The sequence below is a fragment of the Desulfomicrobium baculatum DSM 4028 genome (assembly GCF_000023225.1).
GTDB classification, from domain to species: domain Bacteria; phylum Desulfobacterota; class Desulfovibrionia; order Desulfovibrionales; family Desulfomicrobiaceae; genus Desulfomicrobium; species Desulfomicrobium baculatum.
In genome coordinates, this window is the sequence record NC_013173.1 from 539,988 (window position 1) to 652,182 (window position 112,195).

111 protein-coding genes and 4 tRNA genes (2 of these 115 only partly in view) are annotated in these 112,195 nt (G+C 59.4%); 61 read left to right on the forward strand and 54 right to left on the reverse strand.

All coding sequences use genetic code 11. The features are described from left to right. The 3 genes in view from DBAC_RS02410 to DBAC_RS02420 are tightly spaced (each overlapping or abutting the next) and all read right to left on the reverse strand, a layout consistent with a single transcriptional unit that may run on beyond the window. Positions 1-17 carry the 5' end (the start) of an MlaD family protein gene (locus DBAC_RS02410; protein WP_012805674.1) on the reverse strand. It extends 997 nt beyond the left edge of the window, so 17 of the gene's 1,014 nt are visible here — the first part of the coding sequence; the start codon lies at positions 15-17; its stop codon lies off the left edge, out of view. Beyond that, positions 17-778 (reverse strand): ABC transporter ATP-binding protein, encoded by a 762-nt coding sequence (locus DBAC_RS02415; protein WP_012805675.1) that lies wholly within the window; start codon positions 776-778, stop codon positions 17-19. Before DBAC_RS02415 ends, DBAC_RS02410 begins: the two co-directional genes overlap by 1 nt. Beyond that, a complete protein-coding gene (locus DBAC_RS02420; protein ID WP_012805676.1) occupies positions 775-1,917 on the reverse strand; it encodes an ABC transporter permease in 1,143 nt (380 codons plus the stop codon). Before DBAC_RS02420 ends, DBAC_RS02415 begins: the two co-directional genes overlap by 4 nt. A gap of 204 nt (positions 1,918-2,121) precedes the next feature. Here DBAC_RS02420 and DBAC_RS02425 point away from each other — a divergent pair, with 204 nt between their 5' ends. The 3 genes from DBAC_RS02425 (at position 2,122) to DBAC_RS17555 (ending at position 5,744) form a co-directional block, all read left to right on the forward strand. Beyond that, on the forward strand, positions 2,122-3,261 hold the full coding sequence (locus tag DBAC_RS02425; RefSeq protein ID WP_012805677.1) for a hypothetical protein: 1,140 nt from the start codon (positions 2,122-2,124) through the stop codon (positions 3,259-3,261). Between the two features lie 86 nt (positions 3,262-3,347). After that, on the forward strand, positions 3,348-3,851 hold the full coding sequence (locus DBAC_RS02430) for a hypothetical protein (protein WP_143890758.1): 504 nt from the start codon (positions 3,348-3,350) through the stop codon (positions 3,849-3,851). 174 nt (positions 3,852-4,025) lie between these two features. Next, positions 4,026-5,744 (forward strand): sensor domain-containing diguanylate cyclase, encoded by a 1,719-nt coding sequence (locus tag DBAC_RS17555; RefSeq protein ID WP_012805679.1) that lies wholly within the window; start codon positions 4,026-4,028, stop codon positions 5,742-5,744. A gap of 52 nt (positions 5,745-5,796) precedes the next feature. On the opposite strand, the gene DBAC_RS02440 is transcribed toward DBAC_RS17555, so the two are convergent. Further along, entirely contained in the window at positions 5,797-6,759 is a 963-nt protein-coding gene (locus DBAC_RS02440; protein ID WP_012805680.1) for a hypothetical protein, read from the reverse strand. Between the two features lie 267 nt (positions 6,760-7,026). Between DBAC_RS02440 and ybgF (DBAC_RS02445) the strand changes: the two genes are divergently transcribed. Genes ybgF (DBAC_RS02445) through DBAC_RS02470 form a run of 6 tightly spaced genes read left to right on the forward strand, consistent with a single transcriptional unit; the run spans position 7,027 to position 12,203 of the window. Next, positions 7,027-8,046 (forward strand): tol-pal system protein YbgF, encoded by a 1,020-nt coding sequence (ybgF, locus tag DBAC_RS02445; RefSeq protein ID WP_043810246.1) that lies wholly within the window; start codon positions 7,027-7,029, stop codon positions 8,044-8,046. Then, positions 8,039-9,142: a DNA-processing protein DprA gene (gene dprA / locus DBAC_RS02450; protein WP_012805682.1), complete on the forward strand. Its 1,104-nt coding sequence runs from the start codon at positions 8,039-8,041 to the stop codon at positions 9,140-9,142. The genes ybgF (DBAC_RS02445) and dprA overlap by 8 nt, the downstream gene beginning before the upstream one ends. Before the next feature lie 22 nt (positions 9,143-9,164). Next, a complete protein-coding gene (locus tag DBAC_RS02455) occupies positions 9,165-9,518 on the forward strand; it encodes a hypothetical protein (RefSeq protein WP_012805683.1) in 354 nt (117 codons plus the stop codon). Next, positions 9,518-10,342 (forward strand): HDOD domain-containing protein, encoded by an 825-nt coding sequence (locus DBAC_RS02460; RefSeq protein ID WP_012805684.1) that lies wholly within the window; start codon positions 9,518-9,520, stop codon positions 10,340-10,342. The genes DBAC_RS02455 and DBAC_RS02460 overlap by 1 nt, the downstream gene beginning before the upstream one ends. 12 nt (positions 10,343-10,354) lie before the next feature. After that, the gene (locus tag DBAC_RS02465; protein ID WP_012805685.1) at positions 10,355-11,293 is read left to right on the forward strand and encodes a GGDEF domain-containing response regulator; all 939 of its coding nucleotides are present in this window, start codon (positions 10,355-10,357) and stop codon (positions 11,291-11,293) included. Then, a complete protein-coding gene (locus DBAC_RS02470) occupies positions 11,265-12,203 on the forward strand; it encodes a tyrosine recombinase XerC (protein WP_012805686.1) in 939 nt (312 codons plus the stop codon). The genes DBAC_RS02465 and DBAC_RS02470 overlap by 29 nt, the downstream gene beginning before the upstream one ends. Positions 12,204-12,253: 50 nt before the next feature. Here the strand turns inward: DBAC_RS02470 and DBAC_RS02475 are convergent, their stop codons facing one another. The 11 genes from DBAC_RS02475 to galE all read right to left on the reverse strand — a co-directional run bounded on the left by DBAC_RS02475 (position 12,254) and on the right by galE (position 21,375). Continuing rightward, on the reverse strand, positions 12,254-12,715 hold the full coding sequence (locus DBAC_RS02475; protein WP_012805687.1) for a C-GCAxxG-C-C family protein: 462 nt from the start codon (positions 12,713-12,715) through the stop codon (positions 12,254-12,256). A 13-nt stretch (positions 12,716-12,728) separates the two neighbouring features. Next, positions 12,729-13,016: a hypothetical protein gene (locus tag DBAC_RS02480; RefSeq protein ID WP_012805688.1), complete on the reverse strand. Its 288-nt coding sequence runs from the start codon at positions 13,014-13,016 to the stop codon at positions 12,729-12,731. A gap of 72 nt (positions 13,017-13,088) precedes the next feature. Next, positions 13,089-13,817, reverse strand: a complete 729-nt coding sequence (locus tag DBAC_RS02485) for a protein phosphatase CheZ (RefSeq protein WP_012805689.1) — start codon at positions 13,815-13,817, stop codon at positions 13,089-13,091. 15 nt (positions 13,818-13,832) lie between these two features. Next, entirely contained in the window at positions 13,833-14,366 is a 534-nt protein-coding gene (locus DBAC_RS02490) for a PilZ domain-containing protein (RefSeq protein WP_012805690.1), read from the reverse strand. Between the two features lie 11 nt (positions 14,367-14,377). Beyond that, a complete protein-coding gene (locus DBAC_RS02495; RefSeq protein WP_012805691.1) occupies positions 14,378-14,812 on the reverse strand; it encodes an NIL domain-containing protein in 435 nt (144 codons plus the stop codon). Between the two features lie 18 nt (positions 14,813-14,830). Beyond that, on the reverse strand, positions 14,831-15,787 hold the full coding sequence (ybgF, locus tag DBAC_RS17560) for a tol-pal system protein YbgF (protein ID WP_012805692.1): 957 nt from the start codon (positions 15,785-15,787) through the stop codon (positions 14,831-14,833). Positions 15,788-15,851: 64 nt separating this feature from the next. Beyond that, entirely contained in the window at positions 15,852-16,070 is a 219-nt protein-coding gene (locus DBAC_RS02505; protein ID WP_012805693.1) for a PLD nuclease N-terminal domain-containing protein, read from the reverse strand. Beyond that, positions 16,060-16,845, reverse strand: a complete 786-nt coding sequence (gene lgt, locus DBAC_RS02510; RefSeq protein ID WP_012805694.1) for a prolipoprotein diacylglyceryl transferase — start codon at positions 16,843-16,845, stop codon at positions 16,060-16,062. The genes DBAC_RS02505 and lgt overlap by 11 nt, the downstream gene beginning before the upstream one ends. Further along, positions 16,826-17,362, reverse strand: coding sequence for a signal peptidase II (gene lspA / locus DBAC_RS02515; protein WP_012805695.1), 537 nt, complete (start codon positions 17,360-17,362; stop codon positions 16,826-16,828). The genes lgt and lspA overlap by 20 nt, the downstream gene beginning before the upstream one ends. Continuing rightward, a complete protein-coding gene (gene ileS / locus DBAC_RS02520) occupies positions 17,355-20,165 on the reverse strand; it encodes an isoleucine--tRNA ligase (RefSeq protein ID WP_012805696.1) in 2,811 nt (936 codons plus the stop codon). Before ileS ends, lspA begins: the two co-directional genes overlap by 8 nt. A gap of 232 nt (positions 20,166-20,397) precedes the next feature. Next, positions 20,398-21,375 (reverse strand): UDP-glucose 4-epimerase GalE, encoded by a 978-nt coding sequence (gene galE / locus DBAC_RS02525; RefSeq protein WP_043811528.1) that lies wholly within the window; start codon positions 21,373-21,375, stop codon positions 20,398-20,400. Positions 21,376-21,519: 144 nt separating this feature from the next. Between galE and DBAC_RS02530 the strand changes: the two genes are divergently transcribed. The 7 genes from DBAC_RS02530 (at position 21,520) to DBAC_RS02560 (ending at position 30,786) form a co-directional block, all read left to right on the forward strand. After that, positions 21,520-24,429: an insulinase family protein gene (locus tag DBAC_RS02530; protein WP_012805698.1), complete on the forward strand. Its 2,910-nt coding sequence runs from the start codon at positions 21,520-21,522 to the stop codon at positions 24,427-24,429. Positions 24,430-24,757: 328 nt separating this feature from the next. Further along, the gene (locus DBAC_RS02535; protein ID WP_012805699.1) at positions 24,758-26,326 is read left to right on the forward strand and encodes a DUF3369 domain-containing protein; all 1,569 of its coding nucleotides are present in this window, start codon (positions 24,758-24,760) and stop codon (positions 26,324-26,326) included. Positions 26,327-26,349: 23 nt separating this feature from the next. Then, positions 26,350-27,876, forward strand: a complete 1,527-nt coding sequence (locus tag DBAC_RS02540; RefSeq protein ID WP_012805700.1) for a response regulator — start codon at positions 26,350-26,352, stop codon at positions 27,874-27,876. Between the two features lie 24 nt (positions 27,877-27,900). Continuing rightward, a complete protein-coding gene (locus DBAC_RS02545; protein ID WP_012805701.1) occupies positions 27,901-29,496 on the forward strand; it encodes a response regulator in 1,596 nt (531 codons plus the stop codon). 37 nt (positions 29,497-29,533) lie between these two features. Next, positions 29,534-29,619 (forward strand) — tRNA-Tyr (locus DBAC_RS02550). 181 nt (positions 29,620-29,800) lie between these two features. Next, entirely contained in the window at positions 29,801-30,580 is a 780-nt protein-coding gene (locus DBAC_RS02555) for a DUF8832 domain-containing protein (protein WP_012805702.1), read from the forward strand. A gap of 23 nt (positions 30,581-30,603) precedes the next feature. Further along, positions 30,604-30,786: a hypothetical protein gene (locus DBAC_RS02560; RefSeq protein WP_143890761.1), complete on the forward strand. Its 183-nt coding sequence runs from the start codon at positions 30,604-30,606 to the stop codon at positions 30,784-30,786. A 118-nt stretch (positions 30,787-30,904) separates the two neighbouring features. Here DBAC_RS02560 and DBAC_RS02565 read toward each other — a convergent pair whose 3' ends face one another. Then, on the reverse strand, positions 30,905-31,759 hold the full coding sequence (locus DBAC_RS02565; protein WP_012805703.1) for a nucleotidyl transferase AbiEii/AbiGii toxin family protein: 855 nt from the start codon (positions 31,757-31,759) through the stop codon (positions 30,905-30,907). Then, on the reverse strand, positions 31,728-32,735 hold the full coding sequence (locus tag DBAC_RS02570) for a type IV toxin-antitoxin system AbiEi family antitoxin (protein ID WP_012805704.1): 1,008 nt from the start codon (positions 32,733-32,735) through the stop codon (positions 31,728-31,730). Before DBAC_RS02570 ends, DBAC_RS02565 begins: the two co-directional genes overlap by 32 nt. 333 nt (positions 32,736-33,068) lie before the next feature. Here DBAC_RS02570 and DBAC_RS02575 point away from each other — a divergent pair. From DBAC_RS02575 to DBAC_RS19195, 4 genes are all read left to right on the forward strand, one after another. Beyond that, positions 33,069-33,144: transfer RNA gene (locus DBAC_RS02575), tRNA-Thr, on the forward strand. Between the two features lie 505 nt (positions 33,145-33,649). Beyond that, positions 33,650-34,468, forward strand: coding sequence for a universal stress protein (locus DBAC_RS02580; protein WP_043810254.1), 819 nt, complete (start codon positions 33,650-33,652; stop codon positions 34,466-34,468). A gap of 444 nt (positions 34,469-34,912) precedes the next feature. Then, positions 34,913-35,341: a hypothetical protein gene (locus tag DBAC_RS02585; protein ID WP_012805706.1), complete on the forward strand. Its 429-nt coding sequence runs from the start codon at positions 34,913-34,915 to the stop codon at positions 35,339-35,341. A gap of 157 nt (positions 35,342-35,498) precedes the next feature. After that, positions 35,499-35,657 (forward strand): hypothetical protein, encoded by a 159-nt coding sequence (locus DBAC_RS19195; RefSeq protein ID WP_012805707.1) that lies wholly within the window; start codon positions 35,499-35,501, stop codon positions 35,655-35,657. Between the two features lie 326 nt (positions 35,658-35,983). Here the strand turns inward: DBAC_RS19195 and DBAC_RS17565 are convergent, their stop codons facing one another. The 5 genes from DBAC_RS17565 to DBAC_RS02610 form a co-directional block, all read right to left on the reverse strand. Continuing rightward, the gene (locus DBAC_RS17565; protein WP_167320909.1) at positions 35,984-38,794 is read right to left on the reverse strand and encodes a hybrid sensor histidine kinase/response regulator; all 2,811 of its coding nucleotides are present in this window, start codon (positions 38,792-38,794) and stop codon (positions 35,984-35,986) included. Beyond that, the gene (locus tag DBAC_RS17570) at positions 38,787-41,507 is read right to left on the reverse strand and encodes a hybrid sensor histidine kinase/response regulator (protein WP_143890765.1); all 2,721 of its coding nucleotides are present in this window, start codon (positions 41,505-41,507) and stop codon (positions 38,787-38,789) included. Before DBAC_RS17570 ends, DBAC_RS17565 begins: the two co-directional genes overlap by 8 nt. A gap of 374 nt (positions 41,508-41,881) precedes the next feature. Continuing rightward, positions 41,882-42,238 (reverse strand): Hpt domain-containing protein, encoded by a 357-nt coding sequence (locus DBAC_RS17575; protein WP_050762025.1) that lies wholly within the window; start codon positions 42,236-42,238, stop codon positions 41,882-41,884. A 440-nt stretch (positions 42,239-42,678) separates the two neighbouring features. Continuing rightward, positions 42,679-43,890: a glycosyltransferase gene (locus DBAC_RS02605; protein WP_012805710.1), complete on the reverse strand. Its 1,212-nt coding sequence runs from the start codon at positions 43,888-43,890 to the stop codon at positions 42,679-42,681. 734 nt (positions 43,891-44,624) lie between these two features. Further along, positions 44,625-44,701 (reverse strand) — tRNA-Arg (locus tag DBAC_RS02610). 188 nt (positions 44,702-44,889) lie between these two features. Between DBAC_RS02610 and DBAC_RS02615 the strand changes: the two genes are divergently transcribed. From DBAC_RS02615 to cmk, 4 genes are all read left to right on the forward strand, one after another. Further along, complete coding sequence (locus DBAC_RS02615; RefSeq protein ID WP_012805712.1) at positions 44,890-46,113, forward strand: bifunctional folylpolyglutamate synthase/dihydrofolate synthase; 1,224 nt, start codon at positions 44,890-44,892, stop codon at positions 46,111-46,113. A gap of 9 nt (positions 46,114-46,122) precedes the next feature. Continuing rightward, positions 46,123-47,529, forward strand: coding sequence for an L-seryl-tRNA(Sec) selenium transferase (selA, locus tag DBAC_RS02620; protein WP_012805713.1), 1,407 nt, complete (start codon positions 46,123-46,125; stop codon positions 47,527-47,529). A 123-nt stretch (positions 47,530-47,652) separates the two neighbouring features. Further along, positions 47,653-48,768 (forward strand): histidinol-phosphate transaminase, encoded by a 1,116-nt coding sequence (gene hisC, locus DBAC_RS02625; RefSeq protein ID WP_012805714.1) that lies wholly within the window; start codon positions 47,653-47,655, stop codon positions 48,766-48,768. Then, on the forward strand, positions 48,746-49,411 hold the full coding sequence (gene cmk / locus DBAC_RS02630; RefSeq protein WP_012805715.1) for a (d)CMP kinase: 666 nt from the start codon (positions 48,746-48,748) through the stop codon (positions 49,409-49,411). The genes hisC and cmk overlap by 23 nt, the downstream gene beginning before the upstream one ends. Positions 49,412-49,626: 215 nt before the next feature. Here the strand turns inward: cmk and mazG are convergent, their stop codons facing one another. Together mazG and DBAC_RS02640 are read right to left on the reverse strand one after the other, a co-directional pair. Then, entirely contained in the window at positions 49,627-50,409 is a 783-nt protein-coding gene (mazG, locus tag DBAC_RS02635) for a nucleoside triphosphate pyrophosphohydrolase (RefSeq protein ID WP_012805716.1), read from the reverse strand. Beyond that, positions 50,396-50,968 (reverse strand): CvpA family protein, encoded by a 573-nt coding sequence (locus DBAC_RS02640; protein ID WP_012805717.1) that lies wholly within the window; start codon positions 50,966-50,968, stop codon positions 50,396-50,398. The genes mazG and DBAC_RS02640 overlap by 14 nt, the downstream gene beginning before the upstream one ends. A 169-nt stretch (positions 50,969-51,137) precedes the next feature. Between DBAC_RS02640 and DBAC_RS02645 the strand changes: the two genes are divergently transcribed. Together DBAC_RS02645 and DBAC_RS02650 are read left to right on the forward strand one after the other, a co-directional pair. After that, positions 51,138-51,485: a hypothetical protein gene (locus DBAC_RS02645; protein ID WP_012805718.1), complete on the forward strand. Its 348-nt coding sequence runs from the start codon at positions 51,138-51,140 to the stop codon at positions 51,483-51,485. 77 nt (positions 51,486-51,562) lie between these two features. Next, complete coding sequence (locus tag DBAC_RS02650; protein WP_012805719.1) at positions 51,563-54,121, forward strand: TIGR03960 family B12-binding radical SAM protein; 2,559 nt, start codon at positions 51,563-51,565, stop codon at positions 54,119-54,121. A gap of 62 nt (positions 54,122-54,183) precedes the next feature. Here DBAC_RS02650 and DBAC_RS02655 read toward each other — a convergent pair whose 3' ends face one another. Next, a complete protein-coding gene (locus DBAC_RS02655) occupies positions 54,184-54,576 on the reverse strand; it encodes a Ros/MucR family transcriptional regulator (RefSeq protein ID WP_012805720.1) in 393 nt (130 codons plus the stop codon). 163 nt (positions 54,577-54,739) lie between these two features. On the opposite strand from DBAC_RS02655, the gene DBAC_RS02660 reads away from it, so the two are divergent. Continuing rightward, positions 54,740-55,222: a hypothetical protein gene (locus DBAC_RS02660; RefSeq protein ID WP_012805721.1), complete on the forward strand. Its 483-nt coding sequence runs from the start codon at positions 54,740-54,742 to the stop codon at positions 55,220-55,222. Between the two features lie 371 nt (positions 55,223-55,593). Here the strand turns inward: DBAC_RS02660 and DBAC_RS02665 are convergent, their stop codons facing one another. From DBAC_RS02665 to DBAC_RS02700, 8 genes are all read right to left on the reverse strand, one after another. Continuing rightward, positions 55,594-56,091, reverse strand: a complete 498-nt coding sequence (locus DBAC_RS02665) for a hypothetical protein (RefSeq protein WP_143890769.1) — start codon at positions 56,089-56,091, stop codon at positions 55,594-55,596. Between the two features lie 29 nt (positions 56,092-56,120). Continuing rightward, on the reverse strand, positions 56,121-56,714 hold the full coding sequence (locus DBAC_RS02670; protein ID WP_043811547.1) for a hypothetical protein: 594 nt from the start codon (positions 56,712-56,714) through the stop codon (positions 56,121-56,123). Then, positions 56,714-57,235: a homoserine kinase gene (gene thrB / locus DBAC_RS02675; protein ID WP_012805724.1), complete on the reverse strand. Its 522-nt coding sequence runs from the start codon at positions 57,233-57,235 to the stop codon at positions 56,714-56,716. Before thrB ends, DBAC_RS02670 begins: the two co-directional genes overlap by 1 nt. 75 nt (positions 57,236-57,310) lie before the next feature. Then, positions 57,311-58,036 carry an ABC transporter ATP-binding protein gene (locus tag DBAC_RS02680; RefSeq protein ID WP_012805725.1) on the reverse strand — a complete coding sequence of 242 codons (726 nt, stop codon included), beginning with the start codon at positions 58,034-58,036 and terminating at the stop codon, positions 57,311-57,313. Further along, entirely contained in the window at positions 58,036-58,803 is a 768-nt protein-coding gene (locus tag DBAC_RS02685) for an ABC transporter ATP-binding protein (RefSeq protein ID WP_012805726.1), read from the reverse strand. The genes DBAC_RS02680 and DBAC_RS02685 overlap by 1 nt, the downstream gene beginning before the upstream one ends. Positions 58,804-58,851: 48 nt before the next feature. Further along, positions 58,852-59,928: a branched-chain amino acid ABC transporter permease gene (locus tag DBAC_RS02690; RefSeq protein WP_012805727.1), complete on the reverse strand. Its 1,077-nt coding sequence runs from the start codon at positions 59,926-59,928 to the stop codon at positions 58,852-58,854. A 61-nt stretch (positions 59,929-59,989) separates the two neighbouring features. Then, complete coding sequence (locus tag DBAC_RS02695) at positions 59,990-60,904, reverse strand: branched-chain amino acid ABC transporter permease (protein ID WP_012805728.1); 915 nt, start codon at positions 60,902-60,904, stop codon at positions 59,990-59,992. A gap of 118 nt (positions 60,905-61,022) precedes the next feature. Then, positions 61,023-62,186, reverse strand: a complete 1,164-nt coding sequence (locus tag DBAC_RS02700) for an ABC transporter substrate-binding protein (protein WP_012805729.1) — start codon at positions 62,184-62,186, stop codon at positions 61,023-61,025. Between the two features lie 434 nt (positions 62,187-62,620). Here DBAC_RS02700 and DBAC_RS02705 point away from each other — a divergent pair, with 434 nt between their 5' ends. Genes DBAC_RS02705 through hemC form a run of 3 tightly spaced genes read left to right on the forward strand, consistent with a single transcriptional unit; the run spans position 62,621 to position 64,452 of the window. Next, positions 62,621-63,244 carry a D-sedoheptulose 7-phosphate isomerase gene (locus tag DBAC_RS02705; RefSeq protein ID WP_012805730.1) on the forward strand — a complete coding sequence of 208 codons (624 nt, stop codon included), beginning with the start codon at positions 62,621-62,623 and terminating at the stop codon, positions 63,242-63,244. Between the two features lie 9 nt (positions 63,245-63,253). After that, positions 63,254-63,496: an FmdB family zinc ribbon protein gene (locus tag DBAC_RS02710; RefSeq protein ID WP_012805731.1), complete on the forward strand. Its 243-nt coding sequence runs from the start codon at positions 63,254-63,256 to the stop codon at positions 63,494-63,496. A 20-nt stretch (positions 63,497-63,516) separates the two neighbouring features. Next, positions 63,517-64,452 (forward strand): hydroxymethylbilane synthase, encoded by a 936-nt coding sequence (gene hemC, locus DBAC_RS02715; RefSeq protein WP_012805732.1) that lies wholly within the window; start codon positions 63,517-63,519, stop codon positions 64,450-64,452. 91 nt (positions 64,453-64,543) lie between these two features. Here the strand turns inward: hemC and cobT are convergent, their stop codons facing one another. Further along, positions 64,544-65,602, reverse strand: a complete 1,059-nt coding sequence (gene cobT / locus DBAC_RS02720; RefSeq protein ID WP_012805733.1) for a nicotinate-nucleotide--dimethylbenzimidazole phosphoribosyltransferase — start codon at positions 65,600-65,602, stop codon at positions 64,544-64,546. A 77-nt stretch (positions 65,603-65,679) separates the two neighbouring features. Here cobT and DBAC_RS02725 point away from each other — a divergent pair, with 77 nt between their 5' ends. The 3 genes from DBAC_RS02725 (at position 65,680) to DBAC_RS02735 (ending at position 66,899) form a co-directional block, all read left to right on the forward strand. Next, the gene (locus DBAC_RS02725) at positions 65,680-66,126 is read left to right on the forward strand and encodes a 2-thiouracil desulfurase family protein (RefSeq protein WP_012805734.1); all 447 of its coding nucleotides are present in this window, start codon (positions 65,680-65,682) and stop codon (positions 66,124-66,126) included. A 95-nt stretch (positions 66,127-66,221) separates the two neighbouring features. Further along, a complete protein-coding gene (locus DBAC_RS02730; protein ID WP_012805735.1) occupies positions 66,222-66,542 on the forward strand; it encodes a PilZ domain-containing protein in 321 nt (106 codons plus the stop codon). 21 nt (positions 66,543-66,563) lie between these two features. Further along, positions 66,564-66,899, forward strand: a complete 336-nt coding sequence (locus tag DBAC_RS02735) for a hypothetical protein (protein WP_012805736.1) — start codon at positions 66,564-66,566, stop codon at positions 66,897-66,899. Here the strand turns inward: DBAC_RS02735 and DBAC_RS02740 are convergent, their stop codons facing one another. From DBAC_RS02740 to DBAC_RS02780, 9 genes are all read right to left on the reverse strand, one after another. Continuing rightward, on the reverse strand, positions 66,900-67,982 hold the full coding sequence (locus DBAC_RS02740) for a hypothetical protein (RefSeq protein ID WP_012805737.1): 1,083 nt from the start codon (positions 67,980-67,982) through the stop codon (positions 66,900-66,902). It lies immediately after the preceding gene. Between the two features lie 6 nt (positions 67,983-67,988). Beyond that, the gene (locus tag DBAC_RS02745; RefSeq protein ID WP_012805738.1) at positions 67,989-69,302 is read right to left on the reverse strand and encodes an ATP-dependent 6-phosphofructokinase; all 1,314 of its coding nucleotides are present in this window, start codon (positions 69,300-69,302) and stop codon (positions 67,989-67,991) included. A 111-nt stretch (positions 69,303-69,413) separates the two neighbouring features. Beyond that, complete coding sequence (locus tag DBAC_RS02750) at positions 69,414-70,328, reverse strand: TIGR01777 family oxidoreductase (RefSeq protein WP_012805739.1); 915 nt, start codon at positions 70,326-70,328, stop codon at positions 69,414-69,416. A gap of 21 nt (positions 70,329-70,349) precedes the next feature. Next, positions 70,350-70,952 carry an iron-sulfur cluster assembly scaffold protein gene (locus tag DBAC_RS02755; protein ID WP_012805740.1) on the reverse strand — a complete coding sequence of 201 codons (603 nt, stop codon included), beginning with the start codon at positions 70,950-70,952 and terminating at the stop codon, positions 70,350-70,352. Position 70,953: 1 nt separating this feature from the next. Next, the gene (locus tag DBAC_RS02760) at positions 70,954-72,138 is read right to left on the reverse strand and encodes a cysteine desulfurase family protein (RefSeq protein WP_012805741.1); all 1,185 of its coding nucleotides are present in this window, start codon (positions 72,136-72,138) and stop codon (positions 70,954-70,956) included. 57 nt (positions 72,139-72,195) lie between these two features. Further along, positions 72,196-72,936, reverse strand: a complete 741-nt coding sequence (locus DBAC_RS02765) for an arginyltransferase (RefSeq protein WP_012805742.1) — start codon at positions 72,934-72,936, stop codon at positions 72,196-72,198. A gap of 81 nt (positions 72,937-73,017) precedes the next feature. Beyond that, positions 73,018-74,688 carry a glutamine--tRNA ligase/YqeY domain fusion protein gene (locus tag DBAC_RS02770; protein ID WP_012805743.1) on the reverse strand — a complete coding sequence of 557 codons (1,671 nt, stop codon included), beginning with the start codon at positions 74,686-74,688 and terminating at the stop codon, positions 73,018-73,020. Positions 74,689-74,713: 25 nt separating this feature from the next. Continuing rightward, positions 74,714-75,286, reverse strand: a complete 573-nt coding sequence (locus DBAC_RS02775; RefSeq protein WP_012805744.1) for an NUDIX hydrolase — start codon at positions 75,284-75,286, stop codon at positions 74,714-74,716. Next, positions 75,283-75,804, reverse strand: a complete 522-nt coding sequence (locus tag DBAC_RS02780; RefSeq protein WP_012805745.1) for a nitroreductase family protein — start codon at positions 75,802-75,804, stop codon at positions 75,283-75,285. Before DBAC_RS02780 ends, DBAC_RS02775 begins: the two co-directional genes overlap by 4 nt. A gap of 139 nt (positions 75,805-75,943) precedes the next feature. Between DBAC_RS02780 and DBAC_RS02785 the strand changes: the two genes are divergently transcribed. From DBAC_RS02785 to DBAC_RS02830, 10 genes are all read left to right on the forward strand, one after another. After that, positions 75,944-76,387: a DMT family transporter gene (locus DBAC_RS02785; RefSeq protein WP_012805746.1), complete on the forward strand. Its 444-nt coding sequence runs from the start codon at positions 75,944-75,946 to the stop codon at positions 76,385-76,387. A 10-nt stretch (positions 76,388-76,397) separates the two neighbouring features. Continuing rightward, entirely contained in the window at positions 76,398-76,742 is a 345-nt protein-coding gene (locus DBAC_RS02790) for a hypothetical protein (protein ID WP_012805747.1), read from the forward strand. Then, on the forward strand, positions 76,721-77,296 hold the full coding sequence (yjjX, locus tag DBAC_RS02795; protein ID WP_143890771.1) for an inosine/xanthosine triphosphatase: 576 nt from the start codon (positions 76,721-76,723) through the stop codon (positions 77,294-77,296). Before DBAC_RS02790 ends, yjjX begins: the two co-directional genes overlap by 22 nt. A gap of 31 nt (positions 77,297-77,327) precedes the next feature. Continuing rightward, a complete protein-coding gene (locus DBAC_RS02800) occupies positions 77,328-77,738 on the forward strand; it encodes a hypothetical protein (RefSeq protein ID WP_012805749.1) in 411 nt (136 codons plus the stop codon). Positions 77,739-77,777: 39 nt separating this feature from the next. Continuing rightward, positions 77,778-78,227 (forward strand): DUF3124 domain-containing protein, encoded by a 450-nt coding sequence (locus tag DBAC_RS02805; RefSeq protein ID WP_012805750.1) that lies wholly within the window; start codon positions 77,778-77,780, stop codon positions 78,225-78,227. An 18-nt stretch (positions 78,228-78,245) separates the two neighbouring features. Then, positions 78,246-78,656: a hypothetical protein gene (locus tag DBAC_RS02810; RefSeq protein ID WP_012805751.1), complete on the forward strand. Its 411-nt coding sequence runs from the start codon at positions 78,246-78,248 to the stop codon at positions 78,654-78,656. A gap of 71 nt (positions 78,657-78,727) precedes the next feature. Further along, positions 78,728-79,234, forward strand: coding sequence for a cold shock domain-containing protein (locus DBAC_RS02815; RefSeq protein WP_012805752.1), 507 nt, complete (start codon positions 78,728-78,730; stop codon positions 79,232-79,234). Between the two features lie 50 nt (positions 79,235-79,284). Continuing rightward, positions 79,285-80,250 carry a glucokinase gene (locus DBAC_RS02820; protein WP_012805753.1) on the forward strand — a complete coding sequence of 322 codons (966 nt, stop codon included), beginning with the start codon at positions 79,285-79,287 and terminating at the stop codon, positions 80,248-80,250. Between the two features lie 128 nt (positions 80,251-80,378). Then, complete coding sequence (locus DBAC_RS02825) at positions 80,379-81,329, forward strand: hypothetical protein (RefSeq protein WP_012805754.1); 951 nt, start codon at positions 80,379-80,381, stop codon at positions 81,327-81,329. Positions 81,330-81,361: 32 nt separating this feature from the next. Continuing rightward, the gene (locus DBAC_RS02830) at positions 81,362-81,613 is read left to right on the forward strand and encodes a hypothetical protein (RefSeq protein ID WP_012805755.1); all 252 of its coding nucleotides are present in this window, start codon (positions 81,362-81,364) and stop codon (positions 81,611-81,613) included. 92 nt (positions 81,614-81,705) lie between these two features. Here the strand turns inward: DBAC_RS02830 and DBAC_RS02835 are convergent, their stop codons facing one another. Genes DBAC_RS02835 through DBAC_RS02845 form a run of 3 tightly spaced genes read right to left on the reverse strand, consistent with a single transcriptional unit; the run spans position 81,706 to position 83,615 of the window. Then, a complete protein-coding gene (locus DBAC_RS02835) occupies positions 81,706-81,990 on the reverse strand; it encodes a helix-turn-helix domain-containing protein (RefSeq protein ID WP_012805756.1) in 285 nt (94 codons plus the stop codon). Beyond that, positions 81,987-82,295 carry a type II toxin-antitoxin system RelE/ParE family toxin gene (locus DBAC_RS02840; protein WP_012805757.1) on the reverse strand — a complete coding sequence of 103 codons (309 nt, stop codon included), beginning with the start codon at positions 82,293-82,295 and terminating at the stop codon, positions 81,987-81,989. The genes DBAC_RS02835 and DBAC_RS02840 overlap by 4 nt, the downstream gene beginning before the upstream one ends. 42 nt (positions 82,296-82,337) lie before the next feature. Then, positions 82,338-83,615: an ATP-binding protein gene (locus DBAC_RS02845; RefSeq protein WP_012805758.1), complete on the reverse strand. Its 1,278-nt coding sequence runs from the start codon at positions 83,613-83,615 to the stop codon at positions 82,338-82,340. Positions 83,616-83,802: 187 nt separating this feature from the next. Here DBAC_RS02845 and DBAC_RS02850 point away from each other — a divergent pair, with 187 nt between their 5' ends. Further along, positions 83,803-84,600, forward strand: coding sequence for a sulfite exporter TauE/SafE family protein (locus DBAC_RS02850; RefSeq protein ID WP_012805759.1), 798 nt, complete (start codon positions 83,803-83,805; stop codon positions 84,598-84,600). Positions 84,601-84,801: 201 nt separating this feature from the next. Here DBAC_RS02850 and DBAC_RS02855 read toward each other — a convergent pair whose 3' ends face one another. From DBAC_RS02855 to DBAC_RS02870, 4 genes are read right to left on the reverse strand one after another with little or no spacing between them, the layout of a single operon-like run. Continuing rightward, positions 84,802-85,536 carry a 3'-5' exonuclease gene (locus tag DBAC_RS02855; protein ID WP_012805760.1) on the reverse strand — a complete coding sequence of 245 codons (735 nt, stop codon included), beginning with the start codon at positions 85,534-85,536 and terminating at the stop codon, positions 84,802-84,804. Between the two features lie 3 nt (positions 85,537-85,539). Further along, positions 85,540-87,453 carry a DUF294 nucleotidyltransferase-like domain-containing protein gene (locus DBAC_RS02860; protein WP_012805761.1) on the reverse strand — a complete coding sequence of 638 codons (1,914 nt, stop codon included), beginning with the start codon at positions 87,451-87,453 and terminating at the stop codon, positions 85,540-85,542. 53 nt (positions 87,454-87,506) lie between these two features. Further along, positions 87,507-89,282 carry a sodium:solute symporter family protein gene (locus tag DBAC_RS02865; RefSeq protein ID WP_012805762.1) on the reverse strand — a complete coding sequence of 592 codons (1,776 nt, stop codon included), beginning with the start codon at positions 89,280-89,282 and terminating at the stop codon, positions 87,507-87,509. A gap of 18 nt (positions 89,283-89,300) precedes the next feature. Beyond that, positions 89,301-89,552 (reverse strand): DUF4212 domain-containing protein, encoded by a 252-nt coding sequence (locus tag DBAC_RS02870; RefSeq protein WP_012805763.1) that lies wholly within the window; start codon positions 89,550-89,552, stop codon positions 89,301-89,303. A gap of 367 nt (positions 89,553-89,919) precedes the next feature. Here DBAC_RS02870 and DBAC_RS02875 point away from each other — a divergent pair, with 367 nt between their 5' ends. The 3 genes from DBAC_RS02875 (at position 89,920) to DBAC_RS02885 (ending at position 92,050) form a co-directional block, all read left to right on the forward strand. Further along, complete coding sequence (locus DBAC_RS02875; protein WP_012805764.1) at positions 89,920-90,429, forward strand: O-acetyl-ADP-ribose deacetylase; 510 nt, start codon at positions 89,920-89,922, stop codon at positions 90,427-90,429. Positions 90,430-90,696: 267 nt separating this feature from the next. Continuing rightward, the gene (locus DBAC_RS02880; protein ID WP_012805765.1) at positions 90,697-91,917 is read left to right on the forward strand and encodes a bifunctional UDP-sugar hydrolase/5'-nucleotidase; all 1,221 of its coding nucleotides are present in this window, start codon (positions 90,697-90,699) and stop codon (positions 91,915-91,917) included. A 57-nt stretch (positions 91,918-91,974) separates the two neighbouring features. Then, positions 91,975-92,050 (forward strand) — tRNA-Ala (locus tag DBAC_RS02885). Between the two features lie 576 nt (positions 92,051-92,626). Here DBAC_RS02885 and hrpB read toward each other — a convergent pair. From hrpB to DBAC_RS02905, 4 genes are read right to left on the reverse strand one after another with little or no spacing between them, the layout of a single operon-like run. Continuing rightward, entirely contained in the window at positions 92,627-95,065 is a 2,439-nt protein-coding gene (gene hrpB, locus DBAC_RS02890; protein WP_043811563.1) for an ATP-dependent helicase HrpB, read from the reverse strand. Between the two features lie 33 nt (positions 95,066-95,098). Continuing rightward, a complete protein-coding gene (locus tag DBAC_RS02895) occupies positions 95,099-95,587 on the reverse strand; it encodes a phosphatidylglycerophosphatase A family protein (protein WP_012805767.1) in 489 nt (162 codons plus the stop codon). Further along, complete coding sequence (locus DBAC_RS02900) at positions 95,577-96,206, reverse strand: Maf family protein (protein WP_012805768.1); 630 nt, start codon at positions 96,204-96,206, stop codon at positions 95,577-95,579. The genes DBAC_RS02895 and DBAC_RS02900 overlap by 11 nt, the downstream gene beginning before the upstream one ends. Further along, positions 96,203-97,564 carry a dihydrolipoyl dehydrogenase family protein gene (locus tag DBAC_RS02905; protein WP_012805769.1) on the reverse strand — a complete coding sequence of 454 codons (1,362 nt, stop codon included), beginning with the start codon at positions 97,562-97,564 and terminating at the stop codon, positions 96,203-96,205. Before DBAC_RS02905 ends, DBAC_RS02900 begins: the two co-directional genes overlap by 4 nt. Positions 97,565-97,799: 235 nt before the next feature. On the opposite strand from DBAC_RS02905, the gene DBAC_RS02910 reads away from it, so the two are divergent. From DBAC_RS02910 to DBAC_RS02975, 14 genes are all read left to right on the forward strand, one after another. Then, positions 97,800-98,576 (forward strand): hypothetical protein, encoded by a 777-nt coding sequence (locus DBAC_RS02910; protein WP_012805770.1) that lies wholly within the window; start codon positions 97,800-97,802, stop codon positions 98,574-98,576. A gap of 445 nt (positions 98,577-99,021) precedes the next feature. Next, on the forward strand, positions 99,022-100,284 hold the full coding sequence (gene tmcD, locus DBAC_RS02915) for an electron transfer complex subunit TmcD (protein ID WP_012805771.1): 1,263 nt from the start codon (positions 99,022-99,024) through the stop codon (positions 100,282-100,284). Between the two features lie 11 nt (positions 100,285-100,295). Continuing rightward, positions 100,296-100,955 (forward strand): TmcC family electron transfer complex membrane anchor subunit, encoded by a 660-nt coding sequence (tmcC, locus tag DBAC_RS02920; RefSeq protein ID WP_012805772.1) that lies wholly within the window; start codon positions 100,296-100,298, stop codon positions 100,953-100,955. A gap of 15 nt (positions 100,956-100,970) precedes the next feature. Beyond that, positions 100,971-102,287 (forward strand): electron transfer complex ferredoxin TmcB, encoded by a 1,317-nt coding sequence (tmcB, locus tag DBAC_RS02925; protein ID WP_012805773.1) that lies wholly within the window; start codon positions 100,971-100,973, stop codon positions 102,285-102,287. A gap of 9 nt (positions 102,288-102,296) precedes the next feature. Next, positions 102,297-102,686, forward strand: coding sequence for an acidic tetraheme cytochrome c3 TmcA (gene tmcA, locus DBAC_RS02930; RefSeq protein ID WP_012805774.1), 390 nt, complete (start codon positions 102,297-102,299; stop codon positions 102,684-102,686). Positions 102,687-103,162: 476 nt separating this feature from the next. After that, positions 103,163-104,689, forward strand: a complete 1,527-nt coding sequence (gene hmcA / locus DBAC_RS02935) for a sulfate respiration complex hexadecaheme cytochrome HmcA (protein WP_050762027.1) — start codon at positions 103,163-103,165, stop codon at positions 104,687-104,689. 34 nt (positions 104,690-104,723) lie between these two features. Next, a complete protein-coding gene (gene hmcB, locus DBAC_RS02940) occupies positions 104,724-105,782 on the forward strand; it encodes a sulfate respiration complex iron-sulfur protein HmcB (RefSeq protein WP_012805776.1) in 1,059 nt (352 codons plus the stop codon). Positions 105,783-105,794: 12 nt separating this feature from the next. After that, complete coding sequence (gene hmcC, locus DBAC_RS02945) at positions 105,795-106,964, forward strand: sulfate respiration complex protein HmcC (protein WP_012805777.1); 1,170 nt, start codon at positions 105,795-105,797, stop codon at positions 106,962-106,964. Between the two features lie 13 nt (positions 106,965-106,977). Next, on the forward strand, positions 106,978-107,127 hold the full coding sequence (hmcD, locus tag DBAC_RS02950) for a sulfate respiration complex protein HmcD (protein ID WP_012805778.1): 150 nt from the start codon (positions 106,978-106,980) through the stop codon (positions 107,125-107,127). A 35-nt stretch (positions 107,128-107,162) separates the two neighbouring features. Next, a complete protein-coding gene (gene hmcE / locus DBAC_RS02955) occupies positions 107,163-107,837 on the forward strand; it encodes a sulfate respiration complex protein HmcE (protein WP_012805779.1) in 675 nt (224 codons plus the stop codon). A 17-nt stretch (positions 107,838-107,854) separates the two neighbouring features. After that, complete coding sequence (hmcF, locus tag DBAC_RS02960) at positions 107,855-109,237, forward strand: sulfate respiration complex iron-sulfur protein HmcF (RefSeq protein ID WP_012805780.1); 1,383 nt, start codon at positions 107,855-107,857, stop codon at positions 109,235-109,237. Positions 109,238-109,303: 66 nt separating this feature from the next. After that, positions 109,304-110,215: a universal stress protein gene (locus tag DBAC_RS02965; protein ID WP_012805781.1), complete on the forward strand. Its 912-nt coding sequence runs from the start codon at positions 109,304-109,306 to the stop codon at positions 110,213-110,215. A gap of 35 nt (positions 110,216-110,250) precedes the next feature. Continuing rightward, positions 110,251-110,604 (forward strand): DVU0259 family response regulator domain-containing protein, encoded by a 354-nt coding sequence (divK, locus tag DBAC_RS02970; RefSeq protein ID WP_012805782.1) that lies wholly within the window; start codon positions 110,251-110,253, stop codon positions 110,602-110,604. 74 nt (positions 110,605-110,678) lie between these two features. Further along, a protein-coding gene (locus tag DBAC_RS02975; protein ID WP_012805783.1) for a hybrid sensor histidine kinase/response regulator crosses the window boundary here: on the forward strand, positions 110,679-112,195 show its 5' portion. Its footprint extends 7 nt past the window's final position; only the first 1,517 of its 1,524 coding nucleotides appear in the window; the start codon lies at positions 110,679-110,681; the stop codon falls past the right edge of the window.

Sequence of the window (112,195 nt, forward strand, 5' to 3'; positions counted from 1 at the left end):
ACACGAGCGGAAGCCATTATTTCTCCATTTCCGGCTGTCTGTTGAAGAATTGGCGCACGAAGGGATGGGTGCTTGCGTTTTTGAGTTCGTGCGGATCGCCATCGGCGATGATGGATTTGCTTTCCTTGTCGAGCATGACGACCCTTTTCGCAATGGTGAAAATGGAGGACAGCTCGTGGGTGACGACGACAAAGGTCGTGCCCAGGGTGCGGTTCAGGCGCAGGATGAGGGCGTCGAGTTCGGCCGAACTGATGGGGTCCAGGCCCGCCGAGGGTTCGTCCAGAAAAAGAATCTCCGGATTGAGCGCCAGCGCCCGTGCGATGGCCGCGCGTTTCTTCATGCCTCCGGAAAGCTCCTCCGGCAGATGGTGCTCGAAACCTTCGAGGCCGACCTGGCGCAGCTTGAGGCTGACCAGTTCGTCCACGGCCGCTCCCTTGAGCTTTGAATATTCCGTGATGGGCAGCGCCACGTTTTCGCCCAGGGTCATGGAAGAGAAGAGCGCTCCGCCCTGGTACATGACGCCGATGCGGGCCAGAATCCGTTTGAAGCTGTCCTCGTTGTCGGGTTCGAGGGGTATTCCGGCGATGGTGATTTTTCCGGCCATGGGCGTGTACAGCCCGACCAGATGCTTGAGCAGGGTGGATTTGCCGCATCCGCTCCCGCCCAGGATGACAAAGATTTCACCGGGGTGGATGTCGAAGTCCAGGTTTTCCATGATGACCAGTTCGCCGAATCCCATGGTCAGGCCGCGCACGGAGATGACTGCTTTTTGGGTCATGGCCGCCAGTACCTCAAGATCACGGCCAGGATCGAATCGACCAGGATGACCAGAAAGATGCCCGTGACCACGGCCGAGGTCGTCGCCTGGCCCACGCTGGCCGCTCCGCCCCGTACCTGATAGCCTTTGAAGCAGCCCACCGTGGCGATGAGCACGGCGAAGATGGCGCTTTTGAAGAGGCCCCAGTTGATGTCGAAGATGCTCAGCGTGTTCATGGTCTGGGCCATGTACGCGTTGACGGTCAGATCCAGCGTGGTCACGCCGATGAGCAGGCCTCCGGCGATGGCGAAGAGGTTGGAATACATGGCCAAGAGCGGCACCACCAGCACGGAGGCGATGATCTTGGGCGCCACCAGGAACATGGCCGGCTTGAAACCCATGGTCACCAGGGCGTCCACTTCCTCGGAGACCTTCATGGTTCCGATTTCGGCGGCGAAGGCAGAGCCCGAGCGTCCGGCCACGAGGATGGCGGTCATGATCGGTCCCAGTTCGCGGACCATGGCCAGCGCCACCAGGGATGCCACGTAGATGTTGGCCCCGAACTGCTGCAACTGCACGGCGGACATGAAGGCCATGATCAGCCCCAGAAGAAAGCTGATCAGGCCGACAATGGGCAAGGCGTCCACGCCGACCCGTTGCATGTAGAGGACCGTGTCGCCCAGGCGCAGCCGGTCCGGATGGCGCAGCAGGGACAAAAGAGTCACGACGACCTCGCCCACGAAGGACACATGGGTTACGGCCTGATTCGTCACATCGAGGGTCTTGATGCCGAAACGCGTCATGAAATCGGGTTTTGCTCTTTTGATGCCGACCGATTGCGGCGGATCGTCCAAACGCAGAAAATCCAGGAGCTCCTGCACGTGACCTGGGGTTCCATGCATCTTAAGATCGCAGCCGTTTTTTTCAGCCATGCGCCGCAGCTGCAGGATCACGAGCGCCCCGCAATCGTCCATGCGCGTGACTCCGCTCAGGTCGGCGCGAATACGCCTGGGAAGGGGTAGCGGCAGCTGCGCCAGGCGATCCATGATCTCCGGAGTCGTGCGCAGGTCTATGATTCCGCGCAGGCTTAAGTCCAGCAACTCCGGGCTGGAGTTTACGGAGAGTGCGGGCGATGGTGTCGTGGAGTGGTCGTTATTCATGAGATATCCGACTCTCTTAGCTCATGGTCCGGTGCCGCGTCTACCGTGCAGGGCGTGTTCAGGCCCCCCGTTGTGACGGAATTCTCGATCTTGAATAGATGACGGGTGTGTGACAAAGGGCTTCACAGGCGGGTGCCGCGGCATTATGGGGTGCCTGTCATGACAATGCCGCTGCGGCGGTGAACATACAACCGGAAGATATACATGTTTATGCGTTTTATTTGCCTGCTTGGTCTGCTTGTCTTCGGAACCGCTGCTGCGGCTCAGGCCACCGATTTGAAATCCATCCCCGATTCTTTGTACCCAGACCTTGAATATCTGTTGACCATCCCCTCCTCGAACTCGGACATCGCGCCCGATCAGCTGGAGAAGATCATTTCCTTTGTCGCCTCCAGCCAGGCGGAGACCAGCATGTCCATGCTGGACCGTGAAAAGGCCTCGGGCGCTTTTTACGCCTTTACCCTGCGCGGAGATCTGTCCCGCGTGGTCGATTATGTCTACAATCCGGAAATTCCGGTTTACGTGACCATGCCCTCATCCGTACGTGATCAGGAGTGGCTGGACCCGGCCACCAGGGACGCCCTCAAGCTGCTGCCCAAAGCTCTCGACCGCGGGGAGACGCTTCTGGTCCGCGGTACGGAGCGGGAGATCATCACCCCCGACGCCAACACGGGTGGATATTATTCCTATAATCAAGACCGCGCCGTGGCGGTTTTTCAAGGCCCGACCGGGCCCGTGCTGGTTTCCGTGGGATGCCAGACCGAGCCTTCGGAGATCGGCCGCAAGGGTTGCGTGGTCGGCGAGGACTCCGACTGGAATTATCTGTATTCCGATGAGACGGGTCTGAACAAGACGGGCCTTGGCTGGGTCGATTCCTACATGTACAATGCCTATTCCATCATTGTCTTCGTGTCGGATTCCTCCACCGGAACCATTCGCGTGGGGTCTTTCAAATGGCTCAACGCGGGCTGGGCCAAGGTCAACATGGTCAAGCAGAGTCATATCATCAACGGGATCAAGCGCTTCACGGCGGATTTCAAGGCCGTGCTCGAATCTTCCCGTCTGCCTGCGGCGCAGGAACTGGCCGCCATGTACCGGGAACTCAAATCAGGCAGCGTCGAGACGCTGCGCCAGATGGTGGCGCCCTATCTGGCCGCCATCGAAAGCTCCGGGACCCTGTCCTCGTCATTCAAGAATTTGCTGGCCTCCGGCCAGTATCTGCAGAACATGAACCAGCAGGAACTGGTCAAGGTTCTGCTGAAGGAATATCTGAAACAGCGCCTTGGCCGGGATAGCCTCATTCAGGTCGCCCTGGCCGGGCAGCATTGGACGCCGCAGCCCTGAGGCGTCCGGCGATTTGATTTGCCCGCCTGCGAGCGGGCCAACAGGAGCCTTATGCCGAGCACCATGGCTTTTTGTGCAGCAGGTTTTTGTCGCGTGAATGCGCATTGGCGACAGACGCGGCCGGCGCGGCCGGCGCCGGGGCTGTCGCGATGAGCCGGACCGCCGAAGACGCCAGGAAGCGAGCCCGCGATATCCGGGATGAGGCTCTGGCCAAGCATGCCGAGCGTGACCGGGCTTCGCTCGTGGCCGTGCGCGACGAACTTGCCGCGCTCAAAACTATGGTCGCCGGGCAGCAGGAACAGCTTGCCCGGCTGACCGGCATGATCGCCGAATTGACCGCCGGCTTTGCGCCAAACGACGTGCAAGGCCGCACCAATCCCTCCACTCCCCGTCCTCTCTCTGCCGGAAAACGGGCAGCCCTGGAGCGCATCCGCGAACTGCGCGAGCAGGATCTCTCTTTTTCCCGGATTTGTGACATCTTTCAGGCCGAGGGGTTCCCGACCCTGTCGGGCCAGGGCCACTGGTCCAAGGGCACCCTGTGGAACCTCTGGAAAAATCACGCCCACCAGCTGGATATGTCCCGCCCGTGACCGGCCGCGGCTGCGTGCCCGGATTCGCCGCGCTTCCCTGGACTGTTTTTTTGGCGTACCGTTCAAGCTGTTTCCGTTTGCCTCGGAATTCAACCGGCTGTCCGCTTTCCGCCGGGATGGATGCGAAGCGGAATCAAGCGCCCCGTTCATCCGTCATGACCAAATGGAGCCGCCATGAGTACGGAATTTCTGTCCGATGAGGGTGATGTCTGTTTTGATCAGACACGTCGTTTCGAAATTTTGCGCGAGATTTTCGACAGTCTGAGCGAACACGTGGCGGTAATTGACCGCGATGGCTGCATTGTCGACACAAACCGCAGCTGGCAACGTTTCGCGGCTGAAAGCGGAACGGCCGACGAGTGTCGCCTGCAGGGCCAGAATTACATAGAGGTCTGTGATTCCGCTCAAGGCTCGGCCGTGGAGGAAGCAAAGCAGGCCGCAGCCGGAATAAGGGCCGTGCTCTCGGGCGAAATTCCGGAGTTCAGCCTGGAATATCCATGTCATACGTCTTCGGGAAAACGCTGGTTTCTGATGACGGTCTCGCCGCTTGTCAGCCACGGCTCCATTGACGGTGCCGTGGTTTCCCATATCCAGATCACGGCTCGCAAACTGGCCGAGGCAGCGCTGGTCCGTTACGAACGCGCCATCGCGTCCTCCTCTTCTCTGGTCAGCATCATCGACAGTGATTTCGTCTATCAGCTCGTCAACGACAGTTATCTCAGGGTGCACAGGAAAGCGCGCGATGAAATCGAAGGGCGCAAGGTTGCCGAGATAGTGGGGCAGGACGTTTTCGACAAGCATGTCGGTCCGAAGCTCACCCGCTGTTTTGCCGGGGAGACCGTGGAGTACGAGGCCTGGTTCGATACGAAATGGGCGGACAGGCGTTGCTACGCGGTGACGTATTATCCCTACCGCGAACGAGACGACAGCATCTCGGGCGCCGTGGTCACGGCCACGGACATCACCGAGGCCAAGCGGATGCAGGATGAGATTGCAAACAGCGCCCGGCGTCTTGCCGAGGCCCAGCGGCTGGCGAAGGTCGGCAGCTTTGAAAAGGACTACCTGCACGGAAAGAAGAGCTGGTCCGACGAATTTTGCCGTATTCTCGGGTATCCTCCGGATGCGGTCGATCCGGATTTCAATCTGTTCATGCATCACATCCATCCCGACGACGAGCCCGCTTTCCGGGAAAATTTTGAAGCGGCCCAGGCCACGGGGCATGAATTCACGACCGAGCTGCGCATCCGCACCGTTCAGGGCGAGGAAAGACACGTCAGCCTGGTTTGCGGTTTTGACCTGCTGGAGGACGGCAGCATGTTCCGCCTGCACGGAGCCATGGCCGACGTGACCGAGCGCCGGCTGGCGGAGCTGCGCCTGGAGCGTCTGGCCAACACCGACGAACTGACCGGCCTGCCCAACCGCAGGCATTTTCTGGAGTGCGTGCGTGCGGAGATGACCCGCTCCAGGCGTTTTGGAAAGAGCCTGTGCGTGGCCATGGTCGACATCGACGATTTCAAAAAGGTTAACGATACCCATGGCCACGGGGTCGGGGATCTGGCCTTGCGGCATGTGGCTCAAACCATCAACGGTTTGCGCAGGGCAGTGGACGTGGTCGGGCGTCTTGGAGGCGAGGAGTTTTGCGTCCTGTTTCCCGAGGCGGGACTCGCAGCTGGAATCACGGCGGCGGAGCGCGTGCGCAAGGCACTGGCCGAAGCGGTTCTCGAGCATGGGGACCTGCGCTTGCGGCTGACGGTCAGCATCGGCCTGGCGGAATACTCGGGGGACGAGAGCCTGGACGGGCTTTTGAGGCGCAGCGACGAGGCTCTTTACGAAGCCAAGCGCACCGGCAAGAACCGGGTCTGTTCCCGGGGAGTGGATTCCGCTCCGGCATGAGCGATGACCGACCCGGCCGTGTGACCGGGTCGGCGCAGGAAAATGCGGCTTATCAGAACAGGCGCAGCAGGTCCGGCATGAAAGTGGGCACTGACCAGCCCGGAACATAGCGGTTTAGGGTTTCCAGGATCGCGACCAGCAGCATGCTCGCATGGACAAGCGAGAGAACGGCCGCTCCGATCATCGAAACCTTGAAGCGCATGGGGTTTTCACTGACGGTGACGAGAAGCGAGAGGAGCATGGCCAGTCCCAGGCAGGCCGCGCTGGCCAGGCCGGCATAAAAGATCTGAGGCAGGTGCAGATTGAAGACCCCTTTGAGGCTCGCATAGAGCCAGACCATCACCGCAAGGACAATGAGGCCGCAGACCAGATGCCATTTGGCCAGAAAGGGCGCGGCAAAACGGTAATAGTCCCGGCCCCAGTCATCGGCGTCCCGGCGCAGCAGCAGATAGCACAGGCCAGCGGCAGCCGCCATGCAGAGCGACAGCGGCAGCCACAGCGCCATCAGCGGCCACAGCGCTGATCCCCAAGGTGGCAGAAAGGCCGGAGAATCGAGGCCGACGCCGCGGAAGAAGAGCAGCCCCAACCCCGCCAGCGCCCAGTAGCCGTATTTGATCGGAATATTGGCCACGCATCCAAGCAGAAAGTGGATGGCCTTTCTTTCCCTGGCGAACTTCCACCCCAGATCGTAGCCGCCCAGGGCCATGCTTCCAAAGAAAGGCAGGGCCAGCGCGGCGATCAGCAGCAGACGGTTGCCTGTCACGAATTCGGATTGCCAGAACGGGTGAGAGAACAGAAGCGCCGCGCAGGCTGCGATCACTAGCCAGAAGAGAACATGGCCGCCCAAGGCCAGCCTGGACATCTGTCTGGCCGCGCGTGCGGGAAACGGTTTTCCGGAAATGAGCCCGATGAGTTCGCTGACCAGGGCAATGGCCGGAGCGCCCCAGAAAAGGGCGGCCAGGAGCAGGGGCAGGGGAAGCAGGGCAAATGCCCACATGGGTACTATGAGCGCCATGGGAACCTCGTGCGCGGTGTGGTTTTGTATGCACATGTCCGGTTGTTTCATCCGGCCAAGGCGCAGGTTGTCAGACAGGTGGGCTTGCCTCCACCAGCCTTTGCAATCAACGCCGGATGGGGGGTATGAGTAAGGACCGACCGGACTGATCGAATGGGGGCTTTCTGCCCCAAAAGAGCGCAAGAGGCAAGGCGGTACCACCCTTGAAAATTGGCGGGTTCTCTCCTATGCCACATGCGTAATGCGGAAGAAAACGGTGACTGTGACATGAGATCAACGCTGGTCTTCGTGACCGGAATGCTTGTCGGCGTTCTGCTTTCCTGGGCAAGCGGTCCTGCGTCCATGTATCTTGCCCGTGGCTGGCCTGCCTTGCGGCTGGTGGAGACGCCCGCCAGGATGGTGCCCAGTCTCACGTCCGTGCAGGACGACAATGTCGCCATGGGGAGGCCTTCCGCGTCAGTCCTGCGCCGGCCGGTTACGCGCAGCGTGCGCATGGCCACGTCCAACGTGATCCTGGTCCGGGAGGCTGCCGTTTCATCGAATGCGACGGGCGCGCACGCATCGGCGCAGATTCCCGCAGGCCTCGGCGCTCCTGTCGTTGCTGCGAACGCGACCATCGGTTCCGCTGCCGAACCGTCCGCCGCGCCCTTGCCTGAATCCGTTCACGCTGCAAAGGCTGGGCTAAAAACAGCCGCGCCAGTGCCGGATATTTCCAAATCAAAGTCGGGCAGTTCCAAATCAGTGCCGGATATTTCTAAATCAGAGTCGGGTAGTTACAAAGCACGGCCGGTCACTTCCAGGCCGGATAGCGCAGTCACGGCAAAGGCACCCGCTGCATCGGCGGATGCCTTGAAAAAAAAGGCCGCGGCGGAAATATCGCCGGAACAGGAGTACGCCCGCGCCCTCAAGAGCTACCAGAATGGCCGCCATGCGCTGGCCCGGGAGCAGTTTGCCGCGTTCATGCGGAATTTTCCCCGCCACAGGCTTTTGCCCAACGCCCTCTACTGGACCGGGGAGACATGGTATGCCGAGGCTCGCTATGACCGCGCCATGAAGTACTTCACGCAGGTCGTACAGGACCATCCTCGCCATGGCAAAAGCGCGGACGCGCTCTTGAAATTGGCCTACTCGGCACTGCGTCAGGGACAGCACGAGCAGGCCGGAGTCTATCTGCAGCAGCTGGAGGTCCGCTACCCCGATTCCCCGGCTTCCCGCCTTGGCCGCCAGGCGCGCGGCAGGATACAGGGGTGCAGCGAATTCATAACGGTGGCGCTGGCCCGTGGATGAATTCAGCGCCAGCCTGGCCTTGCGCCACACCAGCGGTCTTGGGCCACGGACCTGGAAGCGTCTGCTTTCGCATTATGGCGATGCCCTTTCCGCCGTTTCGGATTCCTCTTTCTGGACAGCGCGCGGGTTGGTTTCGGCACGGGTACAGGCCGAATTCGTCCGCGGCGGCTGGCGCGAAAAGGCCGCAGATGAGCAGCGCCGGGCGCAGAGTTTCGGTTTTCCCGCTGTTTTTTTTGGAGACCGCGCCTACCCGGATTTCTTGCGCGAGATCCCTGATCCGCCTCTTTTTCTGTATTATCTTGGCGACCTGACCCTGCTTTCCCGGCCTTGCGTGGCCGTGGTCGGGTCACGGGGCGCGTCGCGCTACGGCGTGGACATGGCGGAGAGCATGTCGGCCTTTTTGAGCGCGTCCGGGATCTGCGTGGTTTCGGGCTTTGCCCAGGGCATCGATCGCGCCGCGCATCAGGGCGCCCTGCGCGGAGTGGGTGGTACCATCGCCGTCTTGGGCACGGGTCTTGACCTTGTTTATCCGGCCTCCAACACCGACCTGTGGAAACAAGTCGCCGCCCATGGGCTCATCGTCAGCGAGTTCGCGCCGGGCACCCGGCCCGATGGAATAAATTTTCCGCATCGCAATCGCATTGTCAGCGGCCTTTCTCTGGGTGTATTGGTTGTCGAAGGGGCGCTCGGCAGCGGCAGCCTGATCACCGCCAATCTGGCTTTGGCTCAGAACCGCGATGTTTTCGCTCTGCCCGGTCCAGCCAACGTGAAAAACTATCAGGGCTGCCACCAGCTCATCCGTCAGGGTGCTTGCCTTGTGCAGAGCGGGGAAGATATTCTGCAAGAATTGCAGCCTCGGCTGGGCGCTCTTTGCGTGCCCGAGGCGCCCGTCCCCGAGTTTCTGCCGCGTGAGCCGGACGATCCGGAACAGCGAGTCGTGCATCGCCTGCTTGCAGCTGGCGAGGCCCTGCATGTCGACACCCTGACCCGCCGGACGGGCTGGGCTGCGAACAAGGTCAGTTCCACGCTCCTTTTCATGGAACTTCAAGGGCTTGTGAGACAGCTTCCGGGCATGTACTATGTCCTTGCAACGTGACTGAAGATCACTGGAGAAGAATATGCAAAAAATACCCCTGCAGCTGGCCCGGCCGGAAATGATTTTGGCCAAGCCCGTGACCCGGGAGAACGGGATGGTGCTCATCGCCGCAGGAACGGTTTTGACCGAGGGGCTTATTTCCAGGTTGGACAACATGGGCGTGGAGCTGCTCGTGGTCGAAGGCGAGAGTCTGGAAATGGGCGGCGGGTGCAACGAGGAAGTGCTCGCCAAAAAGCGCGAAAGACTTGAATATCTTTTCCGGAATTTTGCCGAGGACAGGTACATGCAGCAGGTCAAGCAGCTCGTTTCCGACTATTATGCGCGCCAGTGTGCCCTGGCCGCGGCAGCCCAGGCGGCAAAAGGAGAGGGACAATAATGGAAGACGATCTGCGAACCAAGCAAAAGGGTGCGATTCTGGCGGTCAAGGACCTTCCGACCCTGCCCGGAGTCCTGCAGGAGGTCGCGATTCTGGTCGAGAACCCCAACTCCTCCACGGATCAGATAAGCCGGGCCATTTCCAAAGACCAGGTCCTCTCGGCCAAGGTTCTGAAAATGGTCAATTCGCCCATCTACGGTTTTCCCGGGCGCATCGGCTCCATCCAGCACGCCCTGGTGCTGCTCGGCTTCAACGTCATCAAGGGCATCATCATCTCGACCTCCGTCTTTGAGGTCATGAACGAGAACATGAAGGGCCTGTGGGAGCACAGCCTGGGCTGCGCCCTGGCCAGTTCCGCCATCGCCCGGCAGATCGGCTGCAAGGACCCCGAGGAGTACGCCGTGGCCGGCCTGTTGCACGACATCGGCAAGGTCGTGGCTGCGGTGCAGCTCCCGGAAAAACGCGTGGCCATAGACGCCCTCGTCCAGGAAAAGGACATCTCCTATCGTCAGGCCGAAAGCGAGGTGCTGGGTTTCGCCCACGACCGCATCAATCTGTGGCTGTGCAACTACTGGAATCTGCCTGCCAATCTCAAGGAAGGGCTTTCCTATCATCATCGGCCCATGTCGGCCACGCTCTACCCGAAAGTCGCGCAGGTCGTGCATGTGGGGAATTTCCTGGCGCGCCTGTTCGGCGTGGGCAATGGAGGGGACAATCAGGTCAGCGCCCTCGACGAGGGGGTGCTTGAAGCCCTTGAGATCACCCCGGAAGCGCTTTTCAAGATCATGAGTGGCCTTGAACGCGAATTTGTGGACCTGGCGTAGGACCCCCGCATCATGAAGGAAGGCAAACATTTTTTTCTGGTCACCGCCGATGCCAAGCTCGAAGGCAGCCTGCGCGCCCTGTGGCCCGAGGAGGAGGTCAAGTGGACCTGCTTTGGCAGGGGCACCTCGGCGCTGGAGTTTCTTTTCAGCGAGCCTCCGGACCTCCTGGTCGTGGACGAACAGCTGCCCGATCTGGCCGGGGTGGATCTCGTGCGCCTGATCAAGGGTGAGAACGTCTACCGACAGTTGCCGGTGGTGCTTTGCCTGGCCAGCGAAGATTTGGCCGAACTTCAGGATTTCAGCACCCTCGAAATCGATGATTTTCTGGTCAAGCCGTTTTCACCGTCCATCGCCAAGGGTCGTTTGATCCTGGCCTACCATCGCTCCACCCGCGAGCTCGACGCCAGCCCCCTGACCAAGCTGCCCGGCAATACATCCATAATCCACAGAATCCAGGATCTTATCGATCGGCAGGAGGATTTCGCCCTAGCCTATATCGATCTGGATCATTTCAAGTCGTTCAACGACAAATACGGCTTTTCACGGGGAGACGAGGTTCTGCTCATGACCGCGCGGGTCATAGTCAATTCCATCCGAGGCTTCATGGGCGCGAGTACTTTTGTCGGCCATGTGGGCGGGGATGATTTCGTCTTCATCGTGCCGCCGGAAAAGGCCGAGAGCGCCTGTCAGCAGGTTATCGACAATTTCGACTCCATTGTGCCTCATTTCTACGACCAGGAGGATCGCGCGCGCGGGGCCATCCACTCCCTTGATCGCAGGGGCAAGGAACAGGTTTATCCGCTCATGGCCATCTCCATTGCCGTTGTCTTGAACCACGGCGGTAAGCTCAAGCACTTTGGCGAGGCTTCCCAGATCGCCATGAACCTGAAGAAGGAAGCCAAAAAGAACCCCAAGAGTTGCTATGTCATGGACAAACGGGCACGCGCCTGACCCTGTCGCACTTTTTCTGCTCTATCTGGACGCCCAGCGTGGCTATTCCCCGGCCACTGTGGCCGCCTACGGGACCGATCTTGAAGGCGCGCACCTCTTTCTGGGGCGCAGGAGCAAGGGTTTTGACGCGCCGGGCGAAGTGACCAAGGCGGACATCACCGCGTATCTGGCCGACCTGCACAGGCGCGGGCTGGCCAAATCAAGCGTCTGCCGCAAGCTCTCGGCTTTGCGCGCCTTTTACCGCTTCCTGCGCCAGCGCAAGATGGTCGTGGAAGACCCCTGCGCGGCCCTCGCCAACCCGAAGCTGCCCAAGGTCCATCCCAAGGTATTAAATGTCGATCAGGCCATTCATCTGGTCGAAACCGAAATCACCCTCGACCCTGAAGGTCTGCGCGACCTGGCTTTGCTTGAGGTGCTCTACGGTTCGGGGCTGCGCGTCAGCGAGGCCCTCGGACTTGATTTCGCCCATGTGGATCTGGACCAGAAGCTGGTGCGGGTGCTGGGCAAGGGCCGCAAGGAGCGCCTTGTTCCGCTTACCGGGCCGGCGGCGGAGCGCCTTGCCCGCTATATCGAACAGCGCGGGGCGTTTGCTCCGGCGGCGCGGGAGCAGGCTGTTTTTCTGGGCAAGCGGGGCGGACGGCTGTCGCGCAAGCAGGCGGACCGCATCGTTAAAGAAATGGCCGTGCGCAGCGGAGCGCCCTGCTCCATCAGCCCCCACACCCTGCGCCACAGCTTCGCCTCGCACATGCTCCAGGCTGGCGCGGACTTGCGCAGCGTGCAGGAGCTTCTCGGCCACTCCCGCATCTCCACCACCCAGCGCTACACCCACCTGGATCTGGCGCAGGTCATGCGCGTCTACGACGCCGCCCACCCCCTGGCCGCGAAGAAGGACGAAATCCCCGATTCGTGACGGCTTCTCGCGGATGGAGCGGATGGCGGCCATAGTGCCCCGGAAGAACCTCAGCCTCGGGCCTGCGCGATGATTCTCGCCGCCATCTCCGCCGCCTTTCCGGTGAATCGGGTGCAGCGCAGGACGAAGCCCTGCTTCGTGAACATGGCCTGTCCCTCAGGCGTGCCCAGGTCGCAGCCATCCAGAAGGGTTCGGCAGTCCCGACCGCCGAACTCTTTTTCGAATTCGCCGACAAGACGCCGGGTTGCCTCGTAGGCCGGTTCGACCGAGTCGGTCTTCGAGGTCCGCCCGAGCACAAGGCTTACGGCCAGAATGGCCCCGGTCAGCGCGCCGCACGGCCCGCATGTCCGTGCCTGGCCGCTGCACAGGGCCGTGGCCATTCTGACCGGAATCTCGGACTCGACGCCCTGAAACCTTGCAACGGCCAGGACAACGCTTTCCGCGCAGTAATAGCCCGAGGCGAAGGCCTCCTCGGCGGACGTGCGCACTTCATGAAAAGCTGAGGGTTCCATTTCCTGCTCCGATTTACTGCATCTGCTCAAGTCCGGTCACCGGCACGGTCAGGTCGTTGCTGAGGACCCACAGGGCCAGCATGTGACGCAGGGTCAGGTCGGCCTGGGCGATGGTCTCCCGGTCCGCTTCGCGGTTCGCCATTTCCTGGATGGCGAGCATGTATTCCTTGGCCAGGGTGAACTCGGCGCAGATCTCTCGCACGAAATCCTCGTAGAGGTCGGGTTCCTCCTGGAAGAGCTGGTCAAGGACGCTCATGGTGCGGGTCAGAGAGAAGAGGGTGATGTCGGCAAGTAGAGGCATGATGTATCTCCATGAAAAGAGCCGGTTGCGGAGGGACCCGTAACCGGCTTGCACTGTTGTGGTAAAAGAAAATTACAAACCGAGCTGACTCAAAAGGTCATCCACGTCCGTCTGAGAGCTGGCGTCCTGCGGGCCTTTGAGTTCGGTGGCCCGGGCTTTGGACGCCTGGCGGATTTCCTCTACGGATTGCTCGGGGTTCTGCTCCATGGCTTTAAGGGACAGGCCCGTAGCCATGTAGAGTTCGAAAACCACCTTTTCGATCTGCTGCAGGGCCGCGACAATGCGCTTGATGCGCTGTCCGGTCAGATCCTGAAAGCTCAAAGTGGTCATGATCTCCATCAGGTCCGCGCCCAGGGCTTCGCTGCCGGCCCGCAATTCCTCGATTTCCGGTTTGGCGTTCCCGTTTTCCAGGGAGGCAAGGAGTTGCATGGTGCGGTCATTCATGTCCAGCTGCTTTTCCACCAGACCCATGATGCTCTCAGCGGCTTGTTCCGTGGTCTGCAGGATGGCCCCGAGCTGCGTCGATGCTTCGGAGAACATCTCGTCGGCCACAGGGGCCGTGGCTACTGGCAATTCGGAGGTGCTGTTGGTCGCGGCGGCATTGATTTCCTTGTAGATGGATTTCAGACCCGCCTGCAGGTCGGTGCTGATGGCGCGGTAGAATTCGCCTTCGGTCAGGGCCAAGGTCAGGGCGCGGCTGATTTCTTCCGTCAGGGCAGCCGAGATGACCTCCCGGATGGTGCTTTCGGCCTTGGTCGTGATCCTGTTCAGAAGTTCCTGACTCAGCTGTTCTTTGTGCATGCCTGGTTCCCGGGGTTAGGATGAGGGGGCGAGATGGCGTTCCAGTAATTGTTCGCGTTGCTTGGCCACGACGAACTGAATGATCTTTTCGCGTTCGCAGTCGCGCATATCTTTGAATTCCATGGCCCAGACCCGTTCGCCCAGATGCTCTTCGGACCGGAGGATGATTCCGATGGCACCGGCCAGGCGCTGGGGCTGGTTGCTGAGCGCGATGACCACCTCCACGCCCTGTCCCGGTTCAAATTCGAGATCTGCGGAAAATTTGATCCCCGCGCCGCTGATGTCATGGATGAGCACGGGCACGGGGAAGTCTTCCTGCAGGGTCTGCTGGGTCAGGATCGAGAGGATCGCGTCCAGCTTTTCGTTCATGGCGCGCAGATAAGGCGCCAACCCGTCGGGCAGGGCGGACTGCGCGGCCTCGGAGAGCTGCGGCGAGGCCCCCGTCTGGGTGCAGGCAAAAAGGGAGGTGAACCGGCCTGCGGGCAGGATGCGCAGATATCCTTTCAGGGCCGTGTCGATGCGGGCGTAAGCGCGCTCTGGAACGTTCATTACTCCTCCTTTTACCACGAATTCGGGTCGACCTCCATGATCATGGCCCGAACCGGACATACGGTGACGCACATGTTGCAGGCGGTGCATTTGTCCTGGTCGAAATCAACCAGCCTGGTCTCCACGTTGAGATGCAGGGCCTTGGACGGGCACAGGGCCGTGCACAGACCGCAGTGCATGCACGACTCCTCGTTGCGGGAGATTTCGTGGGCCACCGGCGTGACCTTGATGCCCTGCTCCTGCAGGTAGGTCACGCCCTGGCGGTAGTGCTCCCGGGTGCCCGAAAGCTCCAGGATCATGTGCCCTTCGCGTCGCGGATTGATGTTCGCCTGCAGGATGTTGAAGGTCAGGTCGAAGTGTCTGGCCAGATTGTACATCATCGGCTGTCCCGAGGACTGGGGCGGGAAGCGCAGGCTGACGATGCGGCTGTATTCTTGGGTGGACATGGGTTTCCTTGCGTGCGGCTAGTTGCCGCCCTTCAGATATGCCTGGGCGCGCTTGGCCTCGGCGGACTGGGGGTGTTTCTTGATCAGATCTTCAAGCACCAGCTTGCCGGCCTGGTCCTTTTTCAGCTTGTAGAAGGAGATGCCCTGCTTGAGAAGGGCGGCCGTGTACTTGTTGGACGTTTTGTGCTCCTCGATGACCTTCTGGTAGGTCAGGACCGCGTTGGCGTAGTCCTGCATCTGGAAAAAGCATTCTCCCTGCCAGAAGACGGCATTGGGCACGAGGGGGTCCTTGGGGAAACCCTTGACGAACTCGGCCCAGGTGATCTGAGCCTCTTTGTATTTCATGGCGTAAAAACTCTCCAGGGCCTGCTGGTAGAGTTCCTGTCCCGGAACTTCGGCCTGCGGCGCAGCCTGCGGCTGGGTCTCGGGGGTGCTCACGGCCGGGGGCGCGGGCTGCGACTCGGGCTGGGCAGCGTCGGCGGGAACTTCCGGCATGTCCGGGCTCCGGGGGGGAACGGTTCCCGGAAAGCTGCCTGTCGGCGTCGTCTGGGCCGGGGGCAGCGCCGGCATTTCGTCAAAGACGACGCCAAGCTGGGTGGCCATGAAAAGAGTCTTGCGTTCAAGATCGACGACCCTGCTGTTGAGCGAGTCCACGGTCACGAGCCCGCCTGCGGCCTGCTGCTGCATGTCCTGAGTTCTGCGCAGGTCGTCGATCTGTCCGGTCAGTGCCGCAATCTGGCTGCGCATGGAGTTCACTTCAGCCCAGTTGTTGGCCTGGGCAGGCTGGCTGCGCGCCAATTCGGCTTCCAGCTGGGTGATGCGCTCCTGCTGTTTGATGCGCTCCTGTTCCTGCGAATAGACCTGGCTGCGCAGGCGGTCAAAGTCCGAGGTGGTGACGCAGGCCGGAATTGTGCCCAGCAGGGCCGCCAGGGCTCCGGTGATCAGAATTTTCCTGCCAAGGTGTAAAGAAGACATGCGAACCTCTCTCTCTGGTGCTGTTTTCATCTTGTGCGCCTCAACCGCGGGCGGAAGAGGCCGTTCATTGTTTTTTTATGGCTCGTTTTCTGCCGAAGAGGATATAACCCAGTCCGCCAACGACCGGCAAGACGACTTGGGCCACAATCCACGCCGCCCGCTCCTGATGCGTCGGAAATTCGTTCGTGTACAGGTGCCAGATGGCCCAGAAATTGGGCAGGATGGGTAAAATCAGGAGCGGGATCGCGTAAACGAGTTTGTCAGGGGGAATGTTAAAGAACATTGCGTCTCCTGTGCTGGATGATGAAGAGCCCCAGTGCCACCGCCCCCAGGGCGATGATCTGGGTCACGCTGATGGGTCCGAAATCTCCGCGATAGTCTGCGCGGAAGAGCTCGATGACAAACCGGAGCGTTCCGAAAAGAGTCAGGAAAATGCCCATGAGCTGGCCCGTGCCTTGCGTCTTTGATTTGAGGGCCAGGGTCACGGCAAAACAGATCAGGCCCGCCAGGCTGTGGTAGAGTTGGGTGGGATGCAGCGGCACATGCAGCGGAGCCAGAGACTCAGGGTCAAAGAAGGTGATGGCCCAGGGCAGGTCGCAGACCGCTCCGTAACAGCATCCCGCAGCCAGACAGCCGATGCGGCCCACGGCTTCGCCCAGGCCGATACCCGGAGCCAGGACGTCCATCCACAGCCAGGGGTTCTCTTTCCTGATCCGCAGAAAGGCCAGGGCGAAAAGCGTGGCCATGATGGCGCCGCCGGAAAAGACCAGCCCGCCTTTCCAGAACATCAGGATTTCCTGGGGGTTGTTCCAGAAATAGGTCGGATTGATCAGCACATAAAGAGCGCGCGCGCCGAGGATGGCTCCGAGGATGATGTAGAAGCCGAGATCGGAGACCGTGTCGGGAGAAAGGCCCCTGGCCCGCGCCTCGCGCATGGACCAGGCAATGCCCAGCAGGAACCCCGCCGCGACAAAGAGGCCGTAGGTATGCAGCGTGAAGGGGCCAAGCTTGAGGCCGAACAGGATGAAGGGCGCGATCTCAATTATTGTCGGGAACACAGCGACGCCTCTGCTGGTAAAAAGACACGAGAAGCGAGGCTGCGCCAACGCAGATGCCCATGTCGGCCACGTTGAAGGCCGGCCAGTGCATGTCGCCAATGTAGAAATCCAGGAAGTCGACCACCACCCCGAGTCGCGCCCGGTCCAGCAGGTTGCCCAGGGCGCCGCTGAGGATCAGTCCCAGCCCGTAGACATAGAAGGGCCCGTCGTCGTCCTGGCTTCTGGCCAGGACCCAGATGAGTCCAACGGCCAGGATCGAGACCACGATGAAGAAGGGCCGCTGCCAGTCTATGTCGTGGCGGTTCAGAAAGCCGAAAGCCGCTCCCCGGTTCAGGATGTGCACGATGTCGAAGAAGCCCGGAATGACCGTGAAGCCCTTTTCCCAGACCGGGATGGCCTGCTGGATCCAGAGCTTGCTCAGTTGGTCCAGCACAAAGACCACGGCCGCCACCAGACCGATGGTCCGGTAGCGACGCCCCATGTCGGGTTTGCAGGGAACGCGGCGGATCTTAGGCATGGTATTCCTTGAGCACCTGAGTACAGCGCGGGCAGGCCGTGGGATGCTCGGGGTCCGTGCCCAGGTTTTCGTCGTAGATCCAGCAGCGGGCGCATTTTTCGCCCAGGGCCTTGGCAATGACCACGGCCACGCTCTCGACCTCGCCCCGGATGGCCTCGGCCGGTGCAGGTGCGTCCGTGACCTGCGCCTGGCTGACGATGAACACGTCGCGCAGGTCGGCAGCAACGCCGAAGAGCGCGGCAAAAGCCTCGCCTGTGGCGTGGATGGTCACCTTCGCGTCCAGAGAGTGCCCGAGCGCCTTGGACTGGCGCAGGGGTTCGATGGCCCGGGTCACGTCGCCGCGCACGGCGAAGACCAGGTCCCAGGTGGCCTCTTCCTCTTCGGTCAGGAGCGCGCCTTCGATCTCGGGCACGCGCATGGCGAAGACCGTGCTGCCTGCCGGACGCATAGCCTCTGGCAGATGCTGGAAGATCTCCTCGGCGGTGAAGCTTAAGATCGGGGCCATGTCGCCGACGATCATGAGCAGCATGTGGTAAAGGGCGGTCTGGGCCGAGCGGCGCTTCAGGCTGGTCGCGCCGTTGACGTAGACGCGGTCCTTTATGATGTCGAGATAGTAGGAGCTAAGGTCCGTGGTGCACAGGTTGTGCAGGGTATGGTAGACCTTGTGGAACTCGAAGTTTTCGTAGGCCGCCTGGATGGTCTGATGCTTGGAACGGACCATGTTCAGGGCGTAACGGTCCAGGGGCAGCATGTCGGCCGTGGCAACCAGGTCCGCGGCCGGGTCGAAGTCGCTCAGGTTGCCGAGGATGAAGCGGCAGGTGTTGCGGATCTTGCGGTAGGCGTCGACCAAGCGGCGCAGGATCTCGTCGGAGATGCGTAGGTCTTCCTGATAGTTTTCCGAGGCCACCCACAGACGCAGCACTTCGGCGCCGTGCTTCTCGATGATCTCCTGCGGGGCGACCACGTTGCCGATGGATTTGGACATCTTGCGGCCCTGTCCGTCGAGCACGAAGCCGTGGGTCAGCACGGTCCTGTAGGGCGGCACGCCGCGCGTGCCCATGGAGGCTAAAAGCGAGGAATGGAACCAGCCGCGATGCTGGTCCGTGCCTTCAAGGTACAGGTCCGCCGGGAAGGAGCACTCGGGCCGGCCTTCGACCACGGCGGCGAAGCTGGTGCCGGAGTCGAACCAGACGTCCAGGATGTCGTCCTCTTTTTCCCAGTGCGTGCCGCCGCATTTGGGGCAGGTCAGGCCGCTGGGCACGACGTCCTCAAGCGGAGCCTCGAACCAGTAGTCCGCGCCGGTGGGGTGCGTGGCGAAGCGGTCCACGATGGAGTGGGCCCAGTCGCCGTCGAAATAGGCGTCGCCGCAGTCTTTGCACAAGAGGGCGATGATGGGCACGCCCCACATGCGCTGGCGCGAGATGCACCAGTCGGGGCGGAACTTGATCATGCTGTGGATGCGCTCCTTGCCCCAGGACGGGATCCAGCGCACGTCGTTGTCGATGGCATCCAGCGTCTTGCCGCGCAGATTGTCATGTTCCATGGCGATGAACCACTGGGTCGTGGCCCGGAAGATGACGGGCTTCTTGCAGCGCCAGCAGTGCGGGTAGGAGTGCCTGATCTTTTCGCTGCCCAGAAGGTGGCCGACCTCGGTCAGTTTGGCCATGACCAGGGGGTTGGCTTCAAACACGTTCTTGCCGCCGAAAAATTCGACGCCGGGCAGGAATCTGGCCTCGTCGTCCAGCGGGGAGAGAATCTCAAGTCCGTAGCGCAGGCCGGTCTCGTAGTCCTCGCGGCCGTGGCCGGGAGCGGTGTGCACGCAGCCCGTGCCCGCGTCGAGGGTCACGTAGTCGGCGGTGACCACGGGGGAGGGGCGGTCATAGAAGGGATGGCGGGCGATGAGCCCTTCCAGGGCGCTGCCTGGAACCGTGGCCCGCACGGACCACTCGCCCCAGCCGAAGCGTTCGGCGCATCCGGCCACCAGTTCCTTGGCCAGGATGTAAAAGGCGCCGCCGACCTGGACCAGATCGTATTCGAAGTCCGGGTGCACGGCCACGGCCAGGTTGTCCGGGATGGTCCAGGGCGTGGTCGTCCAGATGACGATGAAGCTGTTGTCGGCGGGAGCCTGGGGGAAGACCTTGGCCAGTTCCTGCGCCTGCAGGGGGAAGCGCACAAAGATGGAGGGCGAGGAGTGGTCGTCGTACTCGACCTCCGCCTCGGCCAGGGCCGTCTCGCAGGAGCCGCACCAATAGATGGGCTTCTTGTTGCGCTGCACCGAGCCGAGCTTGTAGAAATTGGCCAGCTCGCGGGCCGTGGCCGTCTCGTAGTCCGGGGTCATGGTCAGATAGGGCTTGTCCCAAGTCCCGAGCACGCCCAGGCGCTTGAATTCCTCGCGCTGAATGTCCAGGTACTTGAGGGCGTACTCACGGCATTTCTTGCGGATTTCAAGAATGGAGAACATGTTCTTGCCGCCCAGCTCCTGCTCGACTTTGAGCTCGATGGGCAGGCCGTGACAGTCCCAGCCGGGCACGTACTGGGCCTGACGGCCGGTCAGATTGCGGTGCTTGACGATGACGTCTTTCAAGATCTTGTTCATGGCGTGGCCGATGTGGATATGGCCGTTGGCATACGGCGGCCCGTCGTGGAGGACGTAGGGCGCGCGGCCTTCATTGGCGCCGATCATGGCTTCATAGGCGTCCGTCTCGTTCCAGCCGTCCAGAATCTTTGGCTCGTTCTGGGTCAGGCTGCCCTTCATGGGAAAGGTGGTGGCGGGGAGATTCAGGGTTTTCTTGTAATCGCTCATGAGACGACGTTCCTCCGGGTTATCTGCTGTGCCGACGGGCCACGGGCCAGCGTGGCGAGCACAAATTTTCGTTATTTGCGTTGCAATGAAGGGCAGAACAGTGGAATATCCCGCACCCGAAGTCAAGTTTGACGCGGTTTAAAGGCTGCTCCAAAACGGCGATCCGCTTCGCCGCCGCAGAAACTAGCGCCATTTTTTCAGCAGCCTGGGCATTTCAACCTGTGACCGGAAGTTAGAGCCTCATTTCCCAGCGGTAGGCTGAGAGCGCGATGGCGTGGATGTCGTCGTGGGCGGGTTTCCAGTTCATGGTCGCGCGGATGCGGGTCGGATCGGAGATGAGCGCGGGCGGATCTCCTGCCCGGCGCGGGCTTTCGATTACGGGGAAATCCACGCCGCTGGCCTCTTTCACCGCGCTCACGATGTCACGCACGGAGTAGCCGTGACCGTAGCCGCAGTTGAAGATGCCTGCGGGGTTGCCGGCCTCCAGGTGACCAAGCGCCAGCACATGGGCTGCGGCCAGGTCGGAGACATGGATGTAGTCGCGGATGCAGGTTCCGTCCGGGGTGTCGTAGTCCGTGCCGAAGATGTGCAGGGCATCCCTGCGGCCGAGGGCGGCCTGGGATGCGACCTTGATCAGGTGCGTGGCGTCGGGCGTGGACTGGCCGATGCGCCCCTTCGGGTCGGCCCCGGCCACGTTGAAGTAGCGCAGGATGACGAACGAGAAATCCGCATGCGCGGCGGCCGTGTCCTCTATGACCCATTCGCTCATGAGCTTGGTGCGGCCGTAGGGGTTGATCGGTTTGGTGGGGCTGTCCTCGGTTACGGCGGCGGTGTCCGGCATGCCGTAGACTGCCGCCGTGGAGGAGAAGACGAAGCGCGGGATGGCGTTCTTCACCGCCAGGCGGATCAGTTCCGTGGTGTTGTTGGTGTTGTTCATATAATACTTGAGCGGATTCTCCACCGACTCGGGCACGACGATGGAGCCTGCGAAATGCAGCACCGCTGAAAATTTTTCTTTCGTCATGAGGCGGTCCAGCGCTTCAGTCTGGGCCAGATCGCCGACCACGAGACGGGCCGGGGGCAGCACGGCTTCGGCTTTGCCCGTGGACAGGTTGTCGTAGACCACGACCTCGTAGCCGGCCTCGCAAAGGGCCAGCGTCGTGTGGGAACCGATATACCCGGCACCGCCGGTAACAAGAATCTTGGGCATGGAATTCTCCTTTTCAAGCATTGACTTCGCACTCCCACTCTTTACAGAAGTCCTTCGGGCTTGCAAAGGGACTGGTTTGCAAAAGTGCTCAGTCAATCCTGCACGACAGGTACAAAAAATAGCTTCCAAGGAGATCAACCGCCCATGGCCACCGGATTCACCCGCGTTTCAACCACGTATGTCCAGGAAATTTCATCACGGGCCGATATCTTCGTGCACGACAGGACAGGGGCGCGCATCCTGTCCGTGGTCAACGATGACGAGAACAAGGTCTTCGGCATCAGCTTTCGCACTCCCCCGTCCGATTCGACCGGTGTGGCGCACATCCTGGAGCATTCGGTGCTGTGCGGGTCGCGCAAGTACCCGGTCAAGGAACCCTTTGTGGACCTCTTGAAGGGATCCTTGCAAACATTTCTGAACGCCATGACCTACCCGGACAAGACCTGTTATCCCGTGGCCAGTCAGAACCTGAAGGATTTCTACAATCTGGTCGACGTCTACCTGGACGCGGTCTTCTTCCCGCGCATCACCCCCGAGATTTTCGAGCAGGAGGGCTGGCATCTGGACCTGCCGGGCAAAGGCGGGGAGCTGTCCATCAAGGGCGTGGTCTATAATGAAATGAAGGGCGTGTACTCTTCGCCGGATTCGCAGCTCGCCGAGCATTCCCAGCAATCCCTTTTTCCGGACACGACCTACGGCCTGGATTCCGGCGGCAACCCTCAGGCCATCACGGAACTGACCTACGAGGGCTTTCTGGAGTTTCACCGCACCCTGTACCATCCTTCAAACGCCTGGATCTTCTTTTATGGCGATGACGACCCGGAGGTCAGATTTGAACTCCTTGGTGAATATCTGGATCAGTTTTCCGCTCTGGAGGTGAACTCGACCATCGCCCGGCAGCAGGCTTTCGACGCGCCGCGCGAAGTGCGGCGCGGTTTCGAGGCCATGGGCGAGGATGACGACGCCCTGGGCATGCTGACCATGAACTGGCTTTTGCCGGGCAAGGAAGACTCCGGGACCGTGCTGGCCTGCAAGATTCTGGACGGCCTGTTGACCGGCATGAACGCCTCGCCCCTGCGCAAGGCGCTCATCGAGTCGGGCCTGGGCGAGGACCTGACCGGGGCGGGCGTGGAGCACGAGATGGCCCAGATGTACTATTCCGTGGGTATGAAGGGCGTGCAGCCGGAAAATTTTCAGGCGGTGCGCGATCTCATCGTCACGACTCTCGAAGACATCGTGGCGCACGGCTTTGAGGCCGACCTGATTGAGGCCGGAATCAATTCCGCCGAGTTCGATCTGCGCGAGAACAACACCGGCTCCTATCCGCGCGGCCTCATTGTCATGCTGCGTGCACTGGGGTCCTGGCTGTATGATCTCGATCCTCTGGAGCTGGTGGCCTTCGAGGCTCCCATGGCGGCCTTGAAGGAGCGCCTGGCCAAAGGCGAGAGGGTTTTCGAAGACCTCATCGAACGCCATATTCTCAGGAATCCCCACGCAAGCGTGGTCATTCTCGAGCCCGAAGAAGGTCATGCGGAGCGGGTGGAACAGGAGGAAGAGGCGCTCATAGCCAAGCTGCGCGTGGATCAGGCGGCCCTGTCCGACGATGAGCTGGTGCGGCGCACGGAGCATCTGCGGCGCATGCAGGAGGCCCCGGATTCGCCCGAGGCCCTGGCTCTTTTGCCCAGTCTCTCCCGGGAGGACATCGACCCCGCGGTGCGGGTCGTGCCCACGGAAGTGCGTGAGTGGGAGAGCGCCACGGCGCTCATGCACGACCTGCCGACCAACAATATCTGCTACATGGATCTGGCTCTGGACCTTGGCGCGGTACCCGACCGGCTCATTCCCCTGGTCCCACTCTTCGGACGCGCCCTGACCGAGATGGGCACCATGAAGGAGGACTACGTGTCCTTCTCCAAGCGCATCAACAGCAAGACCGGCGGGGTCTACGCCAGAAGCCTTCTGTCCCAGCGCGAGGACGGACCCGGCCCCGTGGCCCGGCTGGTGGTCCGCGCCAAGGCCGTGGGCGAGCGGGTCGGCGACATGATCGATATCGTGCGCGACGCCCTGACCCAGGCCCGCTTCGACGACCGCGAACGCTTCCGGCAGATGGTGCTGGAGGAAAAGGCGGGGCTTGAGCACGCCCTGGTGCCTTCGGGTCATCATTTCGTGGGCCTGCGCCTGCGCGCGCGCTTCAACCTGGCGGACAGCCTGCAGGAACGCATGGGCGGGCTGGAGAATCTCTTCTTCCTGCGCGAACTGGCCGAGAGGATGGACACAGATTTCAGCGGGGTGCTGTCCGATCTGGAAGAACTGCGCCGGGCGCTGGTGCGCAAGGACGGGGCGGTGTTGAATCTGACCATGGACGAGGCCATGCTCACCGCCCATGGCGATCGTTTTCGGGAATTCGTGGCGGGTCTGCCGGGCGGGACCCTGGCGGACGCGGTCTGGCAGGTGGCGGGCACGGATGGGCACGAGGGGCTCATCATCCCGGCTCAGGTCAATTATGTCGGCAAGATCTGCGACCTGCACAGTGCCGGCTACTCCTTTCACGGTTCAAGCCTGGTCGCGGTCAAATACCTGCGCACGACCTGGCTGTGGGAGCAGGTCCGGGTCCTGGGCGGAGCGTATGGCGGTTTTTGCAACTTCGGCCGTCTCTCGGGGCTCATGAGTTTCGGGTCCTACCGTGATCCCAACGTCACGTCCACGCTGGCCGCTTTCGACGGCTGCGGGAAATTCCTGGAGACGGTGAGCCTGGACCGGGGCGAGCTCTTAAAGGCCATCATCGGCACCTCGGGCGATCTCGATCCGTATCAGCTCCCCGATTCCAAGGGCTTCACGGCCTTGAGCCAGCACCTGGCCGGGGTGACTACCGAGACCCGCCAGCGTATCCGCGACGAGGTCCTGGCCACGGACGAGCACCATTTCCGCGAGTTTGGCACGCTGCTGCGCGACGCCGCGCCCGCGGGGCTGATCTGCGTGCTCGGCGGTGAAGATTCCCTGACCAGGGCCGCCTCCCAGGGCCTTGAGCTTCAACGCAAGATCCGTCTGCTTTAAGCGGACTTATTGTGCTCCTGATCGCGAGGGCCGCGCGCTGCAAACCTGCAGCGCGCGGCCTTTTTGCGTGCGCTGCGGGATCCGTGGTTCTCCGGCGCGGTCCATGCATATCCCGGCCCGTGGTTCTTTGAAGCTCTTATGACCCGGCCTTTGGATCTGCCGGCCGCGTGACTTCCGGCGCCCGGAAACTCCAGCGTCTGCTTTTTTACGGCATGTGCCGTGATTTTAAAAAGGTTTTGATAAATTACGGCGTTCGTGGCATTGCTATGAAACGCAACCCTGCCGATGCGTCGTGAACGGACGGGCTTCAAGAACGCGGAGAATCTTGATGAATGACATGAAGCTGGGCATTTCCACATTTCCTTCTGACGAGCTGCTTTTTGCCGCCGAGCAGGAACCTGCTTTTTCCCGTGCTGTGCCCGGCTGGAAACTGCTCATCGTCGATGACGAGGAGGAGGTGCATGTCATCACCAGAATGGTGCTTGAAGGGCTGACCTTTTCCGGCAAGGGCCTGACCTTTCTGAGCGCGTATTCCGGAGCGCAGGCCCGGGAGCTTCTGCGCGAGCATGGCGACATCGCCGTCATTCTGCTTGATGTGGTCATGGAGACGGGCCTGGCGGGACTGGAACTTGTCGAATTCATCCGCTCGGAGCTCGGCAACCGCTGCGTCCGCATCATCCTGCGCACGGGCCAGCCCGGCCAGGCCCCGGAGCGGGAGGTCATCACCCGCTACGACATCAACGACTACAAGCACAAGACGGAGCTCACGGCCCAGAAACTCTTTTCCACCGTGACCACGGCCATCCGCTCGTATCGGGATTTGAACGTCATCGAGAAGAGCCGGCAGGGCCTGGACCTGATCATAACCTCCACCAGGGGCCTCTTTGAGCGCCGCAACCTGGAGCTTTTCGCCCAGGGTGTCCTTGATCAGATGAGTTCCCTCCTGCGGGTCAACGAGGACTCGCTTTTCCTGCATTCCCCTTCGGGATTTGCGGCCACGGTCCGGGACGGAGACATTGCCGTTCTCGCAGGGACGGGGGAGTTCGGTCACTGCGGAGCGGAAAAGTCCGCCTGCGTGCTGGACGACAGCGTGACGCGAGTTTTGCAGCAGGCCCTGCGGCAACGGGGGGGCGTCTTTGCGGAGGACGCCTTTGTGCAGTATTTCCGCTCCCGGCGTGGATCCGAGAATTTGCTCTATTTTCGACTGGACCGGTCCCTCAACCCCTTCGAACGCAGGCTGGTGGAGGTTTTTTCCAGGAATGTGGCCATTGCGCTGGACAACATGCTGCTGAACACGGAGCTCTTGCACAGCCAGAAAGAGATCATCCTGACCCTGGGCGAGTGCGTCGAATCGCGCTCCAAGGAGACGGCGGGGCATGTGCGCCGGGTCTCGGAATGTTGCAGTCTGCTGGCCTCAAAGCTTGGCCTCGACTCCCAGGAAGTGGATCTTGTGCGTCTGGCCTCGCCCATGCACGACGTAGGCAAGATCGGCATCCCCGATTCCATCCTGCTCAAGCCCGGCAAGCTGACCGTGGAAGAGTTTGAGGTCATGAAGACCCACACCCTGCTCGGCTATCGGATTTTGAAAGGCTCCAGCCGGCCCATGATGCGGGCGGCGGCGGTCATCGCCCATGAGCACCATGAACGCTGGAACGGAGCAGGGTACCCCCGTGGCCTCGCCGGGCAGGATATCCACCCTTACGGCCGCATCGTCTGTCTGGTCGACGTGTTCGATTCCCTGCTCTCGCGCAGGGTCTACAAGGAGCCGTGGCCCCTTGAGCAGGTGCGCGACTTCATTCTCGCGGAGCGTGGGGAAATGTTCGATCCGGACATGGTCGATACGATGATGGGAGAGCTCAATGCCTTTGTCGCCATCCGTCAGGAATTTCCCGATTGATTCCACCAACCGGAGCCTTTTTAATGAAAAGCGAGCATGCGATGGAAGAAGTCCATTTTGCCGACGAGACTCCTCCCCAGAAATCCGAGAGCGATGGACTGTGGAAGGTCATGATCGTGGATGACGATGATTTCGTGCACAAGGTCACGGAGCTGACCCTAGGAGACTATCATTACCAGAACGCCCCCGTGCGCTATCTGCACGCCTATTCCGGCGCCGAGGCGAGGGCGCTTCTGCTCGAACATCCGGACACAGCCGTGATTCTGCTCGATGTGGTCATGGAGACGGAAAACGCGGGCCTTGAATTTGCCCGGCACGTGCGCCAGGAAGCGAACAACTCTTTCGTTCGCATCATCCTGCGCACGGGTCAGCCGGGGCAGGCCCCCGAGCGCAAGGTCATCACCGAATACGATATCAACGACTACAAGCATAAGGCGGAGCTGAGCGAGCAGCGTCTGTTCACGGCCATCACCGCGGCCATCCGCTCCTACCGCGACCTGCGCACCATCGAGCTTGGCCGCCTTGGGCTGCAGGAGGTCATCTGCGCCTCCGCGGCCCTGTTCGCGGCTGCCTCGGTGCAGGATTTTTTTGTCCTGGCCCTGGAACATATCCTGCGTATCGGGCGTTGTGTCGGCCCGTGCTGCTTTGAGAACGGCCTGGTTGCGCTGAGCGCCGACGGGCAGTTCGAAATTCTGGAATCGCGCGGATTGCCCCCCGGCGCCGGGGTCCCCACGGCGCGGCTGCAGGAGCTCTACGAGCGCGCGGCCCGGGAGGGGCGGGTGCTGGTGCTCGATCAGGAGTTTGCGGCCAGATTTTTCAATTCGCACACGGATCAGAACTTTTTCTTCTACGTGTCCTTTGGTCGCCCTTTGAGCGAGACCGCGCAGGGCCTTTTGCATATTCTGGGCGGAAATATCGCCGTGGCCTTAAGCAACCTTTTCCTGACCGAGGAGATCGTGGCCACGCAGCGCGAGGTAGTGCTGACCCTGGGCGAGGTGGTCGAGACCCGCTCCAAGGAGACGGCCCACCACGTCAAGCGCGTGGCCGAATATTCCTACGTGCTGGGGATAAAAGCCGGGCTCTCGGAAGAGCGGGCGCATCTTTTGCGCATGGCCTCGCCCATGCACGACGTGGGCAAGATCGGCATCCCCGACTCCATCCTCTTCAAGCCCGGCAAGCTCACCGACGAGGAGTTCTCCATCATCAAGACCCACACGGTCATTGGTCATTCCATCCTCAAGGGCTCCCCGCGCCGCATCATGCGCACCGCCGCGACCATCGCCCTGCAGCATCACGAACACTGGGACGGCGGCGGTTATCCGCATGGCCTGATCGAGGACGAGACCCATATTTTCGGGCGCATCACCGCCCTGGCCGATGTCTTTGACGCTCTCTCCTGCGACCGGGTCTACAAGAAGGCGTGGCCGCTCAGTGAGGTCTTGGACTATCTGCGGGAGAAGAGAGGCAGGCAGTTCGATCCGCTTTTGGTGGATATTTTTCTGGAGAATCTGGACGAGATAATGGCCATTCGCGTCATGTATCCGGACTAGAGGGTTTTATGGGGGACAGGTTGCATGACCGATCATGAGCTGCAGGGTGACATCGTGTTTGCCGCCGAGGATGACGCGGGCGCGGCCGCCCAGGAGCGCAAGGCCTGGAAGCTTCTGATTGTGGATGACGAAGAGGACGTGCACAGCATTACGCGCATGGTCCTGGAAGGGTTCGAGTTCGAGGGCGCGCGGCTCGAATTCCTGAGCGCGTTCAGCGCGGATGAAGGCCGGCAGGCCCTGGCCGAAAATCCCGACGTTGCGGTCATGCTCCTTGATGTGGTCATGGAGACGCCCCATGCGGGCCTCGACCTGGCCCGTCAGGTGCGTGAGGAACTGGGAAATTCGCAGGTGCGCATCATCCTGCGCACGGGCCAGCCCGGGCAGGCCCCGGAGCGCCAGGTCATCATCAATTATGACATCAACGACTACAAGAGCAAATCCGAGCTCACGGCCCAGAAACTCTTCACCGCCGTGACCACCGGCCTGCGCTCCTTCCGCGATCTGCGGGCCATCGACTTCAGCCGTCAGGGACTCGAAGACATCATCGCCGCCTCGGCCGACCTGTTCCAGACCGACAGCATCGAACTTTTCGCGCGCGGAGTGCTGACCCAGATGACCTCGCTCCTGCATCTGGAGGACAGCTCCATGTATCTGGGCGATGCCTCAGGGCTCGCTGCCCGGGACAGGCTCGACGATTTCGTCATCATCGCGGGCACCGGAGATTTTTCCAGCCAGGAGTCACGCCTGGCCAGCGAGGTGCTCGATGCGCAGGAGATGGAACTGATCCGCCGGGCCGTGCATGACGACCAGTGCTTTTTCAGCCGGACCAGCTATGCGGGCTGCTTTGGAGTGAGCAGCGGTGCCCGGCATGTGCTCTTTCTGCGCCTCCTGCGCGAACTCACTCCCCTGGAGCAGAATCTGGTTCAGATTTTTGCGGCCAACGTGACTGTGGCTTTCGAGAATCTGCAGCTCAATCAGGAGATCGCGCAGACCCATCGGGAGGTTATCTTCACCCTCGGCGAGGTTGTGGAGAACCGCGCCCTGGCCGGCGGCATGCATGTGCGCCGGGTGGCGGAGATGGCTTGGCTGCTGGGACGTCACGCGGGGCTGCCCGAGGAGGACTGCGATCTTCTGCGCCTGGCCATGCCCATGCACGACGTGGGCAAGGTGGCCATCCCCGACAGTGTGCTGCTGAAGGCCGGCCCCCTGGACGAGATCGAGCGCGGCATCATGGAACGGCATCCGCGCCTCGGGTTCGACATCCTGAACCGTTCCGGCAACCACATCATGCAGGCCGCGGCGCGTATCGCCCTCGAGCACCAGGAGGCCTGGGACGGTAGCGGCTATCCTGTAGGTCTTGCGGGGGAGAGTATCCATATCTTCAGCCGCATTGCGCGAGTGGTCGATGTCCTGGACAGCCTGCTCAGCCAGCGCGTCTACAAAGAGGCCTGGAGCGTTGCCGACGCCCTGGCCTACCTGCAGGATCAGCGCGGGCGCATGTTCGATCCGGTTCTGGTCGATACCCTGCTTGCCCACAAGGATGAGTTTCTGGCCCTGCGGGAGAATATTATCCAGCAGAGTCAGGATATTGAAATTGCCGGACGTGAAAAAAAACCTTGACCGCCGCCGTCGGGTCATCTATCAACCGCCTCTGTCCGGAGGGGTTCCCGAGTGGCCAAAGGGAACAGACTGTAAATCTGTCGTCGTACGACTTCGGAGGTTCAAATCCTCCCCCCTCCACCAGCCGCCGAATCACCCACCTTATGGTGGGTTTTTTTTGGCCCGGGCTTTGGCCCCGATTGTGGACTGGAAACCAGGCATCGAAAGAAGGGCCAACCTTGCGGCCTTGTCCCGATTTTTCTTGCGAAAACCGTGCGGGTGTTTCAGAAGAGGATGTGAACACGCTTTCATCCCGGAGGTTTTCATGCGTAGATCAACGTATTTTTTTCTGGCGCTTCTGCTTTTGTGCGGCTTGCCCGCGCCGCTTTTCGCAGCAATGGACCCCTCTGCCCACGGCATCGACTCCAGCGCCTTTCACCTGACTCTTGAATCGGAACCTGAAGTGATCCAGGCGGGTCAGCAGGTGGAGATAGCCTTGCGTCTGACCGACGCGTACGGCGCGCCCGTGTCCGAATTCGAGATCGTGCACGAAAAGAAGCTGCACCTGATCATTGTGCGCGAGGGCCTCGACAAGTTCACGCATACGCACCCCGAACCGGGACCGGACGGGACAATGCGCACAGCGATGACCTTTCCGGAAGCGGGGACGTATTATTTTTATGCGGACTTCACGCCCAGGGACGGACAAGCCGTGACGCTCATGGTCGAACTGCCTGTCCAGGGTGAGGCTTCCCCCGCGCCGCCTCTTGATCCCTATGTGCCGGGCATGGTGCAGACCGACGAAATGCTGGCCAAAGTCGGTATCGACGCCGGGGAAGGCATGCACCGCGTCAGCTTTGCCCTTATGGATCTGAACGAAACCCCTGTTTCGGACTTGGAACCCTACCTAGGCGCCATGGGACACTTCGTGGTCATCAGCGCCGACGGCGGCAAATACGTCCACGCCCATCCGCAGACCACGGACAAGCCCAACGAGGTCGCCTTCGATGTCCATTTCCCGGGACCCGGAATCTACAAGGGCTGGGGCGAGTTCCAGCGCGGCGGGACCGTTTTGCTGGTGCCTGTGGTGATGCAGATCGATTGAACTTAAAGCGCGGGGCGGCGGATTTGATTTTTCCCTTGACGCTGGCCCACGCCTTGGAAAAATTGGCCCAGCTGGGCAGGCTCGCCCACAAGAATATCCGTCATTCCTTTGTGAGTGGGGCGCTGCCCGCGAAGATCCTTGTGATTCTGGAGGCCCGCTTCGTGGAAGTCACCAGTTCGGCTTTTTTCAGGCCGTTCGAAACTTGAGGCAGGTCTCTTTCTCAACCACGTAGGAACTGATGAAAATCCATCTTCGCTCGCAGTAGCGGATCATGGGCGCGAAAAGTATCCCCCCCATTCATCCCCGGAATTCATAGGGCACAGATTATTTCCTTCGGCAGAGCTCGATTCCTGAAAGAACGCATTTCAATATAGTCTCGGCAGTTAGGTAATCACGGCCCGGAAGGTATCTTGAGATATCACGGCCGAGCTGTTCGTTCAGCATTTCGCCCTCGTTCTTTCCGCACAAGATGCTGAAGAGGTGCGGTGCGGTTGCCTCCGACACCGTGGTTCCAATATCCTGGCCGAGCAACTCGGCACCGGCCATCTCAATATCGAACCCGTGACGCTCCATCAGTTCAGATTCGGAATCAAAAAGTCGGTCCTGGGCAAAATCGCCATAGAGGCGCAGGAGCAGAGCCAGGTCCTGAGCGTCTTTGGCCGAGACGTATCGTCTGTCGCTCCAGGCCAGCAGTTTCAGCATTGCCAGTCCTGGCAGGGAAACAACATTAACTACCTGACCCGGGCCTGCTTCGACCCGCAAAGAATGCCGTAGCGCATCGTCGAACCCGGTCACGCGCATCATTGGGTTGTCGTCTGGCGGCCAGGAAATGAAGCCGTTGGCATCTGCCAGACCGCCAAAGGGCACGACGTCGATGACGACGCCCTTGTCTGAACTAAACCTGTGCGCCACGACGGGGTTGCGTTCAAAGCCTCTGGCCGTCATAGCTTCGCTGAATTCTGAAAATTCTGCCCACGACCCGACCATCACTCCGATATCCACATCCATCGTTCTGCGTTCCTTGCTCATGTCGTGCACATCCTCAAGGAGCATGTCCCGGGCCATGGCCCCTATCAGAAGGAAGGGGATCCGAAGTTCTGTCGCTGTTTCGGCGATTTTTTGCAGCGCATCGAGTATCTCGGGGAGTTCATGTGTAGTATGGGGCCAGAAAGCGTTCATGGATGGTCTCTGCCGTTTCAATGTTTCTCGGGTCGCCGCTAGCCAGAAGGTCGGCGTAGATGATCAGCGGGGGAGCCATGTGACCGTGCTCCCAAGGGTACTTGAAACGCCAGAAAGCCTTCAGACATTCCACCGGTCCCTGTGGATCCTTTTTGAGCCGATTGGCGATAGCGAAATCCTTCAGTTCGCCTTTGAGGTAGAACGTCTGCACGGCCGGCTTCAGGTGGTCCGTGAGGAGCGCAGCCGCCGTCTCGCCGCCGAGAAAGTGAGTCGGACCGCCCATGCCGCGCCAGGAATGCTCGACCGGTGAAAAGCGTCCCAGGAGCAGCTTCGGGCGAAGCCGCTCGGCATATTCCACGACCCACCGCCGTAAGAGTTCTTCCACCCGCTCAAGGATTCTGCCACGGTCACCTTTATCGACAACGAAGCCGGACCGCTCCAGGGCGGCCAAGGTGTTTGCCACAGTACCCAGGGAAACCCCCGAGTCTTCTGCAATGTCCCGATAGACGCTTGAAACACGTACGGGCATGCACAGGAGCGTGAAGATAACTTTCAGACCCATGGGATTGAACGCGGAACCTTGGGCGATGCTCGCCTCTTCAACACGTTTTTGCCCCACGACGTAGATGAAGTACGGCTGCACGTTGATGAACAGGTTGCCTGACGAATCCATGAAGGGAATGCCCATCCCTTTGAGGTTCTCGGCCAGATTGCGGTTTACATAGGGTGCGATCAGCAGTCCGGTTGTGCGGAGATTCTTGACCTTGGCCGCCACCGGACCCAGGTTGGAGGTGGTCAGGTTGCGCACGACCTCTGCCGTCAAACGCACCTCCCCGCTCTGCCCACGCATGGTTATAATGCAGTCCATGCGCTCCGTGGCGAGGCCGGAGGACTGGTCAACGGCGACGTCCAAGCCGGTCGACTGCGATGCTGCCGCGATAGCCTGGCTCACCAGGTTTTTTTCTTTCTCGGTCATGTTGTCCTCTTCTGCGCGTGTTCATTATTCGATCTTTTATAAAAATTTTGAACACACGTAAATAGTGAACACGGGATTTGTTCACCCTTGCGGGCTGGATGGCCCCACTGCGAGTCAACAGAAATGGCCCGTCAATTTGCGCAAACCTTTAGAAGTCTTTGACGGGTGAAGATAAAGGAACGGCATTCATCTGATGAGTGGAGAAGCCGCTCGGGAATTATATCAGAATAGAGCAGGACGGGAATAGCAGGCGGGCGTGTCGTCAAAATCACCGCCTAACAAAAGACTTGACGACTCCGCAAGCCTTGAATAACAAGCGTTTCCTCACGGTTCGCCAGGATAGCTCAGTTGGTAGAGCAACTGATTCGTAATCAGTAGGTCGAGAGTTCAATTCTCTTTCCTGGCTCCAGTTAAAATAAAGGGTTGCATGTAAAATGCAGCCCTTTTTTTGTGTCTTGAGATCCGTCGTCATGGTTTTGTCCTCCTTCTGTCCCCCGAAGGCGTTTTCGATTGGTGTAGTTGGCGCACGTGATTGTGATGAAGGGCGTCGGGTATTTCTTTTGCAATTTTAATCAGAAAATCACGATTATTCTTGTCGGAATTAATCGCAAATTTCATTATTTGTGATCATTCGACATATTTTTTCGACATTTTCAAAATTTATGTTGACAATAGTCGTGCTCGGTGTAGCAGTTTCATCAAAAGCTTTGGGAAAAAAGTAACAAGCTCGATTTGCCTTGATTGCAGGTGGTTATCAGTTGTTTCGTAACCCAAACCAGATCAATTTGAGGAATATGACTATGTTGACGATACCAGAACAGGTCATTGCTAGTTCAGCAGACGACAACAGATCTACCCGTGGAAAGGCGGCAACGCCGAAGAAACTTTTATTTACGGTCAGTGACGACCCCAACATGTTCAACGGACTGCGGTTTTTGTGCAGGTTTTTTGAGAACAAGAGCCGTTTTGACCTGACCCTTCTGTGCATGGCCTCTCCGGACAGTAATTATTGCCGCTGGCGTGCGGGAAAAACCCAGCCGGGACCGGCCACTGAGCGCCCGGACATGGACAGCAATTGGCATCTTGCTCGGGAAGAGGCCATGCGCATGCTCCAGTGGGACGGATTTCCTGCCGGTCGCATCCAGATCAAGAGCGCTTCAGGCATGATCTGTCGCATTGAGGACATCGAGGATGAGATTGGCAGCGAGACCCATGATGCCGTGGTCATGGGCCGCCGTGGTCTGAACCGCCTCAAGGATTTTACCTCGAAGAGCCTCTCCCGCAAGCTCTTCGAGCGGCAGCCGGAGATTCCCATGATCCTCTGCCGCAAGCCGGACCTGAACCGCAAGAATGTCCTGTTGTGCGTCGACGACTCGGAGTCCTCCAACAACATGGCCCGCTTCGTGGCGTCCATGCTGGAAGGGGAGTCGCATTTGGTGACCTTGTGCAACATCATCAGTGACACCTCCGACGAGCGCGACAAGGCCACGGCCATCTTCAACCGCTGCGAGGAGATCATGTGCAAGGAGGGTTTTGACTCCGGGCGCTTGCGTCACATGATCTACCCCTCGGACTATGCGCCGCGGGCCATCCTCGACAACGCCAACTGGGGAAAATTCGCCGTGGTCGCCGTGGGCACAACGGCCAATGCTCGCAAGAACCTGCTTTTTGGTTCCGTCAGCAGCTTCCTCTTCAATGAGTTGACCGATTCGGTGCTCTGGGTTCATCCTTAAGTCTTAAGGCATGGCATAGGATTTGAGGCCGGTTTTTCCTCGGAAGCGCCGGCCTTTTCGCGTCGTGGCGGGAATGTGTTCTGAAACGTAAAAAAGAAGGCCCCAAGCCTGCAGAGCGGCGGTTTTCAGCAGGCCACAGGCAACTCGTCAGCCAAGAATGATACGGTCGTGACCCTTGCCGAAAGTTGCTGCGCAGAGGAAAATCGGGAGGTCGCCAGGAAGGAAGATTGATGGTGCAGCAGCGTCATCCCAAGACACGGCTCGCTTGTCGGCAATGCATTTTTTCCGGAAAAATCAGACAAAAAAAACGACATCCGGTTGCGAAAATCCTTAAAAAAGTCTCGCATGCCTTGGCCGGGGAGGGTGCTGGGCGTGGTGGCGGGGGAGGATTTGTGGCACGGAGATTGAAGTGCTGATGGAGGATATGTGCAAAGGAGAAAAATTATGACGCGCTGCGAAATGAAGGTGCCGCTGGGCATCGCCCTGATCATGTTCTTTTTGTGCTGCTCCATCGGCGTTTATGCCCACAATGAAACGGCGGGGGAAGATATCATCATTGTGGCCAGAAATTACGTCACGGTTGAGTTGTCGGAGACCGGCGTTGTCATGGGCAGCAAGAAGGGGCGCTTCGAACCGGCCGAATTCAAGGGGGTTGAAGGTACAACCGTGCTGCTGTTCATGTATAACAGGATCTCAAGGGACAAATGCGTGCACCTGGTTTCAAGCCTGTACGAAATGGATCCGGCCGATACAGGGCCGCGGGTGGATCATGTTCTGAGCTTCCTGAAGGACAACAAGCTGCTCCTCACAAGCAAATACCCCAATCCGTCGCTGAATTTCGGGATGAACAAATTCAGAATCGAGGAAGAGTGATTCCAACAGGATATGCGGGGAGTTGTCTGCGAATTTTTCCGGGTGACATCAGAGAACCCGCGCTTGCCCGATTTTGAAAATGGCTTGCGAGGCGGGAGTCCGTTTTTTTCAGACATTCTGCTTGGCAAGCCGCGTCTCATGACAAACGAGGTCACGCATGCGAGTCTGGTTGCCCGATTGTGTTTATAAATCCTTTCCTCTTTTTGTCGGCACCGTGGGTCTGGCCGGGTGTCTCGTCGGCAGCTCCGCCAGCCTGGCGCTGGGGGGCGTGCTCATGCTGTACAGTGGCGGAGTGTATTACCTGCGCAAAGGATAGGCAGCGGCGTCCGACTGTTCTTCTTCGTTCTTCTGCGGAGCGCGAGTTTTCGCCAGAAGCCTTTTGCTGATCCGGATTTCCTCTTATCAAAATAAGAACGGCCATTCGCTTTTTGAGCCAATGGCCGTTTTATTTTACCTGATGCGGAGCTGCGCAGGCGGGAGGCAGTCTGATCGGACAGGACCGGCTGGTTTTTGATCAGGCGCAGAGGCGTGTCAGAGCCGCCACCTTCAACTGAATTCAGCTGCATGGCCGCTCGCAGCTCGCCGTTCATCATCCAAAAAGTCGTCATTGTGCCGAAAGCGTTCGCCTGATGCGGGGCGCTTTCAGGAAGGGTTCGCGGTTTTACATTTGACCAGGGCGGCAAAGAGCGCCCCCGTGTCCACGGGCTTGCCCAGGTGGTCGTTCATGCCCGCTTCAAGGCACCGTTGCCTGTCACCGGCCATGACGTTGGTGGTCAGGGCGATGATGGGCAGGGCCTGAAAACGCCTGTCACGCCGGATGTTCCGCGTGGCCTCGTATCCGTCCATCTCCGGCATGTGTACGTCCATGAGTACGACATCCGGTTCAGGGAGGCTTGTATCCATCACGCGCAGCACGGCCTCGATGCCGTTACCCGCGACCTCCACCAGCACCCCGGCTTGAGACAGGATCAGGCTTATGAGCTCCTGGTTGACCCGGTTGTCCTCGGCCAGCAGGACGCGCAGTCCCCGTGCCCGCTCGCGGCTGCGCTGCTCCTCGGCCGCGATGCCTCCGATCTCGCGAGCAGGGGAGTCTTCATTATGGATGACCCGGCGCACCATGTCCCGCACCGACGAGGCCGTGAACGGCTTGGCCAGAATGTCCTCGACTCCGAGCCGTGCCGGGTCAATGCTCTCCACTTCGGGCCGGGCCGGGCTGGTCATGAGCGCCACCGGCACCCGGACCAGACGCTGCGACGAGCGCAGCAGCGTGACGGCCTCGGGCCCGGTCGTGTCCGGCAGGTCCCAATCAAGAAGGATCAGGTCAAAATCTTCTGCAGCCGCCAGTTGGAGGGCCTGCGCCGCCGATCCGGCAAACGTGCTTTTCAGGCCCAGACACGCCGAGACCTCTTCCATGGCCTCACGGCTGGCGGGGTTGTCCTCCGCGACCAGCACCTTCAGGCCTCCCTGGTCCGCAGTCATTGCCGGCTCCATGGCCGAGCCTTCAGTCTTGAAGACGGCCGTGAACTGGAAGGTCGAGCCCTGTCCGAGCTGGCTTCGCACCGCTATTTCCCCGCCCATGAGATGCACCAGCCTGCGGCTGATGTTCAGGCCGAGGCCCGTGCCTCCGTACACGCGGGCCGTGGAGGTGTCGGCCTGCACAAAGGATTCGAACAGGCGGGGCAAGACCGCCGCGTCAATGCCGATGCCCGTGTCGCTCACCTGGAATCGCAGGGTGACCGCGTCTTCCGACGACGGCCCATCTTCCGCGCGGAGCACGGCCAGTCGAACGGTGCCGTTCCTGGTGAATTTGATGGCGTTGCCGCCCAGGTTGACCAGAATCTGCTTGAGGCGCAGCGAGTCTCCGACCAGGCGGTGCTGGAGGCCGGGCTGCACCGAAACCACCAGTTCATTGCCGTTCTCGAAGGCCCGCGCGACCAGGATGTCGGCCGTATCGCGCAGCACGGCCTCCACCTCGAACGGATCGGCATCCAATTCCATCTTGTCGGCCTCTATCTTCGCCAGATCCAGGATGTCGTTGATGATGCCCATAAGATGCTGCGCCGAGGTGCGGATTTTGAGCAGGTATTGGCGAAGCTGCCCCTCGGGCCTCATCTGCAGGGACAGGTTCAGAAAGCCCAGGATGGCGGTCATGGGGGTGCGGATCTCGTGGCTCATGCTGGCCAGGAACGTGCTCTTGGCCTGGGCCATGGCCTCGGCCGACTGGCGTTGCACGGCCATGGTCTGGACCGTATAAGCCAGCAGAATGGACATGGCGACGCCCTCGCATACGAATCCGGCCCAGATGATCGACGGGTGCGCGAAGGAAAAGGCGCCGTGGGCAGCCCGGTTGTAGACGGAAATGGATACGACCGCCCCGGCCCATGCGATCAGAAAGATGCTTGAAACCACGCGGTCACGCTTCATGCTGGCGATGCAGGCCCAAGCCCCGATCAACGACACGGGCACGGCCACGTTCAATGAAAAATTTCCTTGCAGTTCTTGCGGCAAGTAAAAAGCGCCGGCGGCCACGGCAAAGACCAGGTAAATGAAAAATAGCATGATCGCATTAATTCGCTTGTTGTATTTCTTGAGTTCCAGAAATTCTCTGATCACGCAGGCGAGAAATCCTTGCGCCATCAGGCCGGCCATCATGATCGCCGCCGGCATGTTTCTGATGCTGAAGAGATGCTGATAGCTGGTGAGCGCCACGAAACCGGCGAAAGCGAGGTTGCCCAGAACCAGCCATTTGAACTTGCCGTTTCCGGTGTACAGATAAATGGCCAGATGGATGAGCACCATAGTGAAAAAAAAGCCCACCAGCAGGCCCGTGCCGAGCACCTTGACGTCGTTGATCCAGATGGCGCGATCGATGGTCGTGATGTGCGGGCTCAGGACCAGCGCCCTTATGCCGGTGACCCGGAGGTAGCAGGTGGTCGGGGCCGACAGACCGCTGGGGAGGCGGAAGTGCCGCCGTTCCTGATCCCCCGAAACCGAGCGAAGGTGGCCAGAACTGTAGGTCCGCCAGCCGTCGGGAGAGTCCGGATCGGGCACGAAAAGCTCTATGGTGGCGTATAAATTCCACCCCGGATCAAAAATCCAATATCGAGGCGAAGCGCTCCCGTCAGAAGGCGCTGACTGTTCCTGTATGGTAAACCGGAACCACAGGGCCGAATGTCTGAAGCCGAAATTGAAGTGTCCGCCTTGCGGCGTCCCGAATTGCGGCCCCATTCTTGCGGAAGCCACCTGCTTTATGGTCAGCGTCTTCTCCGTGTCTTCCAGATACTCCATGTAGGGCCGCAGGTCGTATTCGTCGCGCTCCTCGCCCAGCAGGCACACTTCACCGGCAAAAGCCGAAGAAATCCACACATGAAAGAACAGCATGCCCGCAAGCACGACGAAAATTGCCCGGCACGGAATACAGGCCGCGCATACATGGTTCAGGCGGTTACTCATGGCGTTGCCCATTCTGCTCCCCCTGGGCCTTGCGCCCCCATTTAACCAGGATCCTGAAAAGTTCATCGGTGTCCACCGGCTTGGTCAGGTGGTCATCCATGCCCGCTTCAAGGCAGCGCGCCTTGTCCTCGGCCGTGATGTCGGCGGTCATGGCGATGATGGGCAGGCCGCTGAAGCGCTGGTCGTTCCGGATGGTCCGCGTGGCCTCGAATCCGTCCATCAACGGCATGTGCACGTCCATGAGCACCACATCCAGGGGTGCTCCTCCTTCCGTCACCCGGCGTACGGCTTCGGCGCCGTTGTCCGCGATCTCCATCTCCACCCCGGCTTCGGTCAGAATCACGCCCAGCAGTTCCTGATTGAACAGGTTGTCTTCCGCCAAGAGGACGCGCAAGCCCTGCGCCTGCTCCAGATCGTACGGCGCGTCGGCCAGGGTGTGCGCGTCTGCCAAGGCTGCGGATTTGTCACTGGAGGCGATCTGCCGGAGCAGAACCTCCACCGCCGAGGCTGTGAACGGCTTGGCCAAAATACCTTGGACGCCAGATCCCTGCAGACGCAGATTTTCCATTTCGGGCCGCGCCGGGCTGGCCATGAGCGCCACCGGCACCCGGGCCGTGCGCTCGGAAGAGCGCAGAAGCGTGACCGCCTCGGGCCCAATCATGTCCGGCAGGTTCCAGTCGACTAGGATCAGGTCGAAATTTTCCGCATCTCCCAGTTGCGACGCCTCCGCCGCCGTCCCTGCGAACCTGTGCCGCAGGCCGAGGCAGGTCGCGACTTCTTCCATGGCCGCCCGACTGGCCGGATTGTCCTCGACCACCAGCACGTTCAGGGAACCATGGCCTGCGGCGTTTGCTTCGCCTCGGACCTCGTCTTGCGGATCCGGACCGAACACGACCGTGAATTCGAAGATCGACCCCTCTCCCGGCCGACTCCGTACCGTGATGTCCCCGCCCATGATCTGCACCAGCCTGCGGCTGATGCTCAGGCCAAGGCCGGTGCCGCCGTACACGCGGGCCGTGGCCGCGTCGGCCTGCTCGAAGGAGGTGAACAGGCGCGGCAGCACCGCAGGGTCAATGCCGATGCCCGTGTCGCTCACTTCAAAGCGCAAGGTGACCGCGTCGTGAACCGGCGTCGCATCCGCAGCAGCGTGCACGGCCAGTCGAACCGTGCCGCCATGGGTGAACTTGACGGCGTTGCTGCTCAGGTTGAGCAGGACCTGCTTGAGCCGCAGAGAATCGCCCGTCACGCGGCGGGGAAGCCCCGGCTGCACCGAGACCACCAGTTCGTTACCGTTTTCGAAGGCCCCCGAAACCAGGAGGTCGGCGGTATCCTGCAGCAGTGTCTCCACTTCGAAAGGTTTCGCCTCCAGTTCCACTTTGCCGGCCTCTATTTTCGCCAAATCCAGGATGTCGTTGATGATTCCCATCAGGTGATTGGCCGCGGCGTTGATCTTCAGAAGGTATTGCCGCAGTTGTCCCTGTGCCCTCAAGTGCAGGGACAGGTTCAAAAAACCCAGAACGGCGGTCATGGGAGTGCGGATCTCGTGGCTCATGCTGGCCAAAAATGACGACCGGGTCTGGGCCATGGCCTCGGCGGCCTGACGCTGCGCCGACAAGGTCTCGATGTTGTAGGCCAGCAGGATGGACATGCACATGGCCTCGACCACGAAGGACACCCACATGAAGGAGGGATGGACGAAGGAAAGGCCGCCTTTGATGGCCCAGTTGTAGGTGAAAGCGGCAAGAGTCGCCCCGAGCCAGGCGCCCATGAAGATCAGAGCAGGCACCCTGTCGCGCTTGAGGCAGTCGAAACAGGCCAGGAACACGACAAGCGTGAGGGGCATGACCGCGTATATGGACAGCTTCGGGTGGATCTCCTCAGGCAGGGCAAATGCGGAGGCGGAGACGCCCAGAACTGCCCAGACGCAGATCAGTAGGATAGCGTTGATCTTTTTGTTGTGCTTGCTGATTTCAAAAAACTGCCTGACTGTCGTGGCGACTATGGCCTGCCCCACCAGACCGACCGTCATGATGACCGTCGGGAGGTTTTTGACTACAAAGAGATGCTGGTAGTTGGTGGTGGCGACGAAACTGGCGAAGGTCAGGTTGCTGAGTACGAACCACTTGTATTTGCTGTTGCCGGTATAAAGGTAGATGGCCAGGTTGCCGAGCATGAGCGTGGCGAAAAACCCGATCAGAAGGGCGACGCCCAGCGTCTTGAAGCCGTTGACGCGCAGGGTGCTGTCGAGGGAAGCGAGATGAGGGGCCACCATGATCGGCCGGATTCCGGTGACCCGAAGGTAGCAGGTGGTGGGCTCGCCAAGTCCCACAGGAAGCTTGAAGAACCGCTTGTCCGGGGCTCCCGGAACGGAAGGCAGACGACCGGCGGAGTAGGTCCGCCACCCGCCCGTCGCATCCGGTTCCGGCACATAGAGATCGATGGTGTCGTAGAACTGCCAGCCTGGATCAAAAATCCACAGAGACGGCAACCTGCCCTCCGCGGAATTCGATGGATGATCGACGATGGTGAACCGGAACCACAAGGCGGAAGAGGTCAGGCCAAAATTGAAATGCCCTTTGGGAGGCAGGCCGAAGCGGTCAGCCAAGGCAGGCGCCGCCGCCTGATCAATGCTCAACGAACGGTCCGCGTCCTCCATAAACTCCATGAAGGGGCGCAGATCGTGGTATTCCTTTTTCGCGTCCAGGACGCACACCTCGGCTGCCCAAACCGGACTCAGGCCGATGAAACACGAAGGAAGCAATACCAGGAAGGCCAATACGGCAACCGTTATGGAGAAACAGTGTCGCCTTAAGCTGATTCCGCCGGGAATAACGAAGTAAGCCGAACTCAGAGTATTCACCAAGACCTGCCTTTTTCGGTGCAAAACCGAAATTCACGTCTGTTGACCGCTGCGTCTTTGCGTGCCGGATAAACCGCATGGAAATATGTGCAAAAATTTTCTGGCTGCATGAAGACACTCATGCATTCTGGTCTGGCTTGATGGTGTCCAGACTTTTCTGTATTTTATCTGTGCATCAAGCCATTTTTACGGACCCTGATTGATGAATGCTTTTTAACGTGCATTCTTCACGAATTTGATTTTTCAAGATCGGCAACAGCAATTTTAAGTTGGTCATAGACGTCATAAAAGGACGGCAATTCTTTTTTGATCGATTCAAAATCTCCGTTTCGCGCAAAATCTTCGAGAACTGTGGATTTTTTATACAGATTTTTTGCGGAAAGATTTCCAGCTCCTCCCTTGAGTGAATGGAAAAAAATAAAAATCTCTTCAGAATTGCCTGAATTTACGAGCTGCGTTGTCTTTTCTTCAATATTGGAGTTTATTTCAATAAATCGTTTCAGCAATTTAGAAAATATTGCCTGGTTGCCGTTGAATCTTTGCAAAGCTTCTTCAACATCTAGATCTTGTTTTTGAATCGTCATTCTATCCTCCATGGAGCAGGAATCATATATTGCATTTATTTATGATCATTATTTTAAAATCTATCAAAAAAACTTAAAAAAAAATTGCATAAAACATGACTGCATAGTAATATGTTGAATTTCATGCATATATGTATTGATGCTTATAAAGTTAGTGTATTATACGCATGTTGATTATAACAAACTGAAGTAACAATAGCAATTATCCAATCTTGAATCGGTAAAAAAATATTTTTTTGATCTTCTGTTATTTGGTCTTGAAGGCATGTGAGATAAGGCACAATCGTTGGCGACGAACCTACCGGCGCTATTCGGTTATGGAGCGGAGAACGCCGGTCGGTTACAGGAGACCGACCGGATTCCAGAAATCAACGATTCTCCTGTGTCGCGGGAGCGATCAAATCAATTCATTTGAAACGTCTTTCGGGCGGCATCCATCCTCACTTTCTTGTCACGGACCGCAGTACTTCCAGTTGCTGGGGAAGGAGCTTGCGCACATCATAGCGTTCCAGCACGGTCTGTCTGGCCTGTTTGCGCATCCCGTCCAGATGGCTGCGATTCTCCAGGGCGTCCATTATTCGTTCGGCGATGGCGGTGGGCGAACGCATATCCGCGAAGAGGGCGTTGTGCCCATCGCTGGCCACTTCGCGCACTGGTTCGGTGTCGGAGGCCACCACCAGACAGCCGCAGGACAGCGCCTCCAGGAACGACCAGGAGAGGACAAAGGGGCGCGTCAGGTAGACGTGCGCCGTGGAGGCCCGCAGCAGTGTGCGGTAATGCCTGTAAGGTAGGGAACCCACGAAATGGATGCGCTCCGGATCGGGTTGCAGTCGCTCGACGAGGACCTCCTTCCAGGTCTTGCCCAGTTCGGGAGGAGAACCATAATGGCAACCGTCATTGCCCCCAATGACGACATGGCATTCGGGCCGCTTCTTGACCACTTCCACGGCAGCCTCAAGAAACTGCGGAAACCCACGGTAAGGCTCCATCCCTCGCGTGGCATAGGTCACGATCTCCTTGGCGCCGGAAAGATCAAGACCGGGCAGAACCATCCGGGCCTCTGGGTCGGGAGAAAAATAATCCGTATCCACTCCGTCGTGGATCACGGAAATCTTTGATCGGAACTCCGCAGGAAACTGTTCCAATTGCCAGCGCGTCGGACAAATTCCATGGGCACAACCGGCCAGGTCCATGAGAATAGGGATGTTGTTGCAGCGTACTTCCATCCGCGAACTAAGCGATAACGGGCTGCCGGAAAAACGCATGTCCGCGCTCTGGGCATCGTAAAACCATTCAAAGTAGCCGACAAAGGCCGCCTCGGGAAAGACATCGCGCAGATACATGGTCGGCCCCCATCCTGAGTGCCCGCAGATGATATCCGGCACGAACCCTTGCCGCCGTAATTCGACCGCCAGCTTCAAGGCTCCGGAGGCCTTGCTGGAGGCCGCCCAGAATTTTGCGTTTATCCCATGCTCTTCAGGAAACACCGTGGCGTCGGGAACGAACACGGCCTTGCGCACCCCGGGTATGTTCCACTCCGGGTTTTCGTTCATGGTGGCGAAGACAACCTCGTTCCGGGAATCACGTCCCAAAAAACTGGCCAGACTCCGGAACTGGGCCGGGAAATTCATGTGTACAAAAAGGATGCGCATTCTCTCTCCCATTTTTTGAGATGTTTTGTTGTTTGGTTTCGACTACGGCCAATGCGGCTTGGATGCCGCTCACTGTCACGGACTGCGAAAGACCAGTCCACTTTTTCAAAATCTCAGTACATGCGGGCGAAAAAAGTATTCTATCCAGACAAAAATGCTTATACCCACCCACCTCTTCATAAGTAGTCTTTGTAGCACACCGCAGGGGATAATTCAGCTAAAAATCGAATAAATTCGCAAAAATAGGTAGAATGCAGTATTTTATCTGACTATCGTATACATAATTAAATCCAGATTATTTCGACGTGAACAGTACAACAGACTTGAAATTTGCGGAAAAATACTTACAATTTATGAATATTTTAGAAAAATACGGCAGCACTTCTGCAGGTCGTAGTGCCACCTCGTGTCGCCCTATCAAGCCTTAGCACACGACTGTAACGGCGCACTTGCCCAGCCAGTGGGTCTCTGAGACAGGAAATAAGAGCTTGCGGATGCGGAATCTGACGCAGGGGCTGTTGGCAAAAACCAATAACCAGTGCCCAAAAACCATCCCTCAGTTTTGTCCGATCGAACAAGACTGGGGGTTTCTTTTGTCCGGTTATTCGGGATAGGTTGTCGCCGGGTTGGGAGGTGTTTTTGGGTGAGTGAACGTGCGAGGAATGGTGTGAGGAACTTTTTTCTGAAATTAAAAAAGGGGCTGGATTTTTACATCCAACCCCTCGTTTATCTTGTGGCGCGCCAGGGAGGACTCGAACCCCCGACCGATTGCTTAGAAGGCAATTGCTCTATCCGCCTGAGCTACTGGCGCGCAAAATGGAAGCATTCCCTATTTTTTCCGGGGCTGAAAGTCAAGTCGGTACTTGGTCATTTTCTGTTGCTCCCGGCTCTGGAACCCACTATGAATTTGCTCCGGATCGCCGGCCCCGGGGCTTTGGCCTGTCGTAGCGCCCGCATTCCGGGCTGGGCCTTTTTCAATTTTTTTCCCTTAAGGCAGCCATGACCTTCGTCTCTTTTGCCGAATTTGAAGCCCACCTGGACAGCCTGGGACTTTTTTCCATGCAGCTTGGCCTTGCGCGCATGCAGGAAGCCATGCGGCTAATGGGCATTGAGCGCCTGTCCGCGACGGTCGCGCATGTGGTCGGGACCAATGGCAAGGGGTCCACTTCCGGGTTTCTGGAGGCCCTGGCGCGGGCTCACGGCCTGGCCACGGGTCTGTACACTTCGCCGCATCTGGTCAGCGTGCGCGAGCGCATCCGCGTACGCGGGAGCATGGTTTCCGAAGCAGGCTGGCTGCAGGCCGCCAATGCGGTCATGGACAGGTGCGCAGGCGTGGGGCTGACCTATTTCGAGCTGCTGACTGTCATGGCGCTCTCTATCTTTGCGCGGGAGGGCCTTGATCTGATCGTGCTGGAGGCGGGGCTGGGCGGCACCCATGACGCCACCTGCGCCATCTCGGCCGATCTTGCGGTCATGACTCCGGTGGGGCTGGATCATGAGCATGTCCTGGGACCGACCCTGGCGGATATCGCTCGCGACAAGAGCGGGGCACTGGGACGCTGCCCGGCCGTGACGGGCGAGCAGGACGCGGGCGTAATGGATATTTTTCGCCGGGCCGGGGCGGGGCGGCCGCTGTGGAGCCTGGAAGACTGCCGCACGGCCGGCAGATTTCTCATTCCGGCGGGAGGGGCGCCCATGCTCCTGACTCCCGCGTCCCTGCCGGGCCATCCTCCGTATCAGCTGCGGAACGCCGCCCTGGCCACCCTGGCCTGGAGCCGCCTGGCCCAGGCCGGGGGCTGGCAATTTGACGCGGCACTGTGTACACAAGTCCTTGGCGTGACGAGGTTTTCCGGACGCTTCTGCCGCCATGGACGGATCCTGGTCGACGGCGCCCACAACCCCATGGGTCTGACCGCCCTGTGCGAGGCATTGGAGGCGGCCGGGGAGCATTTCAATGTGCTCGTCTTTCAGGCCATGCGCGACAAGACGCTGGATCAGGCCATCCTGAAGCGCCTGCGGGCTTTGGCGGATACGGTCGTCATTCCCGCGTTGGCGCTCGAGCGCGCCTGTGACGCCCGGGAACTGGCCGCACGCTTCGGTCACGGGTCCAGGGCGGCTTGGGACCTGCAAACCGCCCTGCAAGGGGAAGGCGCCATCCTGCTTTGCGGCTCCCTGTATCTGGTGGGGGCTTATTACGAACTTTTTCCGGAACAGCTTTTGTAGGGAGGTCCGGTGTCTTCACTTTTCAGACATATTCCGTCCGTTGACCGGTTTTTGCAGGATCTGGAGCAGGATCGGTCCCTGGCCGGTCTGCCGCGTCAGCTGCTCAAGGACCTGGTGGGCGAGTTTCTGGACCTTTGCCGCGAGGAAATCCGGGCCGGGGTGGTCAAGGACGAGAGCGTCCTGACATTCGCGGTCCTGGCCGCGAGAGCCGGCGCATACGTACGGGCGCGTTCCCGGCCGCATTTCAGGCGGGTCATCAATGCCACGGGCGTGGTCATCCACACCAACCTGGGTCGCTCCATCCTGGCCGAGGAGGCGGCGGCCGCCGTGGCCCAGGGCTGCCGCCATTATTCCAATCTGGAGATGGATCTGGACACAGGCCAGCGCGGAAGCCGCTATGCCCATGTCGAGAAGCTGCTCTGCCGCCTGACCGGGGCCGAGGCGGGGCTTGTGGTCAACAACAACGCCGCTGCCGTGTTGCTGGTCCTCGACACCCTGGCCAAGGGCCGCGAGGTCGTGGTCTCGCGCGGGCAGCTGGTCGAGATCGGCGGGTCTTTTCGCATCCCCGAAGTCATGAAGAAGAGCGGGGCGGTGCTGCGCGAGGTCGGGGCCACCAACCGCACCCATCTGCGCGACTACAGCGAGGCCATCGGCGCTGATACGGCCATGCTCATGAAGGTGCACACCTCCAACTATCGCATTATCGGGTTTCACAAGGAGGTGGAGCTCCCTGAGCTGGTGGCTCTGGGCCGCGAGAAGGGCCTGTCCACCTTCGAGGATCTGGGTAGCGGCAATCTTTTCGATTTCTCCCCCTACGGATTCATGCCCGAACCCACGGTCCAGCAGGTGCTCAAAAGCGGGGTGGACGTGGTCACCTTCAGCGGCGACAAGCTGTTGGGCGGTCCGCAGGCCGGAGTCATTGTCGGCCGCCGGGAATACATCGAGCGCATCAAGAAAAACCAGCTCAACCGGGCCCTGCGCATCGACAAGATGACGCTGGCCGCGCTGGAGGCGACCTTGCGCCTGTATCTCGACCCGGAACAGGCCCGGCGCACCGTGCCGACCCTGGCCATGATCACGGCCGGACCGGAGGAATTGCGGGCCCGGGCCGGACGTCTGCGGCGCAGGCTATCGCGGGCGCTCGCGGGGCTGGCCGCAGTGACGGTGAAGTCCGGCTTTTCACGCGTGGGCGGCGGTTCCTTCCCGGAGCAGGATTTGCCGACCACGCTGGTCAGCGTCGCGCCTGCGGGCATGGACGTGGAATCCCTGCGCCAGGGACTGCTGGCGGCGGACATCCCGGTCGTCGGGCGGATGGAGGACGGGGCGTTCTGTCTGGATCCGCGTACGCTCATGGATGCGGAGTTCGCGCCGGCGACAGAGGCGATCACGGCGGTCCTGGCGGGCGGGGCGAAGTGAAGCCGGTATTCCGGCAATAATGACGGCGAGTCTGGGTCAACTGAATTTTCGACAAAACGTTGCCGCCGAACAATCGACCACACGCGCTCCACGGCACAGCAGGGGGCGCGGCAAGGAGAATATATGACCAAGGTTTTGGTGCGGCCGGAGATGGCGGGGTTCAAACCCTATTCCCCCGGCCTTTCCATCGACGAGATAAAAAAGCGTTACGGCCTGCCCCGGGTCATCAAGATGGCCAGCAATGAGAATCCGCTGGGCACGTCCCCCGTGGTTCAGGAGCGGCTCAAAAACATGAGCCCCATGGCTTTCCGCTACGCGCAGGCCGGTTCCCCGGCCCTGACCGAGAGATTGGCGGCGCACCTGGGCGTGCCCGCAAGCTGCGTGGTAGCGGGCAACGGCTCCGACGAGATCATCGACCTCCTGCTGCGCGTGGTGGCCCGGCCCGGCGTGGACAACGTGGTGGCCTTTAGCCCCTGCTTCAGCATCTACGACGTGCAGTCGCGGCTATGCGGGGTGGAGTTCAGGCAGGCCAAGTTGAACGCGGATTTTTCCTTTCCCTTTGATCAGCTTGTGTCTCTGACCGACGAGAACACCGCCCTGGTCTTCGTGACCAACCCGGACAACCCCTCGGGTCATGCCTGCCCGGCCGCCGATCTGGTGGCGCTCGCGTCCAGGCTCCCGGCGCGTACGCTGTTGGTGGTGGACGAGGCCTACATCGATTTCGCCGAGCCGCTGGACGTGTTCAGCATGCTCCCGCATCTGGACGCCATCCCCAACCTGGTCGTGCTGCGGACTTTTTCCAAGATGCACGGCCTGGCGGGCCTGCGCCTGGGCTACGGAGTCATGCCCGAGTGGCTGGCGGACCTCCTGCTTCGGGTCAAGCTGCCTTTTAGCGTGAATATTCTGGCCGAACAGGCCGGTCTGGCCGCGCTGGAAGACGACATCTTCGTGTCCCAGACCCTTCGCGTCGTGAGCGAGGGCCGCCGCCTGCTGGAACGGGAGCTTTCGGCTCTTGGCTGCAAGGTCTGGCCTTCGCAGGCGAATTTCCTTATGTTTGAACCGCCCATGGACGCGCGTGTCCTTTTTGAGGCATTGCTTGCGCTCGGGGTCATCATCCGGCCCCTCGGCAGTTACGGCATGCCCGAGAAGCTGCGGGTCAGCATCGGGAACGAGGAAGAGAATCTGGAATTTCTGACTAAAACAGCGGAGGTATTGCGTGGTCACGATCGTCACTCTTGATGGACCGGCCGGGGTAGGCAAGACCACTATCGCCCGCGAGCTGGCGGACCGTTTGGGTATCGCCTATCTGGACACGGGAGCCATGTTCCGCTCCGTGGCGCTTTATTTCGGGGATGGCGCCTGGGAACAGCCTGTTGACCAGCTGGTGCCCGAACTCAATCGTCTCGATTTTGATCTGGAAGGACTGGGAAAATATTCCGAGCTGCTCCTGAACGGGATGCCTCTGTCCCCGGAAATCCGCAAGGAAGAGGTCGGGCTGTGGGCCTCGCACCTGGGCCGCATTCCGGTGGTGCGCGATTTTCTGCGCCGCAACCAGCAGGCCATCGGACGGACCACCTCTCTGGTGGCCGAGGGCCGGGACATGGGCAGCGTGATCTTTCCGAACGCCCGGCACAAGTTCTTCATGGACGCATCCATCGACGTGCGCGCCAAACGCCGTCATGCGCAACTCGCGGCCCTGGGCATGAACGAGGACCTGGAGCGCATCCGCGGCCAGATCCGCATCCGCGACGATCAGGACCGCAATCGCGTGGTGGCCCCATTGAAGCCCGCCCTGGACGCAGTGATCATCGATACCAGCGCCCTGGACGCAGACCGGGTGCTGGAGAAGATTGTGGAGCATATCCGGGAAAAAGGCCTCTGAGACCGCTGAAAATTCTTTCTGGACTGCGTTGCGAACCGTTTTTGAAGGGCTCCATGTAGTCGGCGACACGTCACCCTCCAAAAACGGTTCGCGCCTTGCCAGAGTGGATTTTCAGCGGTCTTGCTGTTTTTTTTTGGGGAGAGGGCGGCCACGCAGGGCCGCCCGTACGGTTATTTTCGGGCTGGGATATCGGTCACGTAGGGCCGCCGTACGGATTATCGGCGGGTGGCTTTGATTTCGTCCCAGAGGTTGTCCATTTCTTCCAGGGAGAGCTTGTCCAGTTCCAGGCCGCGTTCACGGGCCAGTTTTTCCATGGCTTCAAAGCGGCGCAGAAACTTGGCGTTGGCAACGGCCAGAGCCGAGTTGGCCTTGATCCCCCGGCGGCGTCCGTACTCCACCAGCGAAAAGAGATAATCCCCGAATTCCTCTTCCTTGGCCTCCGCGTCATCCCCGGCCAGGGCGACCTGCAGTTCTTCCCACTCCTCGGCCAGCTTTGCTTCCTGGTCCCTGTCCGTGGCCCAGGTGAAGCCCGAGCGGGCAGCCTTGGAGTTGATGCGGTAGGCGCGCAGAAGCGGCGGCAGGCTTGCGGGCAGGGAGGCGAACACGCCGGGGTCCTTGTCCTTTTCGGCCTTCTCCTGCTTTTTGATCTGCTCCCAGTTTTTGACCACTTCGGCCACGCTGGCGGCTTTTTCGCCGTAAACGTGGGGGTGGCGGCGGATCATCTTGGCCACGTTGCCGGCCATGGCGGTCTGCAGGAAATCCGGGATCTGCCGGTCATGGCAACGGCCGATGAAGAGCAGCAGGAAGAGCACATCCCCAAGCTCTTCGGCGATTTCGGCCTTGTCGTCCTGACGGATTGCCTCCACCAGTTCGAAACATTCCTCCACAAGGTAATCGCACATGGACTGCGGGGTCTGCTCTTTGTCCCAGGGGCAGCCGTTCGGTCCGGTCAGGGTGTCGATAACTTCCAATATGTCGGCAAAATTATTCTTTTCCACCAGGGGTTCCTTTCATTTCTTTAAGTTTTTCCACGACCCGCTTTTCCCATTCCTGCTGCAGTTCCTGGCTTCGGATCAGGAACTGGTCGCGCATTTCCTTGGGCAGGGCGCTTGAGAGCATGGTGTTGAAAGTGTTGACGTAGGGCACGATTTTCGACTCGGTCAGTAGCGCGGACTTGGACGGCAGAAAGGCGGTCAGCGCCATGACGATGATGCTGCATAGCAGCGCGCCCTTGAAAAGACCCAGCGCTCCGCCGCCGATGCTGTCCACCCAGCCGAGCATGATCATCTGCAGGAGCTTTCTGATCAGCGAGGCGAGCAGGAAGACCGCCGCCACGACGCCCAGAAAGATGCCCAGATAGGCAACGAGATTGGCCATGCCGGTTCCGCCCAGAAGGTCTTCGAGCAGAGGAGAAAGCTGCGCGTGGTAGGTGTTGGCCAGCACGAAACCCAGGATCAGCCCCAGAATGGAGGCGATCTCCTTGACAAGTCCGCGAAAAATGCCGCGCAGGCCCAGAAATCCCAAAATCACGCAGAAGACGATATCCAGAGTGTTCATGCTTATCCTCCCGGTCGATGTGAGGGTCGGCTATCATAAAGGATGATGATCGGAAAGGGCGCGCAGGGCACGACCTTGACAGTGCACGGCGCACCTCGTAGACACGAAACCTCGGCTCGTCCGGACTTTTCGGGCGGGGGCATGAGTCTAGAAACACGATGAGGTGACAATGTACGATATCAGATTGGTGAAGTTGGTGAACGGCGACATGGTGCTCGGCAAATGGAACCAGGAGAAGGGGATCATCACTGATCCGGCCATCCTGCAGACCATTCCCACGCAGCAGGGAGGCATGCAGATGCTGCTGCTTCCTTTCGGCTATCCCTTTGATCAGGAAATGACAGGGGAAATCGAGCTCAAGCACGTCATCTACCAGTACAAGACCGTACCCGAGGAGCTCAAGACCAAGTATCTTGAGGCGACCACCAACCTGACCCTGTCCGCCCCCGGCGGCCTCGGCAATTTGGGCGGCATGGGCGGCGGTGTGGCCGATTTCAGCAAATTCTTGAAAAAATAACGCAGCAGGCGCTGCCGGGAAAAGGGTGGCTTTCCACCCTTTTTTTTTCCGCCAGGCCCAGCGCACGGCAAGGACCCATGAAGGCTCTGCTCCCCCTTTTTTCCCGCCCCAGCCACTACCTCGGCACCGAGATCAACAGCGTCCACAAGGACCTGAAAACGGTCCGGGCCCACGTGGCCCTGGCCTTTCCGGATCTCTACGAAGTGGCCATGTCCTATCTCGGACAGAAAATTCTGTACGACATCGTCAACGCCACCGATCATTTCTGCGCCGAGCGGGTCTTCGCGCCTACCGAGGACGTGGCCGAGGTGCTGCGCACTCATGACACGCTCCTGGCCACTCTTGAAAGCGACACGCCGCTCAAGGATCTGGACGGGGTGCTGTTCAGCATCACCCATGAGCTGTGTTACACCAACGTGCTCTACATGCTCGATCTGGGGGGGATTCCCCTGCGTGCGGCGCAGCGCGTGAACGGGCACCCGCTGGTCATCGCGGGAGGAGGCTGCACCTTCAACGCAGAGCCGCTGGCTCCTTTTATGGACGTCATGGTGCTCGGCGACGGGGAGGAAGTCCTGCCCGAGATGCTTGAGCTCATTGCCCTCGGCAAGGACGAAGGCTGGTCCCGCAGCGAACTGATCAGCCGTCTGGCCGGGATTCCCGGCGTGTACGTGCCTTCATTTTTCGAGGACGACGGCAGCGGGGCCATGCGTCCTCTGGACGGCGCGCGGCCCCAGGTCGAAAAGCGCATCGTCATGGACATGAACAAGGTCTCCTTCCCCACGCGTCAGATCGTGCCCTTCGGCAAGCCCGTGCACGACCGCTATTCGGTGGAGATCGCGCGTGGCTGCACCCGCGGCTGCCGCTTCTGCCAGGCGGGCATGATCTACCGCCCCGTGCGTGAGCGCGAGGTCGACGTGCTGGGTTCCATCATCGATCGCGGCCTGGCCGAGACGGGCAGCGAGGAGCTTTCATTCCTGTCGCTCAGCACCGGGGATTTCAGCGCCCTGGAGGCCCTTTTTCTGTCCTCCTACAGCCACTGCAGGCAGGAGCAGGTTTCCATTTCCCTGCCGTCCCTGCGCGTAGGCTCGGTCTCCGAAGACCTCATGCGGCTCATGGGCAAAATCCGGCACACGGGCATGACCCTGGCCCCCGAGGCCGGCACCCAGCGGCTGCGCAACGTCATCAACAAGGGCGTGACCGAGGACGAACTGCTCGACCACACCGGCAAGGCCTTTCGCCTGGGCTGGCAGCAGGTCAAACTGTATTTCATGATGGGTCTGCCTACCGAGACCCGCGAGGATCTGCACGGCATCCTGGACCTGTGCCTGAAGGTCGCGGCCAGTGCCCCAAAGAATGTCAGGCGTCTGCAGGTCACGGCGGCGGTTTCGCCGTTTGTGCCCAAGCCGCACACCCCGTTTCAGTGGGAGCGGCAGATCTCCATGGCCGAGATCGAGGAGCGGCTGGCCTATCTGCGCAATATCTTCCGCCCTTACAAGAAGCTCAAGCTCAAGTGGCACCATTCGCACATGACCTGGCTGGAAGGGGTATTCGCCCGTGGCGACCGGCATCTGGCTCCCGCCCTCGAGTCCGCGTACGCCAAGGGCGCGCTCTTCACCAGCTGGTCCGACCATCTGCGCCTTGAACCGTGGCTGGAGGCCTTTGCCGAGACCGGCATCGACGCCGAATCCTATCTGCGCGAACGGGACCCGGAGCAGCCCCTGCCGTGGGATCATCTCACCTCGGGGGTGAGCCGCAAATTTCTGCTGACCGAACGCCGCCGCGCCCTGGAAGCGGCCGGAACGCCGGATTGCCGCTACGAGGCGTGCCGGTCCTGCGGAGTCTGCACCCTGGACGGCCGCGAGTCCGAACTGGTGCAGCAGGCCGCAGGTCACGACATCGTGCCGGTCATCAACCGCGCCACGCGCGACCAGGCAGACGCCGAGCAGGTGGAGGAACCGGAGGAGCAGCCAGCGGGACAGCCCGCGGCTTCAACCGACGATCTGCACAACAAGGCGCAACGCTTTCGTCTGTGGTATTCCAAGACCGGACCGGCCATGTACCTGAGCCAGCTCGAATTGCAGCGGATCTTCGAGCGCGCTTTTCGCCGCGCGCGGTTGCCGCTGGCTTTCAGCAGCGGCTTCCATCCCGCGCCGCTCCTGTCCTTTGCCCGGGCCCTGCCCGTGGGCGTCGGCAGCGTCTGCGAGTGGATGGACTTCTTTGTGCGCGAGCACATGGGCGTCCGGGACCTGCCGGCCTTGCTGGAGGCCGAGTTGCCCCAGGGCATGCGCGTGGTCAAGGTGGACGAGCTGCCGTGTCAGGGCCGGGCTCCCATCTCGAACCACGAGCGTTTTTCCCTCGGGTTTACGTGTGCCGAAGACAGCCTGCGCTTTTCAGGCCGAATCCCAGCTTTTCTGGAGGCCGCGGAGTGGAAGGTCTTCAAGCGGACCAAGAAAGGCGAGCCGGGCGAAGTGGACGTGCGGCCCATGGTTACGTCCATCACCGAGGACGAGAAGGGCTTTATCATCGATTTTGACTGGCAGACCCTCTATGTCAGCCCGATCTTTGTGCTGCAGGCCGTGGACCCGGATTTTACAATGCTGCAGGGACGGCTGATCAAGACGGCGCAGTTTTTTTGAAGCGGGAAAATGAAAAAGGCGAAGCATGTGCTTCGCCTTTCCAGTTGGCTCGAGGGTAAGAACTACTTCTTGACCCGTTTTTCCCAGAGCTTCATGTCCTGCATTTTTTTGCGGCGATCACGGGCCAGGGATTTGGCCACCAGGGACGTGCCCTTCTTGTAGCCCCACTTTTCCCGGTATTCTTCGGGAGTGAGACCGTGGGTCGCCAGGTGGCGTTTGGTCAGCACCTTGAACGATTTCGAGCATTCCATGCAGATGATGCTTTTTTCGCGGATGGCCTTTTTGGCATCATCAAGTGACAGGGTTGCTTCGGGTTCAGGCTGGTTTCCTTCGGCGACGTTCTTGATTCCTTCGGTCAACGAACGAATCATGGACGTCAGCTCTTCCTCGTTCATGTTGCGCACACTGGCTTGTGCTTTGACGATTTCGAGCGCTTGTTTTACATACTCTTCCATGTTCAACCTCCAACTATCGCGTATTTGTAATTTGCAGTATTAGTTTCGTTCTGTAATTTTGTCAACACATGGCAAATGTTTCTGGCTCTACATGCATAAATGTTTATACGGATTTTTTTTCATTCAAGAATAATAATTGGTAATAACGCTACAGGGAGAAAAAATGGCAATTCCGCACAACGCCTTGAACGACATGGCTCAGGTTTTTCATTTCGAATTTTGGCTTCGTTATTATTTTATCGAAGAGCGGGACGGGAATCTTTATATTCAATTGACTGAAGAGCAGGCAAAACAAATGCAGGCCAAATTTCCTGAGTTCTGGGAACTGGCGGAGAGCGTGCAAGATCGTCCCCTGTCCCCGGAATTGTCTCAGCAAGCCGTGGTCGAGTTTCTTCAGGTCAATTATGAAGGCAAGAAATTTCCGGCCAACACCGTTCTTAAGGTCCTGGACAGCAAGGATTTTTCCGTTGAAATGTATCTGTTCGACACCTGGGTGGACTTGCACGAGGAGCAGCTCATGCAGAAGATCTACGGGTTTGATTACTGGATGCATATTTACGGTGAATGGAAAACAACGGAGAAGGCGCAGCAATTGGTTCAGTCCCTCAAGCTGCAGATGCAGGGCGAGCACGGGGCCATGAACTGATGGGTTTTTAATTCTGGCGGTTGCGGCATGCGGCCCGCTGTCGTCATGGCCTTGAGTCCCGCCGGAACTCCATCACCGGCCTCGTAGAGTTGAATCGTTGCGTGCCAGGCGAAAAATCCATGCCGCGCGTCAGGCAACGATTCACCAAACGATGCCTGGCTCAGTCAGACAGCCGACGAGCCTCAAGACCATGACGACAACGGTCTTTGAGGCGTTGGTGGAACGTGTTTTGTTGTCGTGAAGATAGACGAAAGCCCCATGGACAGGCCCGGCCATGCGGGGCAAATGTTCGAAGGATGGGATAATACGAAAAAAGCCCCCGCAAGTTGTGCTGCTTGCGGGGGCTTTTTGTGTTGTGCGAAGGGGAGGGACTATTGAAAGAGCGCCCCCTGGCTGGCGAAGAAGACCTTGCCGGGCGCGCCCGCGCCCAGGGTGTTTTTCTCCGCCGTCAGTTCCATGCGGTATCCGAAAGAGATGTACAGGGGACCGGACGAGCCCAAGGATTCGGGCGTGAGGTGGAATTCAAAGGGCACGCCCTTTTCGTGGTCCAGGCCGGTGGGCAGGTAAAGACGCAGGTCCTTGGCCAGGACGCGGCTCTGGTCGTCGCTCAGGTAGATCTGCATCCACAGGTCCTGGATCCAGGTCGCCCATTCGGGGATCGCTCCGGCCACGGGTTTGGCCGTGCCGGAAATGATCAACGTGTTTTCCTCCAGGCGGCTCGAGTAGGAGAATTCCCAGTAGCGCATGACAAGGGTCTCCTGCTGACCGAGGGTCCAGGGGTTCTTGTCCAGATGCACGACGCTCAAATGGGCACAGCCCGCGATAAGCAGGCAGGCAACCGCAAGCGACAGGATCAGCCGTGGACGCATGTTCGTCTCCTTGTATTTCACCGTGGTCATCATAACTTGGGACTGCCCTGCACTATCATCTCGGCCAGGGTGAGATCAACCCGGGGCAGGGCGCGGATTTGCCGGGGGCCGACGAACTGCACTTCGAGTTCCATCAGCCGCGTGTACAGCGTCGTGCGGTCCAGAACCGGGAAGGAATCCCTCTCGGCGCATAGCTCCTGGCTGCGGAAACAGCCCGGAAAGTCGACGCTGCGGCCATTCGGGTAGCGCAGCCTGTTGGGTACGCCGTGCAGCCTGCAGATCATCAGCCGGTGGGCGTAGACGCCGCAGCGCCCATCGTCGTTCAGTGGGCACATGATGGCAGGATGCTCGCCGCGAGAGAGGGCGGCGGTGGCATCGCGCACATAGGCGCGCGCCCGCTCTTCGTAGACGGCCCTGCGGTCGGACGGCAGCTCGCTAAGGCCGTGAAGCAGATAAGCCCATTCGATGCGGGTGTGATGCTGGAAAAAACTGGTGCAGCAGTTCTGCAGGCAACCGTCGCAGCTCAGACCCAAAGCCTGCGCATGGGCGGAGTAGCTGCTCTGCATGTCGGCGTAGAGACTGGCCAGTTTTCGGTACGCCTGGGCGGGAAGTATTTTTTTGATCACGGATATTCCTGTGCGGTTCGAGAAAGGCCCTCGATGATGGCGGAGCAGGATTCTTCCGGGCTCGCTCCGTCGGTGTTCACCGTCAGCTGGGCGAAGCGTGCATACAGGGGGGCGCGCTCGTCGTAAAGGTCTTTGAGGGTCTGACCGGGGCCGATGGCAAGCCCTCTTGAGGCCGGATTGGTCAGCCTGCGGGAGATGCTTGTAAAGGAGGTCTCGATGTAGACGATGTGTCCCTGGCCTTGCAGATGCGTCATGGCGTCCTCGGAATAGACCACGCTGCCGCCCGTGGCGATGATGCAGCGTTTGAGGTGCAGGCGCTGGATCTGCTGCGCTTCGGCCAGCACAAAAGCCTCAAGGCCGAGATGATCCCTGATCTGCTGCAGAGGAGCGCCCCACCAAGCTTCCATGAGCAGATCCGTATCCACGAAGGCCCAATTCAGCCGCCTGGCCAGGCGTTTGCCGAGGGTGGACTTGCCGGTGGCGGCCATGCCGATGAGGATGATGTTTTCGTGGTTCATGTTTCGATCCGTCCAAAAAAATGAAGCCCAAGCATGACGCCCGGGCTTGTTGGAAAACGGGACACGCCGCGGCTGTCAGCCCCCGAGATACGCTTTTTTCACATCGGGGTTGTTCATCAGCTCCTTGGCATTGCCCGAGGCCACGATGGCCCCGGTGTCGAGCACGTAGCCCCGGTGCGCGAACTGCAGGGCGATGCGCGCGTTCTGCTCGATCAGCAGCAGCGTCATGCCCTGTGAATTGAGTTCTTTCAAGGCCCTGAACATGTCGTACATGAGAAGCGGCGCAAGGCCCATGGAGGGCTCGTCGAGCATGATGAAGTTGGCTCCGGTCATGAGCGAACGGCCCACAGAGAGCATCTGCTGTTCGCCGCCGGACAGGGATTCGCTGCGCTGCTTGCGGCGCTCGAAGAGCCTGGGGAAGAGGTCGTAGACCCTCTTGAAATCCACCTGGATCTGATCGTTATCCTTGCGTGCGTAGGTCGCCAGCTGCAGATTTTCTTCAACGGTCAGATTGCCGAAGATGTGCCTGCCTTCGGGGGAAAGCGCGATTTTGAGATCCTGCACGACCTTGTGCGCTTCCGTGTCGATGATGCTCTTGCCCTCATAGAGGATGTCGCCCTGGGTGATTTTCGGGCCTTCCGGCGGTGGGACGCGGGTGATGGTGTGCAGGGTGGTCGTTTTTCCCGCGCCGTTGGCGCCGATCAGGGTGACGATCTCACCCTTGTCCACGGTGAATGAGATGCCGTGCAGGGCTTCGATATTGCCGTACTTCACATAGAGATTTTTGACTTCGAGCAGCATTAGATATTCTCGTCTCCAAGATAAGCTTTGATGACATCCGGATTGTTCTGGATCTGCTCCGGAGTTCCTTCCGCGATGGTCACGCCGAAATCGACGACCTTGATCCAGGAGCACAGCGACATGACCACGTCCATCTGGTGTTCGATCATCCAGATGGCGATTTTGAATTCCTTGTGAATCCAGCCGATGAGCTTGATCAGGTCGTTGACGTCGGAGGAGTTGAGTCCGGCGGCAGGTTCGTCGAGCAGCAGCAGCGCGGGGTTGATGGACAGGGCGCGCGCGATTTCGACACGTCGTTGCAGGCCGTAGGGGAGGTTCTTGGGCATTTCCTCGGCGAATTGCCTGAGATCAAGGGCCTCAAGGATTTCATAGCCGCGGTCGGCGATGCGCTTTTCGTTGCCCATGTAGCGACGGGTGCGCAAAAAGGCGTCCACAAGATTGTAACCGAGGTTGTAATGCTGTGAGATCTGGATGTTCTCGAGCACGGTCATGTCGTGCCAGAGGCGGATGTTCTGGAAGGTCCGCGCTATTCCGAGGGCGGTGACCTGATGCGGCTTGAGACCGGCCAGGGACTTGCCCTTGAAGACCAGAGACCCTTCCGTCGGCGAATAGAACCCGGACACCAGATTGAATACCGTGGTCTTGCCCGCGCCGTTGGGGCCGATGAGGGCCATGAGCTCGTTTCCCTCGATGGCAATGGAGAAGTCCGACACCGCGCACAGGCCGCCGAAGGTTTTTGTCATGTTTTGAATCTGCAAAAGGGACATAGAAGCTCCGGATGATGAATACGATCGCTTGTCGCTGTTGTGAGCGTGTTACTTGAATGAGTAGAATTTTTTGAGTTTGGGGAACACGTCGGACAACTCCCGATTGCCCATGATGCCTTCGGGCCGGAATTGCATGAGCAGGATGAGGATAAGGGGAATGATGACCCATTTCCAGACCTGGCTCAGCTCATAGCTGTCAGGGAGCAGATGCATGTAATGCATGGCCGTATCCATCCAGGGAATGATGAAACGCAACGACTCCAGGAGCAGAGTGAAGAGGATCGCGGAGATGACCGAACCGCTGAGCGAGCCCATTCCTCCGAGGTACACCATGACGAGGCATTCCGTTGATTTCAGAATTCCAAAGGAGTTCGGGTTGATGTAGCCGAGGATGTGCGCGAAGAGGCCGCCCGCGATGCCGGCCAGGCCGCTGGAGAGCATGAAGGCCACCAGCTTCATCCTGTTGGTGTTGACGCTCATTATTTCCGCGGCCACTTCGTCCTGTTTGATGGCGATGATGCCTTTGCCGTAGGTCGAGGTCACATAGCGGCGGATGATGAATACCGTGCCGAAAGTGAAGATCATGACCCAGAGCAGAATCCAGGGGATGTCGTAGCTGTCGGTCATGGCGAAGAGCACCTTCTTCATGCCCATGAATCCTCTGGCGCCGCCGATCTTGTCGATGTTGATGATGGTGCTGATGATGATGAAGTTGGCTGCGATGGTGATGATGGCCAGGTAGTCGTCGCGGGTCTTGAACGAGGGGATGGCCACCAGTACGCCGGCCACCGCGGCTGCCGCTCCGCCGATCAGCAGGGTGAAGGGGAAGAGATAGACGGCCGTTTCCGGAGGCAGCAGCGCGGCGCCGAAGACCTTGTCGTCGGTGAAGAGCATCACGTTGACGACGGAGGTCACGTATGCGCCCACGGCCATGAACCCGGCGTGCCCGCAGGCGAACTCGCCCATGTAGCCGTTCACGATGTTGAAACTGGTGGACAGGATGATGTTCACGCCCATGAACATGATGACGGACTGGATGTACAGGTCGATGTATTCCTGATGGGACATGAACACTATCACACCGGTTATCGCCAACAGGAGCGTGGGGACGGTTAATTTTCGCATTGAATTCCTCGAGTACCAAGTGAAAAAGAAGAGAACGCTCGATCCGACTCTGTATCCGCTTTTAGATTTTGGTCGTACCTGCCACGCCGAACATGCCTGTGGGCTTGATGCACAGGATGGTCATCAGGATGGCGAAAGCGATCAGGTCCCTGTAGGTTGACGGGAAAACCGCGACGACGAGAATTTCCACGAAACCGAGGAGAAAACCGCCCAGGAAGGCCCCGCGAATGTCGCCGATCCCTCCGACCACGGCGGCGATGAACGCTTTCCATCCGATCATCGCACCCATGTAGGGGTCCAGAATGGGATAGGAGAGGGCGAAAAGCAGACCCGCCAGCCCGGCGAAAGAGGAACCGAGGATAAAGGTGAAGACGATGACCGTATCGATGGGGATGCCCATGAGTGGCACCGCGAATTTGTCGTAGGAGATGGCGCGCATGGCCATGCCGATCTTGGTCTTGGTGACGATGAAATGCAGAAAAATAAAGACCAGGATTGCCGAGAATACGACTCCAATTTTCAGGTTGGTCATGCTCAGATCGCCGACGGTGTAGACGACCTTGTCCACAAGTTCGGGAAAGCTTTTGCGGCTTGCCCCGAGTAGCGCGAGGTTGCCGTTTTCAAGGACCAGCCCGCACATGAGCGCGGTGATGACGACATACAGGCGGTGTGCGCCCTTGCGGCGCAGCGGCCGGTAGGCGATGCGCTCCAGCGATACGCCGACGACGGCGGTGAGGATCATGGTCAAGGGTATGACCATGGCCAAAACCATCCAGCCAGGGAGCGAGACCGCCATGCCCAGGATGGCCGTGGCGATGAAGAACGCGATATAGGCGCCGACCATGAAGATATCGCCGTGCGCGAAATTGATCAGACGCAACACGCCGTACACCAGCGTATAGCCAAGCGCGATCAGGGAGTAGAAGCTGCCCCACTGAAACGCGTTGAAGAGGTTCTGGATAATACTTGCGAGCACGAGTTTTCCCCTATGAGTCCAGTGTCCCGTTGACTTCTGTTGACAATGAAAGGCCCAGGCGGGCTTTGAAACAAAAAAAGTGCGCGGAGTTCAAACCCCGCGCACTTTGATCGATTTGTTACGGGCAAACGGATTTGGTGAATACGAATTCGCCCTGCTCGTTGATCTTGACGACCACCGCGCACTTGATGGGGTCGCCTTCGGCGTCGAACTTCATGTTGCCGGTGATGCCGGGGAATTCGGGGATGGCGGCCATGGCGTCACGGACGGCCTTGCGGTCGTCGCGGACCTTGCCGGACAGTCCGCCGGTGTTCTGGATGGCCTTCAAGACCAGATTGGTCGCATCCCAGGTCAGCGCGGCCACGTCGGCGGGCTCATAGCCGTATTTTTCCTTGTAGCGGTCGATGAAGACCTTGGTCTCGCCGGTGGCGCCGGCGGCCGCATAATGGGTCGAGAAGTACTGGCCCTTGCAGTTGTCGCCGCACAGCGCCATCAGTTCGGAGTTGCCCCAGGCGTCGGCGCCCATGAAGGGGTTCTTCCAGCCGAGGTCGTGGGCCTGTTTGATGATCAGCGCGACTTCGTTGTAGTTGTTGGGCAGGAAGATGAAATCGGGCTTGGCGGCCAGGATGGTGGTCAACTGGGCGCTGAAGTCCTGATCCTTGGAGGAGTAGGATTCGAAGCCCACGACCGCGCCTGCGCCGTTCTTGGCGTTGAAGTCGTCGCGGAAGATTTCGGCCAGGCCCTTGGAGTAGTCGTTGTCGAGGGCGTAGAGGACGGCGGCCTTCTTGGCGCCGAACTGTTCCATGGCGAAGTCGACGGCCACGGGACCCTGGAAGGGATCAAGGAAGGCGGCGCGGAAAACCCAGGGGCGATCCTTGGTGGTGTCGGGGTTGGTGGACCAGGGCGAGATCATCGGGGTCTGGTTGTCGTCACAGACCTGGCCGGCCGGAACGGCCTGCTTGCTGGAGTTTGGGCCGACAATGGCCAGCACGTTGTCGCGCTCGATGAGCTTCAGGGCCGCGGAGACGGCGGATTCGGCTTTGGATTCGTTGTCTTCGTAGATGAATTCAAGCGGGTACTTCTTGCCACCGATTTCAAGGCCGCCTGCGGCGTTGATATCTTCCTTCAGCATTTCTGCAGCGAACTTTGATTCTTCACCCACTTTCGGGATGTCGCCAGTCAGCGGAATGTTGAAGCCGACTTTAATGGACTCGGCTCCAGCGGCCGCGGCAAAGAGCAGCACGCATACCAGGGCAAGTAAAACACGGGCGGATTTCTTCACAAACAACCTCCATGAAGTAAGTGTTACAAAGTGATGATTTTCTTAATGGAGAAAATCAAAAAAAGAAAGTTATTTTAGGTGCGTGCGCGCTTTTTGATGAAATTGCGGCCCTCGCGAAAGAACTCCGTGATTCAGCACCTTTAGCCCTGAGTTGATTGTGCAATCATTATGCCTGGATTGCACGGAGAGGGGATGCCGTCCTTGAACGTGCGCCGGAGTTTGACAATTCGGATAGAGAGGTATTTCCGGGAGAGGATTTATGGGCATTTACGTAGGGGTAGGATGTCGAAATTGTCAAAAAGAGGAGACACTCCGAGCTGCAAATTCACATATTTGTAGAATTGCTCGGGTCGGGAACGAGGAAGAAAACCTTGCCAAAGGCCGGGGGGGGACTTAGAAACCATGGTCCTGTTCAAAGAGCACGGGAGGTGTCCATGACGGAGCGGGTGCACAAGATCATAACGGACCATGCGCATGACGGCGCGGCGCTGCGAAAGACTTTTTTTGCCGACAACGCTCCGCAGGTGGCCGAAGTGGCGCGGGCCATGGCGCTGAGCCTTGCGGCCGGCGGCAAGATCCTTTTTTGCGGCAATGGCGGCAGCGCCGCCGATGCGCAGCATTTCGCAGCCGAGCTGGTCAACCGCTTCATGATGGAGCGGCCGCCTCTGCCGGCCATCGCCCTGACTACGGACACATCGGCCCTGACCGCCATCGGCAACGACTATTCGTTCGATCAGATTTTCAGCAAGCAGGTCCAGGCTCTGGGGCGGCCAGGGGACGTCTTGATCGGCATCTCCACCTCGGGCCGGAGCGCCAACGTCAACGAGGCGCTCCGCGTGGGACTGGAGAACGGACTGGTCACGGTCGGGCTTGGTGGAGGCAGCGGTGGAGCCATGATTGCCCATTGTCATCACACCCTCATCGTGCCGGACACGAGGACGCCGCTGGTCCAGGAGATTCATGGCGCCATCGGCCACCTCCTGTGCGGCCTGGTGGATTATTATCTGTTTGAAGCGGTTGCGGAGCTCGAGCCTTTTCTGGGTTCGGAGCAACCATAAGGAGGAAACATGCCCATCTTCGAATATGTCTGCAATTCCTGCCACAAGGAATTCGAGGAAATCGTTCTCGGCGGGGAGCAACCCGTCTGTCCGGCCTGCGGCGCCAATGACACGACCAAGCTCATCTCGCGTGGCGTGTTCCGGACCGGAGGCCCCATCGTCATGGGCTCGCCCTCTGCCAGCGCCATCACCACCAGAGGCAAGAGCGGTTGCGGCAGCTGTGCCGGCGGTAATTGTTCCAGCTGCGGCTAAAATGTAAGGATTTATTTTTGATGAACACCATTCGCATCGCTACCCGGGGCAGCAAGCTGGCCCTGTGGCAGGCGCATCACATTTCAGGCCTGCTTCGCGCCCAGTATCCGGGCATGACCGTCGAACTGAACATTATAAAGACCAAGGGCGACAAGATCCTGGACGTGCCCCTGGCCAAGATCGGCGGCAAGGGCCTTTTCGTGAAGGAGATCGAGGAAGCCCTCCTGGCGGACGAGGCCGATATCGCCGTGCATTCCATGAAGGACGTGCCTGCCCAGCTGCCTGAAGGCCTCAAGCTCGGCATCATCCCGGAACGCGAGCAGCCCACCGACTCCTTCCTGAGCGTCAACTATCCCGACATCGCGTCGCTGCCGGCCGGAGCCCGGGTCGGGACGAGCAGTCTGCGTCGTCAGACCCAGCTCATGGGGTTGCGACGGGATCTGTGCATCCTCTCCCTGCGCGGCAATCTGGACACGCGGGTGGGCAAGCTCATGGCCGGAGAATTCGACGCCATCATCGTGGCCACGGCGGGCATGAACCGTCTTGAACTTTCCGCCCCGCACATGCAGGAACTGGCACCGCCCATGTTCTATCCGGCCGTGGCCCAGGGGGCGCTTGGCATCGAATACCGCGCCGACCGTCCGCAGCTGGACGAGCTGCTGGCCTTTTTGGACCATGCGCCCTCAAAGATCTGCGTAGAAGCGGAGCGGTCCTTTCTCTTCGGCCTGGACGGAGGCTGCCAGGTGCCCATCGCCGGGTATGCGACCCTCAGCGGCACCGAGATCACCCTCACGGGCCTGGTTGCCGATCTTTGCGGCGAGCGGGTCATTCGTCGGCAGGCCACGGCTTTGTCCCATGCGGCCGTCGAGCTTGGCGCCCAAGTGGCCAAGGCCGTGCTGGCCGATGGCGGCAAGGAAATTCTGGACGAGGTCTACCGGAGCGGCGCTGCGGTCTGAGGCGGACCTTGGCTTATCTTGCAACGTAAAAGGGCAGGCGGTTTCTCCGCCCGCCCTTTTGACATTTTGGCCCGGGCTCTTGCGGCCCTTTTTATTCGCCGCTGTTTACGCCCGCGGCTGAGAACGTGGCCATATCGGTGTAGAGATTGGCCGCGCTGCGCAGGATGAAAATGGCCATGGCCGCGCCGGTGCCTTCTCCGAGGCGCAGGCCCAGGTGCAGGAGGGGAGTTGCATCGAGGCGGTTCATGACGGCGGCGAACCCGGGTTCTGCCGAAGCATGGGAAAAGAATGCGTACTCGGCCACGAGCGGGCAGATGGCGCGGGCCGCCACATAGGCGCTGGAAGAGATGAAACCGTCGATGACCAGAGGCATGCCCAGGCTCGCGCCACCCAGGATCATCCCGGCCAGGGTTGCGATTTCAAACCCTCCGAGGCAGGCCAGGATGTCCAGTGGGTCGGCCTTGGCGATCGTCGGTTCATGCAGGGCCAGGGCTTTCTCGATGACCGCGATTTTGTGGCGCACGCCATCGGCCCCAAGCCCCGTGCCGGGGCCGGTGATGGCTGCCGGGGCCAGGTTCAGATAGGCGCAGAAGAGGGCTGTGGCCGGGGTCGTGTTGGCGATGCCCATCTCGCCGCTGCCGAGGGTCACGATGCCCTCCGCATGGGCGGCTTTGGCCAGGGCGATTCCGTTTTCAAGGGCGCGTACGCATTCCTCGCGGCTCATGGCCGCCTCTGTGCTCAGGTCTTTGGTGCCGGGCGCGACCTTGCACTGGACAAGGGCCGGATGATCGGGGAATTTGCCGCCCAGGCAACCGGCATCCACGACCTTGAGGTCCACTCCGGCGGTGCGGGTCAGGACGTTGATAGCCGCGCCGTTCATGACGAAATTGGCGACCATCTGCCGCGTCACTTCCTGGGGGAAGAGGCTCACGCCCTGGGCCGCCACCCCGTGGTCCCCGGCGCAGGTGTAGATGCGGGCCGGGTCGACCCTGGGCGCTTCCCCGCCTGCCATGGCCACCAGCCTGCAGGCGACCTGTTCCAGGACGCCGAGGCTGCCTTTGGGTTTAGTCTGGGAATCCAGGTGGGCCTGAGCTTGGGCGAAATACGCGCGGTCAAGGGGGCGGATCTGGGCGATGGTGGACTGGAGCATGAATATGAACCCTCCGGAATTTCACGTTATTTTAATGCGAATTATCGCGTTCAAAGGGCTACAGGATGGGGAAAACGATGACAAGAACGGATTTGAAGGTCTGCGGGCCGATATTGGTCAGCGCCTGTCTGCTGGGAATCTATTGCCGCTATGACGGGCGGTGCGAGACGGACGAGAGGGTCATGGCCTTATCAAAGGACCATGTCCTGATCCCTGTCTGTCCGGAGCAGTTGGGCGGCCTGCCCACGCCCCGTTCGGCCGTGGAGTTGCTTGATGGCCGGGCCGTGACCAGGGACGGAGCGGATCTGACCGAGGCCTTCGAGCGCGGGGTCCAGCAGGTTCTGCGCGTGGCCCGTCTGACCGGAGCCCGGGCGGCCGTGCTGCAACCGCGTTCGCCGAGTTGCGGGCGCGGAATCATCTACGACGGCACCTTTTCCGGCACGCGCATCGAGGGTGATGGCGCCTTGACGCAGTGTCTGAGGGCGCAGGAGTTTTTGCTGCTCGCGCCGGACGAACTGGGCTGATCGCGCCGGACGAACTGGGCTGATCGCGCCCTTTTCTTTTTTTACGGATGAGTTAATAGCTTAGGTGATTCATCCGAAAGATTGAGGAGGGGGCGATGACAAACAAGGCAAACAGGCGAGAATTCACGCGCCAGCGAAAAGAACTCAAGGTGCGTTTCAGTCTGCTCGGCAGCGAAGAATATAGCGAGGCCCGGCTGGTGGATATGGGCGAAGGCGGATTGTGCATGGAGGCCAGCGCCCCGATCAAGACCGGGACCAGGATTTATGTCCAGCTTTTGAACATTCATCCGGAAGTTTCGGGACTGGCCGCGCACAGGAGTTCCCAGGGCAGGGTGTGTTGGACAAGGGATCTGGGCTATAAGGAACAAACCCGTTTCGGGATCGGGGTGCAGTACACGCATCCTGTCTGTCACTGATGAACGTAAGCAGGAAGAAGCATGTCCGCATTTGAACAGGAGCTGGAAGCGACCGGGGAATTGTTGAAGAACGTGAAGGTTACCAAGGAGTTGGCCCGGGCCTACGCACGATCCCTGGCCTGGTTTCGGGAAAAGCGGGCAGAGCTTGAAGCGGCTGGCTGGAGAGTCGACGAATTGTACCGCATCGGGACCTTGGCTTTTCCCTATTCAGAGTGGGGACCGGGTTGGATGACCTTGTGGAACAATGATAAATGTTCGCCCCGGCTAGGCCGCCGGGGCGAGATAGAGTTCGTTCTGCACGAGGCAGGAGGAGAAGTGGTTCAGTCCTGCCGCCTCGACAAGAGTTTTTTGTCCTGATTATTGCCCTTCGCTTAGGGTGCCGTTGTCCGTAATCACCTGCTCCACCTCCGGCTGGGGCTCGAGGGAACGCTCGTGCACCGCCTCCGCCGTCCTGACCAGGAGTTCTCCGGCCTTGGCCAGGCTCCCCAGTCCACTCGGATCCTCCAGGCTGCGCCGATAGACCCATTGCGCCAGATAGATCAGCTCCGACGCGTCCATGCCCTGCGGGTTCGAAGCGCTGACGATGGCTTGCAGGAGACGCTGGCGCGAGATCTCGCGGGTCTGGATGGTGGTCTTGATGCGGGCGCTGGCCTCGTTTTTGGCCGAGATGGACGCCTCCTGCCCGTGCAAATTCCAGAACGCCAGATGCGCCTGACTGACACTCTCCATATCTTCAAGATATTTCGTCACCAAAAGCCGGATCGAGTCTGTTCTGGCCAGGGAGGAGACGGTCTTGCCGATGGTCTTCAGCCGCGCGGCCAAAAGAGTCAGCATCTCTTTGCGCTGCGCCTCGCTGACCACGGACATCTGTCCGGAAGGCAGGAGATAGGTGGTCGACTGCAGGGCCCGCTCCAGGCTGTCCAGAAAGAGCGGCGTGTATGCAGCGTGCAGAAAATCAAGCACCGGCTCCTTGAGCACATGCGAAAAGACGACCTTGCGCGCTCCGAGAGTGTCGGCCGGATCGACGTTTAATCCATTGAAATCGACTCCGTAGCGGATGTTCACGGACTTGACGTTGAGGTCGAACCGGCCCTCGGATCCGGGATTTTTCTTGGTCCCGCCCGGCAGGTAGCGGTCGACCAGATAGCCGCTCAGGTCCTCCACGAAATCATGGCGCACGATATCGTCGGCCGGGAAGGCAGGCCGGGTGCCGTTGCCTTCCGCGGTGGCGTTGCCGGCAGTGGCGTTAGTCCCGTTTTCGGGCATGGTCGCGTTGGGGAGGCTCGGAATGGCCGGAGCCGGCTGGCCTGTGCCGACCTGCCAGCGCTGCGGAGCCACTTCCGTGGCGACCGGTTTGGGGAAAAAACGATCGCGGTTCTGCATGAACCAGTAACCGCCTGCCAGAGCCAGAATGAAAGCGATGGCGAGAATACGTTTCATGAGCTTCTATGCCTGTTTGGCGCAGTTAAACATGGCTTGGGGTTGTCCGGTGGATTCCATGACTGATCTCCAGTAGTTGGAGAAGATATTGAGCTTGCGGCGCTTGGCGATGACCAGTTCCAGGGGCAGGTAGAGGTAGCGCTCCTGCAGCTTGGAGACGACCATCCCGGTCTTGCCGGCCATGGCCGCGTGCACGGCGTGCTGGCCCAGGAAGCCGCAGTAGATGCGGTCGTTGGAGTTGGCCGGGATGGAGCGGATGATGTAGCTGGGGTCGATGTATTTGAGGGTGTAGGGAAAATCCGTGGCCGCGAAGAATTTCTTGATCTCCGAACGCAGCACGTCGCAGATGTCGCCCAGGATGGGATTGCCCGAAAGATCGACCTGATTGTCGATGTGGCACAGGTCCTGCCCAGCTCCCTCGGCCACGACGATGACCGCGTGCTGGCGCTGCTCCAGGCGGGTCTTGAGCTGGGCCAGAAATCCTTCCGGGCCGTGCAGTTCAAAAGGCGCTTCGGGGACCAGCACGAAATTGACCTCTTTCAAGGCCAGGCTTGCCTGGGCCGCGATGAAGCCCGACTCGCGGCCCATGAGCTTGACCATGCCGATGCCGGCGGGCGCCCCCAAAGCCTCGATGTGGGCGCAGCGGATGGCCTCGGTGGCCTTTTCGACGGCCGTGTCGAAGCCGAACGAGCGGGTCACGAAGTTGATGTCGTTGTCGATGGTCTTGGGGATGCCGATGACCGAGATCTTCAGCCCGCGTCGCAGCACCTCCTTGGTTACCGTACTGGCGGCCTTCATGGTGCCGTCGCCGCCGATCATGAACAGGACCGAGATGTTCATGCGCTCCAGCGCGTCCACGATCTCCTCCGGGGCTTGCGGCCCGCGCGAGGAGGACAGGATCGTGCCGCCGAATTCATGGATGTCGCTGACGCTGTCCGGGGTCAGTTCCATGACATCGTGCTTGTATTTGGGGATGAAGCCCTGCAGGCCGTAGCGGATGCCGTAGATTCCGGAGATGTGGTAGTTGTGGTGGGCGCTCATGACGATGGCCCTGATCACGTCGTTGATGCCCGGACACAGGCCGCCGCAGGTCACGATGGCGCATTTGGTCTTGGGCGGGTCGAAATAGATTTTCTGCCTTGGTCCCGCCTCCTCGAATTCACAGACGGTGTTTGACGTCGCGCCGTCGAGGATTTCGCTGGAGAGATAGAGGGGCATCTTGATAGCGTCGTCGATATGGTGGCAGTAGGGCAAGGGATTGTCGACCTTGCATGGGCCAAGGGTTGTGACGGAAGTATCGAGGCGTGGCGCGTTGCCCATTGCGTCTCCATGAGGTTGCGATCTTGAAAAAAGGAGCTGGAATGAAAAAAGCTTCCTGTTTGTTAAGCCAGGGAGGCCTAAAAAACAAGAAGCGTGGCGAGTTGTAATAAATCAGGCGGAGCGGGCGGCCTTGAATGCGGGCACGATGTGGGCCAGGGCAGCGTCGATGTCCGGGTAGTCGAAGGCAAAGCCCAGACTTTTCAACGCCTCGGGGTGGCAGCGCTGACCGGTCAGGAGCATGCCGGCCGCTTCGCCCAGAACCAGGCGCAGCGCAAAGGCCGGCACCGGCAGGATGGCGCGGCGGCCCAGAGCCTGCGCCAGGGCCTGCGTGAAGCGGGCATTGGTGACGGGCCCCGGGGCGCAGGCGTTGAACGGGCCAGAGGCTGCCGGCGTTTCGAGCAAAAAGCTCATGACCCTGGTCAGATCATCTATGTGTATCCACGAGAACCACTGCCGCCCATTGCCGATCCTGCCTCCAAGCCCCAGGGAGAAGGGTGTCATCATCTTGGCCAGCGCGCCGCCATGGCCAAGAACGACCGAGATGCGCGGGATGACAACCCGATGTCCAAATTCCTGGGCATGCAGGGCCTCGGCCTGCCAGGCTTTGCAGACCTCGGCCAGAAAACCGTTGCCGCGCGGGGTTTCCTCGGTGCAGACGCTGTCCCCGCCGTCGCCGTAAAAGCCTATGGCGTTGGCGCAGAGCAGGGTCTTTCCCGTGGTGCGGGCCAGAGCGTCGACAATGTGCCGCGTGCTCAGGATTCTGGACTGCAGGATGCCTTCCTTCCCGGCCTTGTTCCAGCGGGTCATGACCGGGCTACCGGCCAGGTTGACCACCGCGTCGTGGTCGCCGACCAGGTCCTGCCAGGGCCCCGGCGTGACCGGGTCGGCTTTTACGACAGGCACCTCGGGGGAGAATCTCGTCTTTCCGGAACGGGCGACCACGGTAACCTCGTGGCCGCGCTCTCGGAGATGAGGCACAAGATGAGCGCCTACGAAACCGGTTGCGCCGAAGGCCAGAATTTTCATGATCGCCCTCCCCCGAGCCGTCTACAGCCCGAAATGCTTCTGGATATAGCCCGTCATGACGTTCTGCGCCTCTTCCTTGCATTCGCCGCAGTCCGTGCCGATCTTGGTCATCTCCTGCAGTTCGAGAAAGCTCCTGGCCCCGTCGAGTACCGCGTGCTCGATATCCTCGTCCGTGACCTGCATGCACTGGCAGACGACTTTCGCGCCCTTGGTCCTTACGCGGTCTTCCATGCCGTTCTTGCGGTAATAGTCGTCGATGGCTGCCCGCAGCGCCTTGTCGCCAAGCACCGAGCAGTGCACCTTGTTGTCGGGCAGGCCGTCCAGCTCTTTCAAGATGTCCTTGGCGGTGATGGCATAGGCCTGGTCCAGGGTCATGCCGATGACCATCTCGGAGAGGATGGAGGTGCTGGCGATGGCGCTGGCGCAGCCGTACGTACGCCATTTGCAGTCGGTGATGGTCAGCGTGTCCGGGTCGACTTTTATGTAGACGATCATCTCGTCGCCGCACTTGATGTTGCCCGTCTGTCCAATGCCGTGGAAGTCCGCCTCGTTGTCCTCGCGCAGGATGTTGCGCGGGTTCATGAAGTGGTCCTTCACCTTGTCCGAATAGGTCCATTTTGCCATGTTATTTTCTCCTGTACGCACTGGACATGGTCCTGATGCGGTCGATGATGGGAGGAAGGTGGTGGAGCATGTAGTGCACGTCTTCCAGGGTGTTCTCCCGGCCCAGGCTGATGCGCACGGAGCCGTGAGCGTTCTCCACCGGCACGCCGGTGGCCATGATGACATGGGACGGGTCAAGAGAGCCCGATGCGCAGGCCGAGCCCGTGGATACGGCGATTCCGGCCAGGTCGAGGTACAGCAGGATGGCTTCTCCCTCAGCCCCGGCAAAGGAGACGCTCAGCGTGCCCGGGAGGCTGTGCTCGGGGTGTCCCATGAAGAGCGTGTCGGGAATGGCTTTGGCGATGCCGTCCTTTAAAATGTTCTTGAGTTCGAGCAGACGCTTTTCCTCTTCTTCCATCTCCAGGCCGCGCAGCTCGATCGCCTTGCCCATGCCGATGATGCCCAGGGAATTTTCCGTGCCCGCGCGGCGGCCGTGCTCCTGGTGCCCGCCGAGAATGAGGGGGCAGTAGGGGGCGCCTTTTTTGACGTACAAGGCGCCGATGCCCTTGGGTCCGTAAAGCTTGTGGGCGGAAATGGTCAGAAAGTCCACGTCCAGGTCGCGCACGTCCACCGGTATCTTGCCTACCGCCTGCACCGCGTCGGTGTGGAACAGGGCTCCGCCTTCATGGGCGATGCGCGCTGCGGCCTTGATGTCCTGGATGGTGCCGATCTCGTTGTTGGCCATCATGTTGGAGACCATGCCGATCTTGTCCGTCACGGCCCGGCGCAGTTCTTCGAGGTCGATGCGACCGTATTTGTCCACGGGCAGATAGGTCACTTCGTGACGTTTGCGCCCCAGATCGCGGGCGGTGTTCAGCACGCAGGGATGCTCGATGGCCGTGGTCACAAGGCCGCTGCGGCCACTCAAAGCGCACGAGCAGCGCGTGCTGTCGCAATGCAGCAGGGACAGCACGGTGTTGTTTGCCTCGGAGCCGCTGCCGACAAAAAGGATTTCATCAGCGTCGGCACCGATGAAAGACGCGACTTTTTCCCGCGCCTCCTCGATTTTTTCCCGCGCTTCACGGCCAAAGCCGTGCATGCTGGAAGGGTTTCCAAATATTTCGAGGCCCTCGATCAGGGCTTCTTTCACGCCCGGATGCAGGGGGGTGGTGGCATTATTGTCAAAATAAACGGTTCTATTTTCCATGGCGGCTCCTTGTTTCGCAAAATTACGATGAGATTTTAATCCCTAATTCGGACCTGTCTACCCCGAGAATGGATGCAGGATGCCCGGAGACGGCGATTCCGGTTCTTTGCCGGCCTCACGCCAGAGCCCGTCTTCCCAGCTGAACACCTGGTGCGGATTGAATCCGGCCTTGTAGGCCATGCGCTCGCATCCCGGCACGACATAACCGAGGTAGTAGTGGGAAAGCCCTCTTTTTTTCGTCTCCTCGATCTCGCGCAGTACGCTGAAGATGCCGGGGCTCAAGGGCGACGCCGCAGGATCGAAGACGAAATAGACGGAACTCAGTCCATCGCTGCCAACGTCCAGATATCCGGCCCCCAGCAAGCGTCCGTTTTCCTCGTAGCGGGCAAGCAGGTTCGGGCAGGGCGAGGAATGCAGGTTGGCGATGAATTCGTCGAAGCTGCTTTCTTGTCCGAAACGAACCTGGGAATGTGTATGATACAGGTCAAAAAGTTCCTTTTCGTAGCGAACCGGGCCAAAGCTGACGCGCAGATGGCTGCAGCGGCGCAGCACGCGCTTCTGTCCGCGGCTGGGCAGGAAGCGCCGCACGGGCACGCGCAGGGGGGTGCAGGCCCTGCAATCCGGGCAGGCCGGACGAAAGAAATAATGGCCGAACTTGCGCCAGCCTCGGGACAGGAACCAGGAAAGCTCGATGTTATTCAAGCCGTCGGCAAAAAAAAAGGAATAAACCAGCGTCCTGTCCGGCAGGTAGGGGCAGGGAGCGGGGGCCGAAAATTCAGGTTGAGAGTAAAGAATCATAAACCCGCCCCCAAGCTCCTCGCGGACAAAGGAAAAGAGGGCCGACCCGGTCGGTTCCGCCCGGCCCTGCCCATCGTCAGCCTATTTTGTCACTTTGGCCCAGGAATCGCGCAGCGTGACGGTCCTGTTGAAAACCGGCCGATCCGGTTCGTGGTCGTGGCGGTCCGCGCAGAAAAAGCCTTGCCGCTCGAACTGGAAGCGGGCCTCGGGCGAGGCCTGGGTCAGGGATTTTTCCACCTTGCAGTCGGTCAGGACTTCCAGGGAGGACGCGTTGATCTGGGTCAGGAAGTCAGCTTCCTTGCCCGGCGACTCCACCGTGAAGAGACGGTCGTAGAGGCGCACTTCGGCCTGTGCGCAGTGCCGTGCGCTGACCCAGTGCAGGGTGCCCTTGACCTTGCGGCCGTCGGGAGCGTCCCCGCCCCGGCTTTCAGGGTCGTAGGTGCAGATCACGGCCTTGATGGTCCCGTCGGATTTTTTCAGCACGTCCTGACAGGTCACCAGATAGGCTCCGCGCAGGCGCACCTCGCGGCCGGGCGAGAGACGAAAATACTTGCCGGGCGGGTTTTCCATGAAATCCTCGGCTTCGATGAAGATCTCGCGGGAAAAGCCGACCTTGCGGCTGCCCATCTCCGGGTTTTTTGGATGGTTGGCCAGCTCGAAGAATTCTTCCTTGTCCTCGGGATAGTTCTCGATGATGAGCTTCACGGGGCGCAGCACGGCCATGGCTCGGGGCGCGGCCGCGTCCAGGTTTTCGCGCACGCAGTTTTCGAGTACGCCCATGTCCACGCAGCTGTCCGAGCGGCTGACCCCTATGCGTTCGCAAAAGTCGCGCAGGGCCGCCGGCGGAAAACCCCGGCGGCGCAAGCCCGAGATGGTGGGCATGCGCGGGTCGTTCCAGCCGCCGACCACGTCGTTTTCGACCAGGGTCTTGAGCTTGCGCTTGCTGGTCACGGTATAGTTGATGTTCAGGCGGTTGAACTCATACTGCCTGGGTCGGCTGGGAACGTCGAGTTGGTCGAGGATCCAGTCGTAGAGGGGCTTGTGGTCCGCGAATTCAAGGGTGCAGATGGAGTGGGTGATGTGTTCCAGCGAATCGGACAGGCCGTGGGCGAAATCGTACATGGGGTAGATGCACCACGCATTTCCCGTGTTCTGGTGCTCCTGATGCAGGATGCGATACAGGGCCGGGTCGCGCATGTTCATGTTCGGCGAGGCCATGTCGATTTTGGCGCGCAGGATGTGCGTGCCCTCGGGAAATTCCCTGGCGCGCATGCGGGCGAAGAGGTCCAGGTTTTCCTCCACGGAGCGGTCGCGGTAGGGGCTGTTCGTGCCGGCTTCCGTCAGCGTGCCCCGGTACAGGCGCATGTCTTCAGCCGACAGCGAGCAGACGTAGGCCTTGCCCTTGGTGATCAATTCTACCGCGAAGGCGTAAAGGCGCTCGAAGTAGTCCGAGGCATGGTAGAGGTGTTCGCCCCAGTCAAAGCCCAGCCATTGCACGTCCTCCTTGATGGAGTTCACGTAGACCGGATCTTCCTTGCCCGGGTTGGTGTCGTCGAAGCGCAGGTGGCAGCGTCCGCCGTAATCGCGCGCCAGACCGAAGTTCAGGCAGATGGACTTGGCGTGGCCGATGTGCAGGAACCCGTTCGGCTCGGGTGGAAAGCGGGTGTAGACCCGGCCGTCGTTCTTGCCGTTCTTGAGGTCTTCTTCGATGATGGCGCGCAAAAAATTTGAAGGCGTGGATGGCGTGTCCATGGTGATCCTTGAATGCTGGGGATGTCTACGGGTTATGGGTCAAAGTGCTTACGGACAGCGGCATGGGTTGGCAAGTCCGCCCCTGCACATAGGCCAAGAGGGCGTCGCGGGTGCTCGGAAAGGCCAGCTTGTCCCACGGTATCTGGTCGTGCGAGAAGAGATCCAAATCCTCCGTCTCCTCGCCCGCGCTGGGTTCGGCTTTGTCCAGATGGGCGCTATAGACGATGATGACCGGCGGCCATCCGGCGTAGGAGAAGACGCCGACCAGCCCGTCCAGGGTGATGTCAAGATTCACTTCCTCGCGAATTTCGCGGATGGCGGCCAGTTCGACGGGCTCGCCTTCGTCCACATAGCCTCCGGGCAGGAGCCATTTGTGGGTGTCGTCCAGGCGCTTGCGGCGCATGAGCAGAATCTTGTCGTCGATTTCAAGGATGACGCAGGTCACGACCTTGGGGTCGAGATACACCACGCCCGAGCATTTCGAGCACACCAGGCGTGGTGGTTCGTCCGGGCGCAGGCGTTGCAGCTCCAGGGGCGCTCCGCAGGCGGGGCAGAAACGGTAGCGGTCGTGACGGATGGGACCGGCGGTTGTGGTCATGAGTAGATGTTGGTCCTGATCGTGTGATCCTTGAGGGTTTCGCGGGCGTGACCCGCGAGGGATTTGGCCGGATACCCGATGCTGATGATGGATTCAACCCGCAAATGGGGCGGAATGCGCAAAATCTCGCGCACGCGGTCCTCGGCCGTTCTTTCCTGGTCGTGGGGCCGCAGGCGGATCTGCACCCAGCAGCTGCCAAGGCCGAGGCTCTCGCACGCCAACTGCAGGATGATGGAGGCGATGGCGCAGTCCTCGATCCAGGTATCGGCCTTGTCTTCGTGACCGAGCACGACCACGCCCAGCGCCGCGTCGCGCAGAAAGTGCGCGCCGTGGGGTTTGGCCGTGGACAGGGCCTCAAGAAGGGGCTTGTCCGTGACAAAAATGAACTCCCAGGGGTCGAGCCCGCGGGATGACGGCGAGCGCAGCACGGCTTCCCGCAGCAGTTCCATGACTTCGGGTTCAAGGGCCTCAGGCGTGTAATGGCGGATGCTGCGGCGTTTGCGCAGGATTTCGAGCATGTTTTCTCTCCCCGGGACGTGTATAGGGCGCGGCCCTGACCGTTGTTGATCGCACTCCTTGATCAGTGCGGACGCATACCGTATCAAAGCCCTCATTGGGCGGCAATCGCCGAATCCTGGTGCTTTTCAAGGAGGAACAATGGATGGACTGATTCTCGTCTTGACAGCGCTGGCCGGGTGTCTCATGCCGGTCCAGCCGGCCGTGAACGCTGTTACCGCACAGATGATGAGCAGTCCGTACCTGGCCTCGTTTTTTTCTTTTCTGACCGGCACGCTGGCTTTGGGTTTTTTGTGTCTGGCTCTGCGTCTGCCTTGGCCCGACGGGAAGATCATCATGGGCCTGCCGTGGTGGGCCTGGCTGGCCGGGCCCATGGGAGCCTTTTTCGTGACCATGACCATCGTCGCCGTGCCTCGTCTGGGCGCCATGAGCGTCATGGCCCTCTTGATCGCAGGACAGATGGGCATGTCCCTGGTCATGGATCATTTCGGATGGCTTGGGATCCCGGCCCAGCCCATATCCATGTGGCGGATCCTGGGCGCGATCCTGCTTTTCACCGGCGTGGTGCTGATCCGCAAATTCTAAGGAGGTTGTCATGAAAACAGCCCTGTTCGTATTCAACGGCGACCCTATGTGCTTTATCCACGTACTCCTGAACGCACTCGATATGCACGCCGGCGGTCACGAAGCCCGCATCGTATTGGAAGGCGCGTCCGTGGCCCTGGCCCCGGCCCTGGTCAAGCCCGAACACCCCCTGTCCACACTTTTCGCCAAGGCCCGCGAAGCCGGACTGCTTGAAGGCGCGTGCAGGGCCTGCTCCGTCAAGCTCGGCGTTGCCTCCGAGATCGAAGCCGCAGGAATTGCGCTCATCGGTGACATGAGCGGTCATCCGGCCATGCGCGCCTATATGGAAGCCGGGTGGCAGGTCATCACGTTTTGACCCGGCAGAACCAAAGCGGCCTTGGCTGCGATGCTGCGCTGGTCATTCGGGTCGGTTCGCTCAATCCGGTCAAGCTCGGGGCCATCCGCGAGGTCATGCGCGTGCCCTTCCCCCTGGCCCGCTTTGTGCCTGTGCCCGCCCCTTCCGAGGTGCCGGATCAGCCCCTGGGCCTGGAAGAGACTCTGCGCGGGGCAAAGAACCGCGCCAGGAACGCTTTTGCGGATTGCGCCCTGTCCGTGGCCCTGGAATCGGGACTCATCGAAGTGCCCGGATCGAATACGGGCTACATGAATCTGACGGCCTGCGCCATTTACGACGGCCGTGAAATGTACCTGGGACTGGGCCCCGCCTTCGAACTTCCCCCGGACGTGACCCGTCTGGTGGTGGAGGATGGGCTGGAACTTGATCCGGCCGTGCGGCGGGCCGGGCTGACCGATAACGAACGCATCGGCTACGCCCAGGGCATCATCGGCATCCTGAGCGGCGGGCGCGTGACGCGCATGGACTACAGTCGCCCGGCGGTGTCCATGGCCCTGGTGCGCATGGGCCGTTGAATTTTTTTAACCATTTGCCAACGAGGAAAATATGTCCCGCTCATATCTGGTTTATCGCTGCAAGGAAGGAGAAGTGCTCAAAAAGCCCGAGGCCGTCATCGCCCTCTGGGACGAGGATTTGCCGCGTTTCTCCGAGATTCTGGACGAGGCCACTGCCTCTCGCCCTGCAAAGGCTCGCAAGCCCGGTGAATACTGGGAACTCGTGACCAAGGAAAAAGCCGACCCCTACGATTGGGACAAGGTCGTGGCGCCCGTGAAGAACAAGGAGCACGATCCGTTGGGCGACATGTGGAAGGAACGCGCCAAGATCGAGAAGCTGATCGAAGAGGGCGCGAGCCTGGAGCAGGCCCTGGACGTCATGACGCCGTTCAGCCACACTTTCCGCTACGAATCCGAGGCTCCCAAGAACCTTCTTCCCAAGATGGGTGAGATCGAATCGTAGCTCTTTTTGGGGCCGCTTCGCCCCGCCAAGGAGACACTCATGCGCTGGATCATCCTGTTTCTGCTGTTGGTCCCCCTGCCCGGATTTTGCGGCGGGCCGGTCCTGTCATCGGGGCAGCTCCTGTATGTGCCCGTGTATTCGCACATCTATACCGGGGACAAGGAGCGGCCGTTCAATCTGGCCGTGACCCTGTCCATCCGCAATACCGATCCGCGCGGTAGCCTGAGGCTGACGGCAGTGGATTATTACGACACCGATGGGCATCTGGTCCGGCACTACCTTGACGTGCCCGTGGAGATGAAACCGCTGGCCTCCCTCCGTTACGTGGTGGCCGAAAAGGACGTAAAGGGCGGCTCGGGTGCCAATTTTCTGGTGCGCTGGGAGGCCGCAGAGCCGATCAATGCTCCGGTGGTGGAGTCGGTCATGATCGGAGCCCAGTCGGGGCAGGGCATTTCCTTCACTTCCCCGTCGCGGGAAGTTCAAGAATAATCACAAAAGGGAGTACGAATGGAGAACGTGACGGCAGAGCTGGAGGCGTTTGTTTCCGGGTGGGATTCATGCGACGCCAAGGCCGCATTTCTGCTTTTCAGACAGACTCTTGAGACAGTCAACGGCGTGAACCTTGATTTCAAGGCCCGTCCGGGCATCACCTATTCCCTGCGCGGCGCGCATCCGGCGCAGCAGGGGCGGGATCTTTTCGCATTGATCGACGTCATCGACGACGATCCCGAACAGCGCTGGCTTTCGGTCTGCTTTTACGACGATCTGGTCAGCGACGAGCAGGAACTCGGAGACTGGGTTCCTGGCGGCCTTATGGGCGAGGATGCCCGTTGTTTCAACGTCGACGAAGCCGACGAGGAACTGGTGGCCTATGTGGTCGAGCGTATCCGCGAAGCCGGAGCGGGCGCGGCAAAATAAGGGTAATATTTTACATCCAAGCCGGGCACTGACCCGGCTTTTTTTATCAATCCTCAAAGTCAGAGCCAGCCATGCGATTTCACGGAGAGATTTCCGAATGGAGAGATGATCGAGGTTTTGGATTCATCACGCCGACGGGCGGTGGTACCAGAGTCTTTGTGCATATCAGCGCTTTGCAGAAAGGTCGGCGGCCGCGTGCCGGGGAAATGGTCACGTACGAAGTCGGAAACAGTGGAGACAAAGGGCCTCGCGCCCTGAATGTGAACTTCGTCAATGCATTACCGGGGCGTAGAAATGAGAGCCCCCGGAGATCCTTTTTTCCTGTCGTTGTTCTTGTACTGCTCATTGCGGCCGGAGCATATGGGGCAAGACGTTTTGTGCCATCCGATATTTTTCAGGCTATAAATATCAAGCAGCAGAGCCCACGTGCTCAAGCCTTCGCGTGTGAAGGGAAGATTTATTGCTCGGAAATGAACTCCTGCGAGGAAGCACTGTTTTATCTGGACTCTTGTCCGGGGGTGCAAATCGACGGCGACGGAGACGGCGTTCCGTGCGAGAAACAATGGTGCAATGAATGAATGCGTGTCGCAGCGCGCTGAACAGGGTCGAAAAAGCGGGAGATCAGATCATGACGCACATTCTGGCCGCGGACATCGGCGGAACCAACAGCCGCTTCGGGCATTTCGAGGTTATGAGCGGGCAGGAACCGCGGCTTCTGGAATCGTTCAGCGTCCCGACCGCTTCGGTTCAGTCCTTCGCGCACGCGCTGGAAAGGTTGCGGGAGTCCGGCTTCGGGCTTGATCCCAAGGACGCGGAGCGGATCGTTCTGGCCGTGGCCGGCGCCGTGCAGGATGGTGTCCGGTGCCGACTGACCAACGCCTCCTGGAACATTGATCTGGCCGATCCTGATGTCGTGCTGCCGCTGGACCGAACCGTTCTGATCAACGATTTCGTGGCCCAGGCTCTGGGTTGCCAGACGCGTTACGCGGCGCAGTCCGCCATGACGATCCAGGAAGGCGTGGCGCGGTTCGGAGTCGTGGCCGCTGTCGGGGCGGGGACGGGGCTTGGCCTGTGCGCCCTGGCGCCCCTGCCCGGCGGGGATTTTTTGCCCCTTCCTTCCGAAGGCGGCCACGCGCCCCTGGCGTTTGTCAGCAGACCCGAATTCGAATTTCAGGAATTTCTCCAGGCCCGAACCGGCCACTCTCATGGATTTGGGGACATCATGGTCTCGGGACCGGGGCTCTCCTTTCTGCACGAATTTTTGACCGGCAGCCGGCTGGATCCTCAAGAGGTCGCGCGCGAGATCGGCCCGGACAGCGAAACCACGCGCTGGTTCGCCCGCTTCTATGGCCGGGCCTGCCGGGCCTATGTTTTGTACGTCCTGGCTTGGGGCGGAGTAAATCTCTGTGGCGGGCTTGCGGCCAAAAATCCCTTTCTGGTCTCAAGCGAAGAATTCCTGCGCGAATTTAGGGACTGTCCGGCCTATGGATCTCTTCTGGAACACGTCCCCATCCGGCTGATCACCACTCTCGATACGGGCCTTCATGGCGCGGCCCGTCACGGGCAGATGCTCCTCAAAAAACGGGGAGAGTAGGGAACCATCCACATTTTTGTCGCGTAAGAGATGACGAAAATGTGGGGGCTTCTTTTTCTTTCACTTAAAAATCAGAGAGATATGTCTGGCATGGGATCTGCTTTGGTCTTCCGTAACAGGAGGCTGCCATGCCGCTCATCATCACGCCCTTCGGGGCCATTGACGCTCTTCCGGATACAGAATTCTTCCCCGACGGGTCCGTGCGTTCCTGCATCGCCGTTCGGGCCTGTCCGCTCATCACCCCTCTTGGGATGCTTGTTCCCCAATTCACCGCCAACACCCTGCGCAAGCGGCAGCTCCCTGCCATCTCCTTTCATCCGAACGGCATGATCCGCAATCTTCCCCTGGAAGAGCAGATTCTGGTGTGCACTCCCGTAGGTGTTCTGCCCGCCGAGCAGGTCTCGTTTTATGAAAGCGGGGCCTTGAAGCGCATCTTTCCCTTGAACGGAACCCTGAGCGGCTACTGGACTCAGGAAGACGAGGCCAAGCTGGCCACTCCCCTGACCCTGGAGACCCCTTTGGGCCCTGTCGAAACCCTGGCTATCAGCCTGTATTTCAGTCCGTCCGGAGCGTTGCGCAGCCTGACCCTGTGGCCCGACACGACTTTGGACGTACCCACTCCCTTGGGCGGCGTCGCCGCGCGGATTGGTGTGTCGTTTTTCGACAGCGGGGTGCTTCGCTCCCTGGAACCGGCGGAGCCGGTCAGCGTGGCGACGCCCGTGGGCGAGCTCCTGGCGTACGATCCCGATGCGATCGGCATCTGCGGCGACAACAATTCCCTGCGTTTTCGCGAGAACGGGTCTCTATGCGGACTGACAAGCGCTGCGCACTCTTTTGACGTGGTTCTCGAAAATGGCCGGGTCCGGCGTCTGACCCCGCCCCTGCGGCGTCATCCCTGCGATGGCGAACGCATGGAGGCAAGCCCGCTCTGCCTTGAATTCCGCCCGGGGGTGGTCAGAATTTCCTCGGCCGATCTGTCCCGGCTCTCCGCAGCCGTGGAGAGCGTCACACCATCCCGATTTTTTCTGCCTTTGCCCAGCTTGTCGCCCATGTGTTCCATGGGCGCGGGCAAGTGGTAGGCTCACACGAACCAAACCGTAAAGGAGGAATTGTGAACGTCAGTTGCCTGGAAAAAGTGGTGGAATATGCATCAATGCCCCTGCATGGGACACTCTCGCGAAAGCTCAGGAAAGGTCTCAAAATTCAGATCAATGAAGGCCGGATCTATGAAAAGTCCGTCTTGTTCCTGGGCTCGGATTTTTTGCGCGTGACCGAAAAGGAGGACGGCTTGTCCGTCAATACCTATTACGGCTGGGACGAGATAGCCTCCATCCGTACCTACAGCACGGAACCGGAGGAGTAAGACCGGGCGGGGCCGGTGCCCGGATAAGGCCGGCCCCGTAAAGGCATCGAGACAGGCATGCCTTGTCCGATGAGATGCTGGCTTTCCCGCGATTACGCCGCAGTCTTGAGCGTCACGTGCATTCCGGCTTTCGTGGCAAGAATGATCAGCATCTCAAGACTGAACTTCTCCCACTTGCCTCTGGTAAGATCGGAAACCCTGGACTGGCTGACGCCCAGTATTTCAGCCGCTTTGGCTTGGGTCAGCTTCTTCGTTTTGATGAACTTGCGAAGATCGGCCATAAGGTCTGCGCGCATTTGAAGAATTGCCGCTTCTTCGGGGGGGTAGCCGAGATCGCTGAAGATGTTTCCAGATGAATCGACGATGGACTCACTCATAGGTTGCCTCCAATTTGTTGAAGCCGCGTACGGGCCAGTTCAATATCGTTCTTGTTGGTCTTTGCCCCCTTTTTTTGAAAGGAGTGCAGCACGTAGACGGCGTCCGACAGTTTCGCCACGTAGATTACCCGCCATTCGCCCAACACATGAATCCGGATTTCCTTCACGCCGGAGCCGATCGTCGGCATGACCTTCCAATCTCGAGGCTCCACTCCGTTTTGGATTGCGCGGAGTTCGAAACCCGCAACTCTTCGGGCTTCCTCTGGAAAATTCCGAAGATCATCAGGGCTTTTGTGCTCATAAATGAATTATATAAGTTTTTATATATTTTGCAAGTCCATGCTGTACTAGCCCGCCGCCTTCCGCAATGCCGACAAAAAGCGCGAGCGCAGCTTTTCGCCCAAAAGGGCGCGTTTGACCGGGGGGAGTTTCAGGAATCCGCCGACCAGCGCGCGCATGAACTCCTGGGTGCGGCTTTCGGGGTTGTCGAAGATGAAGGTCTGGAAGGTGTCCCGTTCCAGGGCCTGGAGCATGACCCGCTCGAAGCTGTCTTCGGGGTGATACACTTTTTGCGGGCGGGACTGGAGCGTGATCGCGCCGGTGGGGCATTTCAGGGCGCAGACCCCGCAGCCCAGGCAATGCTCCTTCATGTCCGCCAGCTTTTTTGGCTTCCGGGCGTCCTGTCCGGAAATCTTCTCGACGCTCACGGCGTTCACGGGGCAGGCCTTGGCGCACAGGCCGCAGCCCGTGCATAGCGTTTCGTCCACCACGGCCACCACGCTGGCCGTGACCAGGATGCCCGTGTAGCCGGTTTCGCGCACGCCCTGCAGCAGATTGCAGCAGCAGCCGCAGCAATGGCAGATGAAGCCCGCGTCCTTGCGCACATTGTCGGCGGACAGGGTCAGGCCCTGGTCGCGGGAGCGGGCCAGGATGTCGCGCATCTGCATTTTGTCGATGGGTTTTGCGAAGCCGTTGCGGATCAGAAAGCGCGCCCCGGTGCCCATGGAGGTGCAGGTGTCCATGGGCGTTCGGCAGGGTGCGTGCCCGAGATGGTGCTTCTCATGACGGCAGGAGCACAGGCCCAGCGAGAATTCCGTCTGCTCCTCGATGAGGGCCGAGGCCTTCTCGTAATCCAGGATCTCCACATGCTCGCCCAGGGCTTCCTCGTGGGGCAGGGCGCGCATGACCGAGGTGGTTTGTCCGTTCCCGAAATTGGCGTGCAAAAAATCCTTCTCACCGAACATGTAGGCCTGGAAAAGCTCGGCCCAGCGGGCCCGGGGCAGGTTCGGTCCGGTGCGCATCATGGTGAACTCGAAGAAGCCGATAACGATGGGGCTGACCATGTATTGGTATTTCTCGCCGTCCCAGATATCGATGACCAGACCCTTGGCGCAGAGCCCTTCGATCATGGGCTGCAGGGAGTCTTGCGTATCGCCCAGCATGGCCGAGATGCGCCCCAGGGTCGACGGGCGATAGGGCAGGCGTGCGACCAGTTCGGCCTCGGGCCGGGAATACAGCTCTTCCACCAATTGTCTGAAGACATCTGTCCATGGGGTGCGTACCGGGGCCTGATCAAGGCGGCGTCCGAGTTTGCGGTAGATGTCCTTGCTTGCGATGTGTCCCATGATGGTCCTTGATTGCGCGTTTGATGGCCGATGATTCCCCGGCTCATTTGGAATTGCAAGTACGAATCCACTCTTTTGCGTCCCGTGCCGTTGACAAGATCATCAGACTGGTCCAGAGATTGGTCCTACCAATTTTGCGGGGGTTCGAACGCGGCATGTCCTGCACGGCCTCCATCAGGAGGATATCATGTTTGAAGTAGTTGCTTTGTATCTGGCTGTGGGCGCGGTGGCAGGCGTATTGGCCGGATTGCTGGGCATCGGGGGCGGGCTTGTCATCGTGCCCATGCTGGTATTTTGCATGGAGTTGCAGAATCTGCCCCAGGACCTGATCATGCATATGGCGCTGGGTACCTCCATGGCCAGCATCATGTTCACCTCGGTTTCGAGCTTCATGGCCCATCATCGCCGTGGCGCGGTGGAGTGGGATGTGGTTCGGCGCATCGTGGCCGGCATCCTGGTCGGCACGTTCCTCGGCGCCTGGGTGGCCGCGCAGATGAGCACCGGCGCGCTCAAGATATTCTTTGTCGTTTTTCTTTATTACGTCTGCTACCAGATGCTCTCCGGCAAGAAGCCCAAGCCGTCGCGAGTGATGCCGGGAGCGGCCGGAATGTTCGGTGCGGGCAATGTCATCGGGGTGGTTTCGAGCCTGGTCGGCATCGGTGGCGGCACGCTCTCCGTCCCGTTCATGGTCTGGCACAATATACCCATCCATAAGGCCATCGGCACGTCTGCCGCCATCGGCTTCCCCATCGCGGTGGCAGGAACCGTGGGCTACATCATGAACGGTTGGGGCGTGGACACCTTGCCGCCCTATTCCCTGGGTTATGTCTCCCTGGTGGCCCTGGTCTCCATCGCGGTCATGAGCGTCATCACCGCCCCGCTGGGAGTGCGTCTGGCCCACAGCCTGCCTGTGGACAAACTGAAAAGAGTGTTTGCGCTGATCCTCTTTCTGGTCGGTACGAAGATGCTCATTTCCCTTTTTTAGTCGGACCGGTCCCCTGACCGCACGCCCCTGGGGCAGCGTCGGCCCGGAACAGATCCTCCCTTGGGAGGGGTGTTTCCGGGCTTTTTTGCGTTCACCGCAGGCCCTTTTCTTTACACATGACATGGGGTGGGCGTGGCCGGTGTCGATCTGAGGCCACTCGGTACTGTGAAAAGATAGGTCATGCGGATATGCGGCAGAGCCTTACATGTACCAGCGCCAGCTTTGACCGGCCCGGAACAGTTCGCGCAGTGTGAGGGGTCTGTTTCCGGCGATCTTTTTGGCCAGATAGATGAAGAGGTAAGCTGTCTGCAGGGCGTCGCCCAGGGCCTCGTGGGCTGTGAAGCGGGGCAGGTCGAATTCGTGGGCCAGGTCGGTCAGTACGTAGGAGATGCTGAGATTGAACTGTTCATAATGCGAGGGCGTACGTTTCTCGCGCCACAGCATGGCCATGCGCATGGTGTCCAGGCAAGGATTGGCCAAAGGCTGGCCGTGGTTTTTCCTGCAGGCACGGTTCAAAAAACTCATGTCCAGCCCCACGTGGTGGCCGACGATAAGAGTGCCTTTGCAGAATTCGATCAACTCGGGAAGAACCTCAGCCAGGGGTGGAGCCTGGGCGATGGCTTCGGGAGTGATGCGGTGGATGAGGGTGCTGGTCTTGGGCAGGGGGATGCTGGGCCGCACCAGGACGCTGAAGCTTTCGCCCGGCACGATGGCCAGGCCGCGCACGCGCACGGCACCGATGGAGACGATCTCCTCCCTGCGGGCGGAGAGCCCGGTCAGTTCGGTATCCAGGACCGTATAGACATAGTCTTCCAGGGGGCGGGTCTGATCCAGTGCCCGGCACAGACGGTTGTTCTCCTCCAACAGCGGCAGGTTCGTTTTCCCGGGGCCCGGTCTGAGGCGGGCACATAAGCTTTTCAGATCAAAGAGATTCATTGCTCACGCCATGTTCAGTCTGAAGACTTCGCGTAGAACCCCGTGCAGGGCGGTGGTCACTCCGAAGGCTTCGCGCAGGGTTCGTTTTTCCAGGGAAGACAAATTGCCGGGGTCGAGCCGGTTGTCCGGGGTTATGCCCTGCTCCATCTGTTCGAGCTGGTGCATGAGCCGCGAATGCAGCAGGAATTCGAAGGCCTCCCGCGCTTCGTGGAACAGGTCCCGCGACAGGTGCCCTTCCTGATGCAGCAGTTCGAGTCTGCCCAGGGTGCTGGTCTCGCGGATTCCGTGGTACAGGGCCATGACCCGCGCAAAGTCCATGAACGGCAAAAGTCCGCGCGTTTTAATGTCCAGGGTGTTTTTGTGCGCCCCGTCTTTTTCGACCATGAAATTCTTGAAGAAGGTCAGCGGTGGTTTGGCATTCAGGCAGTCGGCGGCCAGGTAGCGCAGGAAGAGGTCTTTTCCGGCGCAGGCATTGGTGACGTGCTGGCGCAGGTTTTCGGCCAGGTCCTTGTGTCCGTAGACGCCCCTGAAATCAAAAAATACGGAGCTGGCCAGGACGCGTTCGGGTTCGGGCGTGGCCGTCCATGTGTTGATCCGGCCTTTCCACGTGTCCAGGGAGCCCCTCCATGCGGGGTTCGAGGCCATCATGTTGCCCGGGCAGCGCGGGAAACCGCAGTTTATGAGATGAGCGACCATGCGCTCGGTGAAGGCCGAAAAATACGTCTCCGCCGCGCGATCGAGAAAATCCACCGAGCAGTTATCGGTAACCAACGCATTGTCCTGGTCCGTGGCGAAGGTCTGTTCGCGGCGTCCCTCGCTACCCATGAGCAGCAGGCAGAACTTGACCGGGGGAGGCCCCAGTTCGCGCAGCATCAGATCCAGGAGCTTGGACATGATCTGGTCATTTAAAATGGCGATCATGCGCGTGATGTTGCCCGCCTTGGCTCCCTGCTGGACCAGGGTGCGGATGACCGGGGTGATGCTGTCGTGCAGAGGATAGAGCCCGGCGATGGTGGTGCGGGAGGCAATTTCGCGAAACACGGACATGGGCGAGCGGCCCTGCAGGAGCATGATGTCGTGGGAACTGATGACGCCCAGCAGCTTGTTGTTGGATTTGACCACGAGGTGGTGGATGTTTTTGGACATCATGGTCAGAAGGGCGTCGAAGCAGACCGCGCCGGCATCGATGCTTTCCACCGGCGTGGTCATGACTGTTTCAGCCGGAGCCTGCAGGTCGAGGCCGAGCGCCATGGCCTTGCGCAGGTCCGTGTCTGTGATGATGCCGCAGATTTCACCCGAGGGTTCGCGGAACAGGAGCGAGCCGGTGTTGTGGCGGATCATTTCCTTGGCCGCGGCCTGGATGCTCAGGCCAAAGGGCACGCTGACCGGCTCGCGGGTGACAAGGCCGCCCACCGGGTTGCTGAAGAGATGCAGGCTGTGGTCCTCGTGGGCGGGTTGGGTCTTGCAGCGCATCTCCTCGAAGGCCTTGGACAGAAAGGTGTCGGCGAAGGATTTGAGATAGAAGCGCGGGATGGCGGGGTTGAGATGCACGGCTTCGAAAAAACGCTCGCGGGGAATCTTGATGATGAAGGTGTCTTCAACGGTTTCGGCGTCCATGGCCGCTTTTTCGCCGTTGAAGAGGGAAAGCGCCCCCAAAGAGGCCCCATCCGTGCGGATGTCCATAAGGACGCCCTCGTCTTCCAGAAAAAGGCGGATGGCCCCCTTCTGCACAAGATAAAGCCCATCCACCTCGCTCACCCCCCGGCGAAGGAGCCGCGTCCCGGCCGGAAAGAAGTCCACCAGGCACGTGCGGGCCAGGCGGACCAGGCTCTGCCTCTCCAGTTCGGAAAAGGGCAGGGTGGTTTCAAGAAAGGTGATGATGCTGTCGTATCCCGCAGGCTGAGTTCCCGCGTTCATGGCATTGTCCTTCTGGGTTGCGGGGCCGGTTTCCCGGCCCCTGTTTGAACGGATCAGTGATCTATGGCCGCACCCGCTCCGCGCGGGATGCGCACGCTCTCGACCATTTCCTGCACGGCGGCCGGCGGGGCCTTGGTGATCAGGGAGACGCCGAATGTGACCGCGAAATTGATGACCATGCCCACGGTGCCGATGCCTTCGGGGCTGATGCCGAAGAACCAGGGGGACACGCCCATGAACTTGGTCTGCACTATGTAGAGCATGGTGAAACCGATGCCGCTGATCATGCCGCTGATGGCTCCCTCCTTGGTCGCGCGCTTCCAGAAGATGCCGAGCACGATGATGGGGAAGAAGGAGGATGACGCCAGTCCGAAGGCCAGTGCCACAACCTGGGCCACAAAGCCCGGAGGGTTGATGCCGAAGTATCCCGCGATGACGACGCCCACACCGATCATGACCCGGCCCACGAGCAGGCGTATCTTCTCCGAGGCGTCGCGGTTGATGATACGGTAGTAGAGGTCATGGGAGATGGACGAGGCGATGACCAGCAGGAGGCCGGCCGCCGTGGACAGGGCCGCGGCCAGTCCGCCCGCCGCGACCAGGGCGATGACCCAGGGCGGAAGTTGGGAGATTTCGGGCGTGGCCAGGACCATGATGTCGTTGTCTATGTAGAGTTCGTTGGCGTTGTCGAGAGGCGTGTTGGTGACCAGTCGCTGGCCGTGCGCGCCTGTTTCCCCGCTGTACGCGGGCTTGCCTGCGAAGGCCGCACCGCCGCGATAGGTGATGATGCCGTCGTTGTTTTTGTCGACCCAGGCCAGAAGTCCTGTTTTCTCCCAGTTTCCGAACCAGGCCGGCACGGAGGAGTAGGGTGTTTCGCTCAGGGCGTTGGTCAGCGTGTAGCGGGAAAAGGCGCCCAGGGCCGGTGCTGTGGTGTAGAGGATGGCGATGAAAAAGATGGCGTAGAAGGCTGAGAGGCGCGCAGCCCGGACGCTTGGCACGGTGTAAAAGCGGATGATGACGTGGGGCAAGCCCGCCGTGCCGACCATGAGGCACATGGTGATGGCGAAGACGTCGATCATGGGCTTGGTGCCCGCGCCAAAGGCACTGGTGTACTCGGCGAAACCCAGGTCCCTGCCGATCTGGTTCAGCGTCTCAAGCAGGAATTTGCCAGAATCCGGACCTCCGAGGATGGTGCCGCCGAATCCGATCTGCGGGATGGGGTTGCCGGTCAGCTTAAGGGAAATGGCGATGGCCGGGATGATGAAGGCCGTGATCAGGACGCAGTACTGGGCCACCTGGGTCCAGGTGATGCCTTTCATGCCGCCGATGGCCGCATACAGGAAGACCAGGACCATGCCGATCATGACGCCGGTGTTGACGTCGACTTCCAGGAAGCGGCTGAAGACGATGCCCACGCCGCGCATCTGCCCGGCCACGTATGTCAGGGAGATGAAAATGGCGCAGATCAGAGCCACAAGGCGGGCCGCCGAGGAATAGTAACGGTCGCCGACGAAATCCGGGACCGTGAATTTGCCGAACTTGCGCAGATACGGGGCCAGGAGCAGGGCCAGGAGCACGTAGCCGCCGGTCCAGCCCATGAGGTACATGCAGCCCGCGTAACCCATGAATGAGATCATGCCGGCCATGGAGATGAATGACGCCGCGCTCATCCAGTCCGCGGCAGTGGCCATGCCGTTGGCCAGGGGCGGAACCCCGCCGCCGGCGACGTAGAAGCCCTTGGTGTCCTTGACGCGGGACGTCCAGGCGATGCCTATGTAGAGGGCGAAGGTCAGGCCCACTATGAGATAAGTCCAGATTTGCAGTGACATATTTCCTCCGGTTGGTCGCTATTCGTGCACGTCGTATTTCTTATCCAGCCGATCCATAAGCATAAAATAGGCAAGGATAATAAGTACGAAAACATAGATGGAGCCTTGTTGGGCAAACCAGAAACCTAGAGGAAATCCGCCCAGGGAAAAGGCATTGAGCTGCTCGACGAATAAAATTCCGAATCCGTACGAGACCGTCGCCCAAATGGTCAAAAGGATGAGCATGTACGTTTTGTTTCTTTTCCAGTAACTTTGCATTGACTTTTCCATGTTGTCCCCCCTGTGCAAAAAGCGTTGATGAAATGTGGCTTCACCCGATTGAGCTTGGACGTTTTCTGACACGGTTTGAAAACTATTGCATCTGCTTTCCGGTGAATGGAGGGTGGAACTGGTTATTGGCAAAAGGAGCCGAATTGTTCTGGTGAGCGGGACTCTGTTGCCGCTGACCGGGGCGGGGCAACCGTTCGGGTCAGCGTGATACGTAGAGATAATGAGCCGGTGCTTAAACGGGATACGTATATTTTGCGGCGAATTTGGGGCCTTCCACGACGGGGAAAGGATTCATGGAGGCTGTGAAGTGCTGCAGACGCTGGGTCAGCGGTCAGAATCACTCATCACCGCATGCAGGAGGAAGATCATGATTGCCGTTGTTGTCGCCGACATAACGACTTTGCAGGTGGACGCCATTGTCAACGCGGCCAATTCGTCGCTTCTGGGCGGAGGCGGGGTGGATGGAGCCATCCACCGTGCGGCCGGTCCCGGGCTTCTGGCCGAGTGCCGAACCCTTGGGGGGTGCCCTGTGGGGCAGGCGCGGATAACCGGAGGCTACATGTTGCCGGCGCGGCACGTGATTCATACCGTCGGGCCGGTCTGGAAAGGTGGCGGACACGGCGAGAGGGAATTGCTGGCGGCCTGTTACAGCGCCTGTCTGAGTCTGGCTCGTGAACACCACCTTGACAGCGTGGCTTTTCCGGCCATCAGTTGCGGAGCCTACGGTTTTCCCGCTGCGGAAGCCTGCGCCATAGCCGTGGCCCAGGTCCGTGCTTTTCAGCGCGAGAATGTAGCGCCGGCCACAGTTGTTTTTGTCTGCTTTTCGGATTCCATGCGGCAGTTGTATGAGGAATGTCTTGCCAGGGAAGAAGCCTGACGATTTTGGCGCGTGATCTTTCTGCGCACCGGCCTGCGCACATTGGTCCGGAGCGCGGGCTATCGGCACGGAGCCTGGAACGTACGTTGCAGCCTCGAATGTCCTGAATCCGGATGTGGTTCGCGTGAGGGCTCCGCGTCTGGTTTTCGCGCCCGTTGCAGAGCCCCTTTATTTTGCAGGGGGCATGGGCTAGATCGTGGCGACGAAAACGGTTGACGCCGCTTTTTTTTGCGATCGCGGCCACTGAACACATTTGCCGGGAATAATATGAAGTTTAGCGCTGTTTTGTTCTGCCTGCTTGCCTTGTTTTCCTGTGCCGGACATTCCGGTCCTTCGCAGGAACCCGTGGTCTCGCAGGCGCCCGTCCTTCCTGTCTTTGAGCGGCTCCACGCCCTGCACGAGCAGTTTCTCGTCTTCAGGGATAATGACGTTTTTCAGCGTTACGGTTTTACATACAACTCTCCATACGCCGACTGGTTGCAGCGGGTCCGTGATTTCGAGCAGGACCCGGTCACGGACGAAGCGGCCCGCCTGTTGGCCGGGCTTTCCGTCGCGTACCGCACGCACGGGGCAAAGAGCAGGATTTACAGGCAGTTCGAAGATCGTTTCGGTCAGGCGCTACGCATTCCGGCAGCCGAAAAGCAGGCGCAGCCGGCCGTGGTCGTTGCCGAGCCTGTGACGTTGCCCATCCCCGAGGCCACGGCACGTTCCATCACGCTTCTTTTCAGCGGGGATACCCAGGGCGTGGTTTATGCCCAGCCAGGGGAATTCGGCCCGGTCGGCGGCCTTGCCCGGCGTCCGCCCATTCTCAATCATTTCCGGGCGGAAGACCCCGGCACCGTAGTGCTCGATGCAGGGGACGCTTTTGTCGCGGGATTTGCCAAGGCCGAGGCGATCAATAAAGTGCTGGTCCGCGCCATGAACCACATGCGCTATGATGCCATGGGGCTCGGTCCGTATGATCTGGCCATTGGCGAGGTAATGCTGCGGGAGCTTGCCAGCATCGCGTCATTTCCCATGATCTGTTCAAACATGCAGTTCCAGAAGGGCGTGGAACCATGGATCAAGCCCTATGTCCTGATCAAACGCGATCAGGTCAGGATCGCGCTCGTAAGCCTGTTGCCGCCAGCGCCGGGAGTAAGGATCACGGGCGCGAAACTCATCCCGCCCGGGCAAGCCTTGCAGGCTATGCTGCCGGAACTTAAGGGCAAGGCCGATTGCATTGTGCTTCTGACGCAATTTGGCACGGAGGAAATAGCAGCGTTGCTGGGCGATGAAGGTGCCGTGGATGTGGTCCTTGGCGACGGCAATGGGAAATCGGGCGAAAACCCTGCGTATCTCCCGGCAGTGCCCAAGGGGCTTGGTTTTGGACTCGTCCGCTTGAAAATGGCGGATGACGGCGGCTTTCGTCCTGTTGAGAGCCTGCCCGTGCTCCTGGGTACTGCTTCGGACGATCATGTGCTTCAGATTATGGAAGAACTCAAATAGTATAAAAAAGCGCTTGCTTTTTCAAAAGGGTTTGGGCAGTAACCGTTTTCGCGTTGTGGGGCTGTAGCTCAGCTGGGAGAGCGCTTGAATGGCATTCAAGAGGTCCGCGGTTCGATCCCGCGTAGCTCCACCAATTTACGCTTGAAAAAACAATAAGTTACTTGAATGCCAAAAACAAAAAAGCCGTCAGAAATGACGGCTTTTTTGTTTTGTGTCCGCTATATGTCCGGCGCTTATTCCGAACCGATAAGAGGCCGGAAACTCGCGCCTGCTTTCTCTCTTTCGGCCATTGGTCAAGTGCCCATACTGATGAACTATTTTATGATTTTTCAATCCCAAGCCCTCCATCATATTCTTCTCGTTTCCTCCTGCGCTGAATATCGCTGAAGCGTTGCAATGCCGCTCATCATGCGCCCTGAATTGGCCTTGTGTTTTGGGCAGGGGTTGGAAACGCGTTCCGCCGCGGGCCGGGCAAGGGCTGCCGGAACTCCCTCGCGGGCCTCGTAATGCTTCCCTGCCTTGAGAATTGGGCAGAGGGGGAGCGTTGAGCGTTTGACGGCCGGGAAGCAAACGATGCCTGGCTCAGTCAGACAGCCGACAGCCCTTTCCCGGCCCGCGACGGAACGCTTGCGGTGGTGTGAATGGGCTTGAAGGAAGAAAGACGTGAATGGGGTGCAGGGGACGCGTCCCCTGCCCGCCGGAGGCTCTCTTATCTTGGCGTCATTGCTTTCTTGGTTTTGGCCGTGGGCATGGCTGTGGCCGGGTCTTCGGGCCAGGGGTGTTTGGGGTAGCGGCCGCGCATTTCGGCGCGCACCAGGGGGTAGGCGTTTTTCCAGAACGAGGGCAGGTCGCGGGTGACTTGCAGCGGGCGTCCGGCCGGGGAGAGCAGGTGCAGGACAAGGGCGTAGCCGCCGTCAGCCAAGGTTGGCGTGGTGGCGCAGCCGAACATTTCCTGAAGTTTGACCGGGAGGGCGGGGCCGGATTCGGGGCTGTAGTCGATCCTGCGATGCGCTCCTGTCGGTACGGTCATGAATTCCGGGGCTTGGCGGTCCAGTTCCCGCATTTTGTCCCATCCAACCAGCGCCTTGAGGGCTTGCAGCAGGTTGATTTTGCCCAGGTCTGCTTGTGATCGCGCGCCGGTTGCGAAAGGAGCAAGCCATTCATTGATGCTTTCGAGCAAGGCCTGGTCAGACATGTCGGGCCAGGCTGGATCCAGGCTGCGCAGGAACCGAATCCGGTCCCGAAGGTTTTTGCATTCCTCGCTCCAGTTCAGGCGCGCGAGGTCTTTTTGTCCCCGCAACAGCGCACTGGTCACGGTTTCCGGGTCGGTGCCCAGCTTTTCTTCCCGCATACAGAGCGTATCAAGCATGATCTTGCGCAGGCTGACGACCCGGTCTTTGAGCGGGTCGAAGCGCACTTCGTCCTCTTTTCGGAATTGCTGCCTGAAGTGGGTTTGCAGTTCGTCCCACGAAAGCGGTGCCGACTGCCAGATTTTGGCTCCGGCCGCGTCTCCGTCCAGATCGGCGATGGCCAGGAATTCGTGCCCGGCCAGGGTGCTCGGTCCGGGCCATACGGCCTTGCGTCCGCTGGTCAGGCGGTAGGAGCCATCCTCCTGGCGGCGTGCGATGCGGTCGGGGTAGGCCAAGGCGGTGAGGATTCCGGCGGCCTCGGGGTCGGGTTGCTCCAGATTGATCGAGGCGAGCCGCGCAATCTGTTCCATGCTGGCGCGTAGGGTGTCTTTACGTGACAGGGTGCTCGGATGAATGCGCAGCGAGTCGCGCAGATCCGAGGAGCCGCGCATGCTCCGTCCCGGTTCGCCGAGGATGGCGGCCAGGGCGGCGGCGGTGGGGCCGAGCCCGTGTTTTCTGGCGCTCAGCACCATGTGCCCCAGGCGCGGATGCAGGGGCAGGAGCGCCATTTCGCGCCCATGCGGGGTGATGCGGCCCTGGTCGTCCAGGGCTTCCAGACTTTGCAACAGGCGCAGGGCGCTGTTGAAATGGCCTGGCGGGGGCGGCGTGAGCCAGGACAGCGTGGCTGGGTCGGTCGTGCCCCACAGGGCAAGGTCCAGTACCAGCGGAGCAAGATCCGCTTCCAGCATTTCCGGGGCGGGGTAGGGTTTGCGGCTGATCTCGTCAGTCTGATCCCAGATCCGAAAACAGATGCCGGGTTCCGTGCGTCCGGCCCGGCCCCGGCGCTGGGTCACGGTGGCCAGGGCGGCCGGTTCCGTGACCAGCACGGTCATGGAGCTCTTGGGGTCGAAGCGCGGTAGCCGTGACAGGCCGCTGTCGATGACGATGCGCACGCCTTCGATGGTCAGGGATGTCTCGGCGATGGCCGTGGTGAGGACAATCTTGCGCGTGCCGGGAGCGGGCGGGGCGATGGCCTTGTCCTGCTCGGTCGCGGTCAGGGCACCCAGCAGCGGGTGGATTTCGACTCCGGCTCCGGGGGGGCCGAGCAGTTCCGCCGTGCGCCGGATTTCGCGGGCTCCGGGCAGAAAGGCCAGGATGCTGCCATGCTCCGTGGTCAGGGCGTGGCGAATGGCGAAGGCCATGCGCTCTTCCAGGAAGCGTCCGGACACGCGCAGATAGCGGGTTTCCACTGCGTGAGGCTGGCCGGGGCATTCAACGATTCGGCACGGAGCGATCAGGTCGGCCACGGCCTTGGCGTCCAGGGTAGCGGACATGACGATGAGGCGCAGGTCCGGGCGCAGGGCGGCGCGGACCTCAAGGCACAGGGCCAGACCCAGGTCGGCCTGGAGGCTGCGCTCGTGGTATTCGTCGAAAATGACGCAGGCGTATCCCGAGAGCTCCGGATCGTGCTGCAGCATGCGGGTCAGGATGCCCTCGGTCACGACCTCGATCCGCGTTGCGCTTGAAACACGAATATCGAGGCGGGTGCGATAGCCCACGCGCGCTCCGGCTTTTTCTCCCAGTAATCCGGCCATGTGGCGGGCAGCGGCTCGCGCGGCCAGGCGTCTTGGTTCGAGCATGAGAATCTTGTTTTTGCCCAGCCAGGCAGAGGCAAGCAGCGCCAGCGGGATGCGCGTGGTCTTGCCGCTGCCGGGCGGGGCATGGACCAGACACGCGGCCCCCGTGGTCAGGGTGTCCGCGAGCTCGGGTAGAATTGCATCGATCGGGAGCGGGGGCATGCCGGCCCAGTCACGCGAATTCGTCGACATGGATCAGAAAAGGGCGCGGCATACGAGCAGCGCCATCATGGCATAAAGACCCGCGAGCCCGTCATCGATCATGATGCCCCAGCCGCCGGGCAGCCAGCGCTCCGAGGCCCGCACCGGCCAAGGCTTGGTGATGTCGAAGAGACGGAAGAACAGAAAGGCCGGGATGATCCAGAGCGTGTCCGACGCGGCCAGGGGCAGCAGGGTTATCCACTGCCCCCACAATTCGTCCACGACCACGCAGGACGGGTCCTTGCAGCACAGGCTTTTTTCGGCCTTGCCTGCGCACCAGCTGCCAAAGGGGAAGAGCAGCAGCAGAACCACAACGCGGCCCCAAAGCGGTAGCGGCAGGAAGAGAAATGGCGCGAGGATCGCCGCGACCAGGGACCCCCAGGTACCGGGCGCTTTTGGCATGCGTCCGGCCGCGCCGAGGGTGGCCAGATTGAGTGGCAGCGATTCGAGCCAGTTCCCTTTGCAGCTTGATTTATCGGGCATTGGCCACTCCGATGGCTTTGATTTCAAGGAGGAAATCGAGGACCGAGCGCAGGGGCAGGCCGACAACATTGGTGTAGGAGCCCTGGACCTCGTCGACCAAAAAAGCCCCGATGCCTTGGATGCCGTAGGCTCCGGCCTTGTCCATGGGTTCCCCCGTGCCAATGTAGGCCTGCAGCATGTCGCGGGAATTGTTTGCCATGTGGACCCGCGTGGTCACGGTGCGGCACAGGGAGACGCCGTCTCCGTGACGCAGCACGCAAAATCCGGTCATGACTTCATGCCAGCGGCCTGCAAGGGCGGTGAGCATGTTCAGCGCGTCGGCGGCGTCTTTGGGTTTGCCGAGGATGCGTGCATCCTGGACCACGATGGTGTCGGCGCTGACGATCACCTTGTCCGGGTGTCTGGCCGCGATGTCCTGCCCCTTGATCCGGGCCATGCGGGCCGCGTAGTCCGCCGGGGCTTCGCCCGGTTCGGGTGCCGGTTCCTTCAGGGTACTGGGCACGACCTCGAAGCCCAGTCCCTGTCCGGCCAGCAGGGCTTGCCTCCGGGGCGAGGCCGAGGCCAGGATCAGGGGCAGCAGGGCGCGAAACGGGCCCTGCTTTGACAGGCCCGGGTTCATTTTTCCTCCTGCGGGGCGATGAGCGCATCGCGCAGGGCCTCGTCCAGAGTGGGGTGGGCGAAGATGTGTTCGTGCGCCGTATGCGCGGTCCAGCGGTCGCGGACCATGATCTCGGCCAGGGTGACCAGATGCGAGGCCCCGTGTCCGACGGCGGTTACGCCATGCACCACGCCGTCCACCCATGCGACCTTGACCAGCCCCTGGGCCTGGCCGTGGGCCTGGGAGATGGGATTGGCACCGAGGCTTGCGCGGGAAACAGTCACGGTTTTGCCTTGGGCCGCAAGTTCGGCGGCGGTATGCCCGGCGCGCATGACCTCGATGGAGCCGTAGATGCAGCCCGGAATGGGGCCTGGCGTGTAGGCCGCAGTCGTTTCACCCAGTGCGTGCAGCACGGCGTAGCGGCCCTGATGCTCGGCCGCGTGGGCCAGCAGGGTGCGGCCGTTGACGTCGCCGATGGCATAGATGTTCGGCGTTGCCCGTAAAAAATCGTCGGTCGTGACCCAGCCCGCGCCGGTCATGGCAACACCTGCGTTATCGAGCCCGAGGCCCGGAGTGTTCGGTTTGCGTCCAACCGCGACCAGGGCCTTCTCGACCCGGATTTGAGTGCCGTCCTCCAGCCTGACCAGGACCGATTCGCCTTCATTGACGAACTCGGCCACCCGTTTGCCCGTGACGATGTTCCATTTTTTGCGCTTGAGCATTCCGTGAAGGGTCTGCGCGATTTCCTCGTCTTCGGCGGGGGCGATGCGGGGGGCGGCTTCGATGATGTGGATCGCCGTCCCCAGGCGATGCCAGAAGTCGGCCATTTCAAGGCCGATGGCTCCTGCTCCGATGACCGCGAGGCTCGCGGGCGCTTCATCAAGATCAAGCAGATCCGTGGAGTCGAGAATCCGCGCATGATCGGGCTCAAGCCCCGGGAACCAGTTCGTGGACGAGCCCGAAGCGATGATGAGCGTCGTGAAGCTCAAAGTCTGTTCGGCCTCGCTGACGACACGCACCGTGTTTTTATCGATCAGGGACGCTTGACCTTGGACCAGGGCGACCCCATGTTTCTCAAGACAGCACCCCATGGCCTTGTGGGTCGCCGCGACAAAGGCGTTTTTGCGTTTCTTGAGCGCGCCCATGTCCATCTGCACGGAGCCGCTGCACAGGCGCAGGCGCGACTGGGCGTGCAGGCCCTCCAGGTGAGCGGTGGCTCCTAGGTAGAGTTTGGTGGGGATGCATCCCCAGTTCAGGCAGGTTCCTCCGAGGTGCTCTTTCTCGATGAGGGCGACCGTTTTTCCTCTTTGACTGGCGAGCAGAGCTGCGGCATAACCGCCCGGACCTGCACCTATGACAATGATGTCAAAATGGCTCATGTGGCTTCCCGTTTGAATTAATTGATGGGCGTGCAAGCGAAACATGAAATCCTAATCGGAAGCAGGGCGGAACTCAACCCTTGGCGCAGCCTGTGCGACTTGGCCAAAATCAAAGCTGGACAGGTGTCCGGTTTTTTTATTTGGCAGGGCGGGTTGGCAGGGAATCCAATACCAAAATACTCGGATTTATAAGTCGTTAGCCTCTTCGTCGCGGTGGAGGGGATATGGAGATACGATGCAGGAGAATTTGAAGAATCAGAGCAGGGGAAAGCGAAAAGGAGTCGCCTCGCTCTTTGACGATTACGAAATCAAGGACCTTTTTCGCAGGTACATCCAGCTCCTGATTGTGGTGGAGGTGCTCATCTTTCTGGTTTGCTGGGTCTACCAGCTCGGCATCGACGAGGTCGCGGTGACCGGCAAGCCCGTGGATATTCCTTTTCCCTGGAAGGCCTATTTTCTGGTTTCCTTTACGGCCCCGGTGGCCGTGACGTTTCTGGTAGGGATAGTGGTCGTGGCCTTCAACTCTTTTCTTTTCGGTCAGAAAAATGGGCCTGTTTTCAAGGAAAACTCCGCCACAGGAGCAACGGGCAAGCTTGCCCAGGCAGCCAATTTCTGCTTCCAGCTTCCTTTTCTGCTGACCCTGCTGCTGCTGGGCATATTCATAGGGATTGTGTATAATTTAGGCTCGATCATGGATTACCTGGCCCGTTTTGGAGAGGCCGCATCCAAGGTCATTCTGATCGGGCTGGGCTGTGTCCTGGTGGCCGGAACCATTTTTGGGGTCGTGCGCATGATTCTCAACTATAAATTGCGCAAGAAGAACATGGAGTACGATTACAAGCGCGAAGTCATGGACCGGCTGGGCATCGCCATTCTTGATGAGCGCACCATGATCGACAGTCAGGGGCAGATGGTCGGGCCGCGAAATATCGAGATATCCGCCGCCGATCAGGATGTGCTGCCGCCCGCAACGCCGGAGTCCGTGGTTTCTGAAAAGCCTGATTGCCGCTGAAAAGTCTTTTCGTGTCGCCTTGGGGATTGGTCCCTTGCATAACAACCCGGTCTTTCCGGGTTTTTTTGCGTCTGGGGCTCAGCGTCCGGCATTATTTTTAGGTGACTGGCGAAAATGGGGCGGCTGATAATATTCTTTTCCTCAAAAAAAGCTTACGAACGATGTGAGGATGATTGGATCACAAGTAGTGAATGTTTATCTGCTCTTGGATAAATGTGTAGTAAAACAGTCCGAAATATGATGTCGACTTATTGGGTCTGAATTCAAAATGGTATTTACACATTGGCTTTTCTAGGCTAGCCGGTTTGCAAGGAAATTTAGATAGTAAAGTTAGTCTGCAGCATGATTTAAGTGGGTTGCTGACTCGGATTGTGATGCTGAGTTTGTGCTGAAATCATGTTCAAGAGAAGCTTTTGGCGTAACCTAGTTGGTAAGGAGGGCGTGTATGAGTGAGTATTCTGCCTGGGATTGGGGCATAGGCTCCAGAACCGTGGCCGACCTATCCGAATGTGACTGCGACGTTGAATGGCGCGAGGAAAACCAGGCCAGCCCAGACGGGGAAAAGGTGGCGGCCGTGGTCAAGACCGGGGAAGGGGAGTTCAGCGTGTGCGTCAACAACACATGCTGGGAACCGAGATACGAGCGCATCTGGTATCTGCGCTATTCTCCGGACGGGCGCCTGGCCGGTCTGGCCTGCGACGGTGACTGGACCTTGTGCGTGGACGGCGAGCCGTGGGAAGAGACGTATGGATTTCTGTTCAACACGTTGTTTTCCAAGGATGGTTCGGTCATCGCCTGTTGCGTGGCCGATTCAATGACCTATGGCATGGTGCTTGAGGGCGTGGCCTGGGAAACGCTTTTTCCCAACGCCAATAATTTCATACTCAGTTCCGATGGCAAGCGCAGCGCCGCTGTGGTTCAGACCGTGCCCCTGGGGCAGGCTGATGTGTTCAAGTTCAAGGACGGCGCTTACTCCGTCGCAGTGGACGGAACGCCTTGGAACGTGAACTTCGTGAACGTCTGGACCCCGCGCTTCAATGCCGACAACAGTTCGGTTGCGGCTCAGATTCGTCACACGCTCTTCGACTACACCATTGCCGTGGACGGCAAGCCCTGGGCGGAGAACTTCAACCAGGTCTGGGAGCCGCTTTTCCACCCTGCCAAGAATTCGGTTGCCGCGCCGGTGCGCCTGGCCGGCAAGTGGGGCATGGCCCTGGACGGCAAGATCATCTGGCAGCCTTCTTTCTTTCAGGTCTGGCAGCAGCAGTTCAGCCCATCCGGCGACAAGCTCGCCGCCATCGTCTGCCCCAAATACGGGCGCTGGACTTTGGCCGTGGACGGCACCCCGTGGAACACGACGTTTGGCGACATGGTCATGGATATGACTTTTAGCCCCGACGGAAAGCGTCTGGCCGCACTTGGCAAGCAGGACGGCAAGTGGACCGTATTTTCCGACGACAAGGCCTGGAATAGCAATTACGATATGTGTTATGCTCCGGTTTTTTCGCCGGATAGCAACCATGTGGCCGTCAGGGTCGAAAAGAAGGGCCGTTTCACTATCGCGGTGGATGGCAAGGAATATGGCCAGGGTTTCGATCAATGCTTTGACCCGACGTTCAGTCCTGATGGAAGCCGGATTCTCATTCGCGCCATCGTGGATGGAAAGTACCAAAGAATTGTCGAGTCCGTAGCAAAAATCATCGGATAAGGAGGCTAGACATGCAGGATGTCTATTTATTGGTATCTGGCCCCCTGGCTTGGGCTGCCTGGACTATTTTTGTACTTGGATCGATATACAAAATCTGGTCGACACTGAATACCGCAAAAAAGAAAGATCAGGTTTTGCTCAATTACGTCTCATTCAGATATGGAATGAGATCCATCATTAACTGGTCCATTCCGTTCAATACGGTCAACATGAGGTTGAACCCTGTTTTTACCGGAATCGCATTTTTCTTCCACATTGCTTTTTTTGTGCTGCTCATCTTTGTCTCCGCACATCAAATCATGATCGAGGAAGGGTTCGGCATCGGCTGGTTCACCATTCCTGATTTCGTGGCCGACATTCTGGCTTTTGCGGTCATTGGCGCGTGCATCTTCTTTGCCGTGCGACGGGTGATGCGTCCTGAAGTGAGTTATGTCACCGACTGGACGGATTTTGCCCTGCTCGCCCTTGTGGCGGCGCCCTTTGTGACGGGAGTTCTGGCCTACCATCAGCTTGGCGATTACATGCTCATGGTCGTGCTCCACATGGTCTCGGCAGAGCTTTTGCTCGTGGCCATTCCCTTCACGCGTCTCAGTCATATGCTGCTGGCTCCCTTGACCAGGGCATATATCGGGTCTGAATTCGGCATGGTGCGCCACGTCAAGGATTGGTAAAAAGAGGAGAACGCTATGAAAGAACGCGTCTGGATAAAAGACGAAGGTGTTGAACGGGGAGCTGAAAAGCTGACCCCGGAGAGGATCGAGAAGACGATCAACGCGGTTTTCGACAACGAAGCCGGGGCGCGCCTCAAGGCTTATGTCGATACCTGCGCCCATTGCGGTTTGTGTTCGGAGGCCTGTCATTTCTTTTTGTCCCGGGATCGTGACCCGCGGTTTTCCCCTGTGGGCAAGGTCAAGCAGACTGTCTGGGAGATGCTTGACAAGAAAGGCAAAGTGTCTGTTGAATTTATGAAACATGCCACGCAGGTTGCGCAAACAGAGTGCAACTTGTGTCGAAGATGCGTGCAATACTGTCCTTTTGGGATAGATATTGGCTATATGATGAGTATGGTGCGACGTATTGTTCATAAGCTTGAGCTTACACCTTTGTATATACAAGATACTGCGCACTCGCATTCGGCGACCATGAATCAGATGTGGGTTAAGGATGATGAATGGATCGACGCCCTGATCTGGCAGGAAGACGAGTTGCGCGAGGAATTACCCAACGCCCGCATCCCGCTGGAAAAGGAAGGGGCGGAAATCATGTATTCCGTCATCGGGCCGGAGCCCAAGTTCCGTACTCAGCTCATTTATCAGGCTGCGGCCATCATGAACGAGGCAGGTTGCGACTGGACCATGCCTGCCACTCCCGGCTGGGACAACTCCGACATGGCCATGTTCACCGGTGATACGGAAATGATGGGACGCTTGAAGAGAATACATTTCGAAACCGCGGCCAGGTTGCGTGTTAAGAAAATTGTCATGGGCGAATGCGGACATGCTTTTCGTTCCGTTTATGACACAGGAAATCGTGTTCTTGGATGGCAAATGCCTCCGGTTCAGGTTGTTCACGCCCTGGAATTTTACTGGGACCTTCTCAATGAAGGGAAAATCAAGGTTGCAAAGCAAATAGAAGAGCCAGTAACTTTTCATGATCCATGCAACGTTGTTCGTGGGCGAGGGCTGCATGAGAAGGCCAGAGAAGTTGTGCGTGCATTTTGCCCGAATCTTGTGGAGATGCATCCAAACAGGGAACATAACATCTGCTGTGCGGCAGGTGGTGGCGTGATCAATTGTGGACCGCCATTCAAGAACTCTCGCGTTGAGAGCAATAGCGTGAAAGCTGAGCAGCTCAAGGCCACGGGAGTCAGGCTTTGCATAGCTCCGTGTCACAATTGTCACGGTGGGCTTGAGGATATTATCCATAAGTATAAACTTGATATGGAGCTCAAGTTCCTTGGAGAAATTATCTATGATTGCATGGAAAAACCAAATGCTGTCTAGGGGTGAGCAATGAGACATATACTATACAGATACTTCATTTTCTGCTCTGTCGTGCTCTGCGTCACGTTTTGCAGTATTTCGGCTTTTTCCCAGGACGACACATATCTGAAGGTCGATGCCTTTGGAGAATTGGAACGTCCTGTCAGCGCATTTGATCATGATGAACACAATGACAAGGCTGCTCTGGAAGACTGTTCAGTTTGCCATCATGTCTATGAAGATGGAAAATTGGTCGAAGGTGAGAGCTCCGAAGATCAGGCTTGCGCCGACTGCCATACCCTCAAGGCGCAGGGCAGCCAGCCCGGCCTCATGATGGCCTACCACCAGCAGTGCAAGAGTTGCCACATCGAATCAAAAAATGGCCCCGTCGCTTGCGGCGAATGTCATGTAAAAAAATAACCGGCTTTAGTTTTCAGATCAGTGAACCCGGCTTTCGTTTGAAGGCCGGGTTTTTTTTGCAAAAATTTTCCTATCCTGTTGTCCATCCTGCCGACATTTCAAAGTGATCTGTCTCGTTAAGCAAATGTATTCAGATTTAATTTTTCTATAAAAACAAGCATGTTGATTTGGTATTTTTGACCGGGTCCGGCCAGGAAAGTCCAGATATTTGAAATCTCAAGTGATTGTGAAAAAATGGATTAGCTCTTGACGGGTTTGTTGATATTCTATACCTCCGAGGTCGGAATAAATCATACCCGAATGGTCTGCTTAATCTCAATTTTTTTAGTGGACTTTATGTGCAGACGCACAAGGTTTGATTTTTTTCCGTTTTAAGGAAGGTGCAGGGGGGGCGGAGCCTCCGCGCGAGGGAGGTTTCCGGAATTTTCCGGAGCGGATTTCAACAAAGGAATTTTCACATGGAGAAGGGAAGACCAATGCTGCGATGGGTTGGAATCCTGTGCGTAAGCATGGCTGTGGCTGGATTCGGTCTGAACGCTCTTGGGGGAAAACAGGAATCGGTCGAAACGAAAGCAATGGGCGCGGATCTCATATCCATCGAAACGCTCAAGAAGTTCGGTGATCTCGATTATCCTGTGGTCCGGTTCGAGCATGACAAGCACACCAAGGCTGTGGAGGGGAAGTGCGAATCCTGCCATACTGTGACCGGCAACACGGTCACGGCCAAGTTCAAGCGTCAGGAAGATACGAATGCCGCGGAAATCAAGGCCATTTATCACGACAACTGCATCACGTGCCATGACGACACGTCCAAGGCCGGCAAGAAAAGCGGACCCGGCAGCGAGCAGTGCCGGACCTGTCACGCGGGGCCTGCGGATTCGTCACGGACGTTGATCTCGTTCGATAAATCCCTGCATTACCGCCACTCGTCTTCGAAGATGGTTCTTCCTGCCCCTGGGCAGAAGGAGAACTGCTCCAAATGCCACTCCCAGGACAAGCCCGAAGAGCGCAATCTCGCCTTTGCCGAGAACAAGGATCAGGCGCATGAAAAATGTCTGTCCTGTCATATGGAGATCGGTAAGGCGCAGCAGCCTACCGGTCCTGTAGAGTGCGCCGGCTGTCATGACGCCACTGTCCGCGCCGGATTCAAGAAGGTCGCGGATGCGCCACGGCTTGAAGCCGGTCAGTCCGATTACGCGCTGCTCATGGCCGCCACGGCTCAGGCCGGAACCGAGCCCAAGCTGGTCAGCGCCGTGCCTTTCAATCACAAGCTGCATGAAGAAAAGAACGAGAACTGCTCGGTCTGCCATCATAACGCTTCGTCCAAGGGCGTGATCCCCTGTTCGCAGTGCCACACGTCATTGGGCAAGGAAGAGGGCGGCTTCATAACCACCGAGCAGGCCATGCACCGCGTGACCGCTCAGGCCAGTTGCGTGGGGTGTCATGCCCAGGCGCAGGCCAAGCCGGAATGCGCCGGATGCCACACCTTCATGGGTCGAACCGGTCAGAACACAGATGCCAGTTGCGTCAAATGCCATGTCGACATCACGCCCGGAGCTGAGCTGATCAATGACAAGAACGCCCGCAGCAACACTGCGGCGATGCTCATGAACACCCGCATCAAGAGCGACCCTGAGATCAAGGTCGGCGAGATTCCCGAGATCGTCGAGATCAGCGTCCTGGCCAACGAGTACCAGGCCAGCAAATTCCCACATCGCAAGATCGTGCAGAAGATCATGGAAGGCATGAAGGACGACAGCATGGCTGCGTACTTTCACTCCAGCCCGAACGCTGTCTGTTCCGGTTGTCATCACAACAGTCCAGCTTCAGCCAATCCTCCCAAATGCGTCAGTTGTCATGGCAAGGTCGCGAGCGCGCAGGATGGAGCCAAGCCAGACCTCAAGACCGCCTATCACCAGCAATGCATCGGTTGTCATAGCGAAATGGGCATCCAGAAGCCGGCGGCCACTGCCTGCGCGGAATGTCATGCCGTAAAGCAATAACCTGCCCGGAAGGTCGCAATAACGAGGAGCTACTATGAAACGCAGAAAATTCATTGGCATGCTGGCTGGCGCAGGAGCCTGTATGGCGGCGTCAACGGCCACAGCCGGTGGAACACATCATTTTAAGGGTTATCCCGAAAGCTTCGGGGTGCTCTTTGACAGCACCAAATGCATCGGCTGCAGAAAATGCGAAGCCGCTTGCAACAAGGTCAACGAACTGCCCGCGCAGCCGGTGCCCTTCGATGACCTGACAGTATTGGACTCAAGACGGCGTACGCACCACGACACCTTCACCGTGGTCAACAAATACTCCGTCAACGACAAGCCCGTGTACCGCAAGCAGCAGTGCAATCATTGCCTGGAGCCTGCCTGCGCTTCGGCTTGTTTCGTCGGCGCCTTTGTCAAGGACAAGACCGGGGCCGTCAGCCACGACGCCTCCAAGTGCGTGGGCTGCCGCTACTGTATGATCGCCTGTCCGTTTGAAATCCCGACCTACGAATATCACGATCCCATCACTCCCCGGGTACGCAAGTGCACCATGTGCCAGCCGCGGATCGAAGAAGGAAAGCTGCCGGGGTGTGTTGAAGACTGCCCCAAGGGCGCCCTGGTCTTCGGTCGCCGCGAGGACCTGCTGAACATTGCCCGTGAACGTATCCGCAAGCATCCAAACGTCTACATCGACCATATCTATGGCGAACGTGAAATGGGTGGAACGAGCTGGATGTATATCTCCGGCGTGCCGTTTGAAAAAATCGGCATGCGTGAGGATCTGGGCGTCACCCCTGCTCCGGAACTCACTTCCGGCGCACTTTCCCTTGTTCCGGCCATCGTGGGCCTGTGGCCCATGTTTTTGACCGGTGCCTATGCCCTGACCAAGCGTCGGGAGAAGATTGCCGAAGAAGAGCAGCACCATGCCGTGGCAGAGGCCGTGGCCGAAGCGCAGGCTGAGGCGGCAAAGAAGGCGAAAGCGGCCATGGACAAGGCGGAACGCGACAAGCAGGCCGCCATTGATCGTGAAGTGAAAAAAGCGCTCAAGGAAGCGGAAGAGGCCCGGCTCAAAGCCGAAACTCCCGCTGATCCGAGCGAGCAATAAGGAGGAGTGTTGATGTCTCACCACACCACACCAAGCAAGACATTCTGGACTCCGGCGAACATCCTGACTGCCGTCATCCTGGTCATTGGCCTGGTTCTGACCGTGAAGCGGTTCACCATGGGCATCGGCTCGGTGACCAATCTGACCGACGACAATCCATGGGGCATCTGGATCGGTTTCGACCTGCTCTGCGGCGTCGCTCTGGCCGCCGGCGGTTACACGACCTCCGCGGCCGTGTACCTGTTCGGCATGAAAAAATATCACTCTGCGGTGCGTCCGGCCATCACCACCGCATTTCTGGGCTACGCCTTCGTGGTCTTTGCCCTGCTCTACGACCTGGGCCGCTACTACCGGCTGCCCTATCCGCTGACCATCTATCCCGGCCCGACCTCCTTTCTTTTCGAAGTAGGTCTGTGCGTGGCCCTGTACCTGACCGTTCTGGCCATCGAATTCTCGCCTGCGCTGTGGGAAACCCTGCGCTGGAAGAAGCTGCGCTTCTGGGCGCATAGCCTGACCCTGGTGCTGACCATCTTCGGCGTTGTCCTGTCCACCCTGCACCAGTCTTCGCTGGGCGGGCTGTACCTGCTCGCGCCTTCCAAGCTGCATCCGCTGTGGTACTCGCCTTATCTCGCGCTCTTTTTCTTCATCTCAAGTATCCCCGCCGGTCTCTCCATGGTTATTTTCGAAGGGGGGCTGTCGCATAAGTTCCTGCATCACAAGATGGACGATACCCACATCAAGGAAGCTCCCGGCGTAACCCTTGGTTTCGCCAAGGCCGCAGCGGTGGTCCTCTTTACCTACTTCAACCTGAAGTGGATCGGCGTGGCCCTGGACAACAACTGGCACTACCTGTCGACGGGCTGGGGCGCGTGGTTTCTGGTCGAAATGCTGGGCTTCGTGCTCCTGCCTTGCCTGATGTATGCGGTCGCGGCCCGCGAAAAGAACCAGAAGCTGGCTTTCTGGGCCTCCATCGTCACGGTGCTTGGCATCGTGCTGAACAGGCTCAACATCTCGCTGGTGGCCTTCAACTGGCAACTCCCGACCGAATTACGCTACGTCCCTTCCTGGGAAGAGATCATGATCACCGTATTCATCGTCACCCTTGAAATCACCGTGTTGCGGATCTGCCTGAACAAGCTGCCGATCCTGCATGAACACCCTGAGTTCAAGGGCGCGCACTAAAGGAGGCAGGAAAATGGAATTCATGACACTTCATGACTTCATGTTCTGGACCAAGGGCATGGCCTATGTAGGAATGGGCGTTGGTCTGGTGGCATTCGTGGCCTTCTGGCTGTTCTTGTCCGAAAGGGACGAGGACAAGTTCGCCGACACGGAAGAAGAATAGGCTCGGGCCTTATCCGACCAATGAAGGAGTAATCTATGTATGAGATATTGACTGGTCCGCTGCTCTGGATTGCCTTTGCGGTATTCTTTGTCGGCCTGACCACCCGGGTGGTGCTGTATTTCATGGGTCTCGACTGGAGACTCGATCGCGTGGCCTACAAGCCGCACATGAATTACGGCATCAAAGGCGCTTTCAGGTCCGTGTATCGCTGGCTGCTGCCATTCGGGACATACAGCTGGAGGGCCAAGCCCATCTTCACGATCATGTTCTTCGCCTTCCACATCGGGCTGGTCATCGTGCCCCTGTTTCTGGAAGGGCACGCCGTCATGATCAGAAACGGTCTTGGCATCGATTGGCCGGCAATGCCGCAGCTGCTGGCGGACGTTCTGGCCATTGCAGCCTTTCTGGCCGGCCTTGGGATCGCCCTGCGCCGCCTGCTTTTGCCCGAGGTGCGCATCCTGACCGACATCAAGGACGTCATGCTGCTGGTGCTGATCCTGACCCTGCTGGGTTCCGGCATCATCGCCACCTACCATACCGCCAACTATTCGTTCTGGATCACCCTGCACGTGCTGTGCGGCGTGATCGTGCTGCTGACCGCTCCCTTCACCAAGCTGTCTCATATTGCGCTCTTTTTCTGCACGCGCATTCAGATCGGCATGGATTTCGGGATCAAGCGCGGCGGAATGAAGTCCAATTTTGACTGGTAAGCCAAGAGGAATACGATATGCCCGAAGGTACAATTTGTAATAAGAGACCCGTTGCCTCCCGAGAGGATCTTGACGCCCTCTTGGCCGACAGCAACGGAAAGAAATACTATGCGGAAATGGAAGAACTGGATGTGGATGCCGAGAAGCTCTGGGCAACCATCCAGAAGACCATGAAGTCACGAACCAAAACATGGCTGGATATCTGCGCCCATTGCGGACTCTGCGCCGACAGCTGCTTTCTGTACAGCGTGAACGAGCGCGATCCCAAGCAGGTGCCCTCGTACAAGATCCAGTCCACTCTGGGCGAGATCGTCAAGAAGAAGGGCAACGTGAGCAACGAGTTCATGCGCATGTGCATGGACACGGCCTGGTCCAAGTGCACCTGCTGCAACCGTTGCGGCTCGTTCTGCCCCTACGGCATCGATATGGGCGTCATGTTCGGCTACCTGCGAGGACTGCTGCACTCCCAGGGTTTCGTGCCGTGGGAGCTCAAGATCGGTTCCGGCATGCACCGCCTGTTCCGCGCCCAGATGGACGTCACCGTCGAAGAATTCGTGGATACCTGCGAATGGATGGTCGACGAGGCCCTTGAAGAATGGCCTTGCCTGGAAATTCCGGTGGACAAGGAAGATGCCGACATCGTCTACATGATCAACGCCCGCGAGGCCAAGCATTACCCCGAAGACATCGTCGAGGCGGCCATTCTGTTCCACGTGGCCGGGGAAAATTGGACCATGCCCTCCGAGGGCTGGGAAATGACCAGCCTCTCCATGTTCGCCGGTGACTGGGAAGCCTGCAAGATGCAGGTCGAAACCGTGTACGGCGCCATGGAACGTCTGCGTCCCAAACGCATGGTCGCTACGGAATGCGGACACGCCTACCGTGCCACGGTCATCGAAGGTCCGTATTGGGCCGGTCGGCCGGATGGACAACCCCCTGTGGAATGTCTGCACTATGTGGAATGGGTGGCCGAAGCACTGGAAACAGGCAAGCTCAAGATCGATCCGGCCAAGAGAATAAAAGAGCCGGTCACGCTGCAGGACTCCTGCAACTACGTGCGTAATGCGGGACTGCGTGACTGCGGCCGAATCATCATGAAGCATATTGCGGAAGACTTCCGTGAGATGGCTCCCAACAAGGAGCACAACTATTGTTGTGGCGGTGGTGGCGGGTTTAATGGTATCGGACGCTATCGGAAACAGCGCAACGTCGCGCTGAAGATGAAGCGGGAGCAGATCCTGGCCACGGGGGCGAAGTTTGTCATTGCCCCGTGCCATAACTGCTGGGATGCCATCCGCGATCTGGAAGAGGAGTTCGAGATCGGCATCCGCTGGAGCTTCCTGAAGCCGCTTCTGATCAAGATGCTGGTTGTTCCGGAGCATCTCTTGCCGCAGGAATAAGTCTGTCCAGACAACGGCATGCCGCTTTTTAAGGCGGCATGCCGCAAACAGAACGGGAGTTGACATATGTTTACAAAGATTCTGTTCGCCACCTCCGGCTCTCCCTGTTGTGATGCCGCAGCGCGTGTCGCGTTTGATTTGGCAGCGCGTTATAATGCCAAACTTTTTGTGCACCATGTGCTCGGAGTGCCCAGCCGGGGTTTCAGTCAGGTTGTGGTCGATGTGCGCACGGGCGAGAAAGTCGAGTTGGACGAAGATTACATCATGTGGGTCAAGGATGAGCTTAAGAACACCTATGACCGTCAGTTGAAGAGCGGAGTGGATTGCGAGATCGAGACCTCCGTAGGCATCCCGCACCGCGAGGTGCTGCGCAAGGCCCGCCAGGAAGACGTTGATCTGATCGTCATGGGTGCGAGCACCACCGGCTGCGAGGCCGATGCCGACGCCTATCAGCGCCATTTCGCCGGTTCGACCCTGCAGCGGGTGGCCAAGGCTTCCAAGGCTCCTGTGCTGGTGGTCAATCGTCCTGTGGCCTCATTTTGGGGCGGATTCACCAATATCGTCTTTGGCGCGGATTTTTCCAAGGCGTCCGAACATGCGTTCAAGTTCGCCCTCAATACGGCCAAGGAACTTAATGCCAAATTGCATGTTTTCCATGCCATCGACATCGGCACCACCCATAGCCTCATTTCCCAGAAGCAGCTCGACGACCAGATGATTGAGGCCCGGGATCGGATACGTCGCAAGTACCTGATCCAGGCCGGTGATTTCAAGAATATCACGGCCGATATCTGGGAAGGCATCCCGTATGTCGAAATCGTCAAGTACGCACGTGAGAAGCAGGCCGATCTCATTGTCATGGCCCACCATTCCAAGGACGTCAGTGACGAGGACTCCGCGTTTGGGCACACATTGGAGCAGGTGTTGCTGCGTGCGACCTGTCCCGTGGCATCGGTCAATCGTGCGGATAAAATCTAGACTGTGTAACGTGTAATCATGATTGGGGGTGTATGATGGGCAAGAAGATTCTGATCATTGATGACGATCCCAACATCGTCACGTATCTGGAAGACATTTTTCAGGACGCAGGCTACGCAACCTGCAAAGCTTCCGACGGTGCCGACGCGCTGGCCGTTGTCAAAGAGGAAAAGCCTGATCTGATCACTTTGGATCTTGAAATGCCAAAGGAATGGGGCCCGCGTTTTTACCGGGAGCTGAGCCAGGACGACGAATGCGGCAATATCCCCGTGATCGTCATCAGTGGCCTCTCCGGGAACAAGTATGCGATTCAGAAAGCCGTGGCTTCCTTCACCAAGCCTTTTGATCGCGAGGACCTTCTGAAAGTCATCAAGGAAACAATTGGTTAGCCGCAACTCAAACGTGAAAAACCCTTGCCCGGGCGCATATGTGAAACGAGCAAGGGTTTTTTGTGGCAAAACATATGCATGACATCGTCCTTTCCGAATCCATTGTGATCATAACCCAGGACCCTGAGCACGGCAGGGTCCTGGCGCATATCCTGAATGAATATGGGTATCAATCTTCCAACTGCGATTATGACGACGCTCTTGTCACCGTAGGCGTGGTGCGGCCGCGGCTGGCGGTTCTGGGGATCTGTGATTGCCAGCTCGGACAGGAGTTGCTGCGGCGGATTCGTGTCGGTTATCCGGAAGTGCGTATTATCGTCCTGGTTCCGGATGGCGAATATGACCTGGGATTGGGTTTCCTGGCTGATGGCGCTTCGGATTTTCTGTACAAGCCCGTCTCGGAGAGGGCCCTGCGCATTACTCTTGATCGGGCTCTGACCCTGCTTGACCTGCAGCAGGAAAATGGGCTCCTGAAGGAAAAGAACAAAATCCTCGGATCCAGCCATCAGCTTTGCCGTCAACTTTTCGATGAAGTGCCGTGCTATATCTCGGTGCAGAACAGGGACCGTCGCATCGTGCGGGCAAACCGGCAGTTCAAGCTCGATTTCGGCTCGTGTCTGGGCGAGCGCTGCTATGAAATCTACAAGCATCGCACACACCCGTGTCCGCAATGTCCCGTGGAGGAAACCTTCCGCGACGGCATGGTGCACCAGACCGAAGAGGTGGTCACCACGCGCGGCGGCCAGCAGAAGATCGTGCTGACCCTGACCGCCCCGTTGCGTGACGAGAAGGGCGAGATTCATGAAGTCATGGAACTTGCCACGGACATTTCGCAGATCCGCGAGTTGCAGGGTCGGCTGACCTCGCTTGGGCTCTTCATCGGCTCCATCTCGCACGGCGTGCGCGGCATGCTGACCGCACTCGACGGTGGACTGTACCGGCTTGAAAAGGGCATCTCGAACAAGGATCTGGAGCTTGTCGCCAACGGTGCCGAGCGCGTCAAGCTGATGATATCCCGGATTCGCAATTCCGTTCTGGAGATGCTCTATTATTCCAAGGACCGGGACCTCAATATCCAGCTCATCGATGTGCACAGTTTTGGCGACGGGGTGGCCAATTTTGTCGAACCTAAAGCCACCAAGCACGATGTTCGCTTTCAAAAGGAATTTCATGGCGAGCTGGGGCGATTTGAAATCGATCCGGAAGTCATCTCCGCCGGCCTGGTCAACATCCTCGAGAACGCGGTGGACGCGTGCATCGAAGATGAATCCACGGATCGCCATAATGTTTCCTTCCTGATCGAAGGCAGCAAGGATTCTGTTTCATTCATCATCCGGGACAATGGACCGGGAATGGACCGTGCTACTCAGGAAAAAATGTTTTCCTTGTTTTTCTCTTCCAAGGGTAGCAAGGGGACTGGGCTTGGGCTTTATATAGCCAATGATGTCGTCCATCAGCACGGCGGGCAGATCCACGTCGATTCGACGCCGGGTGAAGGTACTGAATTTCGGGTGGATTTGCCCCGCAAGCATGTACGATTGGAAAATCGGGCAAATGGTGCCCAGAATGAGTCCGGCAAGTCCGGCGGCAA

Excerpts from the sequence above, each read along its gene's own strand:
- DBAC_RS02640 (WP_012805717.1), bottom strand. The coding sequence starts at position 50,968 with ATGAACACTCTGGATATCGTCTTCTGCGTGATTTTGGGATTTCTGGGC.
- DBAC_RS02790 (WP_012805747.1), top strand. The coding sequence starts at position 76,398 with ATGAAAACAGCCCTGTTCGTATTCAACGGCGACCCTATGTGCTTTATC.
- DBAC_RS02810 (WP_012805751.1), top strand. The coding sequence starts at position 78,246 with ATGGAGAACGTGACGGCAGAGCTGGAGGCGTTTGTTTCCGGGTGGGAT.
- DBAC_RS02845 (WP_012805758.1), bottom strand. The coding sequence starts at position 83,615 with ATGGGACACATCGCAAGCAAGGACATCTACCGCAAACTCGGACGCCGC.
- DBAC_RS02785 (WP_012805746.1), top strand. The coding sequence starts at position 75,944 with ATGGATGGACTGATTCTCGTCTTGACAGCGCTGGCCGGGTGTCTCATG.
- hrpB (WP_043811563.1), bottom strand. The coding sequence starts at position 95,065 with ATGCCCCCGCTCCCGATCGATGCAATTCTACCCGAGCTCGCGGACACC.
- hmcC (WP_012805777.1), top strand. The coding sequence starts at position 105,795 with ATGTCTCACCACACCACACCAAGCAAGACATTCTGGACTCCGGCGAAC.
- DBAC_RS02910 (WP_012805770.1), top strand. The coding sequence starts at position 97,800 with ATGCAGGAGAATTTGAAGAATCAGAGCAGGGGAAAGCGAAAAGGAGTC.
- DBAC_RS02545 (WP_012805701.1), top strand. The coding sequence starts at position 27,901 with ATGACCGATCATGAGCTGCAGGGTGACATCGTGTTTGCCGCCGAGGAT.
- DBAC_RS02740 (WP_012805737.1), bottom strand. The coding sequence starts at position 67,982 with ATGAAACGTATTCTCGCCATCGCTTTCATTCTGGCTCTGGCAGGCGGT.
- DBAC_RS02465 (WP_012805685.1), top strand. The coding sequence starts at position 10,355 with ATGAAGGAAGGCAAACATTTTTTTCTGGTCACCGCCGATGCCAAGCTC.
- hisC (WP_012805714.1), top strand. The coding sequence starts at position 47,653 with ATGACCAAGGTTTTGGTGCGGCCGGAGATGGCGGGGTTCAAACCCTAT.
- DBAC_RS02480 (WP_012805688.1), bottom strand. The coding sequence starts at position 13,016 with ATGCCTCTACTTGCCGACATCACCCTCTTCTCTCTGACCCGCACCATG.
- DBAC_RS02870 (WP_012805763.1), bottom strand. The coding sequence starts at position 89,552 with ATGGAAAAGTCAATGCAAAGTTACTGGAAAAGAAACAAAACGTACATG.
- DBAC_RS02645 (WP_012805718.1), top strand. The coding sequence starts at position 51,138 with ATGTACGATATCAGATTGGTGAAGTTGGTGAACGGCGACATGGTGCTC.
- DBAC_RS02690 (WP_012805727.1), bottom strand. The coding sequence starts at position 59,928 with ATGCGAAAATTAACCGTCCCCACGCTCCTGTTGGCGATAACCGGTGTG.
- tmcB (WP_012805773.1), top strand. The coding sequence starts at position 100,971 with ATGAAAGAACGCGTCTGGATAAAAGACGAAGGTGTTGAACGGGGAGCT.
- DBAC_RS02825 (WP_012805754.1), top strand. The coding sequence starts at position 80,379 with ATGCCGCTCATCATCACGCCCTTCGGGGCCATTGACGCTCTTCCGGAT.
- hmcA (WP_050762027.1), top strand. The coding sequence starts at position 103,163 with ATGCTGCGATGGGTTGGAATCCTGTGCGTAAGCATGGCTGTGGCTGGA.
- DBAC_RS02895 (WP_012805767.1), bottom strand. The coding sequence starts at position 95,587 with ATGCCCGATAAATCAAGCTGCAAAGGGAACTGGCTCGAATCGCTGCCA.
- DBAC_RS02850 (WP_012805759.1), top strand. The coding sequence starts at position 83,803 with ATGTTTGAAGTAGTTGCTTTGTATCTGGCTGTGGGCGCGGTGGCAGGC.
- DBAC_RS02570 (WP_012805704.1), bottom strand. The coding sequence starts at position 32,735 with ATGACCGAGAAAGAAAAAAACCTGGTGAGCCAGGCTATCGCGGCAGCA.
- DBAC_RS02555 (WP_012805702.1), top strand. The coding sequence starts at position 29,801 with ATGCGTAGATCAACGTATTTTTTTCTGGCGCTTCTGCTTTTGTGCGGC.
- DBAC_RS02900 (WP_012805768.1), bottom strand. The coding sequence starts at position 96,206 with ATGAACCCGGGCCTGTCAAAGCAGGGCCCGTTTCGCGCCCTGCTGCCC.
- DBAC_RS02415 (WP_012805675.1), bottom strand. The coding sequence starts at position 778 with ATGACCCAAAAAGCAGTCATCTCCGTGCGCGGCCTGACCATGGGATTC.
- ybgF (WP_012805692.1), bottom strand. The coding sequence starts at position 15,787 with ATGTCTTCTTTACACCTTGGCAGGAAAATTCTGATCACCGGAGCCCTG.
- DBAC_RS02770 (WP_012805743.1), bottom strand. The coding sequence starts at position 74,688 with ATGGACACGCCATCCACGCCTTCAAATTTTTTGCGCGCCATCATCGAA.
- DBAC_RS02505 (WP_012805693.1), bottom strand. The coding sequence starts at position 16,070 with ATGTTCTTTAACATTCCCCCTGACAAACTCGTTTACGCGATCCCGCTC.
- DBAC_RS02835 (WP_012805756.1), bottom strand. The coding sequence starts at position 81,990 with ATGAGTGAGTCCATCGTCGATTCATCTGGAAACATCTTCAGCGATCTC.
- DBAC_RS02775 (WP_012805744.1), bottom strand. The coding sequence starts at position 75,286 with ATGACCACAACCGCCGGTCCCATCCGTCACGACCGCTACCGTTTCTGC.
- hmcD (WP_012805778.1), top strand. The coding sequence starts at position 106,978 with ATGGAATTCATGACACTTCATGACTTCATGTTCTGGACCAAGGGCATG.
- DBAC_RS02420 (WP_012805676.1), bottom strand. The coding sequence starts at position 1,917 with ATGAATAACGACCACTCCACGACACCATCGCCCGCACTCTCCGTAAAC.
- DBAC_RS02735 (WP_012805736.1), top strand. The coding sequence starts at position 66,564 with ATGTCCGCATTTGAACAGGAGCTGGAAGCGACCGGGGAATTGTTGAAG.
- DBAC_RS02685 (WP_012805726.1), bottom strand. The coding sequence starts at position 58,803 with ATGTCCCTTTTGCAGATTCAAAACATGACAAAAACCTTCGGCGGCCTG.
- DBAC_RS02455 (WP_012805683.1), top strand. The coding sequence starts at position 9,165 with ATGCAAAAAATACCCCTGCAGCTGGCCCGGCCGGAAATGATTTTGGCC.
- DBAC_RS02855 (WP_012805760.1), bottom strand. The coding sequence starts at position 85,536 with ATGAATCTCTTTGATCTGAAAAGCTTATGTGCCCGCCTCAGACCGGGC.
- hmcB (WP_012805776.1), top strand. The coding sequence starts at position 104,724 with ATGAAACGCAGAAAATTCATTGGCATGCTGGCTGGCGCAGGAGCCTGT.
- DBAC_RS02490 (WP_012805690.1), bottom strand. The coding sequence starts at position 14,366 with ATGAACGTTCCAGAGCGCGCTTACGCCCGCATCGACACGGCCCTGAAA.
- DBAC_RS02725 (WP_012805734.1), top strand. The coding sequence starts at position 65,680 with ATGACAAGAACGGATTTGAAGGTCTGCGGGCCGATATTGGTCAGCGCC.
- DBAC_RS17565 (WP_167320909.1), bottom strand. The coding sequence starts at position 38,794 with ATGAGTAACCGCCTGAACCATGTATGCGCGGCCTGTATTCCGTGCCGG.
- DBAC_RS02880 (WP_012805765.1), top strand. The coding sequence starts at position 90,697 with ATGAAGTTTAGCGCTGTTTTGTTCTGCCTGCTTGCCTTGTTTTCCTGT.
- DBAC_RS02865 (WP_012805762.1), bottom strand. The coding sequence starts at position 89,282 with ATGTCACTGCAAATCTGGACTTATCTCATAGTGGGCCTGACCTTCGCC.
- DBAC_RS02680 (WP_012805725.1), bottom strand. The coding sequence starts at position 58,036 with ATGCTGCTCGAAGTCAAAAATCTCTATGTGAAGTACGGCAATATCGAA.
- cobT (WP_012805733.1), bottom strand. The coding sequence starts at position 65,602 with ATGCTCCAGTCCACCATCGCCCAGATCCGCCCCCTTGACCGCGCGTAT.
- DBAC_RS02780 (WP_012805745.1), bottom strand. The coding sequence starts at position 75,804 with ATGCTCGAAATCCTGCGCAAACGCCGCAGCATCCGCCATTACACGCCT.
- lspA (WP_012805695.1), bottom strand. The coding sequence starts at position 17,362 with ATGCCTAAGATCCGCCGCGTTCCCTGCAAACCCGACATGGGGCGTCGC.
- DBAC_RS02755 (WP_012805740.1), bottom strand. The coding sequence starts at position 70,952 with ATGGCAAAATGGACCTATTCGGACAAGGTGAAGGACCACTTCATGAAC.
- DBAC_RS02705 (WP_012805730.1), top strand. The coding sequence starts at position 62,621 with ATGACGGAGCGGGTGCACAAGATCATAACGGACCATGCGCATGACGGC.
- DBAC_RS02815 (WP_012805752.1), top strand. The coding sequence starts at position 78,728 with ATGCGATTTCACGGAGAGATTTCCGAATGGAGAGATGATCGAGGTTTT.
- DBAC_RS02440 (WP_012805680.1), bottom strand. The coding sequence starts at position 6,759 with ATGGCGCTCATAGTACCCATGTGGGCATTTGCCCTGCTTCCCCTGCCC.
- DBAC_RS02460 (WP_012805684.1), top strand. The coding sequence starts at position 9,518 with ATGGAAGACGATCTGCGAACCAAGCAAAAGGGTGCGATTCTGGCGGTC.
- DBAC_RS02580 (WP_043810254.1), top strand. The coding sequence starts at position 33,650 with ATGTTCAACGGACTGCGGTTTTTGTGCAGGTTTTTTGAGAACAAGAGC.
- DBAC_RS02860 (WP_012805761.1), bottom strand. The coding sequence starts at position 87,453 with ATGAACGCGGGAACTCAGCCTGCGGGATACGACAGCATCATCACCTTT.
- DBAC_RS02615 (WP_012805712.1), top strand. The coding sequence starts at position 44,890 with ATGACCTTCGTCTCTTTTGCCGAATTTGAAGCCCACCTGGACAGCCTG.
- ybgF (WP_043810246.1), top strand. The coding sequence starts at position 7,027 with ATGAGATCAACGCTGGTCTTCGTGACCGGAATGCTTGTCGGCGTTCTG.
- DBAC_RS02470 (WP_012805686.1), top strand. The coding sequence starts at position 11,265 with ATGTCATGGACAAACGGGCACGCGCCTGACCCTGTCGCACTTTTTCTG.
- hmcF (WP_012805780.1), top strand. The coding sequence starts at position 107,855 with ATGCCCGAAGGTACAATTTGTAATAAGAGACCCGTTGCCTCCCGAGAG.
- DBAC_RS19195 (WP_012805707.1), top strand. The coding sequence starts at position 35,499 with ATGCGAGTCTGGTTGCCCGATTGTGTTTATAAATCCTTTCCTCTTTTT.
- DBAC_RS02760 (WP_012805741.1), bottom strand. The coding sequence starts at position 72,138 with ATGGAAAATAGAACCGTTTATTTTGACAATAATGCCACCACCCCCCTG.
- thrB (WP_012805724.1), bottom strand. The coding sequence starts at position 57,235 with ATGAACCACGAAAACATCATCCTCATCGGCATGGCCGCCACCGGCAAG.
- DBAC_RS02495 (WP_012805691.1), bottom strand. The coding sequence starts at position 14,812 with ATGTCCACCCAAGAATACAGCCGCATCGTCAGCCTGCGCTTCCCGCCC.
- DBAC_RS02530 (WP_012805698.1), top strand. The coding sequence starts at position 21,520 with ATGGCCACCGGATTCACCCGCGTTTCAACCACGTATGTCCAGGAAATT.
- DBAC_RS02425 (WP_012805677.1), top strand. The coding sequence starts at position 2,122 with ATGTTTATGCGTTTTATTTGCCTGCTTGGTCTGCTTGTCTTCGGAACC.
- DBAC_RS02965 (WP_012805781.1), top strand. The coding sequence starts at position 109,304 with ATGTTTACAAAGATTCTGTTCGCCACCTCCGGCTCTCCCTGTTGTGAT.
- DBAC_RS02765 (WP_012805742.1), bottom strand. The coding sequence starts at position 72,936 with ATGATTCTTTACTCTCAACCTGAATTTTCGGCCCCCGCTCCCTGCCCC.
- DBAC_RS02875 (WP_012805764.1), top strand. The coding sequence starts at position 89,920 with ATGATTGCCGTTGTTGTCGCCGACATAACGACTTTGCAGGTGGACGCC.
- hmcE (WP_012805779.1), top strand. The coding sequence starts at position 107,163 with ATGTATGAGATATTGACTGGTCCGCTGCTCTGGATTGCCTTTGCGGTA.
- DBAC_RS02585 (WP_012805706.1), top strand. The coding sequence starts at position 34,913 with ATGACGCGCTGCGAAATGAAGGTGCCGCTGGGCATCGCCCTGATCATG.
- DBAC_RS02485 (WP_012805689.1), bottom strand. The coding sequence starts at position 13,817 with ATGCACAAAGAACAGCTGAGTCAGGAACTTCTGAACAGGATCACGACC.
- tmcD (WP_012805771.1), top strand. The coding sequence starts at position 99,022 with ATGAGTGAGTATTCTGCCTGGGATTGGGGCATAGGCTCCAGAACCGTG.
- DBAC_RS02750 (WP_012805739.1), bottom strand. The coding sequence starts at position 70,328 with ATGAAAATTCTGGCCTTCGGCGCAACCGGTTTCGTAGGCGCTCATCTT.
- DBAC_RS02650 (WP_012805719.1), top strand. The coding sequence starts at position 51,563 with ATGAAGGCTCTGCTCCCCCTTTTTTCCCGCCCCAGCCACTACCTCGGC.
- DBAC_RS02535 (WP_012805699.1), top strand. The coding sequence starts at position 24,758 with ATGAATGACATGAAGCTGGGCATTTCCACATTTCCTTCTGACGAGCTG.
- DBAC_RS02475 (WP_012805687.1), bottom strand. The coding sequence starts at position 12,715 with ATGGAACCCTCAGCTTTTCATGAAGTGCGCACGTCCGCCGAGGAGGCC.
- DBAC_RS02540 (WP_012805700.1), top strand. The coding sequence starts at position 26,350 with ATGAAAAGCGAGCATGCGATGGAAGAAGTCCATTTTGCCGACGAGACT.
- ileS (WP_012805696.1), bottom strand. The coding sequence starts at position 20,165 with ATGAGCGATTACAAGAAAACCCTGAATCTCCCCGCCACCACCTTTCCC.
- DBAC_RS02660 (WP_012805721.1), top strand. The coding sequence starts at position 54,740 with ATGGCAATTCCGCACAACGCCTTGAACGACATGGCTCAGGTTTTTCAT.
- DBAC_RS02905 (WP_012805769.1), bottom strand. The coding sequence starts at position 97,564 with ATGAGCCATTTTGACATCATTGTCATAGGTGCAGGTCCGGGCGGTTAT.
- DBAC_RS02710 (WP_012805731.1), top strand. The coding sequence starts at position 63,254 with ATGCCCATCTTCGAATATGTCTGCAATTCCTGCCACAAGGAATTCGAG.
- DBAC_RS02565 (WP_012805703.1), bottom strand. The coding sequence starts at position 31,759 with ATGAACGCTTTCTGGCCCCATACTACACATGAACTCCCCGAGATACTC.
- DBAC_RS17575 (WP_050762025.1), bottom strand. The coding sequence starts at position 42,238 with ATGACGATTCAAAAACAAGATCTAGATGTTGAAGAAGCTTTGCAAAGA.
- galE (WP_043811528.1), bottom strand. The coding sequence starts at position 21,375 with ATGCCCAAGATTCTTGTTACCGGCGGTGCCGGGTATATCGGTTCCCAC.
- DBAC_RS02655 (WP_012805720.1), bottom strand. The coding sequence starts at position 54,576 with ATGGAAGAGTATGTAAAACAAGCGCTCGAAATCGTCAAAGCACAAGCC.
- DBAC_RS02820 (WP_012805753.1), top strand. The coding sequence starts at position 79,285 with ATGACGCACATTCTGGCCGCGGACATCGGCGGAACCAACAGCCGCTTC.
- DBAC_RS02730 (WP_012805735.1), top strand. The coding sequence starts at position 66,222 with ATGACAAACAAGGCAAACAGGCGAGAATTCACGCGCCAGCGAAAAGAA.
- hemC (WP_012805732.1), top strand. The coding sequence starts at position 63,517 with ATGAACACCATTCGCATCGCTACCCGGGGCAGCAAGCTGGCCCTGTGG.
- tmcC (WP_012805772.1), top strand. The coding sequence starts at position 100,296 with ATGCAGGATGTCTATTTATTGGTATCTGGCCCCCTGGCTTGGGCTGCC.
- DBAC_RS02745 (WP_012805738.1), bottom strand. The coding sequence starts at position 69,302 with ATGGGCAACGCGCCACGCCTCGATACTTCCGTCACAACCCTTGGCCCA.
- DBAC_RS02805 (WP_012805750.1), top strand. The coding sequence starts at position 77,778 with ATGCGCTGGATCATCCTGTTTCTGCTGTTGGTCCCCCTGCCCGGATTT.
- DBAC_RS02605 (WP_012805710.1), bottom strand. The coding sequence starts at position 43,890 with ATGCGCATCCTTTTTGTACACATGAATTTCCCGGCCCAGTTCCGGAGT.
- DBAC_RS02800 (WP_012805749.1), top strand. The coding sequence starts at position 77,328 with ATGTCCCGCTCATATCTGGTTTATCGCTGCAAGGAAGGAGAAGTGCTC.
- DBAC_RS17555 (WP_012805679.1), top strand. The coding sequence starts at position 4,026 with ATGAGTACGGAATTTCTGTCCGATGAGGGTGATGTCTGTTTTGATCAG.
- DBAC_RS02665 (WP_143890769.1), bottom strand. The coding sequence starts at position 56,091 with ATGCGTCCACGGCTGATCCTGTCGCTTGCGGTTGCCTGCCTGCTTATC.
- tmcA (WP_012805774.1), top strand. The coding sequence starts at position 102,297 with ATGAGACATATACTATACAGATACTTCATTTTCTGCTCTGTCGTGCTC.
- divK (WP_012805782.1), top strand. The coding sequence starts at position 110,251 with ATGGGCAAGAAGATTCTGATCATTGATGACGATCCCAACATCGTCACG.